The following is a 111,599-nucleotide window of genomic DNA, read 5'->3' as shown; positions in this document are numbered from 1 at the left end:
GCCCTGGCGGTGCCGGTCCTCGGGGATGAAACCCAGCCCGGCCTCCCGGCGGACGCGGGTGCTCCAGGCGCTCATGTCCTCCCCGCCGAGCACCACCGTGCCGGCGGAGACCTCGCGCAGGCCCATGACGGCGTCGATCAGCTCGGACTGGCCGTTGCCCTCGACGCCGGCGATCCCGACGACCTCGCCCTCGCGGACGGTGAGGTCGACCGCGTCGACGAGCGCGCGGCCGCCGATGCCGGCCACGGTGACCCCGCGCAGCTCGAGCACGGGGGTGTCGCGGACGGTGGAGGTGCGGGTCTCCGGCGAGGGCAGCTCGGCGCCGACCATCATCTCGGCCAGTTCCCGGCTCGACGTCGTCCTCGGGTCGGCGGTGCCCACCGTCGTGCCGCGCCGGATGACGGTGATCGAGTCGGCGACCTTCCGCACCTCGTCCAGCTTGTGCGAGATGAAGATGACCGTGAGGCCCTCGCGCTTGAGCTCGGCCAGGTTGCCGAACAGCTCGTCGACCTCCTGCGGCACGAGGACGGCGGTGGGCTCGTCGAGGATCAGCGTGCGGGCGTCGCGGTAGAGCACCTTGGCGATCTCGACCCGCTGCCGGTCGCCGACGCCGAGGTCCTCGACGAGCGCGTCGGGACGCAGCCCGAGGTTGTAGCGCTCGGAGATGTCCTGGATGCGGCGGCGGGCCTCCGCGTGGTCCAGCCGGCCGCCGCGGGTGGGCTCGCTGCCGAGGACGATGTTCTCCAGCACGGTGAAGTTGTCGGCCAGCATGAAGTGCTGGTGGACCATCCCGATGCCGGCGGCGATGGCGTCCGACGGGCTGCGGAAGTGCACCTCGCGGCCGTCGATGGCGATGCTGCCCTCGTCCGGCCGGTGCTCCCCGTAGAGGGTCTTCATCAGCGTGGACTTGCCGGCGCCGTTCTCGCCCACGATGGCGTGCACCTCACCGTGGCGGACCCGCAGCTCGATGTCCTTGTTGGCCACGACGCCCGGGAAGCGCTTGGTGATGCCGCGCAGCTCCACGGCCAGCGGCGCGGCCCCGCCGTCCGCGGTGCCCGGTGGCTCCCCCGACGGCACGCCGGCTGTGGCCCCGTCTTCTGGCGGCATCGTGCGCCCTCTCCCTCGCTGCGCGCCCCGCGGGTGTGCCGGGCACGTCCACTCTGCTGCATCGGTGGCGCGGGATCGACCGCTCGCCACCGCTCCGCCGGGTCCCACCGGCCCGCCGCATGATCGCGCACCGGGGGGCGCGATCGGGCGGGCAGGGTCCCCCGCTCACGACAGCGGGCCCGGGGGCGCGTGCCCCCGGACCCGCGGTCGGTCGTGCGTGGTCAGCCGATCGGCGTCACGGGGTCGTGGGGACCGTGATCGTGCCGTCGATGATCTGCTGCCGGTACCCGTCGATGTCGCTCTGGATGTCGTCGATGAAGCCACCGGTGGTGGCCAGGCCGACGCCGTCGGCCTCGAGGTCGTAGACCTCGTCCTGGCCGCCGGTGACGTTGCCGTCGACGAACTCACCGATGAAGGTCTCGACGGCCACGTCCACGCGCTTGAGCATCGAGGTCATGATCACCGCCTGCTGGGCGGGGTCGTCGACCGTCTGGTACTGGTCGGAGTCGACGCCGATGGCGCGACCACCGGAGGCGGCGGCGGCCTGGAAGACGCCGATGCCCGAGCCGCCGGCCGCGTGGTACACGATGTCGGCGCCGGCGTCGTACATGCCCTGCGCCACGATCTGGCCGCGGGCCGGGTCGTTGAAGCCGGAGAAGTCACCGGCCGGCGAGATGTACTGCCGGTCGATGATGATCTGCGGGTTGACCGCCTGCGCGCCGGCCACGTAGCCCGCCTCGAACTTCTGGATCAGCGGGGTCTCGACGCCGCCGACGAAGCCGATGTGGCCGGTCTCGCTCTTCAGGGCGGCGGCGACGCCGGCGAGGAAGGAGCCCTGCTCCTCGGCGAACAGCAGACCGGTGAGGTTCTCGGGGCTGCCCGCGTCCTCGACCGAGCCGTCGACCTGGGCGAAGGTGACGTCGGGGTACTGCTGGGCGACCTCGCCGATCACGTCGCTGTAGGCGAAGCCGACGGCGATGATCGGGTTGAAGCCCTGGTCGGCCAGCTGGGTGAGCAGGTCGGCGCGGTTGGAGGCGTCGGCGTTCGGGGACAGCTCGGTGACCTCGCCACCGTGCTCCTCGATGGCGGCCTCGACGCCGGCCACGGCCGAGTCGTTGAACGAGCGGTCGCCGCGGCCGCCGGTGTCGAAGGCCAGGCCGATCTGCAGCTCGCTGCTCTCACCGCCGCCGCCGGACCCGCCGCCGTTGGCGCTGCCGCCGCCCTCCTCGTCGCTGGCGCAGGCCGCCAGGGCCATGCTGCCGGCCAGCAGCAACGCCGCGGCCTTCATCCTCCGCGCTCGGCGCAAGACGGTCTCCTCTCTGGGGGGACGGGTCCGCGGGGAACCGGGCCCGTCCCGGTGTCATCCGGGGCCACACGCCGGGGACCGGCACGCCGGCCCGCCGCACGCGCGACCAGCGCACGCTAACCGCGGGCGGCGGCACCGCCGCCCCCTCCCCGGGAGACCGAGACGCGATCGTTGCGAAGGGGCTGCCCACCAGTGGCGTGGACCACCGGAACGGCTCGGCGCCGGTCCGGGTGGCACCGGCGCTAGCGTCGGGGCCATGGGACGACGGCGGCTGCGGGCGGGGCTGGCCGCCGTCCTCACCGCCGGGACGCTGCTGGCCGGGGCCGCACCCGCGCTGGCCGAGGCCCCCCGCCCGACCGCCGACCCGGCCGCGCCCACACCCACCGCACCGCTGGCCGGCGGCCCACCGCAGGGGTACGGCCCGGGCGGTGTCACCGTCGGCGGCGAGGGGCTGGACACCCGGGGCACCGTCGTCACCGAGGGGGCCGGCCCGCTGCCCGAGGGGCTGACCGCGGCGGGGTGGCTGGTGGCCGACGCCGGCAGCGGCGTGGTCCTGGCCGCCCGCGACCCGCACGGCCGCTACTACCCGGCCAGCACGCTCAAGACGCTGACCCTGCTCACCCTCGTGCCGCTGCTGGACCCCGCCACGGTCGTCGAGGGCACCGTCGAGGACGAGAACATGGAGGGCAGCCGGGTCGGGATGGTGGCCGGTGGGCACTACCCGGTCTCGCTGCTGTTCGAGGCGCTGGTGATGCAGTCGGGCAACGACGCGGCCAACGCCCTGGCCCGCGCCGCCGGCGGTCTCGACGTCACCGTGCGGGCGATGAACGAGACCGCGGCGGCGATCGGCGCGTTCGACACCGTCGCCGGTTCGCCGTCCGGGCTGGACGTGGCGGGCCAGACCTCCTCCCCCTACGACCTGGCACTGGTCTTCCGCCGGCTGGTCGCCGACCCGCGCACCGCCGCCATCCTGCAGACGCCGGTCGCCCAGATGCCGCCGGTGGAGGGACGCTCCGAGGGCTACCAGATCCAGAACGAGAACCCGCTGCTCACCCGCTACCCGGGCGACCTCGGCGGCAAGACGGGGTTCACCGACGCCGCGCGGCACACCTACGTCACCGCCGCCGAGCGCGACGGCCGCCGCCTGGTCGTCAGCGTGATGAACACCGAGCACGTGCCGCTGCGCGCCGCCGACCAGGCCGCGCTGCTGCTCGACTGGGGTTTCGCCGTCCCCGCCGGCGCGCCGGGGGTGGGCGTGCTGGTCGACTCCGCGGCCGACGTCCCGCCTCCCACGAGCACCGCCCCGCCGACGACGACTCCGCCGGCCGTCCGGCCCGTGCCGGAGACCGCGGCCGCCGGCGAGCCGGCCGGGGACCCCCCACTGCTGGCACTGGGGCTGGGGGCCGCCGCGGTCGGGCTCGTCCTCGCCACCGTGGTGGGCCGTCGCCGGGCCGTCCGCCGGGTGCCGGTCGCGCAGCCGCCGGTCAGCGGTCGGCCGGCGGCACCACCGGCTCCGGGCGGTCCGGAACCGCCGGCGCCGCCTCCTGGACCCGGGGCAGGGTCGCCGTCCACGCGGCGGTGAAGAACGCGAACCGGCAGACGGTGTTCAGCCACACGAGGATGCCGACGGCCCCGCCGAAGGCCGACGCGGTGACGCTGCCGGAGATCAGGGAGAGGTAGAGGCTGCCGAGGAGTTTCATCACCTCGAACCCGGCCGCGCCGAACAGGGCGCCGGGCAGCAGCCGCCGCAGCGGGTGCGACGTCGAGGGCACCACCTTGAGCAGCCACAGGAAGACCACGACGTCGGTGCCGAGCGCCAGCGCGAGCCCCAGCACCGCGGTGAGCACCGGCAGGCCGGGCGCGTCCTCGAGCCCGAGCAGGCCGAGCAGCCAGCCGGTGGCCTGGGTGACCACGCCGGTGAAGCCGAGGCTGAGCAGCCCGGCGACCCCGAGGGCCAGCAGCGCGAGGAGGTCCTGCACGTTGTCGCGGAGGAACTCCGGCTCGTCGGCACGGCCCTTCCAGATGCGCTCCATGCCGACGCGCAGCTTGTCCATGGCCCGGAGCCCGGCGTAGAGGAACCCGGCGAGCCCGATGACGCCGACGACGCCGGCCGACCCCACCGCCCCGCGCAGCTCCCCCACGATCTGCCGGCCCGTCGAGCCGGGGAAGGCGTCGCGGATCGCCGCGTACAGCTCCTGCTGCAGCAGCTCGTCGCCGGCGAGGACCAGCCCGATGGTCGCCGCCACCAGGAGCAGCACGGGGACCAGCCCGAGGAACACGAAGTAGGTGACGCCGGCGGCCATGAGGTCGCCCTGGGTGCGCCGGTAGCGGCCCCCCGCGCGGGCGAGGTGGTCCAGCCAGGGGAGGCGGCGGCGCAGGCCGGTGACGAGCGCGTCCCACCTGTCGGTCAGCCGGGTGAGCCAGGACCAGCGGCCGCCCGAGGCGTCCCCTGTCAGCGGGGCGGACCGGTGAGCGGGTACTCCCGGGCGACGACCCACGAGCCGTCGGCGTTCTGCTCGAACTCGGTGAAGTGGCGGACCCGGAACTGCGCCGACAGGTCGCTCAGCCCGCAGTAGGCGAGGTCGAGCATGTCGGGCGGGACGTCGTGGGCGACGGTGACGTGCGGGTGGTACGGGTAGGTCAGCGAGCGCGCCAGGGGGCCGCAGCGGACGTCGTTGGCGATGAGCTCGCAGTTGCCGATGCCGCGGGCCACGGCCACGAACACCACCTCGGAGACCGGCGAGAAGGTGCCAGTGCCCGACAGGTGCATGTCGAACGGCGGGTGGCTGGCCGCCACGGACGCCAGGTGCGCGCTGATGGCCGGCCGGTCGGCGGCGACCACCTCGGTGGGCGGCAGCAGGGTCACGTGCGGCGGGACCAGGCTCGCCTGCGGGTCGCCGACCTTGGTGCGCCAGTCGACGAACAGCTGCGACCAGGGCTCGGGGATGGGGACGACCACCCCGAGGACGGCGGTCTCCGGGGGCAGGCTTCGACTGCGCGGCACGAAGGTGTCGTCGTTCACGCGCCCGCTCCGCTCGGCGGGAGGAAGCCGACCCGGTCGTAGACGGCCGCGACGGTGCCGGCGGCGACCTCCCGGGCGCGGGCCGCACCGGCGGCGAGCACCCGCTCCAGCTCGGCCCGGTCGTCGAGCAGCTCCTGCGTCCGCTCCCGCACCGGCGTCACGAAGTCGACGACGACCTCGGCGAGCTCCTTCTTCAGGTCGCCGTACCCGCGGCCGCTGAACCGCTCCTCCAGCTGGGCGACGGTCTCCCCCGACAGCGCGCTGTGGATGGTCAGCAGGTTGGTGATCCCGGGCTTGCCGACCGGGTCGGCCACGATCTCGCGGCCGGTGTCGGTGACCGCCGAGCGGATCTTCTTCGCCGTCACCTTGGGGTCGTCGAGCAGGAAGATGCACCCGGCCGGGGGGAGGCTCTTGCTCATCTTCTTGTCCGGTGACTGCAGGTCCATCACCCGCGCCGCCCCCTCGGGGATGAAGCCCTCCGGGACGGGGAAGGTGTCGCCGAAGCGGCCGTTGAACCGGATCGCGAGGTCACGGGTCAGCTCGAGGTGCTGGCGCTGGTCGTCGCCGACGGGGACCTGCTGCGCCTGGTAGACGAGGATGTCGGCGGCCATGAGCACCGGGTAGGTGAACAGGCCGACGGTCGTGCCCGCCGTCCCCTCGCGCTGGCTCTTGTCCTTGAACTGGGTCATCCGGCTGGCCTCGCCGAACCCGGTGAGGCACTCCAGGACCCACGACAGCTGCAGGTGCTCCGGCACGTGGCTCTGCACGAACAGCGCGCTGCGCGCGGGGTCGACGCCGAGCGCGAGCAGCTGGGCGGCCGAGACCAGGGTGTTGCGCCGCAGCTCCGCCGGGTCCTGGGCGACGGTGATCGCGTGCAGGTCGACGACGCAGTAGAAGGCCTCCGTCGTCTCCTGCAGGTTCACCCACTGCCGCAGGGCACCCAGGTGGTTCCCGAGGTGGAAGGAACCCGCCGTCGGCTGGATGCCGGAGAGCACACGGGGAAGAGGCACGTCGGCAATCAAACCAGCCCCCGGGGGGGTGCCGCTCCGCGCGTCCCGAACGCCGACGTCACCGACGGCGGGTCACGCCACCGGTGTGGCGGAGCGCACCTGGTCGAGGGCCTCGAGGAAGAGGTCGTCCTCCTCGGGGGTGCCCACGGTGACCCGGATCCCCTCGCCGGCGAACGGACGGGTGATGACCGCCCGCGACTCCAGCGCGGCGGCCAGACCCGCGGCCTCCTCCTCCACCGGCAGCCAGACGAAGTTGGCCTGGCTGTCGGAGACGTCCAGACCCCGTTCCCGGAGGGCAGCGGTCAGCCGCTCCCGCTCGGCGGTGACCGCCGTGCACCGGCGACGCACCTCGTCCTCGCTGGCCAGCGCGGCGACGGCGGCCGCCTGGGCGAGCATGTTGACGCTGAACGGCACGTGCGTCCGGCGGACCGCCTCGGCCACGGCCGGGTCCTCGGCGACCAGGTAGCCGACCCGCAGCCCGGCCAGGCCCCAGGCCTTGGAGAACGTCCGCAGCACGGCCACGTTGGGCCGCCCGCGCATCAGCTCCAGCCCGTCGGGGACGTCGCGGTCGGTGACGAACTCGCGGTAGGCCTCGTCCAGGACGACCAGCGTCTCGGCCGGGACGGCGTCGAGGAAGCGCTCCAGCTCCGCGCGCCGGACCGCCGTCCCGGTGGGGTTGTTCGGGTTGCAGACGAACACCACCCGGGTGGTGTCGTCGACGGCGGCGGCGAGGGCCTCGAGGTCGTGGGTGTCGGCCGGCCCGCCGGGGCGGCCGGGGGTCAGCGGCACCTGGACGGACCGGGCGCCTGCGACCTGGGCCAGCAGCGGGTACATCTCGAACGAGCGCCAGGCGAAGGCGATGCTCGTGCCGGGGTCGTTGTACGACTGGGCCAGCTGCTGGCAGAGCATGACCGCCCCGCAGCCGGTGACGATCTGCGCGGGGTCGACGTCGTACCGCTCGGCCAGGGCCCCGGTGAGGACGACGGCGCCGTTGTCCGGGTAGCGGTTGGTCTCGGCGGCCGTGGTGGCCAGCGCCTCGACGACGGCCGGCAGCGGCGGGAACGCGACCTCGTTGCTGGCCAGCTTCACCGCCCGGGCGACGCCGATCTCGCGGGCGAGGTCGGCCGGGTTGCGCCCCGGCTTGTAGGCGGGCAACTGCTGCACCGCCGGGCGTGCGCTGACCACTGTTCCGCCTCCTGACCGTGCCGCCCGCCGACCGTCTCTAGGGTGGGCGCATGCGCGTTCTCGTCGCCGGTGGGGCCGGCTACATCGGCAGCGTAGTCACGGCCGCCCTGCTGCAGGGCGGCCACGAGGTCACCGTGCTCGACGACCTCTCCACCGGCCACGCGGACGCGGTGCCGGAGGGCGCGGCGTTCGTGCGGGCCTCGCTGCACGACTCGGCCCCGGTGCTGGCCGACGTCCGGCCCGAGGCGGTGCTGCACTTCGCGGCCAAGAGCCTCGTCGGGGAGTCGCAGGTCAAGCCGGAGATCTACTGGGACACCAACGTCACCGGCACCCTGGCGCTGCTGGAGGCGATGCGCGCGGCCGACTGCCGCCGGATCGTCTTCTCCTCGACCGCGGCCACCTACGGCGAGCCGGAGCAGGTGCCGATCCGCGAGGACGCCCCCACCCGCCCGACCAACACCTACGGCGCCACCAAGCTCGCCGTCGACGCGATGCTCACCTCGTACGCCACCGCGTACGACTTCGCGGCGGTCAGCCTGCGGTACTTCAACGTCGCCGGCGCCGCCTACGGCCTGGGTGAGCGGCACACCACCGAGACCCACCTCATCCCGATCGCCCTGCAGGTGGTCGCGGGCACCCGCGAGGCGATGACCGTCTACGGCGAGGACTACCCGACCCCGGACGGCACCTGCATCCGCGACTACATCCACGTCTCCGACCTCGCCGACGCGCACCTGCTCGCGCTGACCGCCCCCGCCCCGGGCGAGCACCGCATCTACAACCTGGGCAACGGCACCGGCTTCTCCGTGCAGCAGGTCGTCGACGCCGTCCGCGAGGTCACCGGCCACCCGGTGCCCGTGGTCGTCGGGGAGCGCCGCGCCGGCGACCCCGCGCAGCTGGTGGCCTCCAGCGACCGGATCCGCGCCGACCTGGGCTGGACGCCGCGGCACACCGACCTGGCCGGCATCGTGCGCGACGCCTGGGAGACCACCCGCGCCCGCGGCTGACCGGCCGGCGCACCCGCGGCTCAGCCCGCGGGCGCCTGGCTGTCCTCGGCCGCGGCCGGCTCGGCGTCGGGTGCCGGGCTGACCGACAGCCGCGCGATGCGACGTCCGTCCAGCTCGAGGACGGTCAGCGTGCGCTCCTCGACCGTCACCGAGTCCCCGACGTCGGGGAGCCGGCCGAGTTCGGCCAGCACGTACCCGGCGACCGTCTCGTACGGGCCCTCGGGCAGCTGCACCCCGGTCGCCTCACGGAAGTCGTCGAGGTTGAGCAGCCCGTCGACCTCCTGGGGGCCGCCGGGGACCTCCTGGGCGTCGTCCCCGACGTCCTCGTCGTACTCGTCGTAGATCTCGCCGATGACCTCCTCGATCAGGTCCTCGAGCGTGACGATCCCGTCGGTGCCGCCGTACTCGTCGACGACGATGGCCAGGTGGTGGTTCTCCCGCCGCATCTCCGACAGCGCGGTGAGGACGCCGGCGGTGCCCGGCAGCCGCTTGACCTCGCGGACGAGGTCGCCGACGGTCGCCGCCCGCCCGGCCGGGTGGTTGGGCAGGAACAGGTCGCGGACGTGCACGAAACCGATGACGTCGTCCTCGTCCCGGCCGGCGACGGGGTAGCGGGAGTGGCTGGAGTCGTGCACCTGCTTGGCCGCCCGACTGGCGGTCATCGACGCCTCCAGGAAGTCGACCTCGGTGCGGGGCGTCATGACCTCCCGCACCTCACGGTCGCCGGCGCGGAAGACCTCCCCGATCAGCCGGCGCTCGTCGGTGCTCAGCGACTCGTGGGCGGCGACGAGGTCGCGCAGCTCCTCCTGGCTGATCGCCTCCCCGCTGGCCTTGGGGTCCCCGCCGAGCACGCGGACCAGGAGGTTGGTCGAGACCGACAGCAGCCAGATGACCGGGCGGAACAGCGTGGCGATGCCGTTGAGCGGCGCGGCGACGATCAGCGAGAAGCCCTCGGCGCGCTGGAGGGCCAGCCGCTTGGGGGTCAGCTCACCCACCACCAGCGACAGGTAGCTGATCGCGATGGTCACCAGCACCAGCGCCAGCGTGCCCGCCAGCCCCTCGCCCACGCCGAGGCCCACGAGCTGGTCGGCCAGGGGCGCGGAGAGGGTGCTGGCACCGAAGGCCGCCGAGAAGAAGCCGGCCAGGGTGACGCCGACCTGGACGGCGGCGAGGAAGCGGTTGGGGTCGCTGAGCAGCCGGGCCACGGCCTTGCCGCGCCGTCCCGCGTTGTCGGCCATGGCGCGGACCTGGGACTCGCGCAGGCTCACCAGCGCGATCTCCGCGCCGGAGAAGGCGCCTCCGACGAGGACGAAGACGACGACCATGACGATGTTGAGCCAGACGTCGCTCACCGGCGGCGCGCTCCTCGGTCGAGGGGAATGGACGGGGTCCATGCTGCCCGCCCTCGCCGGGCGGGCCCACCGGAGCCCCTCCGGAGGGTGTTGAGTCGAACCGGGTGTGACCTTGGACACAGCACGGTGCCGATCACGGACCGCATACGGCTACTCTGCCCAAAGTAACGATCCGTGATCTAGCAACTCGTGAGGGTTACCTCGTGCACCACATGCCGGCGGGTCCCCCGCCCACCTCGCGGATCGCCGCAGCGCTCGGCCGCGCGGTCTCCGTCCTGTTCCGCGCCTTCGGCCTGCGCCGCGTGCTCCCCGTCTTCGCCGTGGTCCTCGCGGTCGCGGGCATCACCTTCGCCGTCCCGGTGGTGTCCGACGTCGTGACCAGCTCCTCCGAGCGTGCCGCGCTGGACGCCGCCTCGGCCGAGGGGCACGCCTCGTCCGGCGCCGGGCGGTCGGCCGGCTCGTCGTCGGCCCGGTCGGCGTCCGGGAACGGCACGGTGCAGATGGGCGTCGACGGCGTCCCGGCCACCGACGCCCCGGCCGAGACCCCCGCCCCCGCCGCCCCGGAGACGCCGGCCGCCGAGGAACCGGAGACCGCACGCGCGGCTGCGGCCGACGAGCCCACGCCGGCGCCGTCCCCCGCGCCGGCGACCGAGGAGCCCCGCGACGAGCCGGCCGCCCCCAAGGCCAGCACGCCCGCCCCGGCTCCCGCACCGCGCCCCGCGCCTGCCCCCGCACCGCGCCCCGCCCCCGCCCCGGCCGCGCCCGCGGCGCCGGCCGCTCCGGGCATCGAGGGCCAGGTGCTGAGCCTGGTGAACCAGGCCCGCGCCACCGCCGGCTGCGCGCCGCTCGCGGCCGACAGCGCCCTGGCCGCCGTCGCCCGCGCACACAGCGCCGACATGCGCGACCGCGACTACTTCTCGCACGACACCCCGGAGGGCCTCGACCCCTTCGACCGCGCGAAGCAGGCCGGGATCACCTACGCCCGGGCGGAGAACATCGCCTACGGCCAGGCGAACGCGACCGAGGTGATGGACGACTGGATGACCAGCCCCGGCCACCGGGAGAACATCCTCGACTGCGAGCTGACCAAGCTCGGCGTGGGCGTCGCCGAGGGGCCCGGCGGCCCCTGGTGGACCCAGCTGTTCGGCGCCTGACGCGCTGCACCGTCCGTGACACCTCCGGGGGAGTTGCCGTCTCTGAGCCGGATCAGAGCGCAACTCCCCCGGAGGTGCGAGCAGTGAGCAGCGCCCGCACGCGGGCGGTGAGCCCCTCCGGGTCCCGGAGGTCGGCCGCCGTCACGTGCAGGACGGTCCACCCGGCGGCCACGAGTGCATTGAGCTGGCGCCGGTCGCGGGTCAGCTGAGCACGGTCGGCGTGCCACACCCCGTCGTACTCCACGGCCACTCGCTGTCCCGGGTAGGCCAGGTCGACGCGGGCGACGAAGGACCCGTCGGCGTCGCGCACGGTGAACTGAGGGACGGCGGGCAGACCGGCGAGTGCGAGCAGGACCCGCACCCGGGACTCCTGCGGTGACTCGGCACGGGGGTCGGCGAGGTCGACGGCACGCCGCGCCCGCCGTGCGCCCCGCGGAGACGGGAGGGTGGCGAGCCCCTCCCGCAGCTCCGGCTCGTCCACGACGGTGCGGGCCAGGAGGACGTCGAGGGCCACGACACCCTCGATGAGCGGTTCGGCCCTGGCGATGTCCAGGGCCGTCCGGACGCGCGTCGTGCAGGGTCGGCGCCGCACCCGGGTCACGTCGGCCGAGGCCAGCACCGTCTCCCGCACCCTGGGCCCGGCCACGGGGCCGAACCGCACCCCGACCGGCACCGACACCTCGACCGGCGTGTGCCCGTCCACCAAATCGGTCGCACCGTGCAGATGGGCCGCCGTCCGCCCGCTGAAGACGGCCTGCGCCGGCACCAGCAGCCCCGCCCCGGCGACGCGCAGGTCGAACGAGTCGGGCAGGTCGGCATCGGCGTAGACCCCTCGGTAGAGGCGTCGCCAGGCCGAGCTGCGGAGCTGGGCCGTCGTGAGCAGCCCGGCCGTGACCACGTCCCGCTTGCGGAACACCCGACCCCAGAGCGCCGCGGGACGGTGAGGACGGGACACCGCGTGAGGGTGCCGCACGGGGACCCGCGCGCGCTGGCGTCGTCCACAGGGAGCGCCACTCCGGGGAACGTGCTGGTGCGGCGCCCCGTGGAGCAGCAGCTCCTCCGGAGTTGCATCACGCGACCGGGCCCTCCAACGGCAGCGGCCCCCTCGCCCGGAGGCGAGGGGGCCGCTGTCAGGCGGGCGCCTGCGTCAGGCCATGGCCTTCTGCAGGTTGCTGTCGATGGCCGCCAGGAAGTCCTGGGTGGTCAGCCACGGCTGGTCCTTGCTGATCAGCAGCGCGAGGTCCTTGGTCATCTGACCGGCCTCGACGGTGTCGATGCAGACCTTCTCCAGCGTCTCGGCGAAGCGGGTCACCTCGGGGGTGTTGTCCAGCTTGCCGCGGTGGGCCAGGCCCCGGGTCCAGGCGAAGATCGACGCGATCGGGTTGGTGGAGGTCGCCTCGCCGCGCTGGTGCGCCCGGTAGTGGCGGGTCACCGTGCCGTGCGCGGCCTCGGCCTCGACGGTGCGGCCGTCGGGGCTCATCAGCACCGACGTCATGAGGCCCAGCGAGCCGAAGCCCTGCGCCACGGTGTCGGACTGCACGTCACCGTCGTAGTTCTTGCAGGCCCAGACGTAGCCGCCCTCCCACTTGAGGGAGGCGGCGACCATGTCGTCGATGAGGCGGTGCTCGTAGGTGATGCCCGCGGCCTCGAACTGGTCCTTGAACTCGGTCTCGAAGACCTCCTGGAACAGGTCCTTGAACCGGCCGTCGTAGGCCTTGAGGATCGTGTTCTTCGTCGAGAGGTACAGCGGGTAGCCGCGCTGCAGGGAGTAGTTCATCGAGGCCCGGGCGAAGTCGCGGATCGACTCGTCGAGGTTGTACATCGCCATCGTGACGCCGGCGCCCGGCGACTGGAACACCTCGTGCTCGATCGGCGCCGAGCCGTCCTTCGGGGTGAAGGTCAGCGTCAGCGTCCCCTCGCCGGGGAACTTGAAGTCGGTGGCGCGGTACTGGTCACCGAAGGCGTGACGGCCGACGACGATCGGCTTGGTCCAGCCCGGCACCAGGCGCGGCACGTTCGCCATGATGATCGGCTCGCGGAAGATGACGCCGCCGAGGATGTTGCGGATCGTCCCGTTGGGCGAGCGGTACATGCGCTTGAGGCCGAACTCCTCGACCCGCGCCTCGTCCGGGGTGATCGTCGCGCACTTGACGCCGACGCCGTGCCGCTGGATCGCGTTGGCGGCGTCCACGGTGATCTGGTCGTCGGTCTCGTCACGCTTCTCGATGCCGAGGTCGTAGTACTCGAGGTCGACGTCGAGGTACGGGAGGATCAGCTGGTCCTTGATGAACTGCCAGATGATCCGGGTCATCTCGTCGCCGTCGAGCTCGACGATCGTCCCCTCGACCTTGATCTTGCTCACGTCTGGATTTCCCTCTCTGCAGCTCTGACCGGTCGGTCAGAGGTCGGCTACGTCAGCCTGCTTGGCGCGCACGGCCTCAGCCGCCTCGCGCAGCCCGGCCAGTTCGCTGTCGGACAGGTCGCCCTCGACCACCCGCCGGACGCCCTCGCGCCCGATCTCGGCCTCGACCCCCAGGTACACCCCGGAGATGCCGTACTCCCCGTCCACCCAGGCGCACACCGGCATGACGGCGCCGGAGTCCTCCATGACCGCGCGGGCCATGCGGGCCGCGGCGGCCGAGGGTGCGTAGTACGCCGAGCCGGTCTTGAGCAGCGCCACGACCTCGGCGCCGCCGTTGCGGGTCCGGTCGACCAGGTGCTCGATGCGGTCGGCGGCGAGCACGTCGGCCAGCGGCTTGCCGTCGACGGTGCAGCGCGAGGGCACCGGCACCATCGTGTCGCCGTGCGAGCCGAGGGTCAGGGTGCGCACCGAGCTGACCGGGACGCCGAGCTCCTCGGCGACGTTGTTGGAGAACCGGGCGGTGTCGAGCATGCCCGCCTGCCCCATGACCCGGTTCTTCGGGAACTGGGTGGCCAGCTGGGCCAACGCGGTCATCTCGTCCAGGGGGTTGGACACCACGATGACCACGGCGTCCGGCGAGGTCCGCGCGATGTTCTCGGCGACCTGGCGGACGATCTTGGCGTTGGTCTCGATGAGGTCCATCCGGCTCATGCCGGGCTTGCGCGGCAGGCCCGCGGTGATCACGACGACGTCGGAGCCCTCGGTGCCCTCGTAGGACCCGCCGCCGACGCCGACGACCCTGGTCTCGAAGCCCTCGATGGGCCGGGACTGGTTCATGTCGAGGGCGATGCCCTCGGGCTTGCCCTCGACGATGTCGGTGAGCACGACGGTCTCGAAGATGTCGTACTCCGCGAGGCGGAGGGCGGTGGTCGAGCCGTAGAAGCCGGCACCGACGACGGTGACCTTGCCGTTCCTGGGCTGCTCTGCCATGGCGGCCAACCTATCGCTGGGGCGGCCACAGCGCCCGGTCGGGTGCCGGGCCGATCTCACCCACCGGGGATCGACAGCGCGAAGGCGGTGAGCGTGACGCCCACCCCGGCTAGCAGGACGACGTCCACCGGCCGGCTGCGGACGGCGAGGAACCCCACCCGCCGGACCGGGAGCAGCAGCCGCAGCAGCCCGCCGCCGACGAGCGCCACGCCGACGACGACCAGCCCCCGGCGCCAGTGCTCGAAGGTCACCATGAGCAGCCCGACCGCCACCACGACCAGCACCAGCAGCAACGGCAGCTGCCGCAGCAGGCCGGCCAGGAAGGGCCGGCGGGTGTGGAGCGGCGGGCGGGTCATCAGGCCGTGAGGACGTCCGCGGCGGCGGCCTGCTCGGCGGCGAGGACGACGTTCTGCAGCAGCATCGCCCGGGTCATGGGCCCCACCCCGCCGGGGTTGGGCGCCACGAAGCCGGCCACGTCGACGACGTCCTTGGCGACGTCGCCGGCGATCTTGCCCTCGACCCGGCTGACACCGACGTCGAGGACGGCGGCGCCCGGCTTGACCAGCTCCTTCGTCACCAGACCCGGCACGCCCGCCGCCGCCACCACGATGTCGGCCGTCCGCAGGTGCGCGGCCAGGTCGCGGGTGCCGGTGTGGCAGAGGGTGACCGTGGCGTTCTCGCTGCGGCGGGTGAGCAGCAGGCCCAGCGGCCGCCCGACGGTGATGCCGCGGCCGACGACGACCACCTCGGCACCGGCGATCGGCACGTCGTACCGGCGCAGCAGCTCGACGATCCCGACCGGCGTGCACGGCAGCGGGCCGGGGACGTTGAGCACCAGCCGGCCCAGGTTGACCGGGTGCAGGCCGTCGGCGTCCTTCGCCGGGTCCATCCGCTCGAGGACGGCGCTCTCCTCGATCCCCTGCGGCAGCGGCAGCTGGACGATGTAGCCGGTGCAGGCCGGGTCGGCGTTGAGCTCGTCGACGACCTCGAGGACGTCGGTGAGCGTGGCGGTCGCCGGCAGCTCGCGCTGGATGCTGGCGATGCCGACCTGCGCGCAGTCGGAGTGCTTGGCGTTGACGTACCACCGGCTGCCGGGGTCGTCGCCCACGAGGAGCGTGCCCAGGCCGGGCCGGTGACCGGCGGCGGTGAGCGCGGCGACCCGTTCGGTCAACTCCGCCCGGATCGCTGCTGCGGTGGCCTTGCCGTCCAGGATCGTCGCGGGCACGACCGACAGTGTGCCCGAGAGCCGCCCGCTGCCCTCGACCCCGCCCTAGGCTCGCGGGCAGCGGGCGCCTCCCCGCCTGCGACCGCCTGCCGACCCGCGAGGAGAGCAGATGACCGAGCGCGACCAGTCCCCGGCCGGCACGCACGGCGGCGCCGGCGACTGGCGGGAGCAGACCACGCCGGGGCTCCAGCCGGTGGGCGGCTCGCGCACCGACACCGGGTACGGCGGCGCCTATGCGGGCGGCATGCCCCCGCCGGGGCCACCGCCCGCCGCTCCCCCCGCCTCGACCGCGCCGCCGTACTCGACCAAGCCGGTGCGGGTGCGCCGTCCCGACGCCCTGGCCGGGTTGCTGCTCGTGCTGGCCGGCGTCGCGGCCGGGGTCAGCCTGCTGCTGCGCTGGGTCACCGACAGCGACCTCACCGGGCTGGACCTGGTCCGGCGGGGCGTCGAGGGCCTGGGCCGCGACGTGGCCGACGTGTTCGGCGACGGGATGTGGCAGCCCGTCGCCGTCGTCGGCGGGGGCGCGGTGCTGCTCGTGCTCGGCGTGCTGGCGCTGCTGCCGGCCCGGTCGCACCGCTTCCTCGGTGTGCTGGCCCTGCTGGCCGGCCTGGTGGCCTTCGCCGGGGTGCTCGTCCCGCTCGCCGACGCCCGGTGGGACGCCGGCACCTTCGACACCGGCTTCTGGTTCGCCGTCGCCGTCCCGGCGCTGGGCATCCTCGGCGCGGTCAAGGCGATGCTGACCAGCCCCCGGAGGTGACCGGGGTCAGTCGGCGACCAGGGCGCCGTGGGCGCGGGCGACCTCGACCGCCTGCAGGAGGTCCAGCCGGACCCCGGTCAGCTCGAACGCCAGCCAGTTGACCGACTCGGTCGAGGCCCCGCGCAGGTCGGCCCCGCGCAGCTTGACCCCCTGCAGCCGGGCGCGGTCGAGGTCGGCCCCGGTGAGGTCGCACTCGCGCAGGTCGGCGTCGGTGAGGTCGGCCTCCCGGAACCGGTGACCGGACAGGTCCAGCCCCGAGAGGTCCGCACCGCGCAGCGAGGTCCAGCTCCAGTCGCTGTCGGTCGAGGTCATGGGCCGCAGCTGCGCGCCGGGGAACGTCGAGCCGGTGAGCTTGCAGCCCTCCCACGTGACGTCGAACAGCCGGGCCCGGTCGAACCGGCAGGACAGGAACGCCGAGCCCAGGTGCCGGGAGCCACCCATCCGCACACCGGTCAGCACGCAGGAGTCGAACACGCACCGCCGGGTGACCAGCTCCTCCAGGCCGGCGTCCTCGAACCGGCACCGGGTGAAGGTGACCCCGTCGAGCTCGACGCCCCACCAGTCCACCCGGGCGAGGTCCTGGCCCTCGATCTCGGCGCCCGCCCCGGGCGGGCGGACGTGCGGGCGGGTCGAGGCCACGGGCCCTCCCTAGTGGGCGAAGTGGCGGGTCCCGGTGAGGTACAGCGGCACACCGGCGGCGGCCGCGGCGGCGATGACCTCCTCGTCCCGCACCGACCCGCCCGGCTGCACGACGGCGCGCACCCCGGCGTCGAGCAGCACCTGCAGCCCGTCGGCGAAGGGGAAGAACGCGTCGGAGGCGGCCACGGCACCCGCGGCGCGGTCCCCGGCCCGGGCGACGGCGAGCCGGGCGGCGTCCACCCGGTTCACCTGGCCCATGCCGACCCCGACGGTGGCCTTCTCGTGGGCCAGCAGGATCGCGTTGCTGCGGACGGCGCGGACGCTGCGCCAGGCGAAGACGAGGTCGTCGAGGCCCGCGGCGTCCAGCGGCTGACCGGTGGCCAGCGTCCAGGTGGTGGGGTCGTCGCCGGGGGCGTCCACGCGGTCGGCGACCTGCAGCAGCAGCCCGCCGCTGACCGGCCGCAGCTCGGTGGCCGGCCGGGCGGCGTCCGGGAGCCGCAGCAGCCGGATGTTCTTCTTGGCGGTGAGCACCTCGACCGCGTCGTCGGTGAACGACGGGGCCACCACGACCTCGGTGAAGACGCCGGCGACCTGCTCGGCCATGGCCAGGTCGACCTCGCGGTTGGCGGCGATCACACCGCCGAAGGCCGACACCGGGTCACACGCGTGCGCCTTGCGGTGCGCGGCGGCGATGTCGGGGCCGACGGCGATGCCGCAGGGGTTGGCGTGCTTGATGATCGCCACGCACGGGTCGGTGTGGTCGTGGGCGGCCCGCCAGGCGGCGTCGGTGTCGACGTAGTTGTTGTAGGACATCTGCTTGCCGTGCAGCTGCTCGGCGTGCGCCAGCCCCGGCTGGCCGCTGCGGTAGAGCGCGGCCTGCTGGTGCGGGTTCTCCCCGTACCGCAGGACGTCGGCCCGCTCCCAGCTGGCCGCGACCCACGCGGGGAACCGGGTGTCCTCCTCGGGAGCGAGCACGCTGCCCATCCACGAGGCGACGGCGATGTCGTAGCTGGCCGTGTGCCGGAACGCCGCGGCCGCCAGCTGCTGCCGCTCGGTCAAGGTGAAGCCGCCGGCCGACACCGCCGCGAGGACGTCGCCGTAGCGGGCCGGGTCGACGACGACGGCGACCGACGGGTGGTTCTTGGCCGCGGCGCGCACCATCGCCGGGCCGCCGATGTCGATCTGCTCCACGCACTCGTCGGGGCTCGCCCCTGAGGCGACGGTCTCGGTGAACGGGTAGAGGTTGACCACCACGAGGTCGAACGGCGCGACGCCGAGCTCCTCGAGCTGCTGCACGTGCTCGGGCCTGCGGCGGTCGGCCAGGATGCCGGCGTGCACCGACGGGTGCAGCGTCTTGACCCGCCCGTCCAGGCACTCCGGGAAGCCGGTGACCTGCTCCACCGGGGTGACCGGCACCCCGGCGTCGGCGATGCGGCGCGCGGTGGCACCGGTGCTGACCAGCTCGACGCCGGCGTCGGCGAGCCCGCGGGCGAGCTCCTCGATGCCGGTCTTGTCGTACACGCCCAGCAGCGCGCGGCGGATGGGGGTGCGGTCGCTCATCGGGGCTCCTCCGTGTCGTCTGACGCGTGGCCGCTCACGAGTCGCGCCACCGTGTCCACCAGGAGCTCGCGCTCCACGGTCTTGATCCGTTCGTGCAGCCGGGCCTCGTCGTCCCCCGGGAGGACGGGCACCTCGCGCTGGGCGAGCACCGGGCCGGTGTCCACGCCGGCGTCGACCAGGTGCACCGTGCTGCCGGTGACCTCGACACCGGCGGCCAGCGCGTCGCGGACGGCGTGCGCGCCCGGGAAGGCGGGCAGCAGAGCGGGGTGGGTGTTGACCAGCCGCCCGCCGAAGGCGTCCAGCACGGCCGGGCCGACGATCTTCATGAACCCGGCGGAGACGACGAGGTCGGGCCGGTGCTCGGCGATCGCGGCGGCCAGCGCGGCGTCCCAGGCGGCCCGGTCGGCGTGGTCGCGCAGCCGGCAGGTGAAGGTGGCGATGCCACGGCGGCGGGCGTGCTCGAGGCCGTCGGCGTCGCGGTCGCTGCCCACGGCGACCACCGTCGCCGGGTAGGCGGGGTCGTCGGCGGCCGCCAGCAGCGCGGCGCACAGCGACCCGGTGCCGGAGAGGAGGACCACGACCCGCGCCCGCGGGGACGGTCCTGGTGCGGGCACGCCAGCGACCCTAGCCGGGGCGCCCGCACCGGTTCCCGGCCGGTCCTCAGCCCAGCGCGCGCCAGCGGCTGACGGCGGCGGCGACGGCCGCGGCGATCCCGGCCTGGACGGCGAAGGACAGTGCGGTGGCCACCGCGGGCGCGCCGACCTCGGCCAGTGCGCCGTCGCCGAGGGAGCCGCCGCCGAGCCAGGCCAGCACGCCGCACGCTCCCCCGAGGAGGACACCGGCGAGCACGCCCCACAGCCCGGCCACGACCGAGCCCCCCTCGTCGTCGTCGCCGAACCTGCGGCCCAGGGTGGTCCCGGCGACGAGGCCGGCCAGCGCCGGAACCGCCTGCGACAGGAACGCCACCAGCGGCACCGCCTGCGTGTCGGGCAGCGCGGCCAGCAGGGGCAGCGCGGGCACCGCCCCGAGGGTGACGCCGTGCACCGACACCAGGGTTCCGCTGCCCACGGCGAACCCCGGGCCGGCGGCCAGGCCGATCGCGGCGGCCGCGGCGTTGGGCAGCAGGAGGACCCCCAGCGCGATCAGCCCGACCGCGCCGGCCGCCGAGCCGCCGAGGGAGCCGGAGAGCGCGGCGTAGCCCCGGGCGTCGGCGGCGAGGGCCACGGCGACCACGGCCAGCCCGAGGGCCAGCGCGGTGAGGAACCCGGCGAGCACCGCGCGCAGGAGGGGCCGCACCGGCGGCGGCAGCCGGTCGAGCACGAGGTCCAGGACGCCGGACTCCCGCGCCGTCCCCCACCCGCCGGTGACGACCGCGAGCACCGCGGCGCCGAGGAGACAGCGCAGCAGGTCCACCCGCGCGCCGTCGTCGTCCACCGCGAGGGCCAGCAGGAGGGCGGTGACGGCGTGGGGGACCACGAGGCCGGCGAGGACGGTCGCGGCGCCCCGGACCCCGTCGACGTCGCAGGAGCGGACGACGCCCCGGCCGGCGCTGGACAGGCCCCACGCGATGCCGAGGGTGAGCAGCAGCGGCGCCAGCACGAGCGGCCCGGAGCCGAGCGTGAGGCCGCCGCCCTGCGCGAGCAGCCACACCTGGCCAGCGAGCCGTGCGGAGCCGGCCAGCGGCAGCCCGCCGGCAGGGTCCAGCGTCTGCACGACGACCACGGCGAGCCCCAGGCCGAGCAGACCGAGCACGGAGACCGCCGCGGCGGCCACGGCGGCGAGCACCGCGGGCTGCCACGGCCGGCCGGCGCCCGGCTCCCGCTGCCCGGGCAGGGTCAGGCGTGCGAGCAGGGAGACCACGACCCCACTCTCGCAAGGCCGGACCACGATCGCCGCCATCCGCGCCCAACCGGGCCCACAAACGCGGCGAGGGCCGGCGACCCGCAGGTCACCGGCCCTCGCCGGGGTGAGAGGTGCGTCTCGGTCAGCCGTGGCCCGGGTCCGACCCGGACCCGCCGCCGGAGGCGGTGGAGCCACCGGGCCCGCCCGGGCCCGCCGCGGGCGGGGGCTGCGTCGGCGGCGGGGGCGGCGGGGGCACCGGGCGCTCCTGGGTCTGACCGTGGGGCGGCTGGCCCTGCGGCGGCTGCCCGGAGGGGAACTGCTGCCCGTACGGGAACTGCTGCCCGTACGGGAACTGCTGGCCGTACGGCTGCTGCTGACCGTACGGCTGCTGCGGCCCCGGGTAGCCGTACGGCGGCTGGCCGGGCGCGCCCTGCTGGCCCCCGAACTGCGGCGCCGGCTGGTCGGCCCACTGTGCGGCGTTGCCCGGGCCCCCGCCGGAGGCCGGGCGGTTCCGCAGCTCCGGCAGCAGCCGGAGGACGGCGAACACCAGGACCGCGGCGGCGGCGAGGAAGCCCAGCAGTGCCCAGACGGAGAACGAGAAGCCCTCGCTGAAGGAGTCCAGCCAGCCCAGCAGCGCGAACAGGAAGCCCAGCGCGGCGAGGCCGACGGTGATGGCCGAGCGGGGGAACCCGAGCCGGAGGTCGACGAACGCCGGCAGCAGCGCCCACACCGTGGCGAGCAGGAAGAGGAAGACCGCCGTCGTGACCTGCCCGGACTGCCAGCCGCTGAAGCTGATGTCCGAGCCGAAGAAGGCGTCGTCGATCTGGTACCAGGGGAAGAACGCCAGGACGAGGAACAGCAGCGTGCCCCCGGCGATGACGTAGTCGGCCACCGTGAGCTTCCCGAGGTCGAAGCCGACCGAGGCCCCGGTGCCGGCCGGCCGGCCGTAGGGGCTCTGCCCGTACGGCGGCTGGCCGTAGCCGGGCTGCTGCCCGTAGGGGTTCGGCGCGTAGCCGGGGTGCTGACCGTAGGGCTGCTGACCGTAGGCCTGCTGACCGTGGGCCTGCGGACCGGGACCGGCCTGCGGCGGGTACGGGGGCTGGCCGTAGGACGGCTGACCGTACGGCGGCTGGCCGTACCCCGGCGGCTGGCCGCCCGGCTGCTGCCCGTGTCCCGGGGGCGGCGGCTGCTGGCCGAGACGGGGATCGGGCCCGGGGCCGGGCTGCCCGCCGTACCGCGGCTCCTGCCCCGGCTGGGAGCCGGACCCCGGCTGTCCCTGCTCGCCCGGAGGCGGAGGCGGCTGACTGGTCATCAGGGAGCGCTCCTCAGTAGTGGCGTGATCACTCAGCGCATCGTCGGCGAGTCGAGGGCGCCGGGGCAACCGCGGCGCGCCCCCGTCCCACCCGTAGGGACGCTACCGAGACCCGGGAACGCCGCTGCCCGGCGACCTCGTCCGAGGTCGCCGGGCAGCGGGTGACGTGCTGGGACCGCCGGCCTCCACGAACGCTCGCCGCGGCTGCGAGCGCGGAGGGTGACCCCTGGTCAGGCGCCGACGATCTCCCGCATGAGGCGGGCGGTCTCCGACGGGGTCTTGCCCACGCGCACACCGGCGGCCTCGAGGGCCTCCTGCTTGGCCTGTGCCGTGCCGGCCGAGCCCGAGACGATGGCGCCGGCGTGGCCCATGGTCTTGCCCTCGGGGGCGGTGAACCCGGCGACGTACCCGACCACCGGCTTGGTCACGTTGGCCTTGATGAAGTCGGCGGCCCGCTCCTCGGCGTCGCCGCCGATCTCACCGATCATCACGATGGCCTCGGTCTCCGGGTCCTCCTGGAAGGCCTGGAGGCAGTCGATGTGCGTCGTGCCGATGACCGGGTCGCCACCGATGCCGACGGCGGTGGAGAAGCCGATGTCCCGGAGCTCGTACATCATCTGGTAGGTCAGCGTCCCCGACTTGCTGACCAGCCCGATCTTGCCCTGCTTGGTGATGTTGGCCGGGATGATGCCGGCGTTGGAGCGCCCGGGGCTGATCAGGCCGGGGCAGTTCGGGCCGATGATCCGGGTCGAGCCACCCTGGGCGTGGGCCCAGAAGTAGGTCGAGTCGTGCACCGGGATGCCCTCGGTGATGACGACGGCGAGCCCGATCTGGGCGTCGACGGCCTCGATGACGGCGTTCTTGGCACCGGCCGGCGGCACGAAGATGACGCTCACGTCGGCGCCGGTCTCCTTCATCGCCTCGGCGACGGAGCCGAACACCGGCACGCCGGTGCCGTCGAAGTCGACGCTCTGGCCGGCCTTCTTCGGGTTCACCCCGCCGACGATGGCCGTCCCCGAGGCCAGCATGCGCTGGGTGTGCTTGCGCCCCTCGGAGCCGGTCATGCCCTGGACGATGACCTTGCTGTTCTCGTTGAGGAAGATCGACATCTCTGTGGTGTTCCTGTCGGGAGTCGGGGCGGTCAGGCGGCGAGCTCGGCGGCCCGGCGCGCGGCGCCGTCCATCGTGTCCACCAGGGTCACCAGCGGGTGGTTGGCCTCGGCGAGGATCCGCCGGCCCTCCTCGACGTTGTTGCCGTCGAGCCGGACGACCAGCGGCTTGGTCGCCTCGTCACCGAGGAGCTGCAGCGCGTGCACGATGCCGTTGGCGACGGCGTCGCACGCGGTGATACCGCCGAAGACGTTGACGAACACGCTCTTCACGGCGGGGTCGGAGAGGATGATGTGCAGGCCGTTGGCCATGACCTCCGCCGAGGCGCCACCACCGATGTCGAGGAAGTTCGCGGGCTTCACGCCGCCGAACTCCTCACCGGCGTAGGCCACGACGTCGAGGGTGCTCATGACCAGCCCGGCGCCGTTGCCGATGATGCCGACCTCGCCCTCGAGCTTGACGTAGTTGAGGTCCTTCTCCTTCGCGGCGGCCTCGAGCGGGTCGGCGGAGGCGGCGTCCTCGAGCGCGGCGTGCTCGGTGTGCCGGAAGGCGGCGTTGTCGTCGAGGGTCACCTTCGCGTCGAGCGCGAGCACGGTGCCGTCGGGCGCCTTGGCCAGCGGGTTGACCTCGACGAGGGTGGCGTCCTCCTTGGCGAACACGTCCCACAGCTGGACGGCGATCGCGATGACCTGGTCGCGGACCTCGGCGGGGAACCCGGCCGCGTCGACGATCTCGGTGGCCTTGGCGGTGTCGACGCCGACGGTCGCGTCCACGGGGATGCGGGCGAGGGCCTCGGGGCGCTCGACGGCCAGCTGCTCGATCTCCATGCCGCCCTCGACGCTGGCCATGGCCAGGAAGGTGCGGTTGGCACGGTCGAGGAGGTAGGAGAAGTAGTACTCCTCGGCGATGTCGCTGGCCTGCGCCACCATCACGCGGTGGGTGATGTGGCCCTTGATGTCCAGGCCGAGGATGTCCTGCGCGCGCGCCTTGGCGGTCTCGGGGTCGTCGGCCAGCTTGACGCCGCCGGCCTTGCCGCGGCCGCCGACCTTGACCTGCGCCTTGACGACGACGGGAGCGGCGATCTCCCGCGCGATCGCCTCCGCCTGCTCGGGGGTCTCGGCGACGCCGCCGGGCAGCACGGGCACGCCGTGAGAGGCCAACAGGTCACGGGCCTGGTACTCGAAGAGATCCACGAACAGGCACCGTAACCCTCCCGGAATGCCGTCGTCGCCCCCACGACGGAGGGCGTGGCCCGTCTCACAGCACCCCGGACGGAAAGCCGGGAACCCCCCGTGCCTCCTCCCCGGACGACCGCGCTGGTCAGGCGGCCGGTGCGGTCGAGCGGTGCAGCCGCCAGGCCAGCACGGTCAGGGCGACGTACCCCAGGCCGGCCAGGAGCAGCCCCGCCCCGGGCAGCGTCCACTCCAGCTCGTCGGACACGGCGGCGTCGCGCAGCCCGGCCAGCCCGGCGGTCAGCACGACCGCGGCGATGGCCAGCAGCCCACCGACAGCGGCCAGGCGCGGGCGCAGCGAGGGCGCCAGCACCGAGCCGAGGACGACGGCGCCGGCCAGCAGCAGACCGCCGAGCAGGGCCAGCCCGGGCCGCTCGAGCAGCCCCTGCGGCCCGTCCTGCTCGACGACGGTCTGCAACCCGGTCGTGGGGTCGGTGACCAGGCGGTCGGGGACGTCGGCCGCCGGCAGCACGAGACACAGCACCGTCCCGACGCCCAGCAGCACGGCGAGGGCGGCCAGTCGCGGACGGACCGGATCGAGGGAACCGGCGTCCTCCATGACCGTGCGCCCCCACGTGGCGGCGGCCAGCGCCCCGGCGAGCACGGTGAGCGCGAGGGCGATGACGCCGAGGACCCAGCCGGCGCCGATGTCGACCGAGCTGGTCAGCACCCGCTGGCCGGCGATCACCTCCACGCCGGGACGGGTCGTGGACGCCTCCCCCCGGTACAGCTCGATGAGCAGGAGGCCGACCGCGAGGGCGCCGGCCACGCCGGCGTAGCCGAGCCCGAACCGGGGCACGCGGCCCGCCGCCAGGCCGGCGCCGACAGCGGCGGAGGTCAGCGGGGCGACCAGCCCGGAGAGCACGCTGCCGAGCCCGCCGGCCTGGGTCACCTCCTGGCCGCCCACCACCAGGTAGATCGGGAAGAGGGCGACGACGCCGGCCAGCCCGGCGAGCACCAGCAGGGCGCCGGCCACCCGTGCGCCCGGCGGGGTGGTCCCGACGACCAGCTCGTCGGCCGCGCCGGGTGCGGGCCGGTCCGACGGTCGACGGGGTCCGGTGCGCCGGGCCGATGCGGCCCGGCGGGCGGCGTCACCGCCCCGGCCGGCGCCCCGGTCGCGGCCGGGTGCGTCCCGCCCACCGGAGTCGCGGTCGCGGGTGGAGCCATCTCGGGCGGCCACCGTTCCCCCTTCGTCGAGTCGGTCACGAACCGGTGTCGATCCCGGCGCCACGTCGCGATCGTGTGACGAACAGCACACAACAGCTTTACCGTCCGGTGAACCGGGCATGGCTGGAGTCGACTGCGCCACCGGCCGACGTCGGACCCGGGCTCCGCCGGTGGTCACGAACGGGGAGGGACTTGGACATGCGCCCACTCGGCCACCCGGAGTCCGGACCAGACTCGCACACCGACGACCCCGGCTCGCGGACGCCACTGGCCCCCCTGCGCGGTCTCGTGACCCGCGCCGCGCTGACCGGCGGGATCACCGAGCTGGCCCTCGTCGGCGCGCACGTGCTCATGTACCCGCTGGGCACGCGGTCCGAGCCGCTGCGGCTGGACCCGCGGTGCCGACCCGGTGAGCAACCCCCCGGCGTCCGGGCCCTGTTCGCCGCCGACCCGCTGGCAGCCCGCATCCCGGTCGTGCTCGTCCACGGCCTGGTCGACAACCACTCGATCTTCGCGGTGATGCGCCGCAGCCTGCGCCGCCGCGGCTTCGCCCACGTCTGCTCGTGGAACTACAGCCCCCTGCTCACCGACGTCGCCCGCGGCGCGCGGGCCCTCGGCGAGCACCTCGAACGCGTCTGCGAGCAGACCGGTCACGAGCGGGTGCACGTCGTCGGCCACAGCCTCGGGGGCCTGATCGCCCGCTACCACGTGCAGCGTCAGGGCGGTGACCGGCGGGTGGAGTCCCTCGTGACCCTCGGGACGCCGCACCAGGGGTCGGTGCTGGCCCACCTCGTACCCACCCCGCTGGTACGCCAGCTGCGCCCCGGGTCGCCGGTGCTGCGGGAGCTGGCCGGGCCGGCGCCGGGCGTCCGAACGCCGGTGACCGCGATCTACAGCGACCTCGACCAGGTGGTGCTGCCCACCCACGCCGGCCGGTGCGACCACCCGGACCTGCTGGCCCGCAACGTGCTCGTCCGCGGGGTCGGCCACATGTCCCTGCCGTTCCACCGCGGCGTGGTCGACGAGGTCGCGGCCACGCTCGCCGGGGTGCGCCGTCCCGACGCCGCCCCCGCCGCCGCACCGGCCGCCGTCGCCTGACCGCCGCCCTCACCACCTCCCCCACCGGCCCCGTCCGTCACGGGGCCGCGCACCGTCCCCTGCACCTCGGCGCCTCCCCGGGCGCGGGCACACCGGCGACCCCGTTCGTCACACCCGCCCCAGGTGTTGCAGACAAGGCGACACGGGGGTGTCGCTGACGGTCGGCGACCTGACGCATCGTTACGGTCCGATCACGGCACCGGTACCCACCGGGGGGCGTCCACCCGGACACCCGAGCCACCGTCGCTCCCCCGGCGGACCGCCCTCGCGGGCACCGTCCGGGAGGGTCGCTCCCCCAAGGAGGTGCTCCGTGACTCGCGCACTGCTCGAGCGACCGGGGACCGACCACGAGCCGGCCACTCCCGTCATCCCCCGCCCGCGGACCGCCGCCGACGCCCAGCCCCCTGCCGTCCTCTCCCCAGCGGCCGTGCCGTCCGCGGCCGCCGACGACGCCGAGCCGGCGCGCCGCCGGCGCGTACCCCGGCCGCCCGGCCGGCGCGGCCCCCTCTGGCTGGCCGCCCTCGTCGTCGGTGCCGTCGTCGCGGCCCTCCCCACCACGGTGGGCGACCGGGCCACCGACGTCGCGGTCAGCGCGGCGGAGTACGGCCTCGGCGAGGCCTCCGACATCGGGCTCACCGGCGACATGGAGGACGCCGGCGTCCGCCGCGGCATCACCGAGGCCGAGGCCCAGGCCCGCCTCGGCGAGCTCGCCGCCTCCCGCGCCGCCCGCACGCCGCGCACCGTGCTGCCGACCCAGGGCCGGCTCACCACCTGCTTCTGCCAGCGCTGGGGCACGATGCACTACGGCATCGACCTGGCCGCGCCCCTGGGCACGCCGATCCTGGCCGCCACCGACGGCGTCGTCATCCGCGCCGGCCGCGCCTCCGGCTACGGCAACGCGCTCTACATCCAGGACGCCGACGGCAACGTCCACGTCTACGGCCACATGCGCTACTACTCGGTGCGCGCCGGCGACATCGTGCACGCCGGTGACGAGATCGCCGAGGTCGGCAACGAGGGCCAGTCCACCGGGCCGCACCTGCACTACCAGATCCACCGCGGCGGCATGGGCGGGCGCCCCATCGACCCCCAGGAGTTCCTCGCCGAGCGCGGCGTCTCCGTCTGACCGGTCGATCGCCGACTCGCGGTGGTCACCACCGCTGCACCGGGGGCTGCGCGTCCCCGAGGCCCCGCTGGAGTGGTGCCTCGACGGCGGCCGGCCACCGTCGGCGCGCACGTGACCGCGGTGCGGCCCCAGGACCGCCGGGTCAGAGCTTGACGAGCGGGGCGTAGCGCAGGACGAGGCGCTTGGTGCCGCCCGAGCCGAAGTCCACGGTCGCCTGGGCCTTGTCGCCGGCGCCGGTGACCTCCACGACGGTGCCCAGCCCGAACGCGTCGTGGCTGACCCGGTCGCCCACCTCCACGGAGATGACCGGCCGGTTGCCCGCACCGCCCCGAAGCCCGCCGGTGGACAGCCCGGTGGCCGCGACCCGCGTCTGCGCCGAGCGGTACCCGGTGCTCGGCGCGGGGGCCGGCTCCTTGCCCGCCCACTGGACCGTGTCGGAGGGCAGCTCGTCGAGGAAGCGGGACGGCGGGTTGTACGCCGGCTGCCCCCAGCTGGTGCGCACCGTGGCCCGGGAGATGAACAGCCGCTGCTGCGCCCGGGTGATGCCGACGTAGGCCAGCCGGCGCTCCTCCTCCAGTTCCCGCGGGTCGCCCAGCGCCCGCAGGTGCGGGAAGACGCCGTCCTCCATGCCGGTGAGGAAGACGACCGGGAACTCCAGGCCCTTGGCCGTGTGCAGCGTCATCATCGTGACCACGCCCGCCTCGTCACCCGCGACGGGGATCTGGTCGGCGTCGGCCACCAGCGACACCTGCTCCAGGAAGTCGGTGACCGAGCCGCCGGGGTTGGCCGCCTCGAACTCCGCGGCCACGGAGATGAGCTCGTTGAGGTTGTCGACGCGGCCCTCGTCCTGCGGGTCGGTGCTGGCCTGGAGCTCGGTCAGGTAACCGGTGCGGTCGAGGATGCTCTCCAGCAGCGCGGCGGGGCCCGAGCCGGTCTCGACCAGGTTCTCGAACTCCTCGAGCAGCGCGACGAACTCCTGGATGGCCTTGAGCGACCGCGGCGCGAGGGTGGTGACCTCCGAGCAGCGCCGCAGCGCGCTGGCGAAGGCGATGCGCTCCCGGTCGGCGAAGCTCTCGATGCAGGACTCCGCCTTCTCGCCGATCCCCCGCTTGGGCACGTTGACCACGCGGCGCAGGCTGACGACGTCGGCCGGGTTGGCGACCACCTTGAGGTAGGCCAGCGCGTCGCGGACCTCCTTGCGCTCGTAGAAGCGCACCCCGCCGACGACCTTGTAGGGCATGCCGACGCGGATGAACACCTCCTCGAAGACGCGGGAGGCGTTGTTGGTGCGGTAGAAGACGGCGATGTCCTTGGGCTTGGCCGTGCCCTCGTCGACCAGCGCGTCGATCTGCTCGGCGACCCAGGCGGCCTCGTCGTGCTCGTTCTCGGCGACGTAGCCCTCGATCAGCTCGCCGTCCCCGGCGTCGGTCCAGAGGTTCTTCGGACGCCGGCCGGTGTTCTTCGCGATGACCTGGTTGGCCGCCTTGAGGATGCGCTGGGTGGAGCGGTAGTTCTGCTCCAGCAGGATCGTCGTCGCCTGCGGGTAGTCGCGCTCGAACTCGTCGATGTTGCGGATCGTGGCGCCGCGGAAGGCGTAGATCGACTGGTCGGCGTCACCGACGACGCACAGCTCGGCCGGCGGGACGGCGCCACCCTCCGGACCCACCAGCTCGCGGACCAGCACGTACTGCGCGTGGTTGGTGTCCTGGTACTCGTCGACCAGCACGTGCCGGAAGCGGCGGCGGTAGTGCTCGGCGACGTCGGGGAAGGCCTGCAGCAGGTGGACCGTCGTCATGATCAGGTCGTCGAAGTCCATGGCGTGCGCCTCGCGCAGCCGCCGCTGGTAGAGCCGGTAGGCCTCGGCCAGCACCTTCTCCGGCGCCGTGCCGGGGACGTAGCTCTCCTCGTCGACGAGCTCGTTCTTCAGGTTCGACACCTGGGCGGCGAGGCTGCGGCCGGGGTAGCGCTTGGCGTCGAGGTCGAGGTCGCGGGCGACCATGGTCATCAAGCGGACCGAGTCGCCCTGGTCGTAGATCGTGAACGACGACTTCATGCCGAGCTTGCCGGCCTCGGCGCGCAGGATGCGCACGCACATCGAGTGGAACGTCGACACCCACATGGCGCGGGCGCGCGGTCCGACCAGGTGCGCCACGCGCTCCTTCATCTCGCCCGCGGCCTTGTTGGTGAACGTGATCGCGAGGATCTCCCCCGGCTGCGCCCCGCGGGCACCGAGCAGGTAGGCGATCCGGTGGGCGAGCACCCGGGTCTTGCCCGAGCCGGCGCCGGCGACGATGAGCAGCGGGCTGCCCTCGTGGACGACGGCCTGCCGCTGCGGGCCGTTGAGCCCGGCGAGCATGCGGTCCAGCTCCCGGCCCACCGAGCCGGAGGCGGAGCGCTGGAGGGCGGCGGTACCGGGGAGGGCCTGCTGGACGCTGCTCATGACGACACCACTGTAGTTCGGACGGGTGACGCGCCCACGGGACGGACGCCACGCCGACCGCGGCGGTTGCTGGCGATCACCGACGACGTCGTGGCACACTCCTCGACGTGCTCACCGCGCTCAGCTTTTACTACGGCCACCGGGATCCGGTGTCCGTCACCGCTGGCTGAGCACACGCCGCAACAGACGCCCCGGGCCCGAGGAGCCCGGGGCGTTTCTCGTTCCCGGGGTCCGACGGCCTCCCGCAGCCCCGGAGGGACACCCCATGACCGCCACGCTCCCCACCGCCACCGACGCCGACGCGCGCATCGCCGACCTGCGCGAGGAGATCGACTCCTGCGACGCGGAGATCATCGCGCTGGTCCAGCGCCGGCTGGCCGTGTCGCAGCAGATCGGTGAGCTGCGCCGGGCCGCGGGCGGCACCCGCCTCTCACTGTCGCGCGAGCAGCAGGTGCTCGCCCGCTTCCAGGAGGCGCTCGGCCGCGACGGCGCGACCCTCGGCATGATGCTGCTCCGCCAGGGTCGCGGCCGCCTCTGAGCTCGACCCCCGACGCCGCTACCCGCGGCGCGGGTCCATGGGCGGGAAGTCCGCGTGGCGGTGCGTCAGCCACCACTCGCCGTCCACCCGGCGGTAGACGTGGGTGACCCGCAGCGTCATGGGGCGCCGCTCGCCGCCGTCGACCCGGACCACGCCGTGCTCGGAGCCGACGGTGTAGGCGAGGTCCCCGGCCACGTGGACGACGTCGTTGGTCGGGGTGAGCGCCCCGTCGCCGAACCGGCTGCCCACCCACTCGAAGGTGCCCGTCACGTCGGCGTGGCCCTTCTCGATCGGCCCCCAGGCGCCGAACAGCGTGACGTCGTCCGACCGCAGCCACAGGGCCGCGTACGGGGCCGGGTCACCGGCACCCATCGCCGCCAGCGCGTCCGCCGTCCGCTGCAGGGCCTTGTCGAAGTCCGGGTCCATGTCCGCTCCTCCCCCGGCCGACCCGCCGGCGCGGGCCGCCGCGAACCGTCCCCCGCGAGCAGCCAGGGTGCTCCGGGCCGGATCCGGACGGAACCCCCCACCCTGCCGTGCCGCACCCCTGGTCAGGTGCGCTCCGCGGGCCGGCGCGCGGACACCTAGGCTCCGGCGGGTGACCGCTGCCCACCCCCACCGTCCCGCCGAGCACGTCGACCGCGTCCTGTGCGTGCTGGCCCACCCCGACGACGTCGACTTCGGCAGCTCCGGGACCGTCGCGACGTGGACTGCGGCCGGCACCGAGGTCACCTACCTGATCGTCACCGACGGGGACGCCGGCGGGTTCGACGAGACGCCGCGGGACCAGATGGGTCCGCTGCGCCGGGCGGAGCAGGAGGCGGCGGCCAAGGCGGTCGGGGTGACCGACGTCCGGTTCCTCGGCTACCCCGACGGGCGGCTGGAGCTCACCCTCGACCTGCGCCGCGACATCAGCCGGGTGATCCGGCAGGTCCGGCCGCAGCGGGTGCTGACCAGCTCCCCGGAGCGGTTCTGGGAGCGGGTCGGGGCCAGCCACCCCGACCACATGATCGTCGGCGAGTCGACCATGCGGGCGGTCTACCCCGACGCCCGCAACCCCTTCGCCTTCCCCGAGCTGCTCGGGGAGGAGGGGCTGGAGGCGTGGACGGTCGAGGAGGTGTGGCTGACCGCCAGCCCACGCGCCGACCACGTCGTCGACGTCACCGACGTCGTGGAGCTGAAGTTCGCCGCGCTGCGCAGCCACGTCACGCAGGTCAGCCACCGCGACGACCTCGAGGAGTTCGTCACCGACTGGATGCGGGAGACCGGCCGTCGCCTGGGCCTGCCCGCCGGTCGCCTGGGCGAGGCCTTCCACGTGGTGTACACGGCCTGACGCTGAGCAACCGCCGCGCGTCCGGAAACCCAGACGGAACACGAGTTCCACAGGCGTAACCAGCGGTTCGTTCGACTCGTCCGACCAGCACCGCGCGGACGGGAGAACCCATGACGCAGACCACGCCCCAGACCGGCCCCGACCCGGCCACCGCCGCGGAGGTCGTCGAGCGCGGCATCGGCCGGCGGACGTTCGTCCAGGCCGCGCTGGCCGCCGGCGCCGCGCTGGGGACGGGCCTGGTCACGGCGTCGCCCGCCACCGCGACGCCGCGCACCCGCCTGCCCGGTGAGGTCCTGCAGCCCGGTCAGGGGCCCATCGACGGGGAGGTGTACGTCTCCTCCCTGCCGGAGGAGGTGCTCTGGGGCTACCTGCCCCGCGTCGGCGACGCCCCCGTGGCCCGCGTCCGCTCGGGCAGCACGGTCACCGTCGACACGGTGAGCCACGAGGGCATCCTCGAGGACCAGGGCCGCGACCCCGTGGCCTGGTTCGGCGGCAACGGCGTCCCCCGCGAGCAGGTGCTGGACGACGCGGTCGCCATCGCGTCCGGGTACGCCAAGCACGTGCGCGACTTCGACGCCGACGGGCCGCACGTCGTCACCGGTCCGGTCTTCGTGGACGGCGCACAGCCCGGCGACGTGCTGAAGATCGAGCCGCTCACCGCGCTGCCCCGGGTGCCCTACGGCGTGGTCTCCAGCCGGCACGGCAAGGGCGCGCTGGCCCGCCAGCTGGCCGTCCCCGGGGGCGGGATCACCGACGCGGAGGTCATGCCGCCGGTCGAGACCGACGGGCGCGCCACCGGTGACCCGACGCGGTACGGCAACGTCTCGGTGTTCACGCCGCTGGAGCGGGCCCGGGGTGGGGAGACCCGCGCGTGGATGCCGGTCGGTGCCGCCGGCCGCCGGGTCTCCTGGCCGGTCGACTGCTTCGCCGGGCTCATGGCGGTGGCCACCGTGTCCGACGCGCCGGCTCTGGACGACCCGCTGGTGAACTCCATCCCGCCGACCGTCGGCGGCGGCAACATCGACATCCGCCGCCTGAACGTCGGCTCGGCGTTCTACGTGCCGGTGGTCGCCGAGGGAGCCCTGTTCTCGGTGGGCGACCCGCACATGTCGATGGGCCACGGGGAGGTGGCGCTCACCGCGCTGGAGGGGTCCCTGCGGCTGACCTTCCGGCTGACGGTCTGCAAGCCGGGCGACGGGACCGCGCCGTCGGTGGCCTTCCGCTACCCGTTCGGCGAGTCACCGGACGCCTGGCTGCCGATCGGGCTGTCCGACCCGGACGGGTACCGCGACGGGCAGTTCGTCGACCTCGACGTCGCCGCGCGGCGGGCCGTCGTCAACGCCCTCGACTTCCTGGAGACCGACCTCGGCATGGAACGGACGGTGGCCTACGCATACCTCTCGGCGGCGGCCGACTTCGAGGTCTCGCAGGTGGTCGACCGGACCGTCGGCGTCCACGGCGTCATCTACAAGAGCCACTTCGCCTGAGCCGCGGCGGGGGCGCCTGCAGCGCCGCGTCACAACAGGCGGTTGGTCGCCGCCCAGCGGGTGAGCTCGTTGCGGTTGGACAGCTGGAGCTTGCGCAGCACGTTGGAGGCGTGGGACTCCACGGTCTTCACCGAGATGAACAGCCGGGAGCCGATCTCGCGGTAGGTGTAGCCGCGGGCCAGCAGCTGCATGACCTCCCGCTCGCGGGCGCTGAGCAGGTCCAGGCCGGGGTCGGTGGCGGGGTCCTCCGACGGCACGGGGGCCGACGCCGAGGTCGCGGCGAAGGCGTCGAGCACGAAGCCGGCCAGCCGCGGGCTGAACACCACGTCGCCGTCGGCGACCCGGTGGACCGCGTCGCGCAGGTCGGGCCCGGAGATGGTCTTGGTGACGTAGCCGCGGGCGCCGGCCCGGATGACGGCGATGACGTCCTCGGCCGCGTCGGAGACCGACAGCGCCAGCCAGCGCACCCCCGGCAGCTCCGCGCGCAGCGTCTCGAGCACCGCGTGGCCGCCGCCGCCGGGGAGGTGGACGTCGAGCAGCACGACGTCGGGCACCGTGGCCCGGATGCCCTCGACCGCGCCCGCGACGTCCGCGGCCTCCCCGACGACCGTCACCGCGTCGCCCAGCTCGGTGCGCACGCCCGAGCGCACCATCGCGTGGTCGTCGACGAGGAAGACGCGGGGCCCCCGCTCCTCGCTCACGCGGCCTCCCTCGGCAGGTACATCTCGACCTCGGTCCCCTCTCCCGGCGCGGAGCGCACCGTCGCCGTCCCGCCCACGCGGGCCAGGCGCCCGGTGACCGAGTCCCGCAGCCCGCGCCGGTCGGCGGGCACGTCGCACGGGTCGAACCCCGAGCCCCGGTCGCGGACGAAGACCTCGATCCGCTGCGGCGTGACCTCGGTGTAGAGGTCCGCCGACGAGGCCCCGGAGTGCTTGGCCGCGTTGACCAGGGCCTCCCGGGTGGCCGCGCCGAGGGCGGCGAGCGCGTCGTCGACCGGCGCGTCCCCGACCACGACGGACTCGACGGTCAGCGCGTGGTCGGCCTCCACCTCGGCGACCATGCCCTCGACCAGCGCCGCCCAGGTGCCCCCGGCGGCCTTCTCCGGCTCGTAGAGCCAGGTGCGCAGCTCGCGCTCCTGGCTGCGGGCCAGCCGGGCCACCGCCTTGGGGTCCTCGGCGTGGCGCTGGATGAGGGCGAGGGTCTGCAGCACCGAGTCGTGCAGGTGGGCGGCGACGGCGGCCCGCTCCTCCGAGCGCACCCGCGCGGTCCGCTCCGCCTCGCGCGAGGCGAGCAGCCGGCGCCACAGCGGGGCGGTGGCCAGCGCGATGCCGACGAGGATCACCAGGGTGGCGGCGAAGCCGTTGCGGGCGTTGGCCAGCTGCCCGGTGGTGGCCAGCAGCAGCACCACCCCGGCCGCGCCGAGGGCGATGCCGCCGGCGAGCACCCACGGCACACCGGGTCGGGCGAGGGTGCGGTCGGTGTCCAGCTGCCGCCAGATGACCGCGAGCCCCGCACCCACGAGGACCAGCGGGACGACGAGGTCGCTGTTGCCCCACGTGGCGAGGTTGGTGACCAGCACCAGGCCCCCGAACCCCAGCAGGGTGAGGCCGAGGGTCTGCCGGCGGCTGGGCTCGGTCGCCGGGTCCAGCGCCTCGGGGGCGACGTCGACGTCCGCCACCGGCATGAAGAACCACAGCAGCGCGTAGGCGATGACGCCGATGCCCGTGACGGCCAGGACGACGAAGCCGATGCGCACCGCGAGCGGGTCCAGCCTCAGGTGGACCGCCGTGCCCGCGGCGACACCGGCCAGCAGCCGGCCCGACCGCGGGCGTGCCAGCGGCGGGCGCTGCGGCACGAGGGCAGTCGTCGTCACGCTGTCGATCGTCGCACCGCGGGTCGCCGCGTCACACCGGTGATCACCCTGGAGTACCGGACCAGGGTGGATTGGGGGCGTTCCCTGATGTCCGCGGGCGGCGCCGCGGCGCAGGCTCGTCGCATGACATCGGCACCACCTCCTCCCCCGGCACCCCCCGCTCCCCCGCCGTCCGACCCGCCGATGGCGGAGTACCCGCCACCCCCGCCGGGTCCCCCGGTCCGACCGCCGCTGCGGCGCAGCCGCACCGACAAGGTCATCGGTGGCGTCTCCGGCGGCCTGGCGGAGTACTCCGGCATCGACACGCTGCTGTGGCGGGTCGGCTTCGTCGCCCTGGCCATCGCCGGCCCGGGCATCCCCGTCTACCTGCTGCTGTGGCTGCTCATGCCGGCCGGTCGGCCCGGACCTGCGGGGGACGCCCGCCGCTGGGAGCGCGCCGACCGTGGTCCGCGCTCCCCGGTCCCGGGGATCACGCTGGCCGGCCTGCTCATCGTCGTCGGCACGCTCGTGCTGGTCAGCCGCTTCACCGACTGGTCGATCGACCCGCAGTTCATCCTGGGGCCGGCGCTCCTGGTGGTCGGCCTGGGCCTGGTCGCGGCCGCGTTCTCCGGGGGCCGGCGGGCCAAGGGCGGCCTGATCGCCCTCGGCGCCCTGCTCTCGGTGGCGCTCATGGTCGTGTCGGCCGAGCCGTGGCGCGACGTCGACGGGGGCGTGGGCGACCGCACCTACCGGCCACTGACCGCCGCGGACGTCCGCTCCGAGTACCACCTCGGCGTCGGTGACGCGGTGCTGGACCTCACCGCCGTCGACTACTCCGACCTCGACGGGCCGATCACCACCCGCGTGGACGCCGGGGTCGGCGACGTGGACGTCTGGATCCCCGACTCCGCCGACGTCCGGGTGCAGGTGTCCAGCGGCATCGGCGACGTCGACGTCTTCGGCCGGGGCGTGGCCGACGGCTACCACGCCGGCACCGGGTCCGACCCCTGGACCGGCGACGGCGACCCCGAGATCGTGCTGACCATCAACGCCGGCATCGGCGACGTGGAGGTGGACCGTGCCTGACTACAGCGAGTTCCCGACGACGCCCACCGCCTGGCAGGAGCACGCGTTCGGTGACATCACCCCGCTGCCGGTCGAGGACCCGCCCCCGCCGGCACCGCGCCGGGGCATCGACCTCACCGCGCTGGTCCCGGGCCTGGTGTTCGTCGTCCTGGCCATCTCCCTGATGGCCGGCGCGGTGTTCCCCTTCGACCTGTTCGACGACGGGGGCCTGCTCTGGCTGGTGCTGATCGGCGCCGGCGTGGCCCTGCTGGTCAGCGAGGTGCGCAAGGCCCGCCGCCGGCGGAGCTGACGCACCGGGAGGGGTGGACGGACAGAGGGCCCGGGGAGCGGTCGCTCCCCGGGCCCTCTGCCGTCGTCAGCCGGAGACGCGGGCGCAGAACGCCAGCGCCCGGGCCCACAGCACCTCCGTGGCCGCCGCGTCGTACTCCGCCGGCAGGCTCGGGTCGGTGAACAGGTGCCCGCCGACCGGGTGCTCGACCAGCTCGACGTCCCCACCGGCGCTGCGCACGTCGGCCACGAAGGCGTCGAGCCACTCCTGGGCACGGAACGGGTCCCGCTCGCCGGAGTGCACCTGCACCGGCACCCCCGCCGGCCACTGCTCCACCCCGAGGACCGCCGGCGGCAGCGCACCGGAGAACAGCAGGACGCCGGCGCAGCGCCGCTGCGTGGCCACGTACTCGGCCATGCCCGCGCCGTTGGAGAAGCCGGCCGCGACGAAGCCGTCGGGCAGCTCCCGGACGGCGTCGACGGCGGCCTGCATGAGCGCCGGGAAGCCGATCTCCTCGACGTGCGCGCCGGCCTCGGCGTAGTCGTCGAAGACCCGTCCGCCGTACTGGTCGACGACGAGGACGTCGTGCCCGGCGGCCCGCAGCCGGTCGGCGGCGTCGGTGATGCCGGGGCGGACGCCGAGGACGGAGTGGAACAGCGCGATCGAGGCCATGCCCCCACCCTGCCCCGAGGTGCTGACAAGGCGGGGTGGGGTGCCGGGACCGGCCCGGCGCAGGGGCCGCGGCCGCGCCTCAGCGAGGGCGCCGCGGCCCCCCTACTCCCACTCGATGGTGCCCGGCGGCTTGCTGGTCACGTCGAGGACGACCCGGTTGACCTCGGGCACCTCGTTGGTGATCCGGGTGGAGATGCGGGCCAGGACGTCGTAGGGCAGCCGGGTCCAGTCGGCGGTCATCGCGTCCTCGCTGGACACCGGCCGCAGCACGACCGGGTGCCCGTAGGTGCGCCCGTCCCCCTGGACGCCGACCGAGCGGACGTCGGCCAGCAGCACCACGGGGCACTGCCAGATCTCCCGGTCCAGGTTCGCCGCGGTGAGCTCGGCGCGGGCGATCGCGTCGGCCCGGCGCAGCACGTCCAGCCGCTCGCGGGTGACCTCGCCGACGATCCGGATGCCCAGCCCCGGCCCCGGGAACGGCTGGCGCCACACCAGCGACTCGGGCAGGCCGAGCTGCAGGCCCACCTCGCGCACCTCGTCCTTGAACAGCGTGCGCAGCGGCTCGACGAGGGTGAAGGTGAGGTCCTCGGGCAGGCCGCCGACGTTGTGGTGGCTCTTGATGTTGGCCGTCCCGGTGCCGCCGCCGGACTCGACGACGTCGGGGTAGAGCGTGCCCTGCACGAGGAAGTCGACGGTCTCACCGTGCGCCTTCGCGTCGGAGACGACGTCGAGGGCGGCCTGCTCGAAGACGCGGATGAACTCCCGGCCGATGATCTTCCGCTTCTGCTCCGGGTCGCTCACCCCGGCCAGCGCGTCGAGGAACTGGTCGCGGGCGTCGACCACCCGCAGGTCCGCGCCGGTGACGGCGACGAAGTCCCGCTCGATCTGCTCGGTCTCGCCCTCGCGCATCAGCCCGTGGTCGACGTACACGCAGGTCAGCCGGTCGCCGATGGCCCGCTGGACGAGCGCCGCGGCGACCGCGGAGTCCACGCCGCCCGACAGTGCGCACAGCGCCCGCCGGTCGCCGACCTGGGCACGGATGCGCTCCACCTGCTCCTCGACGACGTTGGCCATCGTCCAGGTCGGCTCGAGCCCGGCGATGTCGAACAGGAAGTGCTCGAGCACCGTCTGCCCGTGCGCGGTGTGCCGCACCTCGGGGTGGAACTGGACGCCGGCGAGCTTGCGGTCGACGTCCTCGAAGGCGGCGACGGGAGCGCCGGTGGAGGTGGCGGTCACGGTGAACCCGGGGGGCGCGGCGCTGACGGCGTCCCCGTGGCTCATCCACACCGACTGCTCGACCGGCAGCGTGCCGAACAGCCGGCCCTGCGTGGTGACCGTCAGCGGGGTGCCCCCGTACTCGCGGTCGCCGGTGTGCGCGACCGTCCCGCCGAGGCTCTGCGCCATCGCCTGGAAGCCGTAGCAGATGCCGAACGCCGGGACGCCGGCCTCGAACAGCGTCGGGTCCACCTGCGGGGCGCCCTCGGCGTAGACGCTCGACGGCCCGCCGGACAGCACGATCGCCGCCGGCTTGCGGGCGACGATCTCCTCCGCCGGGACGTCGGAGGGCACGATCTCCGAGTACACGCCGGCCTCGCGGATCCGCCGGGCGATCAGCTGGGCGTACTGGGCGCCGTAGTCGACGACCAGGACGGTCGGGAACTCCATCAGTCGCCCCGGCCGCCGATCACGAGGTCGACCCGCTGGAACTCCTTGAGGTCCCGGTAGCCGGTCTTGGCCATGGTGCGGCGCAGCGCGCCGAACAGGTTGGTCCGCCCGTCGGCGGTCTGCGCGGCGCCGAGGAGCACGTCGTGCAGCGATCCGGCCGGCGGGATCGGCGCCGACACACCGCCGCGGGGCAGCCGCGGGTGCGCCGCGACCGAGTCCCACCAGATGCCACCACCGGGTGCCTCGGCCGCCGCGCGCAGCGGCTCACCGACCTGGACGGCGTCGGCGCCGCAGGCCAGGGCCCGGGCGATCGCGCCGCTGGTCTCGATGCGGCCGTTGGCGATCACGTGCACGTACCGGCCACCGGTCTCGTCGAGGTAGTCCCGGCGGGCGGCGGCGGCGTCGACGATCGCGCTGGCCAGTGGCACCCGGACCCCCATGACCGCGTCACCGGTGGAGAAGCTGTCGGCGCCCACGCCCACGATCACGCCGGCGGCGCCGGTGCGCATGAGGTGCAGCGCGGTCTGGTAGTTCGCCGCACCGCCCACGATCACCGGGACGTCGAGGTCGGCGATGAACTCCTTGAGGTTGAGCGCACCGCCCTGCGTGGTGACGTGCTCGGCGGAGACGATCGTGCCCTGGATGACCAGCAGGTCCACCCCGGCCGCCAGCACCGCCGGCGCCAGCTGCTGGGTGTGCTGGGGGGAGACCCGGACGGCGGTGGTCACCCCCGCGTCGCGCATCTCCTTGATCCGCGCGGTGATCAGGTCCGGCTTCACCGGCTCGCCGTAGACGTCCTGCAGCACCGACACCGGCGGGGCGCCCTCTGCCGCGGACTCGCGGATCCGGCGGTAGACCGGGGTGGGGTCGTCGTAGCGGGTCCACAGGCCCTCGGCGTTGAGCACGCCGAGCCCACCGGCCTGCCCGACGGCGATCGCCGTCGAGGGGCTGACGACGGCGTCCGAGGGGCTGGTCACCAGCGGGATGTCGAAGCGGAAGGCGTCGATCTGCCAGGCGGTCGAGACGTCGTCGACGTCCCGGGTGCGCCGCGAGGGCACGATCGAGACCTCGTCGAGGTCGTAGCCGCGGCGGGCGAAGCGGTTCAGCCCGATCTCGACGGTGTCACGCGTGGGCATTCCGGTCACCGGCCCCGGTAGTTGGGTGCTTCGACGGTCATCTGGATGTCGTGGGGGTGGCTCTCGACCAGGCCCGCCGAGGTGATGCGGGTCAGCTGACCGCGCTCCTGCAGGTCCTCCACGGTCTGTGCGCCCGCGTAGCCCATGGAGGCGCGCAGGCCGCCGACGAGCTGGTGGGCCACGCCGGCCAGCGGGCCCCGGTAGGGCACCTGGCCCTCGATGCCCTCGGGGACGAGCTTGTCGTCGGAGAGGACGTCGTCGGCGAAGTAGCGGTCGCGGCTGTAGGACTGGTTGCCGCGCTTCTGCATCGCGCCCAGCGACCCCATGCCGCGGTAGGTCTTGTACTGCTTGCCGTTGACGAACACCAGCTCGCCCGGCGCCTCCTCGACACCGGCGAACAGCCCGCCGATCATCACCGTCGACGCCCCGGCCACCAGCGCCTTGGCGATGTCACCGGAGTACTGCAGGCCGCCGTCGGCGATGACCGGGACGCCGGCCGGCCGGGCGGCCAGCGCGGCCTCGTAGATGGCGGTGACCTGGGGGACGCCGACGCCGGCGACCACCCGGGTGGTGCAGATGGAGCCGGGCCCGACGCCGACCTTGACCGCGTCCACGCCCGCGTCGACGAGCGCCTGCGCACCGGCGCGGGTGGCGACGTTGCCGCCCACCACCTGGACGCCGTGGCCGACGGTGGCGAAGTCCTTCTTCACCCGGGCGACCATGTCCAGCACCGCGCGCTGGTGGCCGTGGGCGGTGTCGACGACGAGCACGTCGACCCCGGCGTCGACCAGCAGCCCGGCCCGCTTGTAGGCGTCCTCGCCCACGCCGAGCGCCGCGCCGACCACGAGCCGGCCGTCGACGTCCTTGGTGGCGTGGGGGTACTGGTCGCGCTTGACGAAGTCCTTGACGGTGATCAGCCCGCGCAGCCGGCCGGCGTCGTCCACCAGCGGCAGCTTCTCGATCTTGTTCTTGCGTAGCAGGGCCAGCGCGGTGTCGGGGTCGACCCCCACCGGGGCGGTCACCAGCGGCATCGGCGTCATCACGTCGCGGACCAGCACCGACTGGTCGGTCTCGAACCGCATGTCGCGGTTGGTCACGATGCCCACGAGGACGCCGTCGGCGTCGACCACGGGGGCACCGGAGATGCGGTAGCGCGCCGACAGCGCGTCGACCTCGGCGAGGGTGTTGTCCGGCGAGCAGGTGACCGGGTTGGTCACCATGCCGGCCTCGGAGCGCTTGACCAGGTCGACCTGGCCGGCCTGCTCCTCGGCGGCGAGGTTGCGGTGCAGGACGCCGACACCGCCGACCCGCGCCATGGCGATGGCCATGCGCGCCTCGGTGACGGTGTCCATCGCGCTGGAGACCAGCGGCACGGCCAGCCGGATGCCCCGCGTGAGCTGGCTGCTGGTGTCCACCTCGGCCGGCACGACGTCGGACGCACCCGGGATCAGCAGGACGTCGTCGTAGGTCAACCCGAGCGGCGCGAACTTCGCCGGCAGCTCGGGAACGAACTCGTCGGGCTGCATCGAAGCCGCCACCCCTCCGGATCGGCCGGCGCCCTGGTGGGCGCGCGGGAGCCTCCTCTCGATCGTAGGCGGCGACACCGCGCGCTCGATGTGATGCCCGTCAGGCCACTACCGTGGGAGCCGTGAGTACGTGGGACGACGCATCCGGGCCCGACTTCGGGCCCGCCGACCAGCCAGGTCCGCCGCCGCTGACCATGGAGGAGCGGGCCGGCGTCCTGGACGACCTCGCCGAACTGGAGGTGTTCCGCACCCTGCTGGAGCCCACCGGCATCAAGGGCATCGTCGTGGACTGCCCCGACTGCGACGAGGAACACCACGTCGACTGGGCGCTCATGCAGGCCAACCTGCGCCAGCTGCTCGAGGAGGGGCAGACCGGCCGCCACGAGCCGCCGTTCGACCCCGACCCCGACGACTACGTCAGCTGGGACTACGCCAGCGGGTACGCCGACGGGATCGCCGCCCTGGCCGAGCGCGAGGAGCCCGGCGGCAGCGGCCGCGCCGGCAAGCACGCCCGCGACGACTGAGAGAGGGCCGCGCCCCGGCCACGTGCCGTCCGCAGCCCGGAGCCGGCACGACGAGAGCCCCCGGCGCGTGCGCACCGGGGGCTCTCGTCGTCGCGGCCCCTCAGGGCCGCGGGGTCACTGCATCATGCCGCGGCGGAAGCCGGTGGCCACCGCCTCGGCGCGGTCCTTCGCACCCAGCTTGCGGAACAGCCGCCGGGCGTGGGTCTTGATGGTGTCCTCGGACAGGTAGAGCTCACGGCCGATCTGGGCGTTGCTCTTGCCCTGGCTCATGCCGGTGAGCACCTGCATCTCGCGCATCGACAGGCTGACCGCTGCCGGCTCGCGCACCGTGGAGCGCACCGTCGTCGGGGCGGCCCCGGCCAGCGGGGTGGCACCGCTCCACGCGGGACCGGCGGTGGCGGCACCGACCGATGCCAGCGGCACCGGCTGGTGCGGGATCGCGGGGGCCGGGCCCCGGCCGTCGACCCGCAGGCCGACCCGGGACAGGCCCAGGCCCATCTCGAGGGCGGTGGCGTCCCAGCGCAGGTAGCCGCGCGCACCGACCGCGACGGCGGCCCGCACGCTCTCGGCGTCGTCGGGGGCGCCGAGCACCAGCACGGGCAGCCGGGGGTGGGCCCGCAGCGCCTGCGTGGCGACGGTCAGGCCCGAGTCCAGCGCCCGCTGGGTGCCCACGAGCAGCACGTCGGGCAGTCGGGTGGCCAGCCGGGACATGAGGGCGGCGGCGTCACCGACGACCTCCACCCGGCCCACGAACGGCAGCGCCACCAGCCGGCCCGCGATGTCGTCGCGGACCCGCCGACGCTCGTCGTAGACCCACACGGTCGTCGTGCCCTGGCCCGGGCCGCGCATCCTGTCGTCGATCACGCCTGCTCCTCGCTCTCCCGGCCGCGCGGTGCCGACCGGGTCCCACCGCCCGGATCCCCCGGCCGGGTGTCGCTCGGGCGGGAGACCCCACCCGGGGCACCGCCGTCGCCACCGGCAGTGCCGACGCTCCGTGGGGTGTCCCACGCCGGAGTTCGGCACGACCTGCAGCCACCTTGATCGAGTGCAGGGCGTGAGGACAGCGGCTCTCACCCAGCGGGGGGAGACGGGAACCGTGAAAATGCAGGGTCACGGTGTGTTTGACCCGCAGAGGCCTCGGGCACCGGGCCCCTTGCAGCCGGACCGCCTTCTCCGGCCCGCACCGAGCCGAGGAGGACCTTCATGGCCGACATCCGCCGACTCCCCACCCCTGTTGCCGAGGTCTGGGACTGGCAGCTGCACGGAGCCTGCCGTGGCGAGAGCACGGCCCTGTTCTTCCACCCGGACGGCGAGCGCGGCCCGGCCCGGGCCCGGCGCCAGGCGGCTGCCAAGGCCGTGTGCGCCCGCTGCCCCGTCATCGACGCGTGCCTCAAGCACGCGCTGTCCGTCCGCGAGCCGTACGGCGTGTGGGGCGGCATGAGCGAGGAGGAGCGGGCCCGGCTGATCGCCGCGGAGCCCGCCGCCGTCGCCGCGGGGGTCTGATCCCCCTCCAGACACGGCAGAGGGCCGGTCCAGCAGCTGCTGGACCGGCCCTCTGTGCGTGCGGGGGCGGGACGACGTCCTCCCCGCACGGTCCGGCTCCTGCCGCACCACCAGGTGTGCGGCAGGAGCCGGGACGATCAGCTCACCTGATCGTCGTGGGGCTGCCTCAGTGGCTGTGCCCGTGGCCGTGCGAGTGGCCGTGGGTGTGGTGCCCGGCGCCGGCGTGGTCGTGCTCCTCCTCGGGAGCCTCGACGACGGCGGAGTCGGTGGTCAGCACCATCGCGGCGATCGAGACGGCGTTGCCCAGCGCGGCCTTGGTGACCTTGACCGGGTCGATGACGCCCTGGGCGGCCAGGTCGCCGTACTCGCCGGTCGCGGCGTTGAAGCCGGTACCCGTGCCCGCCTCGCGCACCTTGGCCACGACGACCCGGCCCTCGAAGCCGGCGTTCTCGGCGATCCGCACCAGCGGGGCGTCGAGGGCGGCACGGACGGCGCGGGCGCCGGTCAGCTCGTCACCGGAGAGGTCGAGGGAGTCGATCGCGGCGGCCGCGTGCACGAGCGCCGAGCCACCACCGGGGACGACGCCCTCCTCCACCGCGGCGCGGGTGGCGGCGATGGCGTCCTCGATGCGGTGCTTCTTCTCCTTCATCTCGACCTCGGTCGCCGCACCGACGCGGATGACGCCGATGCCGCCGGCGAGCTTGGCCAGCCGCTCCTGCAGCTTCTCGCGGTCCCAGTCGGAGTCGGTCGCCTCGATCTCGCGCCGGATCTGGGCCACGCGGTCGCCGATGGCCTGCGACGTGCCGCCGCCGTCGACGATGGTGGTGTTGTCCTTGTCGACGGTGATGCGACGCGCGGTGCCGAGCACCTCCAGGCCGACCTGGTCGAGCTTGAGGCCGACGTCCTCGCTGACCACCTGACCGCCGGTGACGACGGCGAGGTCGGTCATGAACGCCTTGCGCCGGTCGCCGAAGTACGGCGACTTGACGGCGACGACCTTGATCGTCTTCCGGATCGAGTTGACGACGAGGGTGGACAGCGCCTCGCCCTCGACGTCCTCGGCGACGATGAGCAGCGGCCGGGCGCCGGTGGACAGCACCTTCTCCAGCAGCGGGAGCAGGTCGGCCAGGGCGCTGATCTTGCCGCTGACCAGCAGGACGAGGGCGTCGTCGAGGACGGCCTCCATCGCCTCCTGGTCGGTGACGAAGTAGGGCGAGAGGTAGCCCTTGTCGAACTGCACGCCCTCGGTCACGTCGAGCTCGGTGGAGAGGGTGTTGCTCTCCTCGACGGTGATGACGCCGTCCTTGCCGACCTTCTCCATGGCCTCGCTGATCAGCCGGCCGACCTCGGCGTCCTGCGCGGAGATCGTGGCGACGCCGGCGATGGCGGCCTGGTCGGCAACGGGGATCGCGACCTCGTCGAGGGCCCGGGAGACGGCCTCGGCGGCGGCGCGCATGCCGGTCCCGAGGGCCATGGGGCCCGCGCCGGCGGCGACGTTGCGCATGCCCTCGTGCACCAGGGCCTGGGCCAGCACCGTCGCGGTGGTGGTGCCGTCACCGGCGACGTCGTTGGTCTTGGTGGCGACGTTCTTGGCCAACTGGGCGCCGAGGTTCTCGTACGGGTCCTCGAGCTCGACCTCGCGGGCGATGGTCACGCCGTCGTTGGTGATCGTGGGCGCGCCGAACTTCTTGTCGAGGACGACGTTGCGGCCGCGCGGGCCGAGGGTCACCTTGACGGCGTCGGCGAGCTTGTCCACACCGCGCTCGAGCGCGCGGCGGGCGTCCTCGTTGAACTTGATGATCTTGGCCATGGGGCCCTTCCGATACGGGAGTTCAGGGGGTCGGACGACGACCGCCCCGGGACCCGGTGTTCGGGTCGCCGGGGCGGTCGGTGCAGAGGCAGGTCGCCCTCGGGACGGGACCAGGCGCTGGCCCCGTCCCGAGGCTCGTCCCGAGCTCGCGAGGGATGAGGAGGACGGGGTCCTTCTACTTCTCCACGACGGCGAGCAGGTCGCGGGCGGAGAGCACCAGGTACTCCTCGCCGGCGTACTTGACCTCGGTGCCGCCGTACTTGGAGTAGATGACCACGTCGCCGACCTTGACGTCGAGCGGGACGCGGTTGCCGTTGTCGTCGACGCGGCCGGGGCCCACGGCGACGACGGTGCCCTCCTGGGGCTTCTCCTTGGCGGTGTCCGGGATGACCAGGCCGGAGGCGGTGGTGGTCTCGGCCTCGTTGGCCTGGACCACGACACGGTCCTCCAGCGGCTTGATGGTGACCTTGGTAGCGGTCGTCACGTCGGCGACGCCCCCTTCGGTGTCGGACGGCTGGTGGGTCGGTGCTGATGCTGTGGCACGGGGGCCGGGCCTGCCGTCGCGGGGGTCAGGCGCCTGCCCGTGTCGATTGGCACTCTACCCATGAGAGTGCCAGCCGCTCAACCGGGTCACCGGACCGGGGTACGGACCCGTGCGTCACGCTGTCCCCGTGCCCGCCGAGTCACCTCCCGACGCGCTGGCCCAGCTCAGGTGGCTGCGCACGCCGGAGGGTGCCGCGGCGGCCCGCCGGGCGGCGGACCTGCTCGCCGGGGGCGCGGACCTCCTGGGCGGCCTGGGCCGGCTGCGCGCCGAGGTCGGCGCGCAGCACGCCGGGCCGGCGTGGGAGCTGGCCCGCCTGCGGGCTCGGGCCCGGCCGGTGTTCGGCGCCGACGCCGACGTCCTGTTCCTCACCGCCGACACCCTGGAGCAGGCCGGCCGGCCGGCGCTGGCCGCCCGCCGGGCGGCCCGCCTGCTGGGCCGGGACCCGCGCACGGCCGCCGACCTCGGCTGCGCGTCCGGGACCGACACCGTGGCCCTCGCCCGGGCCGGCGCCTCCGTGGTCGCCGTCGACCGCGACCCGCTGGCCCGGGAGCTGACCGCCGCCAACGTCGCCGCCCTGGGTGTCGCCGACCGGGTCACGGTGCGCGACGCCGACGTCGTCGACCTGGTGGCCGCGGCCGCCGACGGCACGGTGGCCGGGTGCGCCGCCGCCGTCCTGGACCCCGCCCGCCGGGCCGGCGGACGACGGCAGCTGGACCCCGACCGGTGGTCACCGCCCTGGTCGACGGTCGCCGCGCTGCTGGACCGCGTGCCGCACGCCGTGGTGAAGGTGGCGCCGGGCCTGGACCACGACCGGGTGCCGGCCGGCGTCGAGGCGGAGTGGGTGTCGGCCGGCGGCTCGATCGTCGAGGCGCTGCTGTGGGGGCGGGCGCTGTCGACGACGTGGCGGCGCGCCGCGCTGGTGCGCGACGGCGCCGTCCTCGAGCTCACCGCGGACGCCGACCCGGGCCCGGCACCGGTGGGCCCGGTGCGCGGCTGGCTGCACGAGCCCGACCCGGCGGTGATCCGGTCGGGGCTGGTCTCCCTGGTCGCCGCCGACCTGGACGCCACGCTGGTCGACCCGACCATCGCCTACCTGACCTCGGACGCCCCCACCGGCTCCCCCTGGGTGGCCTCGTACCGGGTGGACGAGGTGCTGCCGTTCAACCTCAAGCGGCTCAGGGCACTGCTCCGGGCCCGCGGGGTGGGGCGGGTCGTGGTGAAGAAGCGCGGCTCGGCGATCGAGCCCGAGCAGCTGGCCCGGCAGCTGCGCGGGCCGGGCACGGGCACGGCGGTCGTCGTCGTCACCCGGGTCGCCGGCGCCCCCACCGCCCTGGTCTGCGGCCCCACCTAGGCGACCCCGGCAGGGTCCGCCGCGGGCCCGCGAGCGGTGGCGGCAGCGGCCCTACCGGGTGACGACCTCGATCGGCAGGGAGCTGTCCGCGCCGACGTCCGGCGCCGACGGGGCCACGCCGGCCTCCACCAGCCGGGAGCCGAGCGCGGCCACCATCGCGCCGTTGTCGGTGCACAGCCGCGGGCTGGGCACCCGCAGCACGATGCCGGCCGCGGCGCAGCGCTCCTCGGCCAGCGCGCGCAGCCGGGAGTTGGCCGCCACCCCGCCGCCGAGCACCAGGTGGTCCACGCCGTGGTCCCGGCAGGCGCGCACGGCCTTCCTCGTCAGGACGTCGGCGACCGCCTCCTGGAAGGACGCCGCGACGTCGGCCACCGGCACCGGCTCCCCCGCCCGCTGGCGGGCCTCCACCCACCGGGCGACGGCGGTCTTCAGGCCGGAGAACGAGAAGTCGTACGGCGCGTCGCGGGGGCCGGTGAGCCCGCGGGGGAAGTCGATCGCCGCGGGGTCGCCCTCGCGCGCGGCCCGGTCGATCGGCGGACCACCCGGGAAGGGCAGGCCGAGCACGCGGGCGACCTTGTCGAAGGCCTCCCCCGCCGCGTCGTCGACGGTGCGGCCCAGGGACTGCACCTCGCGGGCGAGGTCGGGCACCAGCAGGAGCGAGCTGTGCCCGCCGGAGACCAGCAGCGCCAGCGACGGCTCGGCCAGCCGGCCGTGCTGCAGCTCGTCGACGGCGACGTGCGCGGCCAGGTGGTTCACCCCGTACAGCGGCTTGCCCAGCGCCAGCGCGTAGGCCTTGGCGGCCGCCAGCCCGACCAGCAGCGCGCCGGTGAGGCCCGGCCCGGCGGTCACCGCGACCGCGTCGACGTCGGAGGCCTGCACGCCCGCCTCGGCCAGGGCGCGGTGCACGGTGGGCACCATCGCCTCCAGGTGCGCCCGGGAGGCGATCTCCGGCACGACCCCGCCGAAGCGCTCGTGCTCGGCCATCGACGTGGCCAGGGCGTCCGACAGCAGCGTCTGCCCGCGGACGAGGCCGACCCCGGTCTCGTCGCAGGAGGTCTCGAACCCGAGGACGATCGCGTCCCCACCCACCCCGCTCACAGCTTCTCCCGCCTCATCACCACGGCGTCGGCGCCGCTCGGTTGGTAGTAGCCCCGGCGCCGGCCGATCTCGGTGAACCCGCGCCGCCGGTACAGGCCCTGGGCCCGCTCGTTGTCGGCGCGCACCTCCAGCAGCACCACCGGGCTGCGCCGGTCGGCCTCGGCGAGCAGCGCGTCCAACAGCGCGGCCCCGATGCCCTCGCCCTGCCGGTCGCCGGCCACCCCGATGGTGGCCACGTGCGCCTCGTCGTCGTAGGCGATCAGGCCCGCGTACCCGACGACGCGGTCGCCGTCCTCGGCCACCAGGTAGTACCGGGTGTCGGTGCGGGCCAGCTCGTCGCGGTACATCGCCGCGGTCCAGGTGTCGGGGGCGAACAGCTCCTCCTCCAGCTCCAGGACGGCGCCGAGGTCGGCCGGCCGCATCGGCCGCAGCCGGGCGCTCACGCGGTGGTCACCGGCTTGAAGGTCGTCGGCGGGACGGCGTCCGGACGGCGCAGGTACAGCGGCACCAGCGGTGCGGCGGACGACGGATCGGCCAGCTGGGCGGCCGCGGCCCGCAGCAGGCCCGCCGTCGTCACGTCGGCCGGGGTGACGGGCACGCCCAGCCGCTCGGCGAACCGGGCGTCGCCCACCACCGGGCCGGCGACGGGGAGCTCCTCCGGGCGCACCACGCCGGGCCCGTCGACGCGCGCGCCGTCGGGCCCGTAGGCGGCCCAGTAGACCTCCTTGCGACGGGCGTCGGTGACCACGGTCCGGGCTCCGGACCCGACCGCGTCGAGCGAGCAGACGCCGACCGCGGGCACGCCGCGCGCGTCGGCCAGCGCGGCGGCGGTGACCACCCCGACCCGCAGGCCGGTGAACGGCCCGGGCCCCAGCCCGGTCACCACCGCGTCGAGGTCGGCCACCGTGCGGCCGGCCTCGGCGAGCACCTCGGTGACCGCGACGGTGAGCAGCTCGGCGTGCCGGTTGCCCGAGGGCACCGAGCGCTCGGCCAGCACCTCCGTCGCGCCGTCCGGGCACCACCGGGCGAGGCCGGCGACGAGCGTCGGCGTGGCGGTGTCGAGGGCGAGGACCAGCACGACCGCTCAGCCTAGGTGAGCCCCGGCGGGCACCTCGTAGACGATCTCCGGTCCGTCCTCGTCGTCGACCTGCTCCCCCACCGCGACGAAGCCGGCGGCGAGCACGAGGTCCCGGGAGGCGGCGTTCCACGGCCCCACCGAGGCGCGCACCGTCGTGACGTGCGGGTCGGCGGCCGCCCGGTCGAGCAGGGCCCGCAGCGCCGCCCGCGCGTACCCCCGCCGGCGGTGCTCGGGGTCGATCGAGTAGCCGACCTCGACCGTGCCCGCGGCGTCGGGCGGCCCGTGGAAGCCGGCCCGCCCGACGGCCACGCGGCGGTCGGGGTCCCAGACCACCCGCGTGACCCAGTCGGCGCTGGGCGGGTCGGCGACCACCTGGGCCGCCCGCAGCGCCCACACCGGGCGGCACTCCGGCCCGGCCAGGTACCGGCTGAGCGGCACCGGCGCGCCGGCCTCGGCCGCGGCGAGGTCGCCGTCGGCGAGGGCGCGCAGTGTCGCGGCGTCCAGCGGGACCAGCTCGACCCGGACGTTCACGAGGCGCCGTCGAGGCGCTGCTCCCAGCCGGGGCCGTGCGGCACCAGCACCGCGGTGCGGACGTCGTCGTCGCGCCGGTCCAGCCGCACCTCGAGGTGCTCGTCGGCCAGCCGCTCGACCAGGCCCTGGCCCCACTCGACCACGGTCACCGACTCCTCGGTGGAGGCGTCGAGGTCCAGGTCGTCGACGTCGGCCACGCTGCCCAGCCGGTAGGCGTCGACGTGCACCAGCGGCAGCCGGCCGCCGCGGTGCACCCGGGCGATGACGAACGTCGGCGAGGTGACCGGCTCCCGGACACCCAGGGCCTGCCCGAGGCCCTGGGTGAGCGCGGTCTTGCCCGCCCCCAGCGGCCCGACCAGCACCACCAGGTCACCGGGGCGGGCCAGGCCGGCCAGGGCCGCGCCCAGCGCCCGGGTGTCCTCGGGGGTGGGCAGGACGTGCTCGCGCCTCACGACAGGCTCCCGGCGACCGCGGTCAGGTCGGCCAGCAGCCCGGCCCGCGGAGCCCCCTCGGGCCCGAAGCGGATCGCCGCCGACGGGTGGTAGGTGGCCCAGACGGCCCGGCCCTCGACCTCGTGCGGACGCCCGCGGACCTCGGCCAGCACCGTGCGGGGGCCGAGGAACCACTTGGCCGAGGACAGCCCCAGCGCCACGACCACCGGCGGGTCGAGCAGCTCCAGCTGGCGCCGCAGCCAGCCGCTGCAGCGGGCCACCTCCGGCGCCTTCGGCGTCCGGTTGCCCGGGGGGCGGCACTTCACCACGTTGAGGACGGCGGCCTGCCCGCGGTCCAGCCCCGCCTCGGCGAGCAGCTGGTCGAGCAGCGCGCCGGACCTCCCGACGAAGGGACGGCCGGTCTCGTCCTCCTGCGCGCCGGGCGCCTCGCCGACCAGGGCCAGGCGCGGCCGGCCGGCCGGGACGTCGCCGACCACGACGTGCTGCCGGGTGGCGGCGAGCTCCGGGCAGGCGACGCAGGGCCGGGCCGCGGCGGCCAGCGCGTCCCAGTCCGGGGCGGCGGCGGCCACGCGGGCCACCTCCTCCGCGGCGGCGTCGAACCGGGGCGGGCGCGGCCGGGTCATCGGCCCGGCACCGCGCGACGCTCGGCCACCACCCGGCGCAGCAGCGCGGACAGGGCACCGGTCACCTCGTCGGGCTTCTCCAGCGGCACCATGTGCCCGGCGTCGGGGACGACGACGTACTCCACGCCCGGCGCGTCCGCCCCGCCCAGCAGCTCGACGATCGCGGCGCTGTGGGCGCTGGGGATGAGGGTGTCCTTCGCGCCGGTCAGCACGAGGGTCGGGACGGCGCGCAGCGGCTCCAGCGACCCGCTCTCGTCCAGGCCGGCCAGCGCCGGGTAGAACTCCGCGATCACCTCGACCGGCGTGCCGGCGATCATCGAGTCGACGTAGCGGCCCAGCGCCGGGTCGACGTCGGCCGAGGCGAACGACAGCGACCACGTGACGTGCGAGATCAGGTCGGCGGCGAGCCGGCGGGTCCGCTCCGCGAGAGCCGGCCGGCGGCGCATGGTGAACGCCGCGACCGGCAGGAGGGCCGCGCGCACCCGGGTGAGGAACTCCGGCATGCCGAAGTCGAGGTCGGCGAGGTTGCCGCTCGAGGTGCTCAGCAGCGCCGCGGCCACGACGCGCGTGCCGAACAGCTCCGCTCGCAGCGCCGCCAGGGACATGACGGTCATGCCACCCATGGAGTGACCCACCAGGACGACGGGGCCGGTGGGCACCCGTGCCCGGAGCACCGCCTCCAGGTCGCGGCCCAGCTGATCCACCGTCGCGTGCTCGGCGGTGCCGCGACCGGAGGCGCCGTGGCCCCGCTGGTCGTAGAAGACCAGCCGCGCCTCCGGGCGGGAGCCGTTGGCGGTGGCCAGCTCGGCGGCCAGGGTCCGTCGCTGGAAGGTCCACGCCGCCATCGACAGCGTGTAGCCGTGCACGAAGACCACGGTCAGCGGCGCGTCGGTCGGGCCGACCTCCTCCACGTGCAGCAGCACGCCGTCGTCCGCCTGCACCAGCGCGGTGCGGTCGGCCGGCCGGGAGGCAGCGCCCAGCGGGTCGTCCCCGCGCAGCTCGGCGTCGGTGCGCCCCGGCGGCAGCCCAGCCGCCGAGCCGAGCCGCTCGGCGCCGACCCGGCGTGCCGCGGCCCGGCTGACCGCGACCCCGACGGCCGTGCCGGCCGCGGCCAGGCCGAGCACCGCGCCGACGATGCCGGCGCGGTGGGTGGGCAGCCCCTTGGCCCCGTGCCCCTTCGCCGGGGACCTCCTCGCCGGGTGCTTCCTGGCCGCCGCCATCAGACCGCGCCCGCCGAGCCGACGTGGCGGCGCACGAACCGGCCGCCGATGCGGGCGACCAGCTCGTAGTGGATGGTCTCGACCGCGTCGGCCCACTGCTGCGCGGTCGGCTCCCCGCCGGCCCCCGGCCCCCACAGGACGACGGGGTCGCCCGGGGCCACCGCGTCGTCGCCGACGTCCAGCACGAACTGGTCCATGCACACGCGACCGGCGATGGTCCGCTGCCGGCCGCCGGCCAGCACCGGCGCCCGGTTGCCCCCAGCGCGCGGCACGCCGTCGGCGTAGCCCACCGGCACCACGGCCAGCGTCGTCTCGTTCCGGGGCGAGTAGGTGTGCCCGTAGGAGACCCCGACCCCGGCGGGCACCCGCTTGGTGAGCAGGACCCGCGCCTGCACGGTCATCGCCGGGCGCAGCCCGTGGTCCGCGGGGTCCCCGCCCAGCGGGTCCAGCCCGTACAGGGCGACGCCGGGACGGACCATGTCGAACCAGGTGTCGGGCAGGGCCACGGTCGCCGCGGAGTTGGCCAGGTGCCGTCGGGCACCGGTGAGGCCGGCGTCGCGGGCGACGGCCACGGCCTGCTCGAAGACCCCCACCTGCAGCCCGATCGTCGGGTGCGTGGGAGCGTCGGCGTACGCCAGGTGGCTCCACAGCCCGACCACCTCCACGTCGCCGTCGGCCTGCGCGCGGGCGGCGGCAGCGACGAGGTCCGGCCACTGCTCCGGCGTCGCCCCGCCCCGGGACAGGCCGGTGTCGACCTTCAGGTGCAGGCGTGCGGTGCGGCCGGTGGCCCGGGCCGCGGCCACCACCTCGGCCAGGCCCCAGACGGCGTTGACCGAGACCTCGACGTCGGCGGCCAGCGCGGCCGCGAAGTCCTCACCGGGCCCGTTCAGCCACGCCAGCACCGGCGCCGTCACCCCGGCGGCCCGCAGCGCCAGGGCCTCCTCGACCACCGCCACACCGAGCGCGTCGGCGCCACCGGCCAGCGTCGCCCGGGCCGCGGGCACCAGGCCGTGCCCGTAGCCGTCGGCCTTGACCACGGCCATCAGCGGCCGGCCGACCCGCTCGCGCAGCACGGCGGTGTTGGCCGCGATGGCGTCGAGGTCGACGACGACCTCGGCTCGGGCTGCGTTCGTCACGTCCACTCCTCGCTGGCGCTGGTCGGAGACGTGCCGGTCCGTGCTCCGTCTCCGCGTGACCTCGCACGCTCGGTCACGTCCCCCAGTCTCCCAGGCCGCCTCGGGGCCACCGGTGCAGGCGGGCCAGCGTCGCGGGCAGCCGGCGGACCAGGTCGCCGGCGACCAGCGGCCCCTCCTCCGCGGCCACCTGCCCCGCCCGCCCGTGCACGTGCGCCGCGACGGCGGCCGCCTCCACCGCGGGCAGGCCGGTGGCCAGCAGCGCCCCGCCGATGCCGGACAGCACGTCACCGGTGCCGGCCGTGGCCAGCCACGGGGTGCCGGTGCCGTTGACGAACGCGGTGCCGTCGGGCGCGGCGACGACCGTGGCCTCGCCCTTGAGCAGGACGACGGCACCCAGGTCGGCGGCCAGCCGGCGGGCCGCCCCGATCCGGTCGGTCCCGACCTCGTACCCGAAGCGGGCGAACTCCCGGTCGTGCGGGGTGAGCACCGTGGGCGCGGAGCGGCTGCGCACCAGCTCGGGGTGCCGCGCGGCCATCGTGAGGGCGTCGGCGTCCACCAGCACCGGCAGGTCGGTGTCCAGCACCTCCGCCAGCACGCTGCGGGCGTCGTCGTCGGTGCCCATCCCGGGGCCGACCACCCACGCCTGCACGCGCCCGGCGTCCCCCGGGCGACCGGCGGTCACGATCGCCTCGGGCCAGGCGGCCCGGACGCCGTCGGCCGCCGTCCCCGCGTAGCGGACCAGCCCGGGCCGGGTGCGCAGCGCCGCCCCGGTGCACAGGACGCCGGCGCCCGGGTAGGTCGAGGACCCCGCCACGATGCCGACCACGCCCTGGGAGTACTTGTCGTCCTCGGCCGCCGGCGGGCGGGTGCGGGCGGCGGCGTCGGCGTCGGTCAGCTGCCGGACCGTCGGCGCCGGCAGCGTGGCGTCCAGGCCGATGTCGACGAGGTGGACGACGCCGGCGTGGCCGCGCCCCTCCCCCACCACCAGCCCGGCCTTGACCGCGCCGAAGGTGACCGTGTGCTGCGCCGGGACCGCCGCTCCCGGGACGGCGCCGGTGCTCGCGTCCACCCCGCTGGGGACGTCGACCGCGACCAGCAGCCCCGGCCCGGCCACGGCGCGCTCGACCAGTGCCGACGCGGCCGGGCGCAGACCGCCGGTGCCGCCGATGCCGACGATCCCGTCGAGGACCAGCTCCGCCCGGTCCAGCCCGGTGGCCCCGTCGGGGCCGGTGACCCGGCCGCCGGCGGCTCGCAGCGCCGCCAGGCCGCCGGGGTGCGCGCGCTCGGCGTCCAGGAGGACCGCGGTCACCCGCGCGCCGCGCCGGGCCAGCTGCGCCCCGGCGAAGAGCGCGTCCCCGCCGTTGTTGCCGGCGCCCACGAGCGCGCTCACCCGGGCACCGTGCGCCCGGCCGAGCAGCTGGAGGCAGACCGTCGCCAGCCCGGTCGCGGCCCGCTGCATCAGCACGCCCTCGCGGGTGGCGGCCAACAGCGGCGCCTCGGCCGCCCGCACCTCCTCGGCCGTGTACAGCCCGATCACGAGCCGTCCTCCGCGCGGGGGAAGCCCTCCGCGACCACCACGGCCGAGGCGATCCCGCCGTCGTGGCTCAGCGACACGTGCCACGAGCTCACGCCCAGCTGCGCCGCCCGCCCGGCGACGGTGCCGCGGACCTCCAGGTGCGGCCGGCCGTGCTCGCCGACGGTGACCTCCGCGTCGTGCCAGCGCAGGTCGCCGGGCGCCCCGAGGGCCTTGGCCAGCGCCTCCTTGGCGGCGAAACGGGCGGCCAGCGACTCGCCGGTGCGGGGCGAGCCGGACGGGGTGCTCTGCTCCGCCGCGGTGAACAGGCGGTCGCGCAGCCCCGGCGTGCGGGTCAGCGACTCGGCGAAGCGGTCCACGGGCACGACGTCGATCCCGACCCCGATGATCACCGGGTCAGTCTGCCGTGCCGCGGGTGGGGGGGGGGGGGGGGGGGGGGGGGGGGGGGGGGGGGGGGGGGGGGGGGGGGGGGGGGGGGGGGGGGGGGGGGGGGGGGGGGGGGGGGGGGGGGGCGCGCAGGGGCGGGGGGGGCGCCGCGCGCGCGCCCCCCCCCCCCCCCCCCCCCCCCCCCCCCCCCCCCCCCCCCCCCCCCCCCCCCGCTCACTCGACGGTGACGGACTTGGCCAGGTTGCGCGGCTGGTCGACGTCGTACCCGCGGGTGTCGGCGATCTCGCAGGCCAGCACCTGCAGCGGGACGGTCGTCACGATCGGCGCCATGAGCGTCGGCGTCTGCGGCACGCGGATGATGTGGTCGGCGTACGGGACGACGTCCTCGTCGCCCTCCTCGGCGATCACGATCGTGCGGGCCCCGCGGGCGCGGACCTCCTGGATGTTGGAGACCACCTTGCCGTGCACCGACTCGCGGGCCCGCGGCGACGGGACGACGACGACGACCGGCGTGCCCTGGTCGATCAGCGCGATCGGGCCGTGCTTGAGCTCCCCCGCGGCGAAGCCCTCGGCGTGGATGTAGGCGAGCTCCTTGAGCTTGAGCGCGCCCTCCAGGGCCACCGGGAAGGCCACGTGCCGGCCGAGGAAGAGGATCGTGTCGGCGTCGGCCAGCGAGCGGCCCAGCTCGCGGACCGGCTCCATCTGGGTGAGCACCTCGCGGACCGCCTCCGGCATGCGGCGCAGGTCGGCGACGATCGCGGCGACCTCGTCGTCGAACTTCACGCCGCGCACCTGCGCGAGGAAGAGCCCCACGAGGTAGCAGGCCACGATCTGCGCCAGGAAGCTCTTGGTCGAGGCGACGGCGATCTCCGGGCCGGCGTGGGTGTACAGCACGGCGTCGGACTCGCGCGGGATGGTCGACCCGTTGACGTTGCAGATGGCCAGCGTGCGGGCCTTCTGCTCGCGGGCGTGCCGCAGCGCCATGAGCGTGTCCATGGTCTCGCCGGACTGGCTGATGACCACGACGAGCGTGGAGCGGTCGAGGACCGGGTCGCGGTAGCGGAACTCGCTGGCCACCTCGACCTCGACCGGGATGCGGGTCCAGTGCTCGATGGCGTACTTGGCGATCAGCCCGGCGTGGTACGAGGTGCCGCAGGAGACGACGAAGACCTTGTCGATCTCGCGGAGCTCCTGGTCGGACAGGCGCACCTCGTCGAGCACGAGCTCACCGCTGTCGCCCAGCCGGCCCAGCAGGGTGTCGGCGACCGCCTGCGGCTGCTCGGCGATCTCCTTGAGCATGAACCAGTCGTGACCGCCCTTCTCGGCGGCCTCGGCGTCCCAGTCGACGGTGTAGGCGGTCGGCTCGACGACCGTGCCGGAGAAGTCGGTGACCGTCAGCCCACGGACACGGTCGATCTCGACGACCTGGTCCTGCCCGAGCTCGCGGGCCTCGCGGGTGTGGGAGATGAACGCGGCGACGTCGGAGCCGAGGAAGTACTCGCCGTCCCCGACGCCGACCACCAGCGGGCTGTTGCGGCGCGAGGCGACCAGGGTGTCGGGCTCGTCGGCGTGCGAGGCGACCAGCGTGAAGGCGCCCTCCAGGCGGCGGCTCACCGCCCGCATGGCCTCGGCCAGGCGCCCGGGGCCCTCGGGGGTCTCGGCGTACGTCGCGGCCAGCAGGTGCGCGGCGACCTCGGTGTCGGTCTCGGAGGCGAACTCGATGCCGGTGGCCTCGCACTCGGCGCGCAGGGCGGCGAAGTTCTCGATGATGCCGTTGTGGATCACCGCCACCTTGCCGTCGGCCGACAGGTGGGGGTGGGCGTTGCGGTCGGTCGGGCCACCGTGGGTCGCCCACCGGGTGTGCCCGATGCCGATGGTGGTGGCGGGCAGCGGCTCGTCGACGAGCACCTTCTCCAGGTTCGCGAGCTTGCCGGCCTTCTTCGCCGTCGCCATCTCGCCGTCAGCGAGGACGGCGACCCCGGCCGAGTCGTACCCCCGGTACTCCAGTCGGCGCAGACCCTCCAGGACGACGTCCAGGGCGTTCTGCGGGCCGACGTATCCCACGATTCCGCACATTGTCCCGAGAGTACCGGCGGATCGGGACCGATCCGTCCGGAGCGGGCACGCTCACCCGGACCGGTGACGAGACGCTCGCCTCACTCGACGGTGGCCCGGATCGCCGCGCCGCGCCGGCCCCCGCCCCGGGGCTCGTGGCGAGGCCGCCGCTCAGTCGACGGCGGCGACGACCTCGGCCAGCCGGGCGGCGATGCCGTCGGCCTGCTCCTGGGTGGGCGCCTCCACCATGACGCGCACCAGCTGCTCGGTGCCCGACGGACGCAGCAGCACCCGGCCCTCGTCGCCGAGCTCGGCCTCGCACGCGTTGACCGCGTCGGCGACCGCGTCGCTCTCCACGACCGCCAGGCGGTCCTTCACCGGGACGTTGACCAGGGTCTGCGGCAGCCGCTGCACCACCGATGCCAGCTCGGCCAGGGACGAGCCGGTCGCCGCCATGCGCGACAGCAGCGACAGGCCGGTGAGCAGGCCGTCGCCGGTCGTGGCGTGATCGAGGAACACCAGGTGCCCGCTCTGCTCGCCGCCCAGGCTCAGCTCGCGGTCACGCAGCGCCTCGAGCACGTAGCGGTCGCCGACGGCGGTGGTGTGCACCGCGATCCCGGCGGCGCGCATCGTGTGGTGGAAGCCCAGGTTGCTCATGACCGTCGCCACGACCGTGTCGCCGGCCAGCTCGCCCCGCTCCTTGAGCGCGAGCGCGCACACGGCGAGGATCGCGTCGCCGTCGACGACCTCGCCGTCGGCGGTGACCGCGAGGCAGCGGTCGGCGTCCCCGTCGTGGGCGATGCCGAGGTCGGCGCCGTGGGCGCGCACCGCCTCGGTCAGCGGGCCCAGGTGGGTGGAGCCGATGCCGTCGTTGATGTTCCAGCCGTCGGGCTCGCCGCCGATGACGTGGACGGTCGCGCCGGCCCGGCGGTAGACCTCGGGCGCGACGGTGGCCGCGGCCCCGTGCGCGCAGTCGACGACGAGCGTCAGGCCGGTCAGCGGCCGGGGCACCGTCGACAGCAGGTGCTCGACGTAGGTCTCCCCGGCCCCGGCGAGGTCGCGGACACGGCCGATCCCGGCGCCGGTCGGGCGGTGGCCGGTCGTGTCACCGGCGGTGACGACCTGCTCGATCGACGCCTCGAGGGCGTCGGGCAGCTTGTGTCCACCGCGGCTGAACAGCTTGATGCCGTTGTCGGGCATCGGGTTGTGACTGGCGGAGATCATCACGCCGAGGTCGGCGCCGGTGGACGCGGTCAGGTGCGCGATCGCCGGGGTGGGCAGCACCCCGGCCCGCAGCACCTCCGCACCGGCACTGGCGAGGCCCGCCACGACGGCGGCCTCGAGCATCTCCCCGCTGGCGCGGGGGTCGCGGCCGACGACCGCGACGGGACGCGAGGTCCCGTCGCGGTCGGCGAGCACGCCAGCGGCGGCACGTGCCACCGCGAGGGCCAACTCCGGCGTGAGGTCGGCGTTGGCCCGACCCCGGACGCCGTCGGTCCCGAACAGGCGACCCACGGACGTACCGGTCAGCGCTTCGAGTACTGAGGCGCCTTGCGGGCCTTCTTGAGGCCGTACTTCTTGCGCTCGGTGACGCGGGCGTCCCGAGTCAGGAAGCCGGCCTTCTTCAGGGCCGGACGGTCCTCGGCCTCGACCTCGACCAGGGCGCGGGCGATCGCCAGGCGCAGCGCGCCGGCCTGCCCGCTGACGCCGCCACCCCGGAGGATGCCGACGACGTCGTACTGCTCGGCCTTCTCGAGGATCACGAACGGCTCACGGATGAGCTGCTGGTGCACCTTGTTCGGGAAGTACTCCTCGATGGTGCGGCCGTTGAGCCGGAACTGGCCGGTGCCCGGCAGCAGCCGCACGCGGACCACGGCCTCCTTGCGCCGGCCGACGGTCTGCACCGGACGCCCCTCGGCGTCGGTCACGGTCAGTGCGCTGGTCACTGGGCCACCTGCTTGATCTCGTAGGTCTGGGGCTGCTGCGCGGCGTGCGGGTGCTCCGGCCCGGCGTACACCTTCAGCTTCTTGAGCATCTGACGGCCCAGGCTGTTGTGCGGCAGCATGCCCTTGATCGCGCGCTCGACGACGCGGTCGGGGTGCGTGCGCAGCTGGTCGCCGACCGGGGTGGCCTTGAGGCCGCCCGGGTAGCCGGAGTGGCGGTAGGCGATCTTCTGGTCCCGCTTGGAACCGGTCAGCGCCACCTTGCCGGCGTTGACGATGACGACGAAGTCGCCGACGTCCACGTGCGGGGCGTACTGGGGCTTGTGCTTGCCGCGGAGCAGGATCGCGGTCTGGCTGGCGAGTCGACCGAGCACCACGTCAGTGGCGTCGATGACGTGCCAGGCCCGGCTGACCTCGCCGGGCTTGGGGGTGTACGTGCGCACGGCGCTCGTGTCCTCCGTCGTCGTCGGGTTGGCTGGTGGGATCGCCTCACCGAGCACGGGAGACGGTGCAGCGCGCGCGGGCACCAGCCGGCTCCGCGCGCCAGCCGATCACGATACCAGCCGGCCGGCCACCGCCCTCCCGGCGAGGGCGGTCCCCCCGGGTGACCCGGGACTCAGTCCTCCAGCGTGACCTGGCGCAGCCGGCCCGTGGTGACGTCGTAGACGCTGCCCCAGATCTCCCGGGACACCAGGTAGGGGGAGTCGCGCAGCAGCCGCATGGACTCGCGCACGTCCGCCTCGGCGTCGGTGAAGGCGCGGGCGGCCCACGGGGGCCGGCGTCCCGTCGCCTGCTCCACCAGGTCGGCGAAGGAGGTGTCGTCGGTGGCCTGCAGGCCGCAGTCGGTGTGGTGCACCAGCACGATCTCGCGGGTGCCCAGCAGGTGCTGGGAGATGGTGAGCGAGCGGATCGTGTCCTCGGTGATCACCCCGCCGGCGTTGCGGATGACGTGCGCGTCGCCGACCGCGAGGCCCAGCAGGGGGAACAGCGGCATGCGGGAGTCCATGCACGCGACGACGGCGACCTTGCGCGCCGGGCGCACCGGGAGCTCGCCGGGGAAGTCCCGGGCCCACTGCTCGTTCGCCGCCAGCATCTTCTCGAACTCGGCCACGCCTCCGCCTCCCACCTCGGTTCGGGCGAACCCTAACCGCGTGCGGGCCGGCCCACCCGTTCGAGGCGACGACGAACCGCCCCACCGGCTCCCTCGCGGGGTGCGTCCGGCGGGGATCGGTCAGGATGTCCCCCGTGCGCACGGTCGAGGAACACCAGGCGGTCGTCGCGGCACTGCTGTCGGCCATGCCCGAGGAGGAGGTCGAGCTCGCCGCCGCGCACACCCGGGTGCTGGCCCGCGACGTGACGGCCCGGGTGGCGCTGCCCGGCTTCGACAACTCCGCGATGGACGGCTACGCCGCACGCTGGTCGGAGGTGTCCGCTCCCCCGGTCCGGCTGCCCGTGGCCGACGACATCCCCGCGGGGCGCACCGACGTCCGCCCCCTGGCCGTGGGCACGGTGCAGCGGATCATGACCGGCGCGCCCCTGCCCGCGGGCGCGGACGTCGTCGTCCCGGTCGAGCTGACCGACGGCGGCACCGAGACGGTGGAGATCCGGGACGCGCCGGCGGCCGGCACCCACCTGCGGGCCGCCGGCGAGGACATCACCGCCGGCACGGTCGCCCTCACCGCCGGGACCCCGCTCGGCGCCGCCCAGCTGGGCCTGGCCGCCGCCGTCGGCGCGCGCACCGTGTGGGTCCGCCGCCGGCCACGGGTGCTGGTGCTCTCCACCGGCAGCGAGCTGGTCGAACCCGGGGCACCGCTCCTGCCCGGTCAGATCTACGAGTCGAACTCCGCGCTGCTGGTCGCCGCCGTGGAGGACGCCGGCGGCAGGGCCCGGCGGCTGCACTTCGTGCCCGACGACGTCGACCAGTTCCTCGCCACCGTCCGGGCCGAGCTGGGTGGGCGGGGAGACGGACCGGCCGACCTGCTGGTCACCAGCGGCGGGGTGAGCGCGGGCGCCTACGAGGTGGTCAAGGACGCCTTCCGGGCCCTGGGCACCGTCGAGTTCGTCAAGGTCGCCATGCAGCCCGGCGGCCCGCAGGGCGCGGGCACTGTCGACGGCGTCCCCGTGGTCACGCTGCCCGGCAACCCGGTCAGCTCGTTCGTCTCCTTCGAGGTGTTCGTCCGCCCGGCGCTGCGCCGCGCGCTGGGCCACGCGGCCCCGGGACGGCTCCGTGCGCCGGCGACGCTCACCGCGCCGCTGCGCTCCCCCGCCGGCCGCCGCCAGTTCCTGCGCGGCCGGTACGACGGCGGCCAGGTCTCCCAGGTCGGCGGGCCGGGATCGCACCTGGTGGCCCACCTCGCGCGCGCCAACTGCCTGGTCGTCGTCCCCGAGGACGTCACCGAACTGCCCGCCGGCGCCCAGGTGGACGTCGTGCTGATCGAAGGAGCGCTCCAGTGACCGGTGACCCCGCCAGCATCGACCCGACGGCGGACAACCCGACCCGCGAGGACGGCGTGCACTCGCCCCTCGCCGAGCCGCGGCTGACCCACGTCGACGCCGCCGGGGCCGCCCGCATGGTCGACGTCTCCGCCAAGCCCGTGACCGCCCGCGAGGCGACCGCCGCGGGGCGGGTCCTGGTCAGCCCCGAGGTCGTCGCCCTGCTGCGCGGGGAGGGCGTGCCCAAGGGCGACGCCGTCGCGGTCGCGCGGATCGCCGGCATCGCGGGGGCCAAGCGCACCCCGGACCTCGTCCCGCTGTGCCACCCCATCGCCCTGCACGGCGTCACGGTCGACGTGACCGTCGCCGACGACGCCGTGGAGATCACCGCCACCGCCCGCACCGCCGACCGCACCGGTGTGGAGATGGAGGCCCTCACCTCGGTCGCCGTCGCCGGGCTCACCGTGGTCGACATGGTCAAGGCCGTCGACCCGCGGGCGTGCATCACCGACGTCCGGCTGCTGGCCAAGTCCGGCGGGAAGAGCGGGGAGTGGCGCCGGTGACCCTCCCCGAGGGCGCCCGCGCCGTCGTCGTCACCGCGTCCAACCGGGCCGCCGCCGGGGTGTACGAGGACCGCAGCGGGCAGGCGCTGGCCGAGGGGCTGCGGGCGCTCGGGTTCGTCGTGGAGGGGCCGCACGTGCGCCCGGACGACGTCGCCGAGCTCGAGGTGGTGCTGCGCGAGGCCGTGGCCTCCGGCGCCGACGTCGTCCTCACCACCGGCGGCACCGGGCTCTCCCCCACCGACGTGACCCCGGAGGCGACCCGCGCCGTCCTCGACCGCGAGGCGCCCGGCCTGGCCGAGGCGGTGCGCCGGTACGGCGAGCCGACGGTCCCCACGGCGGTGCTCTCCCGCGGCGTGGCCGGCACGGCCGGGCGGACCCTCGTCGTCAACCTCCCCGGCTCCACCGGCGGGGTGCGCGACGGGCTCGCCGTGCTCGGCCCGCTGCTGCCGCACGTCGTGTCGCAGCTGCGCGGCGGCGACCACTGAGCGCACTCCGGTGACCGGCCGGTGCGCTTCCGTCACGGGGTCCTGAGGGCGCGGTTCCCCTGCGCCCTCACACCCCGGTGAGCCGGTCGGTCCGCGTGTAGACGTTGCAGCCGTCGCCGCGGAGGAAGCCCACGAGGGTGATCCCGACGTCGGCGGCCAGCTCCACGGCCAGGGACGACGGCGCCGAGACCGCCGCCAGCACCGGGATCCCGGCCATCGCCGCCTTCTGCGTCAGCTCGAAGCTGGCCCGGCCGCTGACCATGAGCACGTGCCCGGCCAGCGGCAGCCGGCCCTCGCGCACCGCGTCCCCGACGACCTTGTCCACGGCGTTGTGCCGTCCGACGTCCTCGCGCAGGGCGATCAGCTCGCCGTCGGCCGTGAACAGGCCGGCAGCGTGCAGGCCGCCGGTCTTGTCGAACACCTGCTGGGCCGCGCGCAGCCGGTCGGGCAGTGCCAGCAGCGTTCCCAGGGCCAGCAGCGTGCCGTCGCCGGCGACGTCGTGCCGCGTCCTCGTCCGGATGGCGTCGATGCTCGCCTTGCCGCACACCCCGCAGGAGCTGGACGTGTAGAAGTTGCGGTCCAGCGCGGTGTCCGGTGCCTCCACGCCGGGCGCGAGGTCGACGTCGACGACGTTGTAGGTGTTGCGCCCGTCGGCGTCCACGGAGTCGCAGTAGCGCAACCCGAGGACGTCGTCGCTGCCGGAGATGACGCCCTCGGTGAGCAGGAAGCCGTGCACCAGGTCGAAGTCGTGCCCGGGCGTGCGCATCGTGACCGCCAGCGGCGTGCCCGACAGCCGGATCTCCAACGGCTCCTCGGCCGCCACGGTGTCCGGGCGGGTGGTGCGCGCCGAGCCGCGGATCCGCAGCACCGGCGTCCGGCTCGTGACTCGTCCCACGGGGGGCGACGGTACCCACGTGCGGCCCCTACGGTTCGCGGTGTGCCCCCGCTGCCGCCCTACGCCGCCGTCGTCCTCGCGGGCGGCCGCGCCGCGCGGATGGGCGGGCAGGCCAAGCCGCAACTGGACGTCGGTGGCCGCTCGATGCTGGCCGCGGTGCTCGCCGCCGTGCCGGACGCCGATCCGCGCGTCGTCGTCGGCCCGCCGCAGCCGGTGCCGCCCGGCGTCGTCGTCGTCCGGGAGGAGCCGCCCCGCGGCGGGCCGGTCGCGGCCATGCGCGCCGGGCTGGCCGTCGTGCCCACCGACGTCGTGGTCCTGCTCGCCGGCGACCTGCCGTTCCTGACCGCGGGGTTGGTCCGGGCCATGCGCGAGCGGCTCACCGGGGACGGCGTCCTGGTCGTCGACGACACCGACCGCGACCAGCTGCTGCTGGGCGTGTGGCGCACCGCGGCCCTGCGCGCCGCGGTCGCCGACGTCTCCGGCCCCACCTCCGTGCGCAAGGTCCTCGCCCCGCTGGCGGTGCGCCGCCTGCACCCGTCGGTACCGCCGGGGCAGCCACCGCCGTGGACCGACTGCGACACCCCGGCCGACCTGGCCAGGGCGAGGGCGGCCGCCGCCCAGGACGCCCGGGTGCGCCGCGGCCACCGCGGGTAGGCCCGCGGCATGCGCATCGTCATCGCCGGGGCCCACGGGCAGGTCGCCCGCCGCCTCGGCCGCCTGCTGTCCGCCCGCGGCGACGCCGTCGTCGGCATCGTCCGCAACCCCGACCACCAGGACGACCTGCGCCAGGACGGCGTGCAGCCGGTCGTCCTCGACCTCGAGCGGGCCACGGTCGACGAGGTGGCCGGCGTGCTCACGGGGGCCGACGCGGTCGTCTTCGCCGCGGGCGCCGGGCCCGGCAGCGGCGCGGCCCGCAAGCACACCGTCGACAAGGGCGCCGCGCTGCTCCTCGCGGACGCCGCGGAACGGGCCGGCGTCCGGCGCTACCTGCTCGTGTCGTCGATGGGCGTGGAGCAGGCCCGGCAGGGCACACCCCCGGGCATGGACCCGGTCTTCGCGACCTACCTGCAGGCCAAGCTCGCCGCGGAGGACGCCATCCTGCCCCGCCCCGCCCTCGAGACCGTGGTCCTCCGGCCGGGGCGGCTGACCGACGACCCCGGCACCGGCCGGGTCACCCTCGCCCACGGCGTGGAGTACGGCGAGGTCCCGCGGGAGGACGTCGCCGCGGTGCTGCTCGCCTTCCTCGACGACCCGCGGGACGGCGCGGTGGTCGAGCTGGGTAGCGGGCCGACGCCGGTCGCCGAGGCGGTCGCGGCCATCGCCTGACCAGGCCCGCCGCGCCCCTGCGCCGCCACGGGGTGGTCCCAGGACGTCCCCGAGCGTGCGAGCGGCCTCCTCAGTCGCGGCGGGCGCGGGTGACCTGCGCGCGGGCAGCCAGCTCGGCGTCCGGCGGGTAGTCCACCGCGACCAGGGTCAGCCCGCCCGCCGGCGCCACGGGGACCTCGCTGGCCCGCTCGGTCCGGGCCAGCAGCCCCGCCGGCCACTCCGGTGGGCGCCGCCCCTCCCCGACCGCCAGCAGGGCGCCGACGAGGCTGCGCACCATCGAGTGGCAGAAGGCGTCGGCCGACGCCCGCACGACCACCAGGTCCCCGTCGCGCTCCACCGACAGCCCCAGCAGGGTGCGGATCGTCGTCGCGCCCTCCCGCCGCCGGCAGTAGGCGGCGAAGTCGTGCTCACCGAGGAGCAGCCCGGCGGCCAGCTGCATGGCCTCGACGTCGAGCCGGCGCGGCCACCCCACGGTGTCCGCTCGGCGCAGCGGTGGCGGCCCGGCGTCGGCGTCGGTCAGCCGGTAGACGTAGTGCCGTCGCAGCGCCCCGAAGCGCGCGTCGAAGTCGGCCGGCGCCTCGTCGACGCCGTGGACGGCGATGTCCGGCGGCAGGACCCCCCGGAGCCGGCGGACCAGGCGTTCCCGTTGCTGTGCCCAGGTCGCGCGCGGCACGTCGGCGTGCGCCACCTGCCCGGTGGCGTGCACCCCGGCGTCGGTGCGTCCGGCGACGGTCAGCTCGACGGGGCAGCGCAGCACCGTGGCCAGGGCGGCCTCCAGGTCGCCCTGGACGGTCCGCTGGGCCGGCTGGCGGGCCCAGCCGTGCAGGGCCGTGCCGTCGTAGGCGATCTGCAGCCGGAGACGGACGAGCCCGCCACCGGGATCGGTGGCGGGCTCGTCGGTGTCGTGCACGGTGCGGGTCTGCGCACCCCGGGTCGGGGTGCTCAGCGGATCACTCGGGGTCGCGTGCGGACTCGCCGCCGGGCGCCTGCAGGCTGGCCGTCGCCGCGTCCCCCAGCTCGGCGGCGTTGACCTCGGCGGCCGCGGCGTCGGCCACGTCGGCCGACACGTTGTCGCCCTCGACGACCACACCGTTCTCGGCGGTCGGCTCCGGGGTGACGTCGCCGTCGTCCTGGCGCTCGCCGTCGGGGTTGAAGACGTCGCTGACGATCTCCTGCGCCTCGTCGTCGACCTGCCCGCCGATCACGGCCGGGGAGGTGTCCCCGCCGGGACCGGTGGTCTCGCCCACGGAGGTCGCGCCCTGGTCACCGCCGCTGGCGGGCACCCCGGCGGCGCCGGCGTTGCCGCCCTCGCCCGGGTTCGCCCGGTCGCTCACTTCGCGCCGTCCGTGCCCTCGGCGTCGCCCGGGGACTCGGCGTCCTCGGCCACGGCCTCGGCGTCGGCCGCGGAGGCCTCCACGTCGGTGGTCTCGACACCGGCCTCGGCGTCGGTGGTCCCGGCGTCGGTCGCCTCGGTGGCGTCGGCGTCGGCGGCGTCGAGGGCGTCCGCAGTGACCTCACCGGAGGCCGCGGCCGCACCGGCGCCGGCGGCGAACCGGGTGCCACGGGCACGCTCGGCCTCGCCGACGGCCTCCTGCGCCACGGTCAGGCCCTCGACCAGCTCGATGACCGCCATGGGGGCGTTGTCACCCTTGCGCGGGCCGACCTTGGTGATGCGGGTGTAGCCACCGGGACGGTTCGCGTAGCGCGGCCCGATCTCGGCGAACAGGGTGTGGACGACGTCCTTGTCCCGGATGGTCGTCATGACCTGACGACGGGCGTGCAGGTCACCGCGCTTGGCGAAGGTGACCAGCTTCTCGGCCAGCGGGCGCAGCCGCTTGGCCTTGGTCTCGGTGGTGGTGATCCGCCCGTGCTCGAACAGCGACGTGGCCAGGTTGGCCAGCATCAGCCGCTCGTGCGAGGGGGACCCGCCGAGACGGGGGCCCTTGGTGGGGGTGGGCATGTCGGTCCTTCCTCAGGCGGCCGGGCGGTCGGTGCCGGGCTGCATCATCCGTGGTGCTGTCGTCGCTTCAGTGTGGCTGCCCGGACGACGGCGCCGGACGGCGGGTCGCCCCGCCGTCCGGCCCGGACAGCTGCGCAGCTCAGAGCTGCTCGGTCTCCTGGTAGGACCCGTCGCTGTACTCGACGTCCGTGTACTCGCCGTGCTGCTGGTACGCGTCGGTCTCGTACCCCTCGTCGTAGCTCTCGACCGAGGTCGGGATGAACCCGGGCGGGCTGTCCTTGAGCGCGAGGCCCATGGCCGCCAGCTTCATCTTGACCTCGTCGATGGACTTGGCCCCGAAGTTGCGGATGTCGAGCAGGTCCGCCTCCGAGCGGGTGACGAGCTCACCGACGGTGTGCACGCCCTCGCGCTTGAGGCAGTTGTAGGACCGGACGGTGAGGTCCATGTCCTCGATCGGCATCGAGAAGTTCGCGATGTCGGCGGCCTCGGCCGGGCTGGGGCCGACCTCGATGCCCTCGGCGTCGATGTTCAGCTCGCGCAGCAGGCCGAACAGCTCGACCAGGGTGGAGCCGGCGCTGGCGATGGCGTCCCGGGGGGCGATCGACGGCTTGGTCTCGACGTCGACGACCAGGCGGTCGAAGTCCGTCCGCTGCTCGACACGGGTCGCCTCGACCGCGTAGGTCACCTTGAGGACGGGCGAGTAGATCGAGTCGACCGGGATCCGGCCGATCTCCTGGCCCGGCTGCTTGTTCTGCGGGGCCGGCACGTAGCCGCGGCCACGCTCGACGACCAGCTCGATCTCCAGCCGGCCCTTGCCGTTGAGGGTGGCGATGTGCAGGTCGGGGTTGTGCACCTCGACACCGGCCGGGGGCGCGATGTCGCCGGCGGTGACCTCACCGGGGCCCTGCTTGCGCAGGTACATGGTCACCGGCTCGTCGGAGTCGGAGCTGACGACCAGGCCCTTGAGGTTGAGGATGATCTCGGTGACGTCCTCCTTGACCCCCGGCACGGTGGTGAACTCGTGCAGGGTGCCCTCGATCCGGATGCTGGTGACAGCAGCGCCGGGGATGGAGGACAGGAGGGTGCGGCGCAGGGAGTTGCCGAGGGTGTAGCCGAAGCCGGGCTCGAGCGGCTCGATCACGAACCGCGAGCGCTGCTCGGAGAGGGTCTCCTCGGTCAGCGTCGGGCGCTGGGCGATGAGCATGGGTGTGTCTCCTCTGGGTCCTCCGGCGCCCGCCATATGACGCCGTGAGGGTGGTGGTGCAGGCCCCGGCGGACATCGGTCCGCCCACCGGAACCGGCCCGGTGCGGAGGCGGTGGCCTCCGCACCGGGCGGCGAGCTGCTACTTGGAGTAGAGCTCGACGATCAGCTGCTCCTGGACCGGGGTGTCGATCACCTGGCGGGCCGGGACGCTGTGCACGAGCACGCGCAGCTGGCTGCTGATGACCTCCAGCCACGGCGGCACGGGGCGCTCGCCGGCGCGGGCCTGGGCGACCTCGAAGGGCAGCATCCGCCGCGACTTCTCGGCGACCTCGATGATGTCGTTGGCGCTCACCCGGTACGACGGGATGTCGACCTTGCGGCCGTTCACCCGGATGTGACCGTGGCGGACCAGCTGGCGGGCCATGTCGCGGGACTCGGCGAAGCCGGCCCGGTAGACCACGTTGTCCAGACGCGACTCGAGGATCTGCAGCAGGACCTCACCGGTCTTGCCCGACTTCTTGTTCGCCTCTTCGTAGTAGCCGCGGAACTGCTTCTCCAGCACGCCGTAGATGCGGCGGGCCTTCTGCTTCTCACGCAGCTGCAGCAGGTACTCGCTGTCCTTGCTGCGGCCCCGGCCGTGCTCGCCCGGCGGGTAGGGCCGGATCTCGATCGGGCACTTCGGGGACTCGCACTTGCTGCCCTTGAGGAACAGCTTCATCTTCTCGCGCCGGCACATGCGGCAGTCGGCTCCGGTGTAACGGGCCACGTCTCTCTACCTCAGCTCTCGTCGGTGGCCGGTCAGACCCGGCGGCGCTTCTTGGGGCGGCAGCCGTTGTGCGGCTGCGGCGTCACGTCCTGGATCTGGCCCACCTCGAGACCGGTGGCCTGCAGGGACCGGATGGCGGTCTCGCGGCCGGAACCCGGGCCCTTGACGAAGACGTCGACCTTGCGCATGCCGTGCTCCTGCGCCTTGCGGGCAGCGTTCTCCGCCGCCATCTGCGCGGCGAACGGCGTGGACTTGCGCGAGCCCTTGAAGCCGACGTGGCCGGCGGAGGCCCAGCTGATCACGTTGCCCGTCGGGTCCGTGATCGACACGATCGTGTTGTTGAACGTGCTCTTGATGTGCGCGGCGCCGTGGGCGACGTTCTTCTTCTCCTTGCGGCGGACCTTCTTGGCACCAGCCGCAGTGCGAGCCCTGGGAGGCATGTCTCTCCGGTTTCCTTCAGTTCAGTGGCCAGATGCGCACGCGGTGCGCGCCGCCGTTCCCGCCCTCACGGGTCGCCACGACGGCGCGCACTGCGGCTTACTTCTTGCCGGCCTTCTTCTTGCCGGCGATGGTCTTGCGCGGGCCCTTGCTGGAGCGCGCGTTGGTGCGGGTGCGCTGACCGTGGACGGGCAGTCCGCGGCGGTGACGCAGGCCCTGGTAGCAACCGATCTCCACCTTGCGGCGGATGTCGGCGGCCACCTCGCGGCGCAGGTCACCCTCGACGCGGAAGTGCTCGTCGATGTAGTCGCGCAGCTTCAGCAGGTCCTCGTCGGTGAGGTCCTTGGCGCGCAGGTCGGGGCTGACGCCCGTCGCGGCCAGGGTCTCCTTCGCGTGGGTCTTGCCGATGCCGTAGATGTAGGTGAGCGCGATCTCCATCCGCTTCTCGCGGGGGAGGTCGACGCCGGCCAGTCGTGCCATGTCCAGGTACTCCCTCAGCCCTGCCGCTGCTTGTGGCGGGCGTTGTCGCAGATGACCATGACCCGGCCGTGCCGGCGGATCACCTTGCACTTGTCGCAGATCTTCTTCACCGACGGCTGGACCTTCACCGGTGCCGCCCCTCATTCCTGTCGATCGTGTGCCGAACGCACCGGCCCGGACGGGCGGCGCGCAGCGGCGGTTACTTGTACCGGTAGACGATGCGACCGCGGGTCAGGTCGTAGGGCGAGAGCTCCACGACCACGCGGTCCTCGGGCAGGATGCGGATGTAGTGCTGCCGCATCTTGCCGCTGATGTGGGCGAGCACCCGGTGCCCGTTCTGCAACTCGACCCGGAACATCGCGTTGGGCAGCGGCTCGACGACGCGACCCTCGACCTCGATGGCCCCGTCCTTCTTCGCCATGCCCTACACGGCCTCCCGTACTCGGTGGTGCTGGTGGTCCTCACGCGGCCGCGCCGGAGCCCGGCGGTCGCGTTCGGCTTGTTTGCAGAACTGGTGGTGCAGACGTCCTCGCGAGGGCGCCCTGGGTCGTGCGGCCACAGCACGACGACAGGACGGCGCGAACGCCGTCGTTCACTGTACCCCGCCCCGGCAGGGCTCTCCACCCCGGTCTGCTGTGATCCCGGTGGCCGGCGCGCTCTCCGCGGGGCCGGGCCCCGGAGCGTGCGCCGGTGGGGTGGAGCGGGACCTCAGGTGCGGGGGGTGATCCCGAAGGGGGCCAGCCCCGCGACGCCGCCGTCCTCCGCCGTCAGGACCCAGGGGCCCTCCGGGGTGATGGCGACGGTGTGCTCGAAGTGGGCCGCACGCGACCCGTCCTTGGTGACCACGGTCCAGCCGTCCTCGAGCTCGACGGTGGCCGGGTCGCCCACGGTGACCATCGGCTCGATGGCCAGCACCAGCCCGGGGACGAGCTTGGGTCCGCGCCCGGCCCGGCCGTAGTTCAGCACGTGCGGGTCCTGGTGCATCTCGGTGCCGATCCCGTGCCCGCCGTAGTGGTCGACGATCCCGTACGGGTGCTGCTCGGCGGTGATCGCCTCCTCGACGGCGTGGCTGATGTCGGTCAGCCGGCCGCCGGCGACCGCCTTCGCCAGGCCCGCCCACATCGACCGCTCGGTGACGTCGAGCAGCGCGGCGTCCTCGGCCGAGGGCTCCCCCACCGTCACGGTGATCGCGGAGTCGCTGTGCCAGCCGTCGAGGATGGCGCCGCAGTCGATGGAGATGTTGTCGCCCTCGGCGAGCCGGCGCTCGGGGTTCGGGATGCCGTGCACGATCTCGTCGTTGATCGACGCGCAGATGGTGCCGGTGAAGCCGTGGTACCCGAGGAAGTTGGGGACCGCACCCTGCGACCGGATGTGGTCCTCGGCCACGGCGTCGAGCTCCTTGGTGCTCACCCCGGGCCGCACCGCGGCCCGGACGGCCTTGAGCGCACCCGCCGTCACCAGGCCCGAGGCCCGCATCAGCTCGATCTCGTGCGGGGTCTTGATCTGGATCATCCGTCCACTCCACTTCGCCAGCAGCGGGAGCCGGCCGAGGAGTCCGGCGGCCGTCATCTGCGCCGCCGCCCCTCAGCCCGCGCTGGGCTGCCCGGTCGACCCGTCCGGCTGCCCGTCACCGTCGGCCTGCCCGAGCGCGCGCATGGCCCGCTGGGTGACCTCCTCGACCGCGCCGATGGCGTCGATGCGGGTGAGCAGCCCCTCGGCCTCGTAGAACCCCGACAGCGGCTCGGTCTGTTCCCGGTACACCTGCAGCCGGTGCCGCACCGTCTCGGGCTTGTCGTCCTCGCGCTGCACCCACTGGCCGTCGACCAGCATCCGCCGGCCGGAGAGCCGGCGCACCAGCTCCTCCTCCTCGACCACGAGCTCGAGCACGCGGTCCAGCCCGTGCCCGAGGTCGTGGAGGGAGGAGCGCAGCTGCTCGGCCTGGGGGATGGTGCGCGGGAAGCCGTCGAGCAGGAAACCGCCCTTGGCGTCGGGTTCGGCCAGCCGGTCCTTCACCATGGCGACGGTGACCTCGTCGGGCACCAGGTCCCCGGCGTCCATGAACACCTTCGCCTGCAGCCCGAGCTCGGTCTGCCCGCTCACGTTGGCCCGGAAGATGTCCCCGGTCGAGATCGCCGGCACGCCGAGACGGTCGGCGATGATCTGCGCCTGGGTGCCCTTGCCCGCGCCCGGAGGGCCGAGCAGCACGACGCGCACTACTTCAGGAACCCTTCGTAGTTGCGCTGGTTGAGTTGCGTCTCGATCTGCTTCACCGTCTCCAACCCCACTCCCACCATGATCAGCACCGCGGTCCCGCCGAACGGGAAGTTCTGGTTCTGGCCCTCCTGCGTGAGCGAGAGGAACAGGTTGGGCAGCACGGCCACCAGGCCCAGGTAGATCGACCCCGGCAGGGTGATCCGGGACAGCACGTACTGCAGGTACTCCGCGGTCGGCCGGCCCGGTCGGATGCCGGGGATGAAGCCGCCGTAGCGCTTCATGTCCTCCGCGCGCTCCTCCGGGTTGAAGGTGATCGACACGTAGAAGTACGTGAAGAACACGATCAGGCCGAAGTAGACGGCGATGTGGACCGGGCTGCTCTGGTCGATGACGTAGTTCTCGAAGAACCGCCGCACCGGACCGGTCTCGTTGCCCTGCAGCTGGGTGATCAGCTGCGGCAGGTAGAGCAGCGACGAGGCGAAGATGACGGGGATGACGCCGGCCTGGTTCACCTTCAGCGGCAGGTAGGTCGACGTCCCGCCGTACATGCGGCGGCCGACCATGCGCTTGGCGTACTGGACGGGGATCCGGCGCTGGGCCTGCTCCACGTAGACGACCGAGGTGATGATCACGACGGCGAGCAGGCACACCAGCGCGAAGACGAACCCGCCGCGGGTCTGCAGGATCGCCCCGCCCTCGGCGGGGATGCGGGCGGCGATCGAGGTGAAGATCAGCACGGACATGCCGTTGCCGATCCCCTTCTCGGTGAGCAGCTCGCCCAGCCACATGATGACGGCGGTACCGGCGGTCATGGCGATGACCAGGACGACCGTCGTCCAGATGGAGTCCGAGGGGATGATGTTCTGCGAGCAGTTCGGGAACAGCTGACCGCTGCGGCCCAGGGCGATGACGCCGGTGCTCTGCAGGATCGCCAGGGCGATGGTCAGGTAGCGGGTGTACTGGGTCAGCTTCGCCTGACCCGACTGCCCTTCCTTCTTCAGCTGCTCGAAGCGCGGGATGACCACGACCAGCAGCTGCACGATGATGCTCGCCGTGATGTACGGCATGATCCCGAGCGCGAAGATCGACAGTCTCAGCAGCGCGCCACCGGAGAACAGGTTGACCAGCGAGTAGAGGTCCCGCTGGTCGGAGGCCTGCGCGGCCTCGAGGCAGCTGTTGATCGCCGCCACGGAGACCCCTGGCCCGGGCACCTGCGCGCCCAGCCGGTAGACGGCGATGATCGCCAGGGAGAACAGCAGCTTGCGCCGGAGGTCTGGCGTCCGGAACGCCGCGGCGAACGCCTGCAGCACGTGCCCTCCCCTACTCGGTCGGATGAGGTTAGCAACGGGAGGGACGGGACCGGCCGAGGACCCGTCGATGCGGGCCCTGCGCGCCGTCCCGCCCCGTGGACGGCCCGGCGCTCGTGCGTCCGGGCCGGGCAGCAGACGACCCCCGGGGCGTCTCGCGGTGAGACGCCCCGGGGGTCATCGGCGGTCAGATGCGGGTGGTGCTGCCCCCGGCCGCGCTGATCTTCTCGGCGGCGGACGCCGAGAACGCGTGCGCGTGCACGTGCACCTCGACGCCACCCAGGTCGCCGGTGCCCAGCACCTTCACCGGCTGGCCGCGGCGCACGGCGCCGGCCTCGGCGAGGGTGTCGGGGTTGACCGAGCCGCCCTGGGGGAACAGCGCCGCGATCCGGTCGAGGTTGACGACCTGGAACACGACCTTGTTCGGGTTCTTGAAGCCCGAGAGCTTGGGCAGCCGCATGTGCAGCGGGGTCTGCCCACCCTCGAACCGCGCGGAGGTGTTGCCCCGCGCACCGGTGCCCTTCGTGCCGCGACCGGCGGTCTTGCCCTTGGAGCCCTCACCGCGACCCACGCGGGTCTTGGCGGTGTGGGCGCCCGGGGCCGGACGCAGGTGGTGGACCTTGAGAGTCATGAGATGTCCCTACTCAGCCGCGGTTCAGCTGATCTCTTCGACGGTGACCAGGTGCGGCACCGTCGCGACCATCCCGCGGATCTCGGGACGGTCCTCCTGCACGACCGAGTCGTGGATCTTCTTCAGACCCAGCGAACGCAGCGTCTGACGCTGGTTCGGCTTGGTCCCGATCGCGGACCTGACCTGGGTGACCTTGAGCTGCGCCATGTCAGACCCCCTGACCCGCACGGGCACGCAGCATGGCGGCCGGGGCGACGTCCTCCAGGGGCAGGCCGCGGCGAGCCGCGATCTCCTCGGGACGGACGAGGTCCTTCAGCGCCTGCATCGTGGCGTGCACGATGTTGATCGGGTTGGAGGACCCGAGGCTCTTGGACAGCACGTCGTGGATGCCGGCGCACTCGAGGACGGCACGCACCGGGCCACCGGCGATGACCCCGGTACCGGGGCTGGCCGGCTTGAGCAGCACGACGCCGGCGGCCGCCTCACCCTGCACGGGGTGCGGGATGGTGCTGGCGATGCGCGGCACCTTGTAGAAGTGCTTCTTGGCCTCCTCGACGCCCTTGGCGATCGCCGCGGGCACCTCCTTGGCCTTGCCGTAGCCGACGCCCACGGTGCCGTCGCCGTCGCCCACGATCACCAGGGCGGTGAAGCTGAAGCGCCGACCACCCTTCACGACCTTGGACACGCGGTTGATGGCCACCACGCGCTCGATGAAGTTGCTCTTCTCGGCAGGCGCGCCGCCGGGCCCCCGCCCGCCGTCACGACGGTCGCGGCGGTCGTTACCGCCGCCGGCGCCGCCGCCGCGTCGCTGTGGTCCTGGCATCAGACGTCCCTCTCGATCTGCTCGTTGCTCATCAGAAGTCCAGCCCACCCTCGCGGGCACCGTCGGCCAGGGCGGCGATCCGCCCGGCGTACCGGTTGCCGCCACGGTCGAAGACGACCGCGGAGATGCCGGCCGCCTTCGCGCGCTCGGCGATCAGCCCACCGACCTGGCGGGCGAGGGCGGACTTGTCGCCCTCCGCGCCACGCAGGCCCATGGTCGAGGCGCTGGCCAGCGTGCGGCCCACCGTGTCGTCGACCAGCTGCACGTGGATGTGCCGCGAGCTGCGCTTGACCACCAGGCGCGGGCGCTCCGGCGTGCCCGAGACCCGCTTGCGCAGCCGGTTGTGCCGGCGCAGGCGGGAGACCCGCCGTGCGGTGCTGATGTCGGTGCCGACGGGCTTGTGCACCCGAGCGGCAGCCTTCTCGGTCTGTGCCATCACTTACCCGTCTTCCCGACCTTGCGCTTGACGACCTCGCCCTGGTAGCGCACGCCCTTGCCCTTGTACGGGTCGGGGCGGCGCAGCTTGCGGATGTTGGCCGCGACCTGGCCCACCTGCTGCTTGTCGATGCCGGCGACCCGGATGCGGGTCGGGGACTCGACGGTGAAGGTGATGCCCTCCGGGGCCTTGACCGGCACCGGGTGGCTGTAGCCGAGGGCGAACTCGAGGTCCGAGCCCTTGGCCGCGACGCGGTAACCGACGCCGACGATCTCGAGGGTCTTGGTGTACCCCTCGGTGACGCCGGTGATCATGTTGGCGATCAGGGTGCGCGACAGCCCGTGCAGGGCCCGGCTCTCCCGCTCGTCGTTGGGGCGCTGCACGCTGAGCGTGCCGTCCTCGCCGCGCTCGACGGTGATGGGCGCCGCGACGGTGTGGGTCAGCGAGCCCTTGGGGCCCTTCACGCTGACCGTCTGACCGTCCACCGACACGTCCACGCCACCGGGCACGGGAATCGGGAGTCGTCCGATCCGTGACATCTGCTCGCTCCCTTACCAGACGTAGGCGAGGACTTCCCCGCCCACGCCCTTCTTGTTCGCCTGCCGGTCGGTGAGGAGCCCGGTCGAGGTGGAGATGATGGCCACCCCGAGGCCGCCGAGCACCTTGGGCAGCGCGTTGGACTTGGCGTACACCCGCAGACCGGGCTTGGAGACGCGCCGGACGCCGGCGATGCTCCGCTCACGGTTGGGGCCGTACTTGAGGTCGACGACCAGCTCCTTGCGGGTGGTGCCGTCCTTCTCGACCTCGTTGACGGTCCAGCCGGCGATGTAGCCCTCCTGCTGGAGGATCTCGGCGATGTGCGTCTTCAGCTTCGACGACGGCATGGTCGTGGAGTCGTGGTACGCCTGGTTGGCGTTCCGGATCCGCGTCAGCATGTCCGCGATCGGGTCGGTCATCGTCATGGGGTGTGGTGCCTCTCTCGCCGCGGTTCCTCACGCTGGTCCGCGTGGGCCTCTCGGCGATCGGTGGTGCTTCAGTGGTGGTCCGTCCCGTCGGCGCGGGGCCGGCGGAACGGGGTGCTGGGTCCTACCAGCTGGACTTGCTGACGCCCGGGAGCTCGCCCGCGTGGGCCATCTCCCGCAGGCAGATCCGGCACAGGCCGAACTTGCGGAACACCGAGTGCGGGCGACCGCACCGCTGGCAGCGGGTGTACCCGCGGACCGCGAACTTCGGCTTGCGGGCCGCCTTGTTGATCAGCGCCTTCTTGGCCATCTGAGTGTCTCCTCGCCCCGGCTCAGCGGGTGGTGGTCACGACGGGCTGGCCGGCGAACGGGAAGCCCAGCAGGCGGAGGAGCTCGCGACCCTCCTCGTCGTTCGTGGCGGTGGTGACCAGCGTGATGTCCATGCCGCGCGGACGGTCGATCTTGTCGACGTCGATCTCGCGGAACATCGACTGCTCGGTCAGGCCGAACGTGTAGTTGCCGTGACCGTCGAACTGCTTGGCGTTGAGCCCGCGGAAGTCACGGATGCGGGGCAGGGCCAGCGACAGCAGCCGGTCCAGGAACTCCCACATGCGGTCGCCGCGGAGGGTGACCTTGGCGCCGATCGGCATGCCCTCGCGCAGCTTGAACTGCGCGATGGACTTGCGGGCACGGACGACGGCCGGCTTCTGGCCGGTGATGGCGGTCAGGTCGCGGACCGCGCCGTCCATCAGCTTGGCGTCGCGGGTGGCCTCGCCGACGCCCATGTTGACGACGATCTTGGTCAGCCGCGGGATCTGCATGACGTTGTCGTAGTTGAACTCCGACTGCAGCGCCGGGGCGATCTGCTCGCGGTAGTGGGCGAGCATGCGGGGCAGCTCACGGGTGGGTGCGCTCATGGGGTCAGAGGTCCTTACCGGTGCGCCGCGAGACCCGGATGCTGCGGCCTTCCTCGTCCTTGCGGTAACCGACCCGGGTCGGCTTGTCCTCGGAGTCGAGCACCATCACGTTGCTCACGTGGATGCGAGCCTCCTGCGTGACGATCCCGCCCGACTGGGCACCGCGCTGGTTGGAGCTGATCCGGGTGTGCTTCTTGACCCGGCCCACGCCCTCGACGAGGACCTTCTGCTCCTTGGGGTAGGCGGCGATCACGCGCCCCTTGGCACCCTTGTCCTTGCCGGACAGCACGAGGACGGTGTCGCCCTTCTTCACCTTCATCGACGGCGTCTTGTCCGCCATGATCACAGCACCTCCGGGGCGAGCGAGATGATCCGCATGAAGCGCTTGTCGCGGAGCTCACGGCCGACCGGGCCGAAGATGCGCGTCCCGCGCGGGTCGCCGCTGTCGCGGATGATGACCGCGGCGTTCTCGTCGAAGCGGATGTAGGAGCCGTCCGGACGACGACGCTCCTTCACCGTGCGGACGACGACGGCCTTGACGACGTCGCCCCGCTTGACGCCGGCACCGGGCAGGGCGTCCTTGACGGTGGCCACGATGACGTCACCGATGCCCGCGTAGCGTCGCCCGGATCCGCCGAGCACCCGGATGCAGAGGATCTCCTTTGCACCGGTGTTGTCGGCGACCCGCAGTCGCGACTCCTGCTGGATCACGTCCTACTCCCAAATCTCAGTGGTGACAGCCGGGCCGGAACGGTGAACCGGCTGTCCGGCACCCACGTGCGGACGCACCGGCAGCGTTTCTGCCGCCGGTGCGTCCGAGCACGGGTACCGGGATGGGCGCGCACCCGCGGGGCGCGCCAGTCGTCCAGAGTACCTGCTCCTGGACATCCCCCGGAGGGGCGCTGGTCACTCGGCCCGCGTGCGGGCCGGGTGACCGGGGATCACTTGGCCTTCTCGAGGACCTCGACCAGCCGCCACCGCTTGGTGGCCGACGTCGGTCGGGTCTCCATGATCTGCACGCGGTCGCCGATGCCGGCGATCTGCTGCTCGTCGTGGGCCTTGAGCTTGCTGGTGCGACGGATGACCTTGCCGTAGAGGCCGTGCTTCACGCGGTCCTCGACCTCGACGACGATCGTCTTGTCCATCTTGTCGCTGACCACGAGGCCCTCGCGGACCTTGCGGTAGCCGCGGCCGGGCAGGCCGGGGCCGGTCGCAGTCGTCTGCGTCTCGCTCATGCCACACCCTCACTAGGGGCGACCGAGAGACCCAGCTCGCGCTCGCGCATGATCGTGTAGATCCGGGCGATGTCGCGGCGGACGGTCTGCAGCCGCCGGTTGTTGTCCAGCTGGCCGGTGGCCACCTGGAACCGCAGGTTGAACAGTTCTTCCTTCGACTCGCGCAGCCGCGAGGCGAGCTCGTCCGCAGAGAGCTCGCGCAGCTCGGGAGCGGTCAGACCGGCGGCCATCACACCTCTCCTTCACGAGTGATGAAGCGGCACTTCATCGGCAGCTTGTGGATCGCGCGCCGCATGGCCTCGCGGGCCACCGGCTCGGCCACACCGGACAGCTCGAACATGATCCGGCCCGGCTTCACGTTGGCGACCCACCACTCGGGCGAGCCCTTACCGGAACCCATGCGGGTCTCGGCCGGCTTCTTGGTGAGGGGACGGTCCGGGTAGATGGAGATCCAGACCTTCCCGCCACGACGGATGTGCCGGGTCATGGCGATACGAGCGGACTCGATCTGCCGGTTGGTCACGTACGCCGGCTCGAGGGCCTGGATGGCGTACTCACCGAAGTTGATCTCGGTGCCGCCCTTGGCACGACCCGAACGGCTCGGGTGGTGCTGCTTGCGGTGCTTGACGCGCCGTGGGATCAGCACGTGTCAGCCCTCCGTGGGGTTCTGCGCGGCCGTGGTCTCGGCCGCAGCGGTGGCCTCGGGACCAGCGGCCTCGGCGAGGGTCTGCTCGGGAGCGACCTCGCCGGAGGTCACGGCCACCGCGCTGTCGGTGGTGTCGACGGCCGGCCCGGTCGGGGACTCGGCGGCGGCGCGGCCGGCCTCGGTGCCCCCGGCGGTGGTGCCGGAGGAGCCGGAACGGCGCTGCGGGCGCTGGGCCCGCTCACGACGCTGCTGGCGGGCGGCCAGGGCCTCGAGGGCCTCGCGCTCGGCGCGGGAGCCGCTCACGTCGCCCTTGTAGATCCAGACCTTCACGCCGATGCGGCCGAAGGTGGTGCGGGCCTCGTAGATGCCGTAGTCGATGTTCGCGCGCAGGGTGTGCAGCGGCACGCGACCCTCGCGGTAGAACTCCGACCGGCTCATCTCGGTGCCGCCCAGGCGACCGGAGCACTGCACCCGGATGCCCTTGACCTGCGGGCTGCGCTGGGCCGACTGCATGGCCTTGCGCATGGCGCGACGGAAGCTCACCCGGCTGGAGAGCTGCTCGGCGACGCCCTGGGCGACCAGCTGCGCGTCGGACTCGGGGTTCTTCACCTCGAGGATGTTCAGCTGCACCTGCTTGCCGGTGAGCTTCTCCAGCTCGCCGCGGATGCGGTCGGCCTCCGCGCCACGACGGCCGATGACGATGCCCGGCCGGGCGGTGTGGATGTCGACGCGGACGCGGTCGCGGGTGCGCTCGATCTCGACCTTGGAGATCCCGGCCCGCTCCATCCCCTTGCTCATGAGCTTGCGGATGGCCACGTCTTCCTTGACGTAGTCCTTGTAGAGCTTGTCGGCGTACCACCGGGACTTGTAGTCGGTGGTGATGCCGAGCCGGAACCCGTGCGGGTTGACCTTCTGACCCACTAGCGGGTCCCTCCCCTCGTGTTGCTCTTCTGCTGCTGGGTGGCCGGACCGGACTGGCCGGTACGGCGGCGCGCGGTGCGGGACTTGCCGGCGAGCTCCTCGCTGGCAGAGACCTCCGCGACCTCCACGGTGATGTGGCAGGTCCGCTTGTTGATGCGGAACGCACGGCCCTGTGCCCGCGGACGGATCCGCTTGAGCGTGGGGCCCTCGTCCACGTACGCGGCGCTCACGACCAGGGCGGCCGGGTCCAGCCGCAGGTTGTGCTCGGCGTTCGCGACGGCGCTGGCCACCACCTTGAGCACCGGCTCACTGGCGGCCTGCGGAGCGAACCGCAGCAGCGCCAGTGCCTCGTCGGTCGGCAGGTAGCGGATGAGGTCCACCACCCGGCGTGCCTTCATGGGGGTGACGCGGACGAACCGGGCCGTGGCCCGGGCGACCGGCGTCTCCTGTCCCACCTGGGAAGTCATTGTGATCTCTCTCTACCTGGTCAGCCGCGCCGGGACCGGCGGTCGTCCTTGACGTGCCCACGGAAGGTGCGCGTGGGAGCGAACTCGCCGAGCTTGTGCCCGACCATCGCCTCGGTCACGAAGACCGGGACGTGCTTGCGGCCGTCGTGGACGGCGATCGTGTGCCCGAGCATGTCGGGGATGATCGTCGAGCGCCGCGACCAGGTTCGGATGACGGTCTTGGTGCCCTTCTCGTTCTGCGCGTCCACCTTCTTGAGCAGGTGGTCGTCGACGAACGGGCCCTTCTTCAGGCTGCGTGGCATGTCTGTCGGACTCCTCTACCCGCTCAGCGCTTCTTGTTGGTGCGCCGGCGGCGCACGATCAGGGCGTCACTGGCCTTGCGCTTGCGCGTCCGGCCCTCCGGCTTGCCCTTCGGGTTCACCGGGTGGCGACCACCGGAGGTCTTGCCCTCACCACCACCGTGCGGGTGGTCCACCGGGTTCATGGCGACACCGCGGACGGTCGGGCGCTTGCCCTTCCACCGCATCCGGCCGGCCTTGCCCCAGTTGATGTTCGACTGCTCGGCGTTGCCCACCTCGCCGATGGTCGCGCGGCAGCGGACGTCGACGTTGCGGATCTCGCCCGACGGCATGCGCAGCTGCGCGAGACGACCCTCACGGGCCACCAGCTGGACGCTGGTGCCGGCCGAGCGGGCGATCTTCGCGCCGCCACCGGGACGGAGCTCGATGGCGTGGACCACGGTGCCGACCGGGATGTTGCGCAGCGGCAGGTTGTTGCCGGGCTTGATGTCGGCAGCGGGGCCGCACTCGACCGTGTCGCCCTGCTTCAGGCGGGCCGGCGCGATGATGTAGCGCTTCTCGCCGTCGGCGAAGTGCAGCAGCGCGATGCGGGAGGTGCGGTTGGGGTCGTACTCGATGTGCGCGACCTTGGCCGGCACGCCGTCCTTGTCGGCCCGGCGGAAGTCGATCACCCGGTAGGCGCGCTTGTGCCCGCCACCCTGGTGCCGCGCCGTGACCTTCCCGTGGACGTTGCGCCCGCCACGACCGTGCAGCGGTCGGACCAGCGACTTCTCGGGATGGTCGCGGGTGACCTCGGCGAAGTCGGCGACGCTGGAGCCGCGGCGGCCCGGCGTCGTCGGCTTGTACTTGCGGATAGCCATTGCTGACTCAGTCCTCTATCTCTGGTCCGAACGGTCCCGGCGCTCAGGCGCCGGGACCACCGAAGATCTCGATGCGGTCGCCCGGGGCGAGGGACACGATGGCGCGCTTGGTGTCCTTGCGCTTGCCCATCTGGTTGCCCTTGCTCCGCTTGCGCTTGCCCTGGCGGTTGATCGTGTTCACGCCGAGGACCTTCACGTTGAAGATCTGCTCGACCGCGATCTTGATCTGCGTCTTGTTCGCCTCGGGCAGGACGATGAAGGTGTACTGGTTCTCGTCCAGCAGCCCGTAGCTCTTCTCCGAGATGACCGGGGACAGCAGGACGTCCCGGGGGTCGCGGACGCTCACGCCTTCTCCTCGGTGGTGTCGGTGGCGGTGTCCAGGTCGGTGGTGCCCTGGGCCGGCTGGATCGACGGGATGGCACCCGGGATGTCCGGCGTGGTCAGGTCGGGCAGCTCGACGTCACGGCGCTTGCCGGACACCGGGCCGGCGACGAACTCGGCCAGCGCGGTCTCGGTGAAGACGACCTCGTCGGAGACCAGCACGTCGTAGGTGTTGAGCTGGCCGGCCTCGATGAGGTGCACCTGCGGCACATTGCGCAGGCTCACCCAGTTGAGGACGTCGTCATGGTCGAGGACGACGAGCACGCGCTTGGCCGAGGTGATCGCCTCGAGGGTGGCCAGCGCGGCCTTGGTCTTCGGGGCGTCCCCGTCGACGAAGGTGCTCACCACGTGCACGCGGTTCTCACGGGCCCGGTCGGAGAGGGCGCCGCGCAGGGCGGCGGCCTTCATCTTCTTGGGGGTCCGCTGCGAGTAGTCACGCGGCTGCGGCCCGTGGACGGTGCCACCGCCCTCGAACTGCGGAGCGCGGGTCGAGCCCTGGCGGGCGCGGCCGGTGCCCTTCTGGCGGTAGGGCTTGGCGCCACCACCGCTGACCTGGCCGCGGGTCTTCGTCGCGTGCGTGCCCTGGCGCGCGGCGGCCAGCTGGGCCACCACGACCTGGTGCATGAGCGAGACGTTGGCCGACGCGTCGAAGAGCTCACCGGGCAGCGTCACGCTGCCGGCGGTCTCCCCCGCCGGGGTGCGGACGTCGACCTCGCGGTCGGTCCGGGTCTGGGTGGACTGGGTCACTGGTTGTCACTCCCCACGGGGCCGCCCTTGACGGCCGAGCGGACGAGCACGAGGCCGCCCTTCGGACCGGGGATCGCGCCCTTGATCAGCAGCAGCCCGCGCTCGGCGTCCACCTTGTGCACGTTGAGCGAGAGGGTCGTCGTCTTCACCGCGCCCATGCGGCCGGCCATGCGCAGGCCCTTGAAGACGCGGCCGGGGGTCGAGGCCCCGCCGATGGAACCGGGCGACCGGTGCTTGCGCTGGGTGCCGTGCGCGGCGCCGAGGCCACGGAAGCCGTGCCGCTTCATGACACCGGCGGTGCCCTTGCCCTTGCTGGTGCCGATGACGTCGACCTTCGCGACGCCGTCGAGGACCTCGGCGGTCAGCTCCTGGCCGACCGTGTAGTTCGAGGCGTCCGCGGTGCGCAGTTCCACCAGGTGCCGGCGCGGCGTGACGCCCGCCTTGGCGAAGTGCCCGCCCTCGGGCCTGTTCACCTTGCGCGGGTCGATCTCACCGAACCCGAGCTGGACGGCGGAGTAGCCGTCGACCTCGGGGGTGCGCACCTGGGTCACCACACACGGGCCCGCCTTGACGACGGTCACCGGCACGATGCGGTTGTTCTCGTCGAAGACCTGGGTCATGCCCAGCTTCTCGCCGAGGAGACCACGGAATGTGCTCGCCATGTCTGCTGACTGCCCTTACTGGATGTTGACGTCGACCGAGGCCGGCAGGTCGATGCGCATGAGCGCGTCGACCGTCTTCGGCGTCGGGTCGAGGATGTCGATGAGCCGCTTGTGCGTACGCATCTCGAAGTGCTCCCGCGAGTCCTTGTACTTGTGCGGGGACCGGATGACGCAGTACACGTTCTTCTCCGTCGGCAGCGGCACCGGGCCGACGACGCGCGCACCGGTCTTGGTCACCGTCTCGACGATGCGCCGCGCCGAGGCGTCGATCGCCTCGTGGTCGTAGGCCTTCAGCCGGATGCGGATCTTCTGTCCCGCCATCGCTGTCTTCTGCTCCTGCCGATCGGTGTCTGTTCTAGCTGGGAACGCCGGGAGGTCCGAACCGTCATCCGGTCAGGGCCCAGCGGGGCGGGTGGCGGTGCACACAGTGCCCGGCCACCCGGGGACGGGCGGCGGCCGTCCGGCCGCCGCCCGTCGCGGGGGGACTACTTGATGATCTTGGTGACGCGACCGGCGCCGACCGTCCGGCCACCCTCACGGATGGCGAACCGCAGGCCCTCCTCCATGGCGATCGGCTGGATCAGCTCGACCGTCATCTCGGTGTTGTCGCCCGGCATGACCATCTCGGTGCCGGCGGGCAGGGTCACCACGCCGGTCACGTCCGTCGTCCGGAAGTAGAACTGGGGACGGTAGTTGTTGAAGAACGGCGTGTGACGGCCGCCCTCGTCCTTCGAGAGGATGTAGACCGAGCCCTCGAAGTTGGTGTGCGGGGTGATGGAACCCGGCTTCACCACGACCTGGCCGCGCTCGACGTCCTCGCGCTTGATGCCGCGCAGCAGCAGGCCCACGTTGTCGCCGGCCTGGCCCTGGTCGAGCAGCTTGCGGAACATCTCGACGCCGGTGACGGTGGTCTTGGTCGACGACGGGCGGATGCCGACGATCTCGACCTCCTCGTTCACCTTGACGATGCCGCGCTCCACGCGACCGGTGACGACGGTGCCGCGACCGGTGATGGTGAAGACGTCCTCGACGGGCATGAGGAACGGCTTGTCGATGTCACGCTGCGGCTCGGGGATCGCGGTGTCGACCGCGTTCATGAGCTCCATGAGCTTGTCGCCCCACTCGGCGTCGCCCTCGAGCGCCTTCAGCGCGGACACGCGCACCACGGGGACGTCGTCGCCCGGGAACTCGTACTCGCTGAGCAGCTCGCGGACCTCCAGCTCGACGAGCTCGAGGATCTCCTCGTCGTCGACCATGTCGGCCTTGTTGAGGGCCACGACGATGTAGGGGACGCCGACCTGGCGGGCCAGGAGGACGTGCTCCTTGGTCTGCGGCATCGGGCCGTCGGTCGCCGCGACCACCAGGATGGCGCCGTCCATCTGCGCCGCACCGGTGATCATGTTCTTGATGTAGTCGGCGTGACCGGGGCAGTCGACGTGCGCGTAGTGCCGGTTCTCGGTCTGGTACTCGACGTGCGCGATCGAGATCGTGATGCCGCGGGCCTTCTCCTCGGGCGCCTTGTCGATCTGGTCGAAGGCCGACGCCTCGTTGAGGTCCGGGTACTTGTCGTGCAGCACCTTGGTGATCGCCGCGGTCAGCGTGGTCTTGCCGTGGTCGATGTGCCCGATGGTGCCGATGTTGACGTGCGGCTTGGTCCGCTCGAACTTGGCCTTGGCCACTGGGTTCCTCTCCTCGTGGTGTCGCAGTCGTGCGCGAACTCTGGGGTGGGCTTGCTGGGGGGCCGGGCGGGGACTACCCCCGCCCGGCAGGTCACTCGCCGGTCGCCTTGGCGATGATCTCCTTGGCGACGTTCTGCGGGACCTCGGCGTACGAGTCGAACACCATGGTGTAGCTCGCCCGCCCCTGGGTGCGGCTGCGCAGGTCGCCCACGTAGCCGAACATCTCCGAGAGCGGGACCAGGGCCCGGACGACGCGGGCGCCGGAGCGCTCCTCCATCGCCTGGATCGTCCCGCGCCGGGAGTTCAGGTCGCCGATGACGTCGCCCATGTAGTCCTCGGGAGTGACGACCTCGACTGCCATGAGCGGCTCGAGCAGGGCCGGGCTGGCCTTGCGTGCGGCCTCCTTGAAGACCATCGAGCCGGCGATCTTGAAGGCCATCTCCGAGGAGTCGACCTCGTGGTACTGGCCGTCGACCAGGATCGCCTTGACGCCGACCAGCGGGTAGCCGGCGAGGACCCCGTACTGCATGGCGTCCTGGATGCCCTGGTCCACCGACGGGATGTACTCCCGCGGGATGCGGCCACCGGTGACGGCGTTCTCGAACTCGTAGGTCGGGCCGTCGCCGGAGACCTCGAGGGGCTCCAGGGTGACCTGGACCTTCGCGAACTGGCCGGAGCCACCGGTCTGCTTCTTGTGCGTGTAGTCGTACTTCTCGACCGTCTTGCGGATGGTCTCGCGGTAGGCCACCTGCGGCTTGCCGACGTTGGCCTCGACCTTGAACTCGCGCCGCATGCGGTCGACGAGGATCTCCAGGTGCAGCTCGCCCATGCCGGAGATGACCGTCTGACCGGTCTCCTCGTCGAGGCGGACCTGGAAGGTCGGGTCCTCCTCAGCCAGCTTCTGGATGGCGGTGCCGAGCTTCTCCTGGTCGCTCTTGGTCTTCGGCTCGATGGCCACCGAGATGACCGGCGCCGGGAAGGTCATCGACTCCAGGATCACCGGCTTCTGCGGGTCGCTGAGCGTGTCACCCGTGGTGGTCTGCTTCAGGCCGACGACGGCGACGATCTGACCGGCGCCCACGCCCTCGCGCTCCTCGCGCTTGTTGGCGTGCATCTGGTAGATCTTGCCGATCCGCTCCTTGCGGTCCTTGGTGCTGTTGAGCACCGGGGACCCGGAGGAGACCTTGCCCGAGTAGACCCGGATGTAGGTCAGCTTGCCGAGGTGCTGGTCGGTCTGGATCTTGAAGGCCAGCGCGGAGAACGGCTCGCTCTCGTCGGCGTGCCGGATGACCTCGGTCTCGCCGTCGAGGGCGGTGCCGACGATCGCCTCGATGTCCAGCGGGCTGGGCAGGTAGTCGGTGACCGCGTCGAGCAGGGGCTGCACGCCCTTGTTCTTGAAGGCGGTACCGGTGAGGACGGGGTTCACCTGCGCGGCGATGGTGGCCTTGCGGATGGCCGCCTTGAGCCGCTCGACGGTGATCTCCTCGCCGCCGAGGTAGGCCTCCATGAGCTCGTCGTCGGTCTCGGCGATGGTCTCGAGGAGCTTCTCGCGGTACTCGGCGGCCTGGTCGGCGAGCTCGGCCGGGATCTCCTCGACCGCGTAGTCCTCACCCATCTGCGTCTCGCCACGCCAGGTGAGCGCACGCATCTGGACCAGGTCGACGACGCCGATGAAGTCGGCCTCGGCACCGATCGGCAGCTGCAGCACCAGCGGGTTGGCGCCGAGCCGCTCGACCATCATGTCGACGCAGCGGAAGAAGTCCGCACCGGTGCGGTCGAGCTTGTTGACGAAGCACATGCGCGGGACGCCGTACTTCTCGGCCTGCCGCCACACCTGCTCGGTCTGCGGCTCCACGCCGGCGACCCCGTCGTAGACGGCGACGGCACCGTCGAGCACCCGCAGCGACCGCTCCACCTCGACGGTGAAGTCGACGTGCCCGGGGGTGTCGATGATGTTGATGTCGTAGCCGTTCCAGGAGCACTTCGTCGCGGCGGACGTGATGGTGATGCCGCGCTCCTGCTCCTGCTCCATCCAGTCCATCGTGGCCGCGCCGTCGTGGACCTCACCGATCTTGTAGTTGATACCGGTGTAGAAGAGGATGCGCTCGGTCGTCGTGGTCTTGCCGGCGTCGATGTGCGCCATGATCCCGATGTTGCGGGTCTTGGCGAGCTGGGCCTGGGTGTCGGCCATCTGTCTCGTCTCCTCTTTGGTTCGGGTCCGCGTGCGGTGTCCAGGGGGTGGCCCGGACTACCCGCCGGCCGCGGGGGCTGGCGGAGCCAGCCGGGGTGGCACTTACCAGCGGTAGTGCGCGAAGGCCTTGTTCGACTCGGCCATCTTGTGCGTGTCCTCGCGGCGCTTCACCGCGGCACCGAGGCCGTTGCTGGCGTCGAGGAGCTCGTTCATCAGGCGCTCGGTCATCGTCTTCTCACGACGGGCGCGGCTGTACTGGATCAGCCAGCGCAGACCGAGGGTGGTGCTGCGCGAGGCACGGACCTCGACCGGGACCTGGTAGGTCGCACCACCGACGCGGCGGCTGCGGACCTCGAGGGCCGGCTTGACGTTGTCCAGCGCCCGCTTGAGCGTGACCACCGGGTCGGTGTCGGTCTTGGCGCGGCAGCCCTCGAGGGCGCCGTAGACGATCGACTCGGCGACCGAGCGCTTGCCGTCGACGAGCACCTTGTTCACCAGCTGGGTCACCAGCGGCGACTGGTAGACCGGGTCGGCGACCAGGGGGCGGCGCGGTGCAGGGCCCTTGCGCGGCATGTCAGCTCTTCTCCTTCTTCGCGCCGTACCGGCTGCGAGCCTGCTTGCGGTTGCGGACACCCTGGGTGTCCAGCGAACCGCGGATGATCTTGTACCGCACGCCGGGGAGGTCCTTCACGCGGCCGCCGCGCACGAGCACCATCGAGTGCTCCTGCAGGTTGTGGCCGACACCGGGGATGTAGGCGGTCACCTCGATGCCACTCGTCAGGCGCACGCGAGCGACCTTGCGCAGCGCCGAGTTGGGCTTCTTCGGCGTCGTCGTGTACACGCGGGTGCACACGCCACGACGCTGAGGGGAGCCCTTCAGCGCCGGGGTCTTGGTCTTCTCGACCTTGTCCTCGCGGCCCTTGCGGACCAGCTGGTTGATCGTGGGCATGGGTGGCCTGGATCTCCTACCTGCGCTGGGTCGTGCTGTGGACGGTGCTCTGCTGTACCTGGGTGCCGGTCCTGCCGGGGCCGTACCCGGTTCCGGCCGTGGACCACCACCGGTCCCCGCGGTCGGGCGTGTCGCCCTCCCCAGGACCGGCCGGCGAGTCGAACCGGATCGGTCGCCCCCCGCGACTCGGCGCCACCACCTACCGGCAGGCGCACCGCGAACGGGAGCAGGCCCAGGGCACCCTGGGCACGGCTGACCACGATACCCGCGTGCTCGGACCCGGTCAAAGCCGGGTCCGCCACATGTCGACAGGTGGTGGTGCAGCCCACCCGCCGGGGTCGTACGCCAGGGTCAACGTGGCACCGGCCCGGGTATTCCCGGCGGTGTCGGACCCGGCGGGGTGGCCCGACGGTGGCGCGACTGTACCGGCTGCGCGGGCACGGCAGGGGCCTGTGCACCACGACACCCGCACCGACCTCGGACGACGGCGACCGGCGCGCGGCTGTCGTACCCCGGCCCTACCGTCGGTCGCAGGACGCCCACCGAACGCCACCGGAGGAAGCCGTGCACGTCGACCTCGCCCGCGAGCTCAAGGCCCACCTGTCGGCTCGCCTGGCCGAGGCGGGCCCGGTCCAGGCACTCGACCTCGGCGGCTGGGCGCGCCCCGCGCTCGGGCTGGCCCCGACCGGGCCCGGCCGCGCCCACCTGGCCATCCGGGTGGCGGCCAAGGACGACGCCGAGCTGCTGCTGGCCGGTCTGGACGACGCCGTCCTGCAGGAGGTCGACGTCCGGGTCATCGGCGCGGTGCGGGCGCTGTCCTCCCCCACCCCGGGCGAGCTCCAGCGGCGCACCCGGCCGCTGCGCCCCGGGCTGTCGGTGGCGCACCCCTCGGTCAGCGCCGGGACGCTGGGGGGCTTCGTCCGCGTCGACGGCCGGCTGGGGCTGCTGTCGAACAACCACGTGCTGGCGGCCAGTGACGCAGCCGCGGTCGGCGACCCGGTGCTGCAGCCCGGGCCGGCCGACGGTGGCACCGATGCCGACCGGGTGGCGACCCTCGCCGCCTTCGTGCGGTTCCGGGGCGACGGCCGGGCCAACCTCGTCGACGCCGCGGTCGCCACCCTCGACCCGGAGGTGCCGGCCGAGCCGGGCCGGCTGCCCGGCGGCCCGCTGGGCGACGACGTCCTCGCGATGGACGACGTCGACCCCGACGAGCGGGTGGAGAAGGTGGGCCGCACGACGGCCCACACGATCGGCCGGATCAGCGCCGTGGAGGTGGACGGCGTCAGCGTCCAGTACGACCGGGCGGTGCACGTGTTCGACGACCAGGTGGAGATCGAGGGGCTCGACGGGGGCTTCAGCGCCGGCGGCGACAGCGGGTCGGTCATCTGGCGCAGCTCGGACCGGGCACCGCTGGGGCTGCTGTTCGCGGGCAGCGAGACCGGCGGCCGCAACGGCGGGGGCGTCACGTTCGCCAACCCCCTGGGCACGGTCCTGGAGCTGCTGGACCTGCAGTGGGTCCCCGCCTGAGCAGTCCTCCCCCGGTTGGGCCTGTCGCGCCGACCTGATCAGGGGCACGATGGACGGCATGACCGACCGCGCCTCCGCCCGAGCCGCCAAGAGCGCCCTCAGCGCGCGGCTGGCCACCGACCCGGGCGTGGTCGGCGTCGGCCTCGCCCGCCGCGACAGCGGGTACGTGGTGAAGGTCGACCTCGCCGATCCGGGAGCGGCCAGCCGCGTGCCGGGTGACGTCGACGGCGTCCGCGTCGTCACCGAGGTCGTCGGGGTGGTCCGGGCTCTCTGAGCGCGCGTGGCCGGCACGGCCGGCCGATACGGTCGGGCCCGGCGCCCACCGGGGTGCCGCCGACCTGAGGAGTGGACGTGCGCATCGGCATCCAGGCCAGCTACAGCGGGGGCTTCCGCGAGACCGCCGCGGAGATCCGCGACCTCGAGGCCGCCGGCCTCGACCTCGCGATGGTGGCGGAGGTCTACACCTTCGACGCGGTGAGCCAGCTGGGCTACCTGGCCGCGGTGACCGAGCGGCTGGAGTTGATGAGCGGCATCTTCCCCATCTACAGCCGCACGCCGGCGCTGACCGCCATGACCGCGGCCGGGCTGGACTTCGTCTCCGGTGGCCGGTTCACCCTGGGCCTGGGCGCCTCCGGCCCGCAGGTCATCGAGGGCTGGCACGGCGTCCCCTACGACGCCCCTCTGCAGCGCACCCGCGAGATCGTCGAGATCTGCCGGCAGGTGTGGCGCCGCGAGCGACTGGCGCACGAGGGCCCGAAGTACACCATCCCGCTACCGCCCGAGCAGGGCACCGGCCTCGGCAAGCCGCTGAAGCTGATCAACACCCCGGTCCGCGAGCGCATCCCCGTGCTCCTGGCCGCCCTCGGCCCCAAGAACGTGGAGCTGGCCGCCGAGATCGCCGAGGCGTGGGAGCCCATCTTCTTCGTCCCGGAGAAGGCGGCGTCGGTGTGGGGCGAGTCCCTGGCCGCCGGCCGGGCGAAGCGCGACCCCGGGCTCGGCGAGCTCCAGGTGGTCACCGGCGTCCCGGTCGCCATCGGGGAGGACGTCGAGCCGCTGCTGGACCACGTCCGGCCCCAGCTGGCCCTCTACATCGGCGGGATGGGCGCCCGCGGCCGGAACTTCTACAACGACCTGGCCCGGCGCTACGGCTACGAGGACGAGGCCCGGACCGTGCAGGACCTCTACCTCGACGGCAAGAAGGACGAGGCGGCCGCGGCGGTGCCCGAGGAGCTGGTCCGGGCCACCTCGCTGATCGGGCCGGAGTCCCACGTGGCCGAGCGGATCGCCGCCTTCCGGGAGGCCGGGGTGACCACGCTGATGCTCCAGCCCCTCGACGGCAGCCCCGAGGGGCGCCTCGCGACGGTCGAGACGATGCGCCGGTTGTGCGACTGAGTCCCGGGTCGAGCCGCCGGCCGGCACCGCGGCCAGGTGCCGGCCCCGGGCTCCGCCGGGTCTCGCCGCGATTCGTCACGTGACATGAGACGGGCCCCCGACCGCTGATGCGGTCGGGGGCCCGTCTCATGCACCACGGGGGATCAGCCCCGCCAGTCGTACTCCTCGAGGCGGACGGCCTCGCCGGAGCCCTGACCGAAGACGTCCGGGCTGTAGTACTGCCCGTCGTCGTACCCGGCCATCGTGTAGACGGCGGCGCGGGCCTCCTCGGTCGGCTCGACCGTGATGTTCCGGTAACGGCTGATGCCGGTACCGGCCGGGATCAGCTTCCCGATGATCACGTTCTCCTTGAGGCCGAGCAGGCTGTCGCTCTTGCCCTGGATCGCGGCGTCGGTGAGCACCTTGGTCGTCTCCTGGAAGGAGGCGGCCGACAGCCACGACTCGGTCGCGAGCGAGGCCTTGGTGATGCCCATGAGCACCGGGCGGGCCGAGGCCGGCTCGCCACCCTCGGCGACGACCCGACGGTTCTCGGTCTCGAACAGCGTCCGCTCGACCAGCGCCCCGGGCAGGAACTCCGTCGCGCCCGAGTCGATGATGGTCACCCGCTTCAGCATCTGGCGGATGATCACCTCGATGTGCTTGTCGTGGATCGACACGCCCTGGCTGCGGTAGACCTCCTGGACCTCGCGGACCAGGTGCAGCTGCACCTCGCGCGGGCCCATGATCCGCAGCACCTCGTGCGGGTCGACCGCACCCTCGGTCAGCTGCTCGCCGACCTCGACGTGGCCGCCGTCCTCGACCCGCAGCCGCGACCGGCGCGACAGCTTGTCGTAGACGACCTCGTCGGAGCCGTCGTCCGGGGTGATCGTGAGCTTGCGGAACTGCTCGCCGTCCTCGATGCGGACGGTGCCGGCCAGCTCGGCGATCGGCGCCTTGCCCTTGGGGACGCGGGCCTCGAAGAGCTCCACCACACGCGGCAGACCGTGGGTGATGTCCTCACCCGCGACACCACCGGTGTGGAAGGTGCGCATCGTCAGCTGGGTACCGGGCTCACCGATCGACTGGGCGGCGATGATGCCGACCGCCTCGCCGACGTCCACCAGCTTGCCGGTCGCCAGCGACCGGCCGTAGCAGGTGGCGCAGGTGCCGAGCAGCGACTCGCAGGTCAGGACGCAGCGGACCTTGACCTCGGCGACACCGGCGTCGATGAGCGTCTGGATGAGCACGTCACCGAGGTCGGAGTTGGCCTGGGCGATGACGGTGCCGTCCTCGGCCACCACGTCGGCGGCCAGCGCACGGGCGTACACGCTGGTCTCGACGTGCGGGTCGCGGGTCAGCTGGCCGTCCACCACGGTGCCGATCGGCATGATCACGCCGCGGTCGGTGCCGCAGTCCTCCTCGCGGATGATGACGTCCTGGGAGACGTCGACCAGCCGGCGGGTGAGGTAGCCGGAGTCGGCGGTCCGCAGCGCGGTGTCGGCCAGACCCTTGCGGGCACCGTGCGTGGAGATGAAGTACTCCAGCACCGACAGACCCTCCCGGAAGTTGGCCTTGATCGGCCGCGGGATGATCTCGCCCTTCGGGTTGGCGACCAGACCACGCATACCGGCGATCTGGCTGATCTGCATCATGTTGCCTCGGGCGCCCGAGTTGACCATGACCCAGACCGGGTTGGTGGTCGGGAAGTTGTCGACCATCGCCTGGCTGACCTCGGCCCGGGCCCGGGTCCAGATCTCGATCAGCTCGCCACGACGCTCGGCGTCGGTGATGACGCCGCGCTCGTACTGCTTCTCGATCTGCCGCGCCTCGGCCTCGTGCCGGTCCAGGATCTCCTGCTTGGCCGGCGGGGTGACCACGTCGTCGATGGCGATCGTGATCCCCGCGCGGGTGGCCCAGTGGAACCCGGCGGACTTGAGGGCGTCCAGCGTCGCCGCGACCTGCACCTTGGGGTAGCGCTCGGCGAGGTCGTTGACGATCGCCCCGAGCTCCTTCTTCGGCACCTGGTAGTTGACGAAGCGGTAGTCCTCGGGCAGGGCCTCGTTGAACAGCACGCGGCCCAGGCTGGTGGAGACCAGCGCCGGCTGACCCGGCTCCCAGTCCCCCGGGGCGACCCACGGGTCGTTCTTCGGCCCGTTGTCGACGCCGTAGACCTCGTCGAGGCGGATGAGCACCCGCTCCTGCAGACCCAGGGCGCCCTTGTCGTAGGCCATGACCGCCTCGGCGGTCGTCGAGTACGACTTGGGCAGCTCACCCTCGGCCAGCTGCGCCGACCCGGTGAGGGTCGTCAGGTGGTACAGGCCGAGCACCATGTCCTGGGTCGGCGCGGTGATCGGGCGACCGTCGGCCGGGCTCAGGATGTTGTTGCTCGACAGCATGAGGATGCGGGCCTCGGCCTGCGCCTCGGCCGACAGCGGCAGGTGCACCGCCATCTGGTCGCCGTCGAAGTCCGCGTTGAACGCGGTGCAGACCAGCGGGTGGATCTGGATGGCCTTGCCCTCGACCAGCTGCGGCTCGAAGGCCTGGATGCCCAGACGGTGCAGCGTCGGCGCGCGGTTGAGCAGCACCGGGTGCTCGGTGATGACCTCCTCGAGCACGTCCCACACCACGGGGCGGGCACGCTCGACCATGCGCTTGGCGGACTTGATGTTCTGCGCGTGGTTGAGGTCGACCAGCCGCTTCATGACGAAGGGCTTGAACAGCTCCAGCGCCATCTGCTTGGGCAGGCCGCACTGGTGCAGCTTCAGCTGCGGGCCGACGACGATGACCGAACGGCCGGAGTAGTCGACGCGCTTGCCGAGCAGGTTCTGGCGGAACCGGCCCTGCTTGCCCTTGAGCAGGTCGCTCAGGGACTTCAGCGGACGGTTGCCCGGGCCGGTGACCGGCCGGCCGCGACGGCCGTTGTCGAACAGCGCGTCCACGGACTCCTGGAGCATCCGCTTCTCGTTGTTGACGATGATCTCCGGCGCGCCCAGGTCGAGCAGTCGCTTGAGGCGGTTGTTCCGGTTGATCACCCGGCGGTACAGGTCGTTCATGTCGCTGGTGGCGAAGCGGCCACCGTCGAGCTGCACCATCGGGCGCAGATCCGGCGGGATGACCGGGACGCAGTCCAGCACCATGCCCATGGGCGAGTTGCGGGTCTGCTGGAACGCCGCGACGACCTTCAGCCGCTTGAGGGCACGCAGCTTGCGCTGGCCCTTGCCGCTGCGGATCGTCTCGCGCAGCGAGGCTGCCTCGGCGTCGAGGTCGAAGTCGGCGAGCAGCTTCTGCAGCGCCGCGGCACCCATGCCGCCCTCGAAGTACTCACCGAAGCGGTCGCGCAGCTCGCGGTAGAGGCCCTCGTCGGCGATGAGCTGCTTGACCTCGAGCTTGCGGAAGGTGTCGAGCACCTCCTCGAGGCGGTCGATCTCCCGCTGGGCGCGGTCGCGCAGCTGGCGCATCTCGCGCTCGCCACCCTCGCGCACCTTGCGGCGGACGTCGGACTTGGCACCCTCGGCCTCGAGCTCGGCGAGGTCGGCCTCCAGCTTCTGCTGGCGGGCCTCGACGTCGGCGTCGCGGCGGCCCTCGAGGTTGTGCTTCTCCGCGCTGATCTCGGCCTCGATGGTCGGGAGGTCGCGGTGGCGCGCCTCGTCGTCGACCGAGGTGATCAGGTAGGCGGCGAAGTAGATGATCTTCTCGAGGTCCTTGGGCGCCAGGTCGAGCAGGTAGCCCAGGCGCGAGGGGACGCCCTTGAAGAACCAGATGTGGGTGACCGGCGCGGCCAGCTCGATGTGGCCCATCCGCTCACGGCGGACCTTGGCCCGGGTCACCTCGACGCCGCAGCGCTCGCAGATGATGCCCTTGAACCGGACGCGCTTGTACTTACCGCAGTAGCACTCCCAGTCCCGGGTGGGACCGAAGATCTTCTCGCAGAAGAGACCGTCCTTCTCCGGACGCAGGGTCCGGTAGTTGATGGTCTCGGGCTTCTTCACCTCACCGTGCGACCACTGGCGGATGTCGTCGCCAGAGGCCAGACCGATGCGCAACTCGTCGAAGAAGTTGACGTCGAGCACTGAGTGGACCCCTTTCCGGGGCTAGTTCTTCGCTTCTAGTGGCAGTGGTGGCGCCGGCCGGCCCGAGGGGCCGGCCGGCGGCCGATCACACGTCTTCGACGGACGACGGCTCGCGGCGGGACAGGTCGATGCCCAGCTCCTCCGCGGCCCGGAAGACCTCGTCGTCGGTGTCACGCAGCTCGATCGCCTGCCCGTCGCCGGACAGCACCTCGACGTTGAGGCAGAGCGACTGGAGCTCCTTGAGCAACACCTTGAACGACTCCGGGATGCCCGGCTCGGGGATGTTCTCCCCCTTGACGATCGCCTCGTAGACCTTGACGCGGCCCAGGATGTCGTCGGACTTGATGGTGAGCAGCTCCTGCAGCGCGTAGGCCGCGCCGTAGGCCTGCATCGCCCAGCACTCCATCTCACCGAAGCGCTGGCCACCGAACTGCGCCTTACCACCCAGCGGCTGCTGCGTGATCATCGAGTAGGGGCCGGTCGACCGGGCGTGGATCTTGTCGTCGACCAGGTGCAGCAGCTTCAGGATGTAGACGTAGCCCACCGAGATCGGCTCCGGGAACGGCTCGCCGGAGCGGCCGTCGAACAGCCGCGCCTTGCCGGTCGGGGCCACCATCCGCTGACCGTCGCGGTTCGGGATGGTCGAGCTGAGCAGCCCGACGATCTCCTCCTCGCGGGCACCGTCGAACACCGGCGTCGCGGTCCGGGTGCCGGGCTCGGCCGCACGGGCGGCCTGCGGCAGGTTGGCCGCCCACTCCGGGGTGCCCTCGACCTGCCAGCCGGACTTGGCAACCCACCCGAGGTGGGTCTCCAGGACCTGGCCGACGTTCATCCGGCCGGGGACGCCCAGCGGGTTGAGGACGATGTCCACCGGGGTGCCGTCCTCGAGGAACGGCATGTCCTCCTGCGGCAGGATCTTCGCGATGACGCCCTTGTTGCCGTGGCGGCCGGCGAGCTTGTCACCGTCGGAGATCTTGCGCATCTGGGCGACGTAGACCCGGATCAGCTCGTTGACGCCGGCGGGCAGCTCGTCGCCGTCCTCGCGCGAGAACACGCGGACGCCGATGACCTTGCCGGACTCACCGTGCTTGACCTTCAGCGACGTGTCGCGGACCTCGCGGGCCTTCTCGCCGAAGATCGCCCGCAGCAGCCGCTCCTCGGGGGTCAGCTCGGTCTCGCCCTTGGGCGTGACCTTCCCGACGAGGATGTCGCCAGGGACGACCTCGGCGCCGATGCGGATGATGCCGCGCTCGTCGAGGTCGGCGAGGACCTCCTCGGAGACGTTCGGGATGTCCCGGGTGATCTCCTCGGCGCCCAGCTTGGTGTCGCGGGCGTCGACCTCGAACTCCTCGATGTGGATCGAGGACAGGACGTCGTCCTGCACGAGGCGCTGCGACAGGATGATCGCGTCCTCGTAGTTGTGGCCCTCCCACGGCATGAAGGCGACGAGCAGGTTCTTGCCCAGCGCCATCTCGCCCTGGTCGGTGCACGGCCCGTCGGCGATGACCTGGCCGACCTCGACCCGCTGGCCCTCGTCGACGACGGGGGTCTGGTTGATCGAGGTGCCCTGGTTGGAGCGGCGGAACTTCAGCAGCCGGTAGGTCTGCCGGGTCCCGTCGTCGGCCATGACGGTGACGTAGTCGGCGGTGGAGTCCTCCACCACGCCGGCCTTCTCGGCCACCACGACGTCGCCGGCGTCGACGGCGGCACGCAGCTCCATGCCGGTGCCGACCAGCGGGGCCTCGCTGCGCAGCAGCGGGACGGCCTGACGCTGCATGTTCGCGCCCATGAGCGCGCGGTTGGCGTCGTCGTGCTCGAGGAACGGGATCATCGCCGTCGCGACCGAGGTCATCTGCCGCGGCGAGACGTCCATGTAGTCGACGTTCTCCGGCGCGAGGTCGGTGGTCTCCCCGCCCTTGGTGCGGACCAGGACCCGCTCCTCGGCGAACCGGCCGTTGGCGTCCAGCGGCGAGTTCGCCTGGGCGACGACGAAGCGGTCCTCCTCGTCGGCGGTCAGGTAGTCGATCTGGTCGGTGACCACACCGTTGACCACCTTGCGGTACGGCGTCTCGATGAAGCCGAAGGCGTTCACCCGGCCGAACGAGGACAGCGAGCCGATCAGGCCGATGTTCGGGCCTTCCGGGGTCTCGATCGGGCACATCCGGCCGTAGTGGCTCGGGTGCACGTCGCGGACCTCCATGCCGGCCCGCTCACGCGACAGACCACCCGGACCCAGCGCCGACAGGCGGCGCTTGTGGGTCAGACCCGCGAGCGGGTTGGTCTGGTCCATGAACTGGGACAGCTGGCTGGTGCCGAAGAACTCCTTGATGGAGGCGACGACCGGCCGGATGTTGATCAGGGTCTGCGGCGTGATCGCCTCGACGTCCTGGGTCGTCATCCGCTCGCGGACGACGCGCTCCATGCGGGAGAGGCCGACCCGGATCTGGTTCTGGATCAGCTCGCCGACGGTGCGCAGACGACGGTTGCCGAAGTGGTCGATGTCGTCGACGCCGTGCTCGGGCTCGCCGGCGTGCAGGCGCACGACGTACTCGATGGTGGCGACGATGTCGTCCTCGGTCAGCGTCAGCGTGCTCTGCGGGATCTCGACGCCGAGCTTCTTGTTGACCTTGTACCGGCCCACCTTGGCCAGGTCGTAGCGCTTCGGGTTGAAGAAGAGGTTCTCCAGGAGCGCCTGCGCGGACTCACGCGTCGGCGGCTCGCCCGGCCGCAGCTTGCGGTAGATGTCGAGCAGTGCCTCGTCCTGCCCGGCGATGTGGTCCTTCTCCAGGGTGGCGAGGACGGTCGGCGACCACTGGAAGTGCTCGCGGATGCGGTCCTCGGTCCAGCCCAGCGCCTTGAGCAGCACGGTGACCGGCTGCCGGCGCTTGCGGTCGATGCGGACGCCGACGGTGTCGCGCTTGTCGACGTCGAACTCCAGCCACGCCCCGCGGCTGGGGATCACCTTGGCGCTGAAGACGTCCTTGTCCGACGTCTTGTCCAGGGTCTTGTCGAAGTAGACGCCCGGGCTGCGGACGAGCTGCGAGACGACGACGCGCTCGGTGCCGTTGATGACGAACGTGCCCTTGTTCGTCATGATCGGGAAGTCGCCCATGAACACCGTCTGGCTCTTGATCTCGCCGGTGGTGTTGTTCATGAACTCCGCGGTGACGAACAGCGGCGCCGCGTAGGTCATGTCCTTGTCCTTGCACTCCTCGAGGGACGCCTTGACGTCCTCGAAGCGCGGGTTGGAGAAGGACAGCGACATCGAGCCGCTGAAGTCCTCGATCGGGGAGATCTCCTCGAGGATCTCGGCCAGGCCGCCGACGGCGTCGGCCTGCTCCTCGGGCGGGAGGGTGGCCCGCCACTCGGGGCTGCCGACCAGCCAGTCGAAGGAGGCCGTCTGCAGGGCCAGCAGGTCCGGCACCGCAAGCGGCTCGGAGATCTTGGCGAAGGAGACGCGCAGCGGCGCGCCGGGGATCTTCTGCTGGTCGGCCTCGCCGGTGCGGGGGCCGGACTGCGGGTGCTGCGGGGTGTGCTGGGTGGAGCCTGACTCGGTGGTGCTGGCGGAGATGCTGGTGGGGCGAGAGCCTGCCAAGATGCGTCCTTCCAAGGACCTCACGACGTGCGGGCGGTGGGTGCTGGTTCGTCCTGGGTCGTCGTCGGTAATGGCGGGGCTGTCCGACTGGCTGCGGAACGACCGGAGCGGGGGGTCTGCGGGCGTCCGGAGGGGGTTCCCCGGGCACCCCACGTGACCCGTCTCGGCGGGCAAGCAGTCAGGGGGCAGCGCAACAGAGAACCCTACCCCTACACCGGCAGGCTGTCCACGTCGGGGGGCCGGTAGCGACCAGGCACACATCCCGGGAAGGAGCAGCCGTTCCGGCGGGGTGCGGTCCTCGCCTCGACGACACGGCCATGATGCCAGCCGCGGCGCCCCAGTGGGACTGCCACGCCGGGGTCGGTCCGCCGTCCGGGGTGCGCCCCGGGGCATCGGGGGACGACGCAGGGGCCGCCCTCCGGGTGGAGGACGGCCCCTGCGGGTCGTGCGAGGTGGTGCGCTCCCCGGCAGCGGTCAGGCTGCCGGGGAAGGGGTCACTTGACGGTGACGGTGGCGCCGGCGCCCTCGAGGGCGGCCTTGGCCTTCTCCGCAGCGTCCTTGGCGACCTTCTCCAGGACCGGCTTCGGCGCGCCGTCGACCAGGTCCTTGGCCTCCTTGAGGCCGAGCGAGGTCAGGCCGCGCACCTCCTTGATGACCTGGATCTTCTTGTCGCCGGCGCTCTCGAGGATGACGTCGAACTCGTCCTGCTCCTCGGCGGCGGGGGCACCGCCGTCGCCACCACCGGCGGCCGGGGCGGCCGCGACGGCGACGGGGGCAGCAGCGGTGACCTCGAAGGTCTCCTCGAACTGCTTCACGAAGTCGGACAGCTCGAGCAGCGTCATCTCCTTGAACGCGTCGAGCAGCTCCGCGGTGGACAGCTTGGCCATGATCTCTCCTTCTGGGGTCAGTCGGTGCTGGCCGCGGCGTCCGCGGCGGCAGCGTCGGTGTCGGTGGTGTCAGCAGCGCTGTCGGCGGCGGGAGCGCCCTCGGCGGGCTTCTTCTCCTGCAGCGCGGCGGCCAGGCGGGCGACCTGCGACAGCGGGGCCTGGAACAGACCCGCGGCCTTGGTGAGGTTGCCCTTCATCGCGCCGGCCAGCTTGGCGAGGAGCACCTCACGGGGCTCGACGTCGGCGAGGGCGGTGACCTCGGCGGCGCCGACCGTGCGGCCCTCGACCACGCCACCCTTGACGACGAGCAGCGGGTTGGCGCGCGCGAAGTCACGGATGGCCTTGGCGGCGTTCACCGGGTCGCCCTCGATGAAGGCGATCGCGGTGGGCCCGTTGAGCAGCGGCGCGAGGTCGGCGAACCCGACCTGCTCCGCGGCCCGCTTCGTCAGGGTGTTCTTGACGACGGCGTAGCTGCTGCCCTCACCGAGGGAACGGCGCAGCTGGGTCAGCTGGGCCACGGTCAGCCCGCGGTACTCGGTGAGCACCGCCGCGCTGGACGACTGGAACCGCTCGGTGATCTCGTCGATCACCGCGGCCTTCGCCTGCGTGGGCATGGGCCTCCTCTCGTCTGTCGGGCGACCACCGGCCGGTGCACGACGACGGGCGATCAACGGGCCCGGAGACGAGGAACGCCCCGGCGCAGGGCGCACGGGGCGAGGGCCGGGCACAGCGCCCGGCGATCGAACCGTCCTCCTGCGCGGGTCGCCCGGGGTCCGGGACCTTCGATCGCACGCGGACGTGCGACGACCAGCGGTCTTGGGGGGAACGACGTCGAGCATACGCCATGTCGACAGGACGCCGCTGTCGCCGTCGTCACCCGGGTCTACCGGCCGCCCTCCGCCGTCGAGATGCGCGCATCTCGCACCCACCAGCCGCCCCCGCCGTCGAGATCCGCGCATCTCGACGGGAGGAGGTCGCCGCAACGCGCGAGGGCCCCGCAGCGCGGTGCGCTGCGGGGCCCTCGTGGAGGTGGTTCAGGCGGTCGGCTCGTCCACCGTCAGGTTGCGCGTGCGGTTCGGGTCGACCGGGATGCCCGGGCCCATGGTCGTGGAGACGGTGACCTTCCTCAGGTACCGGCCCTTGGCCGCCGACGGCTTGGCCCGCAGGACCTCGTCGAGGGCCGCGGCGTAGTTCTCCACCAGCTTGGTCTCGTCGAACGAGGTCTTGCCGATGACCAGGTGCAGGTTGGCCTGCTTGTCGACGCGGAAGTTGATCTTCCCGCCCTTGATGTCGTTGACGGCCTTGGTGACGTCGGGGGTCACGGTGCCGGTCTTGGGGTTCGGCATCAGGCCACGGGGGCCGAGGATGCGGGCGATCCGGCCGACCTTGGCCATCTGGTCGGGGGTGGCGATCGCCGCGTCGAAGTCCAGGAAACCGCCCTGGATGCGCTCGATCAGGTCGTCGGAGCCGACGACGTCGGCGCCGGCGGCCTCGGCCTCGGCGGCCTTGTCACCGGTCGCGAAGACGATGACGCGGGCGGTCTTGCCGGTGCCGTGCGGCAGGTTCACCGTGCCGCGGACCATCTGGTCGGCCTTGCGCGGGTCGACGCCCAGGCGCATGGCGACCTCGACGGTGGCGTCGTAGGTCGTCGGTGACGTCTGCTTGGCCAGGGTGGCCGCCTGCAGCGGGGAGTACAGGTTGTCGCGGTCGACCTTGGCGGCCGCCTCGCGGAACTTCTTGCCGTGCTTCGCCATGGTGTGTCCTCTCCCCCGGCACGCGGCCGGGAGTCGTGTGGTGCACGGGCCTGGCGCAGGCCCTCCCACGAGTGCTGTGCGGGTCCGGAGGGGACCCGGTGGAGCAACGCCGCCGATCGGGCAGCGCATCCCGCTTACTGGACCGTGATGCCCATCGACCGGGCGGTGCCGGCGATGATCTTCTCGGCCTCGTCGAGGGAGTTGGCGTTGAGGTCGGCCATCTTGGTCTGGGCGATCTCGCGGACCTGGTCACGGGTGACGGTGGCGACCTTGGTCTTGTGCGGCTCGCCGGAGCCCTTCTCCACACCGGCCGCCTTGAGCAGCATGCGCGCCGCGGGCGGGGTCTTGGTGACGAAGGTGAACGAGCGGTCCTCGTAGACCGAGATCTCGACCGGGATCACGTTGCCGCGCTGCGACTCCGTGGCGGCGTTGTACGCCTTGCAGAACTCCATGATGTTGACGCCGTGCTGGCCGAGCGCCGGACCCACGGGCGGGGCGGGGGTGGCCGCACCGGCGTTGATCTGGAGCTTGATGACCGCGGTCAACCGCTTCCTGGGGGGCATGACTTCCTTCTTCGTGACGGGATGGAACGGCCCCGTCGCAGGGCCCCGCTGCGAGTCTACGAGCGGCGGGGGGCGACGGGGTCCTCGTTCAGATCTTCTGGACCTGGTTGAACGAGAGCTCGACCGGCGTCTCCCGGCCGAAGATCGAGACGAGCACCTGCAGCTTCTGCTGCTCGGCGTTGATCTCGTTGATCGTGGCGGGGAGCGTGGCGAACGGCCCGTCCATGACGGTCACCGACTCGCCGACCTCGAAGTCGACCACCGCGGCCGGCGCGGCGGCGGTCGTGGTCGTCGTCTCGGTCGCCTTGGCGGCCGGCTGGGTGGTGGTCGGGGCGAGGATCTTGACGACCTCGTCGAGCGTGAGCGGCGAGGGGCGCGAGGTGGCCCCGACGAAACCGGTCACGCCGGGGGTGTTGCGCACCGCGCCCCACGACTCGTCGTTGAGCTCCATGCGCACCAGCAGGTACCCGGGGAAGACCTTGCGGTTGACCTGGGTCCGCTTGCCGTTCTTGATCTCGGTGACCTCCTCGGTGGGCACCTCGATCTGGTAGATGAAGTCCTCCATGTCCAGCGACTGGATGCGGGACTCGAGGTTGGTCTTCACCTTGTTCTCGTAACCGGCGTAGGAGTGCACGACGTACCAGTCGCCGGGAGCCAGCCGGAGGGCTTTGCGCAGCGCCTCGACCGGGTCCTCGTCCTCCGCCGGCTCGGCCAGGTCGGAGTCGGCGGCCGGGGGCGATTGCGGGTCGCTGACCAGGCTGTCGACCTCGCCGCCCTCGACCTCGGGGGTCGCGTCGGCCACGCCGGTGAGGGCGTCGAGGTCGGCGGTGTCGGTGGAGCCCTCGGCGGCGCCGGGCTCGCCCGCACCGGTCTCGAGGTCCGCACTGCCACGGACGTCGAAGCGGGCGTCGTCGAGGTCGATCCCCTCGACGGCGCTGTCGGTGTCGAAGGGCTCGCGGGGGTCGGTCACGGGGATCTCTTCCTTGTCGGTGGCGTGCAGGCGCGGGTGGGCTCAGCCGAAGACGGCGAGCACGCCCTGGGAGAAGAGGAGGTCCAGGCCGGCCACCAGCGCCACGATGAAGGCCACGAAGACGATGACGACGGTCGTGTAGGTGATCAGCTCCCGCCGGCCCGGCCAGATGACCTTGCGCAGCTCGGCGACGACCTCCCGCAGGAACCGGCCCAGGCTGCGCTTCTGCCGGATCTCCTCCGCGCGCGCCCGCTCCGCGGCCGCCCGGGACCGGGTGCCGGTCCCCTCCGCCGCCCGGCCGGCGGGCCGGGACGCCGTGCGCTCGCGGGCCGGACGCCGGGTGCGCGCGGCGGGCTCGTCGTCCTCGTCGTCGTCACCGGCGGTGATCCGGCTCCCCCGCCGGCCGGCGCGGCTGCCCCCACCGGCGACGACCTTGTCCTCGTCGGCCTGGGCCTCGGCGGCGACGTCGGCCTCGGCAGCTTCGAGCTCGGCGGCGTCCTCGACGCCCGGAGCCTCGCGGTCGAGCTGCTCGGCGTCGGAGGCGGCGCGAGGATCGTCCTCGCGTCCCGGCTTCTCGTCGCTCACTGCGCCTCGCTCGCCTCGTGGTGGTGGCCGCTGCTCTGGGGCCGTCGGTCGGGTGTCGTACGGGTCGTGCACGTCGCCGGCGGGGAGCCGGCGGCACGGGCAGGGGTGACAGGACTTGAACCTGCAGCCTGCGGTTTTGGAGACCGCTGCTCTGCCAATTGAGCTACACCCCTAGTGCCCTGGGCCGGGCTCTGGGACCGCCTGACCCGCCACGCTCGGCACCGAGCCCCGCGGGGGGATCCGGGGCACGCCGGTGGCGGGGTCAACTGCCCCAGGACAGCCAGTGTACGGGACCGCCGGACCGGGCAGCGAACGTCCTCCCCGACCGTGGCGCGGGTCACCGACGACGGGGCGTCCGGGCGGCGGCGCGTCGACGCTCCGTCGGCACCGGCGCTCGGGCCGCTCCTCGCCGTGGTCCCGCTGCTGCGGCCGGACCGGTCCGGAACGGGGGCGACCCCGGGCGCCGCCCTTTGACACGATGGACCCATGACCGCCGTCTCCTCCTCGGAGCCCGCTGCCCCGTCCACCGAGCTGCCGCCCGCCGAGCGGCGCATCTCCCGCCGCATCGCGGCGATCGCCGAGTCGGCGACGCTCGCGGTCGACGCCAAGGCCAAGGCGCTCAAGGCCGCGGGGAAGCCGGTGATCGGCTTCGGCGCCGGCGAGCCGGACTTCCCGACGCCGGACTACGTCGTCGAGGCCGCCGTCGCCGCCTGCTCCCAGCCGGCGATGCACCGGTACACGCCCGCGGGCGGGCTGCCGGCCCTGAAGGAGGCGATCGTCGCCAAGACCGCCCGCGACTCGGGCCTGCAGGTCTCGGCGGCGAACGTGCTGGTGACCAACGGCGGCAAGCAGGCCGTGTACGAGGCGTTCGCCACGATGCTCGACCCGGGTGACGAGGTGCTGCTGCCCGCCCCGTACTGGACGACCTACCCCGAGGCCATCGCCCTGGCCGGCGGTGTGCCGGTGCCGGTGGTGGCCGACGAGCAGAGCGGCTACCTCGTCTCGGTGGCCCAGCTGGAGGCCGCCCGGACGCCGCGGACGAAGGTGCTGCTGTTCTGCTCGCCGTCCAACCCGACCGGGGCGGTGTACCCGCCGGAGGTCGTCGAGGAGATCGGCCGCTGGGCGGTGGACAACGGCATCTGGGTGCTCACCGACGAGATCTACGAGCACCTCACCTACGACGGGGCGACCGCGCCCTCGATGCCGGTGCTGGTGCCCGAGCTGGCCGACCGGTGCGTCGTGGTGAACGGGGTGGCCAAGACCTACGCCATGACCGGCTGGCGGGTCGGCTGGATCGTCGGCCCGGCCGACGTCGTCAAGGCCGCCACCAACCTGCAGTCGCACGCCACGTCGAACGTGGCCAACGTGTCGCAGGCCGCGGCGATCGCGGCGCTCACCGGCGACCTGTCCGCGGTGGCGACGATGAAGGAGGCCTTCGACCGCCGCCGCCGGACCATCGTCTCGATGCTCCGGGAGATCCCCGGCGTCGCCTGCCCGGAGCCGCAGGGCGCGTTCTACGTCTACCCGTCGGTGAAGGCCCTGCTCGGCCGCGAGATCGCCGGGCGGACGGCGGGCGACAGCGTCGAGCTGGCCGAGATCATCCTGGAGGAGGCGGAGGTGGCCGTCGTCCCGGGCGAGGCGTTCGGCACCCCCGGCTACCTGCGGATGTCCTACGCGCTCGGTGACGAGGACCTCGTCGAGGGCGTCAGCCGGATGCAGCGCCTGCTGGGCTCCGCGAGCTGACGGGGACTCAGCGGGGCAGGTCGTCCTCGTCGAGGGCGCCGGCCTCGACGAGGACGTCGAGCGCGGCGGGCAGGTGGGCCAGCGCCCGGGCGACGTCGGCGGGGGTGGCGATCGTCCAGGCGTTGGTGTCGACGTAGCAGCGCAGCGCGGCGTCGAAGGCCGCGGGCCCGGCGGCGTCCCGGGCGGCGAGCAGGGCGGCCTCGCCCTTGTCGTACACCCGCTGGAAGTAGTCGGTGGACCCCGGGAACTCGTCCATCGCCGACCCCACGTCACCGGGCACCGACAGCAGCTGCTGCACGTCGCCGGGTGGGAAGGCGACCGACTCGGCGTAGCTGGCGAAGGCCTCGTCGAGCCACGGGTCGCGGAACTGGGAGCCCCCGACCATCCCGTAGAACCACATGTGCGCCACCTCGTGCAGGAGCACCAGCTCGTCCGGGGACGCCAGCAGGATCGAGCTCGGGTACTCGATGCCCCCGCCGTAGTCGGGCAGCAGCGGCACGGTGAGGGTGCGGTACGGGAAGGCGCCGAAGCGCTCCTCGAGGTCGCCGATGGCCGCCACCGTCCAGTCGGCCAGGAGGTCGGCGGACAGGGGGGCCCCGGGCAGGACGCCGGTCGTCACCTCGACGTCGCCGGGGGTGGTCACCGAGGTGGTGGTGAACTCCCCCGCCGCGACGCTCACGTCGCGGGCGACCGGTTCGGCGGCGGTCCAGGTGCGGCGCCCGTCCTCGACGGCCGAGGGTGCCTCCTGGTCGCCGGTCATGAGCACGGTGAGCTCCGCGGGCGCGGAGACGCGGATCCGGGTGTCGGCGACCGGGCTGCTGGCGGTCTCGCCGAGGACGCCGACGAACGGGTCGCGCGCCCACCCGACGCCCGGCTCCCAGGCCAGCAGCGGCGCACCGCTGGCCCACCAGGACACCCCCTCGGCGGTGCCGACCCGCTCGAAGCCGCCCTCGCCGAGCCGCAGCGTGAAGTCCAGCGCCACCTCGGTGCTGTCCCCCGCCGCGAGCTCGCGGGTGAGGTCGACGACGTACAGCCCGCCGGGCTCCCCGGCGCCGGCGTCCTCGTAGCGGCCCCCGGCCACGTCCCCGCCCCGCACGGCGTCCACGGCCAGCGCGTTGCCCGCCTCGGCCGCGCCGGGGTCGTTGGGCACGAGCCGGAACACCAGCTCACGCGTGGGCAGGTCGGGGGTGAACACGACGGTCTCGGTGCCCCGGACGGTGCGCCGGTCGTCCTCCAGGCGCAGGTCGAGGTCCACGCGGGGGCGGTCGGGGTCCGGGGCGGCGCGCGGCGCGCAGCTGCCGCCGGGCGCGTCGGCCGACGCGCGGGCCTCGGCGGCGACGGTGTCGACGAAGGAGGTGCCGCAGGCGGGGAGGACCAGCAGCGCCGCGGCGACCAGGGCGGCGCGACGCCGGGGAGTCACGCCAGGCGGACGGTCGCGCGGGCCAGGGACAGGACCTTCTCGCCGCCGCTGGTGACGGTCAGGTCGACGCGGGCGCGGCCGTCCTCGCCCAGCGCCCCCACCTTGCCGCGGACGACGACCTCGGCCCCGGTGTCGTCGTCGGGCACCAGGACCGGGCGACCGAACCGCACCTGGTACTCCACGAGCGCGGCCGGGTCGCCGGTCCACGCGGTCACGGCGCGGGCGGCGAGGGCCATGGTGAGCATCCCGTGGGCGATGACGCCGGGCAGGCCGACCTCGGTGGCCACGCGCTCGTTCCAGTGGATCGGGTTGAAGTCGCCGGAGGCCCCGGCGTAGCGGACGAGGTCCGCCCGCGTGACGCGGTAGCTCTGCTCGGGCAGTTCGGTGCCGACGGCGACGTCGGCGGCGCGCACGGTCATGCGGTCCCCCGGGCGACGAGCATGGACGTGGCCGAGCAGACCGGTTCGCCGTCCTCGGTGGCGACGTCGACCCGGGTGGTGAGCAGGTCGTTGCCGGCGACGCTGCGCACGGCCTCGATGGTGGGGGTGGCGACCAGGCGGTCGCCGGCGCGGATGGCGCGGTGGTGGGTGAACCGCTGCTCGCCGTGCACCACGCGGCTGTAGTCGAGGTCGACGTCGGGGTCCTCGACCACCACGCCGGCCGCCGAGAGGGTCAGCACGATGGCGAAGGTGGGCGGCGCGATGACGTCGGGGTGGCCGGCGGCACGGGCGGCGTCGGCGTCGCGGTGCACCAGGCTGTCCTCGCCGATCGCGGCGGCGAACTCGGCGATCTTCGCGCGGCCGACCTCGTAGACGGCGGAGGGCGGGTAGCTGCGCCCGACCAGTGTCGGATCAAGCGCCATGCTCCCGCCCTCCCTCGCGCGTGGACCGCTGGGTCAGCGGGTCTCGCGGTGGACCGTGTGCTTGCGGTCCTTGGGGCAGTACTTCTTCAGCTCGAGCCGGTCGGGGTCGTTGCGCCGGTTCTTGCGGGTGATGTAGTTGCGGTTCTTGCACTCCTGGCAGGCCAGGGTGATCTTCGGACGGATGTCGGTGGCTGCCATGGAGTTCTCCTAGCCTTGTGGGACGGGCCCTGCCGGGCCCGGCGTGCGGACGGCGCCCACACGACGACGGACCCCGGGGTGCGGGGTCCGTCGAGAGTAGCGGTGACCGGATTTGAACCGGTGACACAGCGATTATGAGCCGCTTGCTCTGCCTGGCTGAGCTACACCGCCGGGAAGACCGTGCGGCCCGGTCTCGCGACAGGACCGGCTGGTCGGAGCCCCTTTACGGAATCGAACCGTAGACCTTCTCCTTACCATGGAGACGCTCTGCCGACTGAGCTAAAGGGGCGGTGGCCGAAGCCGTGGAGAACTGTACCTGACGGCTGCGGGGACCCGTCACAGGGGGTCCCCCCGGGGTGTCAGGTGCGGACGAACAGCCGCCGGTGCGGCGTCCCCGGCACCGCGGAGCGGACGCCGGTGCGGGCCAGCAGCCAGCTCTCCAGCCGGTCGTCGGGCAACGGGCGGCTGACCAGGAAGCCCTGGAGCTTGTCGCAGCCCATCTCGGCGAGCAGGTTGCGGGTCAGCTCGTCCTCGACGCCCTCGGCGACGACCCGCAGGCCCAGGTTGTGCGCCAGCTCGATGATCGAGCGGGCGATGAACGACTCCCCCTGGCTGGTGGACATCCCCAGCACGAAGGACTTGTCGATCTTCACCTCGTCGATCGGCAGCTGGCGCAGCTGGGACAGGGAGGAGTAGCCGGTGCCGAAGTCGTCCATCGACAACCGCAGCCCGAGCGCGTGCAGGTCGGCGAGGACGGTGCTGCTGCGGACCGAGTCGTCGACCACGCTGCCCTCGGTGAGCTCCAGGGTGAGCAGCTCCCCCGGGACGCCGTGCCGCCGCAGCGCCCGCCGGACGCGGTCGACGAGGTCGGGCTCGCCGAGGCATCGGGCCGAGAGGTTCACCGCGACCGACAGGGCGATGTCCTGGTCCAGCCACTTGCGGCAGCGGGCCAGCGCCAGGTCGAGCACGTGGTCGGTGAGCAGGCCGATGCGGCCGATCTGCTCGGCCAGGTGGATGAAGTCGTCGGGCGCGATGGCGCCGTAGCGCGGGTGCGCCCAGCGGACCAGCGTCTCGACCGAGACGATGTCGGAGGTGCGGGCGTCGATGATCGGCTGGAACACCACGCTGATCTGCCCCTCGGCCATGGCCGACTCCAGCTCGGTGCCCAGCTGCAGCCGGCGCAGGCTCTGCTGGTCGAGCACCGGGTGGTAGCTCGCCACCCCGCTGGAGCCGGAGCCGGCCAGCAGGGCGACGTCGGCCCGCTGCATGAGCGTGCCGGCGTCCGTGCCGTGGACCGGGGCGGCGGCGACGCCGATCGACAGGGTGACCTCGAGGTCCAGGCCGGCCACGCGGGCGCGGGTGGAGGTGGCCTCCCGCAGCCGCCGCGCGGCCCGCTCGGTGGCCGCCAGGGACAGGCCGGGCAGCAGGACGGCGAACTGCTCGCCCTCCATGCGGGCCACCAGCGCCTGCGGCGGCGCGTGCTCGCGCAGCAGGCCGGCGGTCACGAGCAGCAGCTCGTCGCTGGCCGCGTGCCCGAGGGTGTCGGTGACCTCGGTGTAGTTGTCGAGCGCGGCGAGGATCAGCCCGACCCGGCCGCCGACCGGGTCGGCGGCCAGGGTCGCGTCGATCTCGACGGCCAGCCGCTGCCGGTTGGGCAGGCCGGTCAGGCGGTCGTGGTCGGCGTCGTACCGGATCTGGGTGAGCAGCTGCTGCTGCCGGATGGCGGCGTTGACGTGGGTGAGCATGGAGTCCAGCGCGGCGCGGTCGCCGTCGGCGAAGGAGACGACGTCGCTCTGCCGGTCGCAGATCTCCAGGTAGCCGGGCTCCCCCGCGGCGGTGGCGACGGGCGCGGCGAGCAGGTCCTGCGCACCCCGCCGGGCCAGCGCGGCGGCCTCGGTCTCGGTGGCGCGCACCGCGGAGACCAGGACCGGGCCGTCGACCGAGCCGTCGGTGGCCCGGCTGCGGATCGGGTCGTCGGGGTCGCCCGGGCCGTCGTACCAGGTGCGCCCGTCCTCGGCGGCGACCACCAGACGGGGTTCCTCGTCGAGGTAGGGCGGCAGCCACAGCGCCACGCGGTCGGCGTTGAGGAGCTCCTTGACGGCCTCGACGATGCGCCGGGTGCCGTCCTCGTCCGAGCTGACCTGCTCCACGCGGCGGGCGAACTCGTAGACCCGCTCCAGGCTCTTGCGGTCCCGCGCGACGTCGGCGAACCGCCGGAAGAGCAGGACCACGGCGAGGACCACCGGGACGATCAGGACCCACGTCCAGGCGCTCACCTCGACCAGCAGCAGCGCGACCAGGCCGGTGGCGACGGCCAGGGGCCCCACCACGACGATCGGCACGAACAGGTCGGCCCAGAGCGAGTGCCCGGCCAGGCCGGCGGTGGCGGCGATGGCGGCCGCGACCAGCAGCGCGCCGGCGACGTCGGCGGCGAGCACGGCCACCAGCAGGCTCAGCCACGACAGCGGGTCGGTGGTGCCGCCCATCGGCATGAGGTCGAGCACGACCAGTGCGACCGCCGTCTCGGTGACGGCGTTGGCGACGTTGAAGACGGACTTCGCCAGGCTGTAGCGCTGCTTGGCCAGGACCAGGCTGAGGGCGAGGACGCGGGCCACCGCCGCCCAGAACCCGTCGACGGCGACGAGGGCGATCACGAGCGCCAGTTCGTTGACCGACCAGCCGAAGGTCTGGCGGCGGAACTCGATCTGCAGCGGGACGGACTCGGTGACGAGGAAGGCCGCCGTCACGACGAGGAACAGCCAGCCCGGGCCGCCGGAGACGTGCGGCGCCAGGACCGCGACGAGGCAGACCACGGCCAGCCCCAGGGCCGGGGCGGCCAGGCCCCAGGGGTTCCGCACACGCTGCCGCGAGGGCGGCGGTGCGGACAGGGGCGATTCGGCCACGGCGACCCGGTTCCTCGTGGGGGGATGAGCGGGCCAGACGCTAACAGCGCAGGAGCCCCTACGGGAGCGGCCTCACCCGAGCGGGGTGGGCGGCCGGCGACCCGGCCACCCACCCCGCGAGCTCTGGATCGACCAGACCCGGTGGTTCAGCAACCCCAGCGGGCCCCACGACCCCAGCGGGCCCCACGACCCCACCGAGCTCCCCGACCCCACCGTGCACCGCGCTGCGTGTTCATGACGCCTCCTCAGGCATGAAGAACTGCTCGTTGTTGCGGCAGTCACCCAGGCGCGGGGGCAGAGCGTCGTTCGGTACGGACCGCGCCCGAGACATTGCTGCCCGTCACCCGATCGGGACAAGCACGGAAGATCACGACGGAGTGACGAACCGTCATGCCGTGACACACCGTCACCGCATGTACCTCTGTGTCACTCGTCGGTGTGATCACCGGGACGGGTGGTTCGCCCGGGGCAGGAGCGTCCCACACGGGGCCGCTGAGCCCCGGTCCACAGGACCACCGGCCCCGGACCGGGCCTCCGTCGCGTGGGTCCACAGCCGTCCACACCGTCGTCCACAGGCCGTGGACCAGGCGGGACCCCTCTACGCTGCCCCGCGTGCAGGAGGACGACCGGGGTGGCGAGCACGGCTCGACGCTGCCCCTCGTACTGGTGTGCTGGCTGGTCGCCGCACTCATGGCGCTCGGGGCGATCGCGGCCTCGGACGCGTTCCTCGAGCAGCAGGAGGTGCAGGCCGTCTGCGACGGGGCCGCCCTCGCCGCGGCGAACGCCACCGACGAGGCCGCGCTCTACGCCGCCGGCGTGGGCCGCACCCTCCCGCTGACCCGGGCGGGTGCCACGGCCGCGATCGCCGACCAGCTCGCCGACGGCGGCAGCCGGCTGGACGCCTGGGCCGCCGAGACCGACGG

121 protein-coding genes and 3 tRNA genes (2 of these 124 cut by a window edge) are annotated in these 111,599 nt (G+C 73.4%); 24 read left to right on the top strand and 100 right to left on the bottom strand.

The annotated features are described in order from the left end of the window. Positions 1-1,107, bottom strand: the 5' portion of a protein-coding gene (locus tag ACI79E_RS06180; RefSeq protein ID WP_456931648.1) for an ABC transporter ATP-binding protein. The gene continues 489 nt to the left of window position 1, outside the view; 1,107 of the gene's 1,596 nt are visible here — the first part of the coding sequence; its start codon is at positions 1,105-1,107; its stop codon lies beyond the left edge, outside the window. Positions 1,108-1,342: 235 nt separating this feature from the next. Continuing rightward, on the bottom strand, positions 1,343-2,413 hold the full coding sequence (locus ACI79E_RS06175) for a BMP family lipoprotein (RefSeq protein ID WP_456931647.1): 1,071 nt from the start codon (positions 2,411-2,413) through the stop codon (positions 1,343-1,345). Positions 2,414-2,669: 256 nt separating this feature from the next. Here ACI79E_RS06175 and ACI79E_RS06170 point away from each other — a divergent pair, with 256 nt between their 5' ends. Beyond that, positions 2,670-3,995 (top strand): D-alanyl-D-alanine carboxypeptidase family protein, encoded by a 1,326-nt coding sequence (locus tag ACI79E_RS06170; RefSeq protein ID WP_456931646.1) that lies wholly within the window; start codon positions 2,670-2,672, stop codon positions 3,993-3,995. On the opposite strand, the gene ACI79E_RS06165 is transcribed toward ACI79E_RS06170, so the two are convergent. The 4 genes from ACI79E_RS06165 to hisC form a co-directional block, all read right to left on the bottom strand. Then, positions 3,898-4,911 carry a YihY/virulence factor BrkB family protein gene (locus ACI79E_RS06165; RefSeq protein ID WP_456931645.1) on the bottom strand — a complete coding sequence of 338 codons (1,014 nt, stop codon included), beginning with the start codon at positions 4,909-4,911 and terminating at the stop codon, positions 3,898-3,900. The two genes, ACI79E_RS06170 and ACI79E_RS06165, sit on opposite strands and share 98 nt — an antisense overlap. Further along, on the bottom strand, positions 4,866-5,435 hold the full coding sequence (locus tag ACI79E_RS06160; RefSeq protein WP_456931644.1) for a 2'-5' RNA ligase family protein: 570 nt from the start codon (positions 5,433-5,435) through the stop codon (positions 4,866-4,868). The genes ACI79E_RS06165 and ACI79E_RS06160 overlap by 46 nt, the downstream gene beginning before the upstream one ends. Then, the gene (trpS, locus tag ACI79E_RS06155) at positions 5,432-6,445 is read right to left on the bottom strand and encodes a tryptophan--tRNA ligase (protein WP_456931643.1); all 1,014 of its coding nucleotides are present in this window, start codon (positions 6,443-6,445) and stop codon (positions 5,432-5,434) included. Before trpS ends, ACI79E_RS06160 begins: the two co-directional genes overlap by 4 nt. Positions 6,446-6,517: 72 nt before the next feature. Continuing rightward, entirely contained in the window at positions 6,518-7,630 is a 1,113-nt protein-coding gene (hisC, locus tag ACI79E_RS06150) for a histidinol-phosphate transaminase (RefSeq protein WP_456931642.1), read from the bottom strand. Between the two features lie 50 nt (positions 7,631-7,680). On the opposite strand from hisC, the gene galE reads away from it, so the two are divergent. Further along, positions 7,681-8,637 carry a UDP-glucose 4-epimerase GalE gene (gene galE / locus ACI79E_RS06145; protein WP_456931641.1) on the top strand — a complete coding sequence of 319 codons (957 nt, stop codon included), beginning with the start codon at positions 7,681-7,683 and terminating at the stop codon, positions 8,635-8,637. A gap of 20 nt (positions 8,638-8,657) precedes the next feature. Here galE and ACI79E_RS06140 read toward each other — a convergent pair whose 3' ends face one another. Next, a complete protein-coding gene (locus ACI79E_RS06140) occupies positions 8,658-9,989 on the bottom strand; it encodes a hemolysin family protein (protein ID WP_456931640.1) in 1,332 nt (443 codons plus the stop codon). A gap of 212 nt (positions 9,990-10,201) precedes the next feature. On the opposite strand from ACI79E_RS06140, the gene ACI79E_RS06135 reads away from it, so the two are divergent. Beyond that, positions 10,202-11,143 carry a CAP domain-containing protein gene (locus ACI79E_RS06135; protein ID WP_456931639.1) on the top strand — a complete coding sequence of 314 codons (942 nt, stop codon included), beginning with the start codon at positions 10,202-10,204 and terminating at the stop codon, positions 11,141-11,143. A gap of 52 nt (positions 11,144-11,195) precedes the next feature. Here ACI79E_RS06135 and ACI79E_RS06130 read toward each other — a convergent pair whose 3' ends face one another. The 5 genes from ACI79E_RS06130 to ACI79E_RS06110 form a co-directional block, all read right to left on the bottom strand. Beyond that, a complete protein-coding gene (locus ACI79E_RS06130; RefSeq protein ID WP_456931638.1) occupies positions 11,196-12,098 on the bottom strand; it encodes a hypothetical protein in 903 nt (300 codons plus the stop codon). Between the two features lie 192 nt (positions 12,099-12,290). Next, positions 12,291-13,505 carry an NADP-dependent isocitrate dehydrogenase gene (locus tag ACI79E_RS06125; RefSeq protein WP_456931637.1) on the bottom strand — a complete coding sequence of 405 codons (1,215 nt, stop codon included), beginning with the start codon at positions 13,503-13,505 and terminating at the stop codon, positions 12,291-12,293. A 36-nt stretch (positions 13,506-13,541) separates the two neighbouring features. After that, a complete protein-coding gene (gene mdh, locus ACI79E_RS06120) occupies positions 13,542-14,495 on the bottom strand; it encodes a malate dehydrogenase (protein WP_456931636.1) in 954 nt (317 codons plus the stop codon). A 56-nt stretch (positions 14,496-14,551) separates the two neighbouring features. Continuing rightward, on the bottom strand, positions 14,552-14,851 hold the full coding sequence (locus tag ACI79E_RS06115) for a DUF3017 domain-containing protein (RefSeq protein WP_456931635.1): 300 nt from the start codon (positions 14,849-14,851) through the stop codon (positions 14,552-14,554). Beyond that, positions 14,851-15,720, bottom strand: coding sequence for a bifunctional methylenetetrahydrofolate dehydrogenase/methenyltetrahydrofolate cyclohydrolase (locus ACI79E_RS06110; protein ID WP_456931634.1), 870 nt, complete (start codon positions 15,718-15,720; stop codon positions 14,851-14,853). The genes ACI79E_RS06115 and ACI79E_RS06110 overlap by 1 nt, the downstream gene beginning before the upstream one ends. Positions 15,721-15,829: 109 nt before the next feature. Between ACI79E_RS06110 and ACI79E_RS06105 the strand changes: the two genes are divergently transcribed. Further along, complete coding sequence (locus ACI79E_RS06105) at positions 15,830-16,477, top strand: hypothetical protein (RefSeq protein WP_456931633.1); 648 nt, start codon at positions 15,830-15,832, stop codon at positions 16,475-16,477. 6 nt (positions 16,478-16,483) lie between these two features. Here ACI79E_RS06105 and ACI79E_RS06100 read toward each other — a convergent pair whose 3' ends face one another. From ACI79E_RS06100 to ACI79E_RS06065, 8 genes are all read right to left on the bottom strand, one after another. Further along, positions 16,484-17,116 (bottom strand): pentapeptide repeat-containing protein, encoded by a 633-nt coding sequence (locus tag ACI79E_RS06100; RefSeq protein WP_456931632.1) that lies wholly within the window; start codon positions 17,114-17,116, stop codon positions 16,484-16,486. A gap of 9 nt (positions 17,117-17,125) precedes the next feature. Beyond that, entirely contained in the window at positions 17,126-18,676 is a 1,551-nt protein-coding gene (purH, locus tag ACI79E_RS06095) for a bifunctional phosphoribosylaminoimidazolecarboxamide formyltransferase/IMP cyclohydrolase (protein ID WP_456931631.1), read from the bottom strand. Beyond that, positions 18,673-19,290: a phosphoribosylglycinamide formyltransferase gene (gene purN / locus ACI79E_RS06090; RefSeq protein ID WP_456931630.1), complete on the bottom strand. Its 618-nt coding sequence runs from the start codon at positions 19,288-19,290 to the stop codon at positions 18,673-18,675. The genes purH and purN overlap by 4 nt, the downstream gene beginning before the upstream one ends. A 46-nt stretch (positions 19,291-19,336) precedes the next feature. Further along, complete coding sequence (locus tag ACI79E_RS06085; protein WP_456931629.1) at positions 19,337-20,536, bottom strand: cell division protein PerM; 1,200 nt, start codon at positions 20,534-20,536, stop codon at positions 19,337-19,339. Positions 20,537-20,660: 124 nt separating this feature from the next. Further along, positions 20,661-21,830, bottom strand: a complete 1,170-nt coding sequence (locus tag ACI79E_RS06080; protein WP_456931628.1) for a hypothetical protein — start codon at positions 21,828-21,830, stop codon at positions 20,661-20,663. Between the two features lie 230 nt (positions 21,831-22,060). After that, positions 22,061-22,939, bottom strand: coding sequence for a succinate--CoA ligase subunit alpha (sucD, locus tag ACI79E_RS06075; protein ID WP_456931627.1), 879 nt, complete (start codon positions 22,937-22,939; stop codon positions 22,061-22,063). A gap of 32 nt (positions 22,940-22,971) precedes the next feature. Beyond that, positions 22,972-24,132, bottom strand: a complete 1,161-nt coding sequence (gene sucC / locus ACI79E_RS06070) for an ADP-forming succinate--CoA ligase subunit beta (protein ID WP_456931626.1) — start codon at positions 24,130-24,132, stop codon at positions 22,972-22,974. Positions 24,133-24,259: 127 nt separating this feature from the next. Continuing rightward, a complete protein-coding gene (locus tag ACI79E_RS06065; protein ID WP_456931625.1) occupies positions 24,260-25,351 on the bottom strand; it encodes a hypothetical protein in 1,092 nt (363 codons plus the stop codon). Positions 25,352-25,536: 185 nt separating this feature from the next. On the opposite strand from ACI79E_RS06065, the gene ACI79E_RS06060 reads away from it, so the two are divergent. Continuing rightward, on the top strand, positions 25,537-26,436 hold the full coding sequence (locus ACI79E_RS06060) for an esterase/lipase family protein (protein WP_456931624.1): 900 nt from the start codon (positions 25,537-25,539) through the stop codon (positions 26,434-26,436). Positions 26,437-26,746: 310 nt separating this feature from the next. Continuing rightward, entirely contained in the window at positions 26,747-27,562 is an 816-nt protein-coding gene (locus ACI79E_RS06055; protein WP_456931623.1) for a M23 family metallopeptidase, read from the top strand. Between the two features lie 142 nt (positions 27,563-27,704). Here ACI79E_RS06055 and pcrA read toward each other — a convergent pair whose 3' ends face one another. Further along, positions 27,705-30,002 carry a DNA helicase PcrA gene (pcrA, locus tag ACI79E_RS06050; protein ID WP_456931622.1) on the bottom strand — a complete coding sequence of 766 codons (2,298 nt, stop codon included), beginning with the start codon at positions 30,000-30,002 and terminating at the stop codon, positions 27,705-27,707. 265 nt (positions 30,003-30,267) lie between these two features. On the opposite strand from pcrA, the gene ACI79E_RS06045 reads away from it, so the two are divergent. Beyond that, positions 30,268-30,540: a chorismate mutase gene (locus tag ACI79E_RS06045; RefSeq protein WP_456931621.1), complete on the top strand. Its 273-nt coding sequence runs from the start codon at positions 30,268-30,270 to the stop codon at positions 30,538-30,540. Positions 30,541-30,558: 18 nt separating this feature from the next. On the opposite strand, the gene ACI79E_RS06040 is transcribed toward ACI79E_RS06045, so the two are convergent. Further along, positions 30,559-30,966 (bottom strand): YybH family protein, encoded by a 408-nt coding sequence (locus ACI79E_RS06040; protein WP_456931620.1) that lies wholly within the window; start codon positions 30,964-30,966, stop codon positions 30,559-30,561. A 169-nt stretch (positions 30,967-31,135) separates the two neighbouring features. Between ACI79E_RS06040 and ACI79E_RS06035 the strand changes: the two genes are divergently transcribed. Together ACI79E_RS06035 and ACI79E_RS06030 are read left to right on the top strand one after the other, a co-directional pair. Beyond that, positions 31,136-31,870, top strand: a complete 735-nt coding sequence (locus ACI79E_RS06035; RefSeq protein ID WP_456931619.1) for a PIG-L deacetylase family protein — start codon at positions 31,136-31,138, stop codon at positions 31,868-31,870. 110 nt (positions 31,871-31,980) lie between these two features. Continuing rightward, positions 31,981-33,357 carry an acetamidase/formamidase family protein gene (locus ACI79E_RS06030; RefSeq protein WP_456931618.1) on the top strand — a complete coding sequence of 459 codons (1,377 nt, stop codon included), beginning with the start codon at positions 31,981-31,983 and terminating at the stop codon, positions 33,355-33,357. Positions 33,358-33,386: 29 nt separating this feature from the next. On the opposite strand, the gene ACI79E_RS06025 is transcribed toward ACI79E_RS06030, so the two are convergent. Then, entirely contained in the window at positions 33,387-34,058 is a 672-nt protein-coding gene (locus tag ACI79E_RS06025; RefSeq protein WP_456931617.1) for a response regulator, read from the bottom strand. Continuing rightward, on the bottom strand, positions 34,055-35,230 hold the full coding sequence (locus ACI79E_RS06020; RefSeq protein ID WP_456931616.1) for an ATP-binding protein: 1,176 nt from the start codon (positions 35,228-35,230) through the stop codon (positions 34,055-34,057). The genes ACI79E_RS06025 and ACI79E_RS06020 overlap by 4 nt, the downstream gene beginning before the upstream one ends. A 183-nt stretch (positions 35,231-35,413) precedes the next feature. On the opposite strand from ACI79E_RS06020, the gene ACI79E_RS06015 reads away from it, so the two are divergent. Both ACI79E_RS06015 and ACI79E_RS06010 read left to right on the top strand, forming a co-directional pair. Continuing rightward, a complete protein-coding gene (locus ACI79E_RS06015) occupies positions 35,414-36,295 on the top strand; it encodes a PspC domain-containing protein (RefSeq protein WP_456931615.1) in 882 nt (293 codons plus the stop codon). Then, complete coding sequence (locus tag ACI79E_RS06010; RefSeq protein WP_456931614.1) at positions 36,288-36,584, top strand: hypothetical protein; 297 nt, start codon at positions 36,288-36,290, stop codon at positions 36,582-36,584. Before ACI79E_RS06015 ends, ACI79E_RS06010 begins: the two co-directional genes overlap by 8 nt. Positions 36,585-36,650: 66 nt before the next feature. On the opposite strand, the gene ACI79E_RS06005 is transcribed toward ACI79E_RS06010, so the two are convergent. The 4 genes from ACI79E_RS06005 to guaB form a co-directional block, all read right to left on the bottom strand. After that, the gene (locus ACI79E_RS06005) at positions 36,651-37,235 is read right to left on the bottom strand and encodes a dienelactone hydrolase family protein (RefSeq protein ID WP_456931613.1); all 585 of its coding nucleotides are present in this window, start codon (positions 37,233-37,235) and stop codon (positions 36,651-36,653) included. A gap of 102 nt (positions 37,236-37,337) precedes the next feature. Beyond that, positions 37,338-38,900 (bottom strand): glutamine-hydrolyzing GMP synthase, encoded by a 1,563-nt coding sequence (gene guaA / locus ACI79E_RS06000; RefSeq protein WP_456931612.1) that lies wholly within the window; start codon positions 38,898-38,900, stop codon positions 37,338-37,340. Next, positions 38,900-40,036 (bottom strand): GuaB3 family IMP dehydrogenase-related protein, encoded by a 1,137-nt coding sequence (locus ACI79E_RS05995; protein WP_456931611.1) that lies wholly within the window; start codon positions 40,034-40,036, stop codon positions 38,900-38,902. The genes guaA and ACI79E_RS05995 overlap by 1 nt, the downstream gene beginning before the upstream one ends. Positions 40,037-40,041: 5 nt before the next feature. Next, positions 40,042-41,562, bottom strand: coding sequence for an IMP dehydrogenase (guaB, locus tag ACI79E_RS05990; protein ID WP_456931610.1), 1,521 nt, complete (start codon positions 41,560-41,562; stop codon positions 40,042-40,044). A 122-nt stretch (positions 41,563-41,684) separates the two neighbouring features. Between guaB and ACI79E_RS05985 the strand changes: the two genes are divergently transcribed. Further along, complete coding sequence (locus ACI79E_RS05985; RefSeq protein WP_456931609.1) at positions 41,685-42,086, top strand: DUF5319 family protein; 402 nt, start codon at positions 41,685-41,687, stop codon at positions 42,084-42,086. A gap of 114 nt (positions 42,087-42,200) precedes the next feature. Here the strand turns inward: ACI79E_RS05985 and ACI79E_RS05980 are convergent, their stop codons facing one another. Further along, entirely contained in the window at positions 42,201-42,950 is a 750-nt protein-coding gene (locus tag ACI79E_RS05980; protein ID WP_456931608.1) for a LuxR C-terminal-related transcriptional regulator, read from the bottom strand. 339 nt (positions 42,951-43,289) lie between these two features. Between ACI79E_RS05980 and ACI79E_RS05975 the strand changes: the two genes are divergently transcribed. Then, positions 43,290-43,589, top strand: a complete 300-nt coding sequence (locus ACI79E_RS05975) for a WhiB family transcriptional regulator (RefSeq protein WP_456847850.1) — start codon at positions 43,290-43,292, stop codon at positions 43,587-43,589. Positions 43,590-43,755: 166 nt separating this feature from the next. Here ACI79E_RS05975 and groL read toward each other — a convergent pair whose 3' ends face one another. Together groL and groES are read right to left on the bottom strand one after the other, a co-directional pair. Next, entirely contained in the window at positions 43,756-45,399 is a 1,644-nt protein-coding gene (groL, locus tag ACI79E_RS05970) for a chaperonin GroEL (protein ID WP_456931607.1), read from the bottom strand. A 175-nt stretch (positions 45,400-45,574) separates the two neighbouring features. Then, positions 45,575-45,883 (bottom strand): co-chaperone GroES, encoded by a 309-nt coding sequence (gene groES, locus ACI79E_RS05965; protein ID WP_097205740.1) that lies wholly within the window; start codon positions 45,881-45,883, stop codon positions 45,575-45,577. A 187-nt stretch (positions 45,884-46,070) separates the two neighbouring features. Between groES and ACI79E_RS05960 the strand changes: the two genes are divergently transcribed. Further along, entirely contained in the window at positions 46,071-47,294 is a 1,224-nt protein-coding gene (locus tag ACI79E_RS05960) for a class I SAM-dependent methyltransferase (RefSeq protein ID WP_456931606.1), read from the top strand. A 51-nt stretch (positions 47,295-47,345) separates the two neighbouring features. Here the strand turns inward: ACI79E_RS05960 and tsaD are convergent, their stop codons facing one another. From tsaD to ACI79E_RS05885, 15 genes are all read right to left on the bottom strand, one after another. Beyond that, positions 47,346-48,392, bottom strand: a complete 1,047-nt coding sequence (gene tsaD, locus ACI79E_RS05955; protein WP_456931605.1) for a tRNA (adenosine(37)-N6)-threonylcarbamoyltransferase complex transferase subunit TsaD — start codon at positions 48,390-48,392, stop codon at positions 47,346-47,348. After that, positions 48,389-48,835: a ribosomal protein S18-alanine N-acetyltransferase gene (gene rimI, locus ACI79E_RS05950; RefSeq protein WP_456931604.1), complete on the bottom strand. Its 447-nt coding sequence runs from the start codon at positions 48,833-48,835 to the stop codon at positions 48,389-48,391. Before rimI ends, tsaD begins: the two co-directional genes overlap by 4 nt. After that, a complete protein-coding gene (gene tsaB, locus ACI79E_RS05945) occupies positions 48,832-49,470 on the bottom strand; it encodes a tRNA (adenosine(37)-N6)-threonylcarbamoyltransferase complex dimerization subunit type 1 TsaB (RefSeq protein WP_456931603.1) in 639 nt (212 codons plus the stop codon). The genes rimI and tsaB overlap by 4 nt, the downstream gene beginning before the upstream one ends. A gap of 6 nt (positions 49,471-49,476) precedes the next feature. Further along, positions 49,477-50,001: a GNAT family N-acetyltransferase gene (locus ACI79E_RS05940; RefSeq protein WP_456931602.1), complete on the bottom strand. Its 525-nt coding sequence runs from the start codon at positions 49,999-50,001 to the stop codon at positions 49,477-49,479. Further along, on the bottom strand, positions 49,998-50,453 hold the full coding sequence (tsaE, locus tag ACI79E_RS05935; RefSeq protein WP_456931601.1) for a tRNA (adenosine(37)-N6)-threonylcarbamoyltransferase complex ATPase subunit type 1 TsaE: 456 nt from the start codon (positions 50,451-50,453) through the stop codon (positions 49,998-50,000). Before tsaE ends, ACI79E_RS05940 begins: the two co-directional genes overlap by 4 nt. Next, positions 50,450-51,076, bottom strand: coding sequence for a uracil-DNA glycosylase (locus tag ACI79E_RS05930; protein ID WP_456931600.1), 627 nt, complete (start codon positions 51,074-51,076; stop codon positions 50,450-50,452). The genes tsaE and ACI79E_RS05930 overlap by 4 nt, the downstream gene beginning before the upstream one ends. After that, entirely contained in the window at positions 51,073-52,296 is a 1,224-nt protein-coding gene (locus tag ACI79E_RS05925; RefSeq protein WP_456931599.1) for an alpha/beta fold hydrolase, read from the bottom strand. Before ACI79E_RS05925 ends, ACI79E_RS05930 begins: the two co-directional genes overlap by 4 nt. Then, positions 52,296-53,432, bottom strand: coding sequence for an alanine racemase (alr, locus tag ACI79E_RS05920; RefSeq protein WP_456931598.1), 1,137 nt, complete (start codon positions 53,430-53,432; stop codon positions 52,296-52,298). Before alr ends, ACI79E_RS05925 begins: the two co-directional genes overlap by 1 nt. A gap of 73 nt (positions 53,433-53,505) precedes the next feature. Next, the gene (locus tag ACI79E_RS05915; protein WP_456931597.1) at positions 53,506-54,969 is read right to left on the bottom strand and encodes an NAD(P)H-hydrate dehydratase; all 1,464 of its coding nucleotides are present in this window, start codon (positions 54,967-54,969) and stop codon (positions 53,506-53,508) included. Next, the gene (locus tag ACI79E_RS05910; protein ID WP_456931596.1) at positions 54,966-55,358 is read right to left on the bottom strand and encodes a holo-ACP synthase; all 393 of its coding nucleotides are present in this window, start codon (positions 55,356-55,358) and stop codon (positions 54,966-54,968) included. Before ACI79E_RS05910 ends, ACI79E_RS05915 begins: the two co-directional genes overlap by 4 nt. A 208-nt stretch (positions 55,359-55,566) precedes the next feature. Beyond that, a complete protein-coding gene (gene glmS / locus ACI79E_RS05905; protein WP_456931595.1) occupies positions 55,567-57,429 on the bottom strand; it encodes a glutamine--fructose-6-phosphate transaminase (isomerizing) in 1,863 nt (620 codons plus the stop codon). 150 nt (positions 57,430-57,579) lie between these two features. After that, positions 57,580-58,923, bottom strand: a complete 1,344-nt coding sequence (glmM, locus tag ACI79E_RS05900; protein WP_456931594.1) for a phosphoglucosamine mutase — start codon at positions 58,921-58,923, stop codon at positions 57,580-57,582. Positions 58,924-58,934: 11 nt separating this feature from the next. Beyond that, positions 58,935-59,354 carry a 30S ribosomal protein S9 gene (gene rpsI, locus ACI79E_RS05895; RefSeq protein WP_456922962.1) on the bottom strand — a complete coding sequence of 140 codons (420 nt, stop codon included), beginning with the start codon at positions 59,352-59,354 and terminating at the stop codon, positions 58,935-58,937. Continuing rightward, positions 59,351-59,794, bottom strand: coding sequence for a 50S ribosomal protein L13 (gene rplM / locus ACI79E_RS05890; RefSeq protein WP_456931593.1), 444 nt, complete (start codon positions 59,792-59,794; stop codon positions 59,351-59,353). The genes rpsI and rplM overlap by 4 nt, the downstream gene beginning before the upstream one ends. 173 nt (positions 59,795-59,967) lie before the next feature. After that, complete coding sequence (locus tag ACI79E_RS05885) at positions 59,968-60,462, bottom strand: beta-class carbonic anhydrase (RefSeq protein ID WP_456931592.1); 495 nt, start codon at positions 60,460-60,462, stop codon at positions 59,968-59,970. Between the two features lie 134 nt (positions 60,463-60,596). Here ACI79E_RS05885 and moeA point away from each other — a divergent pair, with 134 nt between their 5' ends. Genes moeA through ACI79E_RS05870 form a run of 3 tightly spaced genes read left to right on the top strand, consistent with a single transcriptional unit; the run spans position 60,597 to position 62,832 of the window. Then, complete coding sequence (moeA, locus tag ACI79E_RS05880) at positions 60,597-61,805, top strand: molybdopterin molybdotransferase MoeA (protein WP_456931591.1); 1,209 nt, start codon at positions 60,597-60,599, stop codon at positions 61,803-61,805. After that, positions 61,802-62,347 carry a cyclic pyranopterin monophosphate synthase MoaC gene (gene moaC, locus ACI79E_RS05875; RefSeq protein WP_456931590.1) on the top strand — a complete coding sequence of 182 codons (546 nt, stop codon included), beginning with the start codon at positions 61,802-61,804 and terminating at the stop codon, positions 62,345-62,347. The genes moeA and moaC overlap by 4 nt, the downstream gene beginning before the upstream one ends. Beyond that, entirely contained in the window at positions 62,344-62,832 is a 489-nt protein-coding gene (locus ACI79E_RS05870; protein WP_456931589.1) for a MogA/MoaB family molybdenum cofactor biosynthesis protein, read from the top strand. The genes moaC and ACI79E_RS05870 overlap by 4 nt, the downstream gene beginning before the upstream one ends. A gap of 67 nt (positions 62,833-62,899) precedes the next feature. Here the strand turns inward: ACI79E_RS05870 and fdhD are convergent, their stop codons facing one another. Beyond that, complete coding sequence (gene fdhD / locus ACI79E_RS05865) at positions 62,900-63,727, bottom strand: formate dehydrogenase accessory sulfurtransferase FdhD (protein ID WP_456931588.1); 828 nt, start codon at positions 63,725-63,727, stop codon at positions 62,900-62,902. Positions 63,728-63,769: 42 nt separating this feature from the next. On the opposite strand from fdhD, the gene mobA reads away from it, so the two are divergent. Together mobA and ACI79E_RS05855 are read left to right on the top strand one after the other, a co-directional pair. Further along, complete coding sequence (mobA, locus tag ACI79E_RS05860; protein ID WP_456931587.1) at positions 63,770-64,381, top strand: molybdenum cofactor guanylyltransferase; 612 nt, start codon at positions 63,770-63,772, stop codon at positions 64,379-64,381. A gap of 9 nt (positions 64,382-64,390) precedes the next feature. Beyond that, positions 64,391-65,053, top strand: coding sequence for an NAD(P)-binding oxidoreductase (locus tag ACI79E_RS05855; protein WP_456931586.1), 663 nt, complete (start codon positions 64,391-64,393; stop codon positions 65,051-65,053). A 70-nt stretch (positions 65,054-65,123) separates the two neighbouring features. Here ACI79E_RS05855 and truA read toward each other — a convergent pair whose 3' ends face one another. From truA to rpsL, 37 genes are all read right to left on the bottom strand, one after another. Continuing rightward, positions 65,124-65,963: a tRNA pseudouridine(38-40) synthase TruA gene (truA, locus tag ACI79E_RS05850; protein WP_456931585.1), complete on the bottom strand. Its 840-nt coding sequence runs from the start codon at positions 65,961-65,963 to the stop codon at positions 65,124-65,126. Between the two features lie 40 nt (positions 65,964-66,003). Continuing rightward, the gene (locus ACI79E_RS05845) at positions 66,004-66,387 is read right to left on the bottom strand and encodes a hypothetical protein (RefSeq protein ID WP_456931584.1); all 384 of its coding nucleotides are present in this window, start codon (positions 66,385-66,387) and stop codon (positions 66,004-66,006) included. Beyond that, positions 66,384-67,013 carry a 50S ribosomal protein L17 gene (gene rplQ / locus ACI79E_RS05840; RefSeq protein ID WP_456931583.1) on the bottom strand — a complete coding sequence of 210 codons (630 nt, stop codon included), beginning with the start codon at positions 67,011-67,013 and terminating at the stop codon, positions 66,384-66,386. The genes ACI79E_RS05845 and rplQ overlap by 4 nt, the downstream gene beginning before the upstream one ends. A 139-nt stretch (positions 67,014-67,152) precedes the next feature. Beyond that, positions 67,153-68,217, bottom strand: coding sequence for a DNA-directed RNA polymerase subunit alpha (locus ACI79E_RS05835; protein ID WP_456931582.1), 1,065 nt, complete (start codon positions 68,215-68,217; stop codon positions 67,153-67,155). A gap of 139 nt (positions 68,218-68,356) precedes the next feature. Then, complete coding sequence (rpsD, locus tag ACI79E_RS05830) at positions 68,357-68,983, bottom strand: 30S ribosomal protein S4 (protein WP_091213385.1); 627 nt, start codon at positions 68,981-68,983, stop codon at positions 68,357-68,359. 32 nt (positions 68,984-69,015) lie between these two features. Next, positions 69,016-69,423: a 30S ribosomal protein S11 gene (rpsK, locus tag ACI79E_RS05825; RefSeq protein ID WP_091380976.1), complete on the bottom strand. Its 408-nt coding sequence runs from the start codon at positions 69,421-69,423 to the stop codon at positions 69,016-69,018. A gap of 97 nt (positions 69,424-69,520) precedes the next feature. After that, positions 69,521-69,901 (bottom strand): 30S ribosomal protein S13, encoded by a 381-nt coding sequence (gene rpsM, locus ACI79E_RS05820; RefSeq protein WP_091380978.1) that lies wholly within the window; start codon positions 69,899-69,901, stop codon positions 69,521-69,523. Positions 69,902-69,915: 14 nt separating this feature from the next. Next, the gene (rpmJ, locus tag ACI79E_RS05815; RefSeq protein WP_012950458.1) at positions 69,916-70,029 is read right to left on the bottom strand and encodes a 50S ribosomal protein L36; all 114 of its coding nucleotides are present in this window, start codon (positions 70,027-70,029) and stop codon (positions 69,916-69,918) included. 71 nt (positions 70,030-70,100) lie between these two features. After that, positions 70,101-70,322, bottom strand: coding sequence for a translation initiation factor IF-1 (infA, locus tag ACI79E_RS05810; protein ID WP_012950459.1), 222 nt, complete (start codon positions 70,320-70,322; stop codon positions 70,101-70,103). A 287-nt stretch (positions 70,323-70,609) separates the two neighbouring features. Next, entirely contained in the window at positions 70,610-71,470 is an 861-nt protein-coding gene (gene map / locus ACI79E_RS05805; RefSeq protein WP_456931581.1) for a type I methionyl aminopeptidase, read from the bottom strand. Positions 71,471-71,485: 15 nt separating this feature from the next. Further along, positions 71,486-72,115: an adenylate kinase gene (locus tag ACI79E_RS05800; RefSeq protein WP_456931580.1), complete on the bottom strand. Its 630-nt coding sequence runs from the start codon at positions 72,113-72,115 to the stop codon at positions 71,486-71,488. Beyond that, positions 72,115-73,425, bottom strand: coding sequence for a preprotein translocase subunit SecY (gene secY / locus ACI79E_RS05795; protein WP_456931579.1), 1,311 nt, complete (start codon positions 73,423-73,425; stop codon positions 72,115-72,117). The genes ACI79E_RS05800 and secY overlap by 1 nt, the downstream gene beginning before the upstream one ends. Positions 73,426-73,609: 184 nt before the next feature. Then, positions 73,610-74,053 (bottom strand): 50S ribosomal protein L15, encoded by a 444-nt coding sequence (gene rplO / locus ACI79E_RS05790; RefSeq protein ID WP_456931578.1) that lies wholly within the window; start codon positions 74,051-74,053, stop codon positions 73,610-73,612. Between the two features lie 24 nt (positions 74,054-74,077). Then, positions 74,078-74,260 (bottom strand): 50S ribosomal protein L30, encoded by a 183-nt coding sequence (rpmD, locus tag ACI79E_RS05785; RefSeq protein ID WP_456931577.1) that lies wholly within the window; start codon positions 74,258-74,260, stop codon positions 74,078-74,080. A 1-nt stretch (position 74,261) separates the two neighbouring features. After that, positions 74,262-74,876, bottom strand: a complete 615-nt coding sequence (gene rpsE, locus ACI79E_RS05780; RefSeq protein ID WP_072919083.1) for a 30S ribosomal protein S5 — start codon at positions 74,874-74,876, stop codon at positions 74,262-74,264. 31 nt (positions 74,877-74,907) lie between these two features. Beyond that, positions 74,908-75,312 carry a 50S ribosomal protein L18 gene (rplR, locus tag ACI79E_RS05775; RefSeq protein WP_456931576.1) on the bottom strand — a complete coding sequence of 135 codons (405 nt, stop codon included), beginning with the start codon at positions 75,310-75,312 and terminating at the stop codon, positions 74,908-74,910. Then, entirely contained in the window at positions 75,312-75,851 is a 540-nt protein-coding gene (gene rplF / locus ACI79E_RS05770) for a 50S ribosomal protein L6 (protein WP_456922940.1), read from the bottom strand. The genes rplR and rplF overlap by 1 nt, the downstream gene beginning before the upstream one ends. Positions 75,852-75,863: 12 nt before the next feature. After that, positions 75,864-76,268: a 30S ribosomal protein S8 gene (gene rpsH, locus ACI79E_RS05765; RefSeq protein WP_448617472.1), complete on the bottom strand. Its 405-nt coding sequence runs from the start codon at positions 76,266-76,268 to the stop codon at positions 75,864-75,866. Between the two features lie 130 nt (positions 76,269-76,398). After that, positions 76,399-76,584: a type Z 30S ribosomal protein S14 gene (locus ACI79E_RS05760; protein WP_012950469.1), complete on the bottom strand. Its 186-nt coding sequence runs from the start codon at positions 76,582-76,584 to the stop codon at positions 76,399-76,401. A gap of 22 nt (positions 76,585-76,606) precedes the next feature. Then, positions 76,607-77,191, bottom strand: a complete 585-nt coding sequence (gene rplE / locus ACI79E_RS05755) for a 50S ribosomal protein L5 (protein WP_456931575.1) — start codon at positions 77,189-77,191, stop codon at positions 76,607-76,609. Positions 77,192-77,195: 4 nt separating this feature from the next. Then, the gene (gene rplX / locus ACI79E_RS05750; protein ID WP_456931574.1) at positions 77,196-77,531 is read right to left on the bottom strand and encodes a 50S ribosomal protein L24; all 336 of its coding nucleotides are present in this window, start codon (positions 77,529-77,531) and stop codon (positions 77,196-77,198) included. Between the two features lie 2 nt (positions 77,532-77,533). After that, positions 77,534-77,902, bottom strand: coding sequence for a 50S ribosomal protein L14 (rplN, locus tag ACI79E_RS05745; RefSeq protein WP_012950472.1), 369 nt, complete (start codon positions 77,900-77,902; stop codon positions 77,534-77,536). Positions 77,903-78,132: 230 nt separating this feature from the next. Next, positions 78,133-78,426, bottom strand: coding sequence for a 30S ribosomal protein S17 (gene rpsQ / locus ACI79E_RS05740; protein WP_456931573.1), 294 nt, complete (start codon positions 78,424-78,426; stop codon positions 78,133-78,135). Next, positions 78,423-78,656: a 50S ribosomal protein L29 gene (rpmC, locus tag ACI79E_RS05735; RefSeq protein WP_014377985.1), complete on the bottom strand. Its 234-nt coding sequence runs from the start codon at positions 78,654-78,656 to the stop codon at positions 78,423-78,425. Before rpmC ends, rpsQ begins: the two co-directional genes overlap by 4 nt. Next, the gene (rplP, locus tag ACI79E_RS05730) at positions 78,656-79,072 is read right to left on the bottom strand and encodes a 50S ribosomal protein L16 (protein WP_012950475.1); all 417 of its coding nucleotides are present in this window, start codon (positions 79,070-79,072) and stop codon (positions 78,656-78,658) included. The genes rpmC and rplP overlap by 1 nt, the downstream gene beginning before the upstream one ends. Positions 79,073-79,075: 3 nt before the next feature. Beyond that, entirely contained in the window at positions 79,076-79,993 is a 918-nt protein-coding gene (gene rpsC / locus ACI79E_RS05725) for a 30S ribosomal protein S3 (protein WP_456931572.1), read from the bottom strand. Continuing rightward, entirely contained in the window at positions 79,993-80,460 is a 468-nt protein-coding gene (rplV, locus tag ACI79E_RS05720; protein WP_456922935.1) for a 50S ribosomal protein L22, read from the bottom strand. The genes rpsC and rplV overlap by 1 nt, the downstream gene beginning before the upstream one ends. Positions 80,461-80,480: 20 nt before the next feature. Further along, positions 80,481-80,762 (bottom strand): 30S ribosomal protein S19, encoded by a 282-nt coding sequence (gene rpsS, locus ACI79E_RS05715; RefSeq protein ID WP_089402109.1) that lies wholly within the window; start codon positions 80,760-80,762, stop codon positions 80,481-80,483. Between the two features lie 23 nt (positions 80,763-80,785). Further along, positions 80,786-81,619, bottom strand: a complete 834-nt coding sequence (gene rplB / locus ACI79E_RS05710; protein ID WP_456931571.1) for a 50S ribosomal protein L2 — start codon at positions 81,617-81,619, stop codon at positions 80,786-80,788. Positions 81,620-81,662: 43 nt separating this feature from the next. Further along, positions 81,663-81,965, bottom strand: a complete 303-nt coding sequence (gene rplW / locus ACI79E_RS05705; RefSeq protein WP_456922933.1) for a 50S ribosomal protein L23 — start codon at positions 81,963-81,965, stop codon at positions 81,663-81,665. Continuing rightward, positions 81,962-82,747: a 50S ribosomal protein L4 gene (rplD, locus tag ACI79E_RS05700; RefSeq protein WP_456931570.1), complete on the bottom strand. Its 786-nt coding sequence runs from the start codon at positions 82,745-82,747 to the stop codon at positions 81,962-81,964. The genes rplW and rplD overlap by 4 nt, the downstream gene beginning before the upstream one ends. Then, positions 82,744-83,409, bottom strand: coding sequence for a 50S ribosomal protein L3 (gene rplC, locus ACI79E_RS05695; protein ID WP_456931569.1), 666 nt, complete (start codon positions 83,407-83,409; stop codon positions 82,744-82,746). Before rplC ends, rplD begins: the two co-directional genes overlap by 4 nt. A gap of 15 nt (positions 83,410-83,424) precedes the next feature. Beyond that, positions 83,425-83,730 carry a 30S ribosomal protein S10 gene (gene rpsJ, locus ACI79E_RS05690; protein WP_012950483.1) on the bottom strand — a complete coding sequence of 102 codons (306 nt, stop codon included), beginning with the start codon at positions 83,728-83,730 and terminating at the stop codon, positions 83,425-83,427. 164 nt (positions 83,731-83,894) lie between these two features. Further along, positions 83,895-85,088: an elongation factor Tu gene (tuf, locus tag ACI79E_RS05685; RefSeq protein ID WP_456931568.1), complete on the bottom strand. Its 1,194-nt coding sequence runs from the start codon at positions 85,086-85,088 to the stop codon at positions 83,895-83,897. A gap of 91 nt (positions 85,089-85,179) precedes the next feature. Then, the gene (gene fusA, locus ACI79E_RS05680) at positions 85,180-87,279 is read right to left on the bottom strand and encodes an elongation factor G (RefSeq protein WP_456931567.1); all 2,100 of its coding nucleotides are present in this window, start codon (positions 87,277-87,279) and stop codon (positions 85,180-85,182) included. Positions 87,280-87,381: 102 nt separating this feature from the next. Continuing rightward, entirely contained in the window at positions 87,382-87,852 is a 471-nt protein-coding gene (gene rpsG, locus ACI79E_RS05675; RefSeq protein ID WP_117375616.1) for a 30S ribosomal protein S7, read from the bottom strand. Position 87,853: 1 nt separating this feature from the next. After that, positions 87,854-88,228: a 30S ribosomal protein S12 gene (rpsL, locus tag ACI79E_RS05670; protein WP_012950487.1), complete on the bottom strand. Its 375-nt coding sequence runs from the start codon at positions 88,226-88,228 to the stop codon at positions 87,854-87,856. A 564-nt stretch (positions 88,229-88,792) separates the two neighbouring features. On the opposite strand from rpsL, the gene ACI79E_RS05665 reads away from it, so the two are divergent. The 3 genes from ACI79E_RS05665 (at position 88,793) to ACI79E_RS05655 (ending at position 91,147) form a co-directional block, all read left to right on the top strand. Beyond that, a complete protein-coding gene (locus ACI79E_RS05665) occupies positions 88,793-89,755 on the top strand; it encodes a hypothetical protein (RefSeq protein ID WP_456931566.1) in 963 nt (320 codons plus the stop codon). A 58-nt stretch (positions 89,756-89,813) separates the two neighbouring features. Further along, complete coding sequence (locus ACI79E_RS05660; RefSeq protein WP_456931565.1) at positions 89,814-90,029, top strand: hypothetical protein; 216 nt, start codon at positions 89,814-89,816, stop codon at positions 90,027-90,029. Between the two features lie 77 nt (positions 90,030-90,106). Further along, a complete protein-coding gene (locus ACI79E_RS05655) occupies positions 90,107-91,147 on the top strand; it encodes an LLM class F420-dependent oxidoreductase (RefSeq protein ID WP_456931564.1) in 1,041 nt (346 codons plus the stop codon). A 143-nt stretch (positions 91,148-91,290) separates the two neighbouring features. On the opposite strand, the gene ACI79E_RS05650 is transcribed toward ACI79E_RS05655, so the two are convergent. The 9 genes from ACI79E_RS05650 to ACI79E_RS05610 all read right to left on the bottom strand — a co-directional run bounded on the left by ACI79E_RS05650 (position 91,291) and on the right by ACI79E_RS05610 (position 103,723). After that, a complete protein-coding gene (locus tag ACI79E_RS05650) occupies positions 91,291-95,196 on the bottom strand; it encodes a DNA-directed RNA polymerase subunit beta' (RefSeq protein WP_456931563.1) in 3,906 nt (1,301 codons plus the stop codon). Positions 95,197-95,281: 85 nt separating this feature from the next. Beyond that, positions 95,282-98,791: a DNA-directed RNA polymerase subunit beta gene (gene rpoB, locus ACI79E_RS05645; protein WP_456931562.1), complete on the bottom strand. Its 3,510-nt coding sequence runs from the start codon at positions 98,789-98,791 to the stop codon at positions 95,282-95,284. Positions 98,792-99,285: 494 nt separating this feature from the next. Further along, entirely contained in the window at positions 99,286-99,678 is a 393-nt protein-coding gene (gene rplL / locus ACI79E_RS05640) for a 50S ribosomal protein L7/L12 (protein ID WP_456931561.1), read from the bottom strand. 17 nt (positions 99,679-99,695) lie between these two features. Continuing rightward, positions 99,696-100,292, bottom strand: coding sequence for a 50S ribosomal protein L10 (rplJ, locus tag ACI79E_RS05635; RefSeq protein WP_456931560.1), 597 nt, complete (start codon positions 100,290-100,292; stop codon positions 99,696-99,698). A gap of 420 nt (positions 100,293-100,712) precedes the next feature. Continuing rightward, on the bottom strand, positions 100,713-101,432 hold the full coding sequence (gene rplA, locus ACI79E_RS05630) for a 50S ribosomal protein L1 (RefSeq protein WP_456931559.1): 720 nt from the start codon (positions 101,430-101,432) through the stop codon (positions 100,713-100,715). A 134-nt stretch (positions 101,433-101,566) separates the two neighbouring features. Further along, on the bottom strand, positions 101,567-101,995 hold the full coding sequence (gene rplK / locus ACI79E_RS05625) for a 50S ribosomal protein L11 (protein WP_012950499.1): 429 nt from the start codon (positions 101,993-101,995) through the stop codon (positions 101,567-101,569). Positions 101,996-102,083: 88 nt separating this feature from the next. Beyond that, complete coding sequence (gene nusG, locus ACI79E_RS05620; protein WP_456931558.1) at positions 102,084-102,965, bottom strand: transcription termination/antitermination protein NusG; 882 nt, start codon at positions 102,963-102,965, stop codon at positions 102,084-102,086. 42 nt (positions 102,966-103,007) lie between these two features. After that, positions 103,008-103,550, bottom strand: a complete 543-nt coding sequence (secE, locus tag ACI79E_RS05615; RefSeq protein WP_456931557.1) for a preprotein translocase subunit SecE — start codon at positions 103,548-103,550, stop codon at positions 103,008-103,010. A 100-nt stretch (positions 103,551-103,650) separates the two neighbouring features. After that, positions 103,651-103,723 (bottom strand) — tRNA-Trp (locus tag ACI79E_RS05610). A 313-nt stretch (positions 103,724-104,036) separates the two neighbouring features. Here ACI79E_RS05610 and ACI79E_RS05605 point away from each other — a divergent pair. Next, positions 104,037-105,293 carry a pyridoxal phosphate-dependent aminotransferase gene (locus ACI79E_RS05605; protein WP_456931556.1) on the top strand — a complete coding sequence of 419 codons (1,257 nt, stop codon included), beginning with the start codon at positions 104,037-104,039 and terminating at the stop codon, positions 105,291-105,293. Positions 105,294-105,300: 7 nt separating this feature from the next. Here ACI79E_RS05605 and ACI79E_RS05600 read toward each other — a convergent pair whose 3' ends face one another. From ACI79E_RS05600 to ACI79E_RS05570, 7 genes are all read right to left on the bottom strand, one after another. Further along, positions 105,301-106,713, bottom strand: a complete 1,413-nt coding sequence (locus ACI79E_RS05600) for a peptidase M1 (RefSeq protein WP_456931555.1) — start codon at positions 106,711-106,713, stop codon at positions 105,301-105,303. Beyond that, positions 106,710-107,132, bottom strand: coding sequence for a MaoC family dehydratase (locus ACI79E_RS05595; protein ID WP_456931554.1), 423 nt, complete (start codon positions 107,130-107,132; stop codon positions 106,710-106,712). Before ACI79E_RS05595 ends, ACI79E_RS05600 begins: the two co-directional genes overlap by 4 nt. Then, complete coding sequence (locus ACI79E_RS05590; protein ID WP_456931553.1) at positions 107,129-107,575, bottom strand: FAS1-like dehydratase domain-containing protein; 447 nt, start codon at positions 107,573-107,575, stop codon at positions 107,129-107,131. Before ACI79E_RS05590 ends, ACI79E_RS05595 begins: the two co-directional genes overlap by 4 nt. A gap of 33 nt (positions 107,576-107,608) precedes the next feature. After that, positions 107,609-107,773 carry a 50S ribosomal protein L33 gene (gene rpmG / locus ACI79E_RS05585; RefSeq protein WP_456908153.1) on the bottom strand — a complete coding sequence of 55 codons (165 nt, stop codon included), beginning with the start codon at positions 107,771-107,773 and terminating at the stop codon, positions 107,609-107,611. Between the two features lie 97 nt (positions 107,774-107,870). After that, positions 107,871-107,944, bottom strand: a tRNA-Met gene (locus tag ACI79E_RS05580). A gap of 45 nt (positions 107,945-107,989) precedes the next feature. Next, positions 107,990-108,062, bottom strand: a tRNA-Thr gene (locus ACI79E_RS05575). A gap of 70 nt (positions 108,063-108,132) precedes the next feature. Beyond that, the gene (locus tag ACI79E_RS05570) at positions 108,133-110,676 is read right to left on the bottom strand and encodes a putative bifunctional diguanylate cyclase/phosphodiesterase (RefSeq protein ID WP_456931552.1); all 2,544 of its coding nucleotides are present in this window, start codon (positions 110,674-110,676) and stop codon (positions 108,133-108,135) included. A gap of 612 nt (positions 110,677-111,288) precedes the next feature. Here ACI79E_RS05570 and ACI79E_RS05565 point away from each other — a divergent pair. Beyond that, positions 111,289-111,599 carry the 5' portion of a pilus assembly protein TadG-related protein gene (locus ACI79E_RS05565; RefSeq protein WP_456931551.1) on the top strand. 121 nt of this gene lie beyond the right edge of the window, so 311 of the gene's 432 nt are visible here — the first part of the coding sequence; its start codon is at positions 111,289-111,291; its stop codon lies off the right edge, out of view.

The sequence above is a fragment of the Geodermatophilus sp. SYSU D00079 genome, from assembly GCF_054050635.1.
Note: the sequence above shows the minus strand (reverse complement) of the source record. Positions and strands in the feature narration are given on the sequence as shown.

Bases quoted from the DNA above. Each gene is read 5' to 3' on its own strand.
- ACI79E_RS06170 (WP_456931646.1), top strand. From the start codon at position 2,670: ATGGGACGACGGCGGCTGCGGGCGGGGCTGGCCGCCGTCCTCACCGCC.
- galE (WP_456931641.1), top strand. From the start codon at position 7,681: ATGCGCGTTCTCGTCGCCGGTGGGGCCGGCTACATCGGCAGCGTAGTC.
- ACI79E_RS06135 (WP_456931639.1), top strand. From the start codon at position 10,202: ATGCCGGCGGGTCCCCCGCCCACCTCGCGGATCGCCGCAGCGCTCGGC.
- mdh (WP_456931636.1), bottom strand. From the start codon at position 14,495: ATGGCAGAGCAGCCCAGGAACGGCAAGGTCACCGTCGTCGGTGCCGGC.
- ACI79E_RS06115 (WP_456931635.1), bottom strand. From the start codon at position 14,851: ATGACCCGCCCGCCGCTCCACACCCGCCGGCCCTTCCTGGCCGGCCTG.
- ACI79E_RS06105 (WP_456931633.1), top strand. From the start codon at position 15,830: ATGACCGAGCGCGACCAGTCCCCGGCCGGCACGCACGGCGGCGCCGGC.
- purH (WP_456931631.1), bottom strand. From the start codon at position 18,676: ATGAGCGACCGCACCCCCATCCGCCGCGCGCTGCTGGGCGTGTACGAC.
- ACI79E_RS06080 (WP_456931628.1), bottom strand. From the start codon at position 21,830: ATGACCAGTCAGCCGCCTCCGCCTCCGGGCGAGCAGGGACAGCCGGGG.
- sucD (WP_456931627.1), bottom strand. From the start codon at position 22,939: ATGTCGATCTTCCTCAACGAGAACAGCAAGGTCATCGTCCAGGGCATG.
- ACI79E_RS06060 (WP_456931624.1), top strand. From the start codon at position 25,537: ATGCGCCCACTCGGCCACCCGGAGTCCGGACCAGACTCGCACACCGAC.
- pcrA (WP_456931622.1), bottom strand. From the start codon at position 30,002: ATGAGCAGCGTCCAGCAGGCCCTCCCCGGTACCGCCGCCCTCCAGCGC.
- ACI79E_RS06045 (WP_456931621.1), top strand. From the start codon at position 30,268: ATGACCGCCACGCTCCCCACCGCCACCGACGCCGACGCGCGCATCGCC.
- ACI79E_RS06040 (WP_456931620.1), bottom strand. From the start codon at position 30,966: ATGGACCCGGACTTCGACAAGGCCCTGCAGCGGACGGCGGACGCGCTG.
- ACI79E_RS06030 (WP_456931618.1), top strand. From the start codon at position 31,981: ATGACGCAGACCACGCCCCAGACCGGCCCCGACCCGGCCACCGCCGCG.
- ACI79E_RS06015 (WP_456931615.1), top strand. From the start codon at position 35,414: ATGGCGGAGTACCCGCCACCCCCGCCGGGTCCCCCGGTCCGACCGCCG.
- ACI79E_RS06005 (WP_456931613.1), bottom strand. From the start codon at position 37,235: ATGGCCTCGATCGCGCTGTTCCACTCCGTCCTCGGCGTCCGCCCCGGC.
- guaA (WP_456931612.1), bottom strand. From the start codon at position 38,900: ATGGAGTTCCCGACCGTCCTGGTCGTCGACTACGGCGCCCAGTACGCC.
- ACI79E_RS05995 (WP_456931611.1), bottom strand. From the start codon at position 40,036: ATGCCCACGCGTGACACCGTCGAGATCGGGCTGAACCGCTTCGCCCGC.
- guaB (WP_456931610.1), bottom strand. From the start codon at position 41,562: ATGCAGCCCGACGAGTTCGTTCCCGAGCTGCCGGCGAAGTTCGCGCCG.
- ACI79E_RS05975 (WP_456847850.1), top strand. From the start codon at position 43,290: ATGGCCGACATCCGCCGACTCCCCACCCCTGTTGCCGAGGTCTGGGAC.
- groL (WP_456931607.1), bottom strand. From the start codon at position 45,399: ATGGCCAAGATCATCAAGTTCAACGAGGACGCCCGCCGCGCGCTCGAG.
- ACI79E_RS05930 (WP_456931600.1), bottom strand. From the start codon at position 51,076: ATGACCCGGCCGCGCCCGCCCCGGTTCGACGCCGCCGCGGAGGAGGTG.
- ACI79E_RS05925 (WP_456931599.1), bottom strand. From the start codon at position 52,296: ATGGCGGCGGCCAGGAAGCACCCGGCGAGGAGGTCCCCGGCGAAGGGG.
- glmS (WP_456931595.1), bottom strand. From the start codon at position 57,429: ATGTGCGGAATCGTGGGATACGTCGGCCCGCAGAACGCCCTGGACGTC.
- ACI79E_RS05855 (WP_456931586.1), top strand. From the start codon at position 64,391: ATGCGCATCGTCATCGCCGGGGCCCACGGGCAGGTCGCCCGCCGCCTC.
- rplQ (WP_456931583.1), bottom strand. From the start codon at position 67,013: ATGCCCACCCCCACCAAGGGCCCCCGTCTCGGCGGGTCCCCCTCGCAC.
- ACI79E_RS05835 (WP_456931582.1), bottom strand. From the start codon at position 68,217: ATGCTCATCGCCCAGCGCCCGACGCTGACCGAGGAGACCCTCTCCGAG.
- rpsK (WP_091380976.1), bottom strand. From the start codon at position 69,423: ATGCCTCCCAGGGCTCGCACTGCGGCTGGTGCCAAGAAGGTCCGCCGC.
- rpsM (WP_091380978.1), bottom strand. From the start codon at position 69,901: ATGGCACGACTGGCCGGCGTCGACCTCCCCCGCGAGAAGCGGATGGAG.
- infA (WP_012950459.1), bottom strand. From the start codon at position 70,322: ATGGCGAAGAAGGACGGGGCCATCGAGGTCGAGGGTCGCGTCGTCGAG.
- map (WP_456931581.1), bottom strand. From the start codon at position 71,470: ATGACGGCCGCCGGACTCCTCGGCCGGCTCCCGCTGCTGGCGAAGTGG.
- rplO (WP_456931578.1), bottom strand. From the start codon at position 74,053: ATGACTCTCAAGGTCCACCACCTGCGTCCGGCCCCGGGCGCCCACACC.
- rpmD (WP_456931577.1), bottom strand. From the start codon at position 74,260: ATGGCGCAGCTCAAGGTCACCCAGGTCAGGTCCGCGATCGGGACCAAG.
- rpsE (WP_072919083.1), bottom strand. From the start codon at position 74,876: ATGCCAGGACCACAGCGACGCGGCGGCGGCGCCGGCGGCGGTAACGAC.
- rplR (WP_456931576.1), bottom strand. From the start codon at position 75,312: ATGGCACAGACCGAGAAGGCTGCCGCTCGGGTGCACAAGCCCGTCGGC.
- rplF (WP_456922940.1), bottom strand. From the start codon at position 75,851: ATGTCACGGATCGGACGACTCCCGATTCCCGTGCCCGGTGGCGTGGAC.
- rpsH (WP_448617472.1), bottom strand. From the start codon at position 76,268: ATGACCGACCCGATCGCGGACATGCTGACGCGGATCCGGAACGCCAAC.
- ACI79E_RS05760 (WP_012950469.1), bottom strand. From the start codon at position 76,584: ATGGCCAAGAAGGCGCTGATCAACAAGGCGGCCCGCAAGCCGAAGTTC.
- rplE (WP_456931575.1), bottom strand. From the start codon at position 77,191: ATGAGCGCACCCACCCGTGAGCTGCCCCGCATGCTCGCCCACTACCGC.
- rplX (WP_456931574.1), bottom strand. From the start codon at position 77,531: ATGGCGGACAAGACGCCGTCGATGAAGGTGAAGAAGGGCGACACCGTC.
- rpsQ (WP_456931573.1), bottom strand. From the start codon at position 78,426: ATGAGCGAGACGCAGACGACTGCGACCGGCCCCGGCCTGCCCGGCCGC.
- rpmC (WP_014377985.1), bottom strand. From the start codon at position 78,656: ATGGCCGCCGGTCTGACCGCTCCCGAGCTGCGCGAGCTCTCTGCGGAC.
- rplV (WP_456922935.1), bottom strand. From the start codon at position 80,460: ATGACTTCCCAGGTGGGACAGGAGACGCCGGTCGCCCGGGCCACGGCC.
- rpsS (WP_089402109.1), bottom strand. From the start codon at position 80,762: ATGCCACGCAGCCTGAAGAAGGGCCCGTTCGTCGACGACCACCTGCTC.
- rplB (WP_456931571.1), bottom strand. From the start codon at position 81,619: ATGGCTATCCGCAAGTACAAGCCGACGACGCCGGGCCGCCGCGGCTCC.
- rplC (WP_456931569.1), bottom strand. From the start codon at position 83,409: ATGGCGAGCACATTCCGTGGTCTCCTCGGCGAGAAGCTGGGCATGACC.
- rpsJ (WP_012950483.1), bottom strand. From the start codon at position 83,730: ATGGCGGGACAGAAGATCCGCATCCGGCTGAAGGCCTACGACCACGAG.
- fusA (WP_456931567.1), bottom strand. From the start codon at position 87,279: ATGGCCGACACCCAGGCCCAGCTCGCCAAGACCCGCAACATCGGGATC.
- rpsG (WP_117375616.1), bottom strand. From the start codon at position 87,852: ATGCCGCGCAAGGGCCCTGCACCGCGCCGCCCCCTGGTCGCCGACCCG.
- rpsL (WP_012950487.1), bottom strand. From the start codon at position 88,228: ATGCCCACGATCAACCAGCTGGTCCGCAAGGGCCGCGAGGACAAGGTC.
- ACI79E_RS05660 (WP_456931565.1), top strand. From the start codon at position 89,814: ATGACCGACCGCGCCTCCGCCCGAGCCGCCAAGAGCGCCCTCAGCGCG.
- rplL (WP_456931561.1), bottom strand. From the start codon at position 99,678: ATGGCCAAGCTGTCCACCGCGGAGCTGCTCGACGCGTTCAAGGAGATG.
- rplJ (WP_456931560.1), bottom strand. From the start codon at position 100,292: ATGCCCACGCAGGCGAAGGCCGCGGTGATCGACGAGATCACCGAGCGG.
- rplA (WP_456931559.1), bottom strand. From the start codon at position 101,432: ATGGCGAAGCACGGCAAGAAGTTCCGCGAGGCGGCCGCCAAGGTCGAC.
- rplK (WP_012950499.1), bottom strand. From the start codon at position 101,995: ATGCCCCCCAGGAAGCGGTTGACCGCGGTCATCAAGCTCCAGATCAAC.
- ACI79E_RS05605 (WP_456931556.1), top strand. From the start codon at position 104,037: ATGACCGCCGTCTCCTCCTCGGAGCCCGCTGCCCCGTCCACCGAGCTG.
- ACI79E_RS05595 (WP_456931554.1), bottom strand. From the start codon at position 107,132: ATGACCGTGCGCGCCGCCGACGTCGCCGTCGGCACCGAACTGCCCGAG.
- ACI79E_RS05590 (WP_456931553.1), bottom strand. From the start codon at position 107,575: ATGGCGCTTGATCCGACACTGGTCGGGCGCAGCTACCCGCCCTCCGCC.
- rpmG (WP_456908153.1), bottom strand. From the start codon at position 107,773: ATGGCAGCCACCGACATCCGTCCGAAGATCACCCTGGCCTGCCAGGAG.